Source organism: Halorarum halophilum (assembly GCF_013401515.1).
In the GTDB taxonomy this organism is placed as follows: domain Archaea; phylum Halobacteriota; class Halobacteria; order Halobacteriales; family Haloferacaceae; genus Halorarum; species Halorarum halophilum.
The window spans coordinates 1882922-1995036 of the sequence record NZ_CP058529.1 but is presented as its reverse complement, the minus strand read 5'-3'; the positions used below and the strand labels follow the sequence as shown (position 1 = coordinate 1995036).

Sequence of the window (112115 nt, the reverse complement as noted above, 5' to 3'; positions counted from 1 at the left end):
GGTGTACAGCTGTTTGCGCTCCTCACGGTCCGCGGACTCGCGGGCGTCGACGATCTTCTGAGTGGCCGCCGCGGCACGATCGCTGGTCTGGGTGTAGAACGTCCCGTCCGTGACGCCAAGCGTGTCCTCGGTCTGCCCGAACATGTAGTAGGTGAACGCGTCCGGGTCCGGCGAGCCGGACCAGCCGAGCGTGTACATATTCATGTCGTCTTCGCTCCCCGAGACGTACTGGTCGAGGAACGCGCCCCAGTCCAGCCGCTGGACGGAGACGTTGTTGAACCCGGCCTCCTTGAGGCCGTTGGACACCGTGATCCCGATCTGTTCGCGCTTGTCGTCCGGCGGCACGATGATCCGCCAGGAGTAGTCCATCGAGACGCCGGCCTCCTCGAACAGCGCCTTCGCCTCCTCGATGTTCTTGTCGTGGGGGATGTTCTTCCACTGGTCGATGGGGAAGCCCCAGTCCTTGGTGATCGAGGCCGGGAACGGGCTGTACTGGCGAACGCCCGTCGGTTCGACGTAGTTCGACACCGCGCTGTCCATCGAGAAGCAGTAGTCCACCGCTTCGCGAACCTTCGGGTCGGTCGTCGGGCCTTCGTTACAGTTGAACGCCAGGTAGAAGTACCCGATTCCGGGGACCTCGTCGATGCTGGCGTCCTGGATGTCGCGGACGGTCGAGTAGAGCTTCGGCGGGATCTCCTCGATGACGTCGTTCTCGCCGTTGCGGAGCGTGGTGACGCGGGTCGTCGCCTCCTCCACCGGCGAGAAGTGGATCTTCTGGAGGTTCGCCATCGGCTCGCCCCAGTAGTCGTCGTACCGGACGATGTCGACGTGGCTCCCCTCCTGCCAGCTGTCGAACTTGAACGGCCCGGCGCCGACCGGGTTCGACGTGTTGAACGCCTCCTTGTCCTCCTCGCGGACCGACTTCGGCACGATGCCCATCACCAGCGAGGTCATGAACGCCCCGTACGGGTACTTCAGGTCAATCTGGAGCGTGGTCTCGTCCTGGACCGTGATCGAGTCGATCATGTTGAACGTCGAGGCGTTGTCGGTCTCCTCGGCGACCGGCGCCTCCAGGGTGTACTTCACGTCCTCGGCGGTGACCGGGTCCCCGTTGTGGAACGTGGCGTCGCCGGTCATCTCGATGACGTACCGGGTGCCGTCGTTGGTCACTTCGGGTTCGCCCGTCGCGAGCTCCGGAACGATACCGGTGCTCTCGTCGTACGTGTACAGTCCGTCGAAGATCTGGGACGCCACCTGATCGGACGGGACGTCGTTCAGGACGATGGGGTCGAACTCGAGGGGGCTCTTCACCTGCGCGAGGTTGAGCGTCCCGCCGCTGCCGCCCGAGTCGGACGTGGGCGTGTCGGTCGAGCCGCCTCCGTTGCCCCCGCCGTTCCCGTCACCGTTGCCGCCGCCGTTGCCGCCGCCGCCGGAACAGCCGGCGAGGGCGGTCACGCCGGCCGCCCCCGTACCTGCGAGGAATGACCGGCGGTCGATTCGATCGAACACGCGCTTGATATCGTCGTCTGTCATGAGTGTGTCCCTCTCTGCTGGGATACTCTGTCATGGTTATCTGGTACATAAAAGTGTGCCGAATGGTGAGACGCCGAGTTCAGTCATTGTCGTGGTATCCCGTCTCAACTTGTGATATTTCCCCGAATTCGTATTATTAGTGGACATGCGTTCCACTCTTTTACAAACGAAACCGGACCGGAAGGAACAGGACGGTGTGGCCGCGAGTCGTCGTATGCGCCAGTTCGTCGTCTGCGGTCACGACGCCCCCACGGACCCCGACTTCCCGCTGGAGGACCTCCCCGGGGCGGCGGGGCGGCTCGACCTCCTCGCCCGCTGCGTGAACGCCGGGCTGTTCCTCTCGCACGGCATCCGGGCGGACAGCCGCGTCCACCTCGTGCTCCGGGACGAGTACACGGTCAGGTTCGACGGCGCGAGTGCCCGCGGCCTGCACCCGGACGAGCGGAGCACGGCCGCTCGGGTCCGCGACGCCCTGTCGAACCGGGAGGACGCCATCGGTCACATGCCGGCGGAGGTGAGCCCGGGCGTGGAGCTGTACCGCATGGGTCTCGCCGACACGCTCGACGCGCTGGAGGGGACGCTCGTCCAGCTCCACGAGGACGGCGAGCCGGCAGCCGAGCGCGAGCCGCCGGCCGACCCGACCTTCGTGCTCTCGGACCACTCGGAGTTCGCCGACCGGGAGGCGGAGTTGCTCGCGGACCGGGCGGACGCGCGCCTCCGACTCGGTCCCGAAGCGATCCACGCGGACCACGCCATCGTGGTCGCCCACAACTACCTCGACACCGAGGGATACACCTCGTACTGAGTCGGTCGACGGGCGCGTGAGTCCCCGAGGGCGTCCCTTTCGGAAGCGTTAAAGGAACGCGTGGCGACGGTTCGAATGCGGGCCGGTGGGGTAGCTTGGTATCCTTCGGCCTTCGGGTGGCCGTAACCGCAGTTCGAATCTGCGCCGGCCCACTGGATATATACCCCCTTTTCCGCATCTCCTGATAGGTAGCGGCCGCTCTCCGGGGTGGTCGGGGTGAACATCGACTCCCGCGAGGAGACGCCCCTCTGCGACTGCTTCGCCCAGTTCAGCTTTCGAACGGCTCTGGTCCGGATGGAGAGGATGTCCGTCACGTTGCCCTTCGTTCGGGGGTCCGCCGCGTCCGGTGAATCCACAGTGCACACGCGAGGCCCCCGAGGCCGGCGGCCGTGGCGATCCCGAACGCGACGCGATAGCCCGTAAAGGTGTAGATGGGCGTGCCGCCGACCGTCTTTCCGGTCCAGAAGACATCGAGGGCCGTGCCCATCACCGCGGGCACGACGGCGGCCCCGAAGTAGCCGACGCTGTTTATCGTCCCGCCCACCGTTCCGCTCACCTCGTCGGGGTGCCGCCGACGCCCGACGGTGAACACGAGCGAGATTCCGCCGTTGACGAACATTGCCGCGAAGAAGAGGACGCCGACGAGGACGAGCGGTGGCGTTCCGAGGGCCGTGATGGTGCCGTAGGCGACGCAGAACACGAGCGTCGAGAACAACACCAGTGCGGCGTGGGCTGCGGTGCGGTCAGCGACCCGCCCGAACAGCGGGGACCCAACGAGGAGGCCGACGTTACCCGCGAGGACGAACAGCGACGCACGCGCGACGGACAGGTCGTAGAGGTGGACGAGGTACGGGACGGCCCACAGGCCGATGACGGTGAAGTTGACGCCGAGAATCAGAAACTGGATGACGCCGAGGACCCACACGTCCGGGCCGCCGAGGACAGACCGCAAGCCGGCACGGAGCGACGTGGGTGCGCCGTCGGCGGCCAGTTCGGACGACTCGTCGTCGACCGGGTCGGCCGGTCGGTCACGGACCAACAGGAAGATGACGAGGGCGCTGACGACACAGAACGACCCCACGGCGAGCATCGATGCCCGCCACCCGGCGACGGACGCGGCGATGGCGAGTGGCGTCGTCGCGACGATGCCGCCGAGCGCCGAGACGCCGATAGTGATGCCCGTCACGGTGGCGTACTCGTCCGCCCGGAACCACGTCACGGCGAACCGGAGGATGGCGAGGAAGATGACGCTCCCGCCGAGGCCCACGAGTGCGCGGGCAAGAAAGCCCACGAGGAACGAATCGCTCATCGCGAACGCGACGGCACCGAGGCCCATGACGAACGTGCCCGTTCCGGCGACGCGGGCCGTACCGGTCCGCGAGCAACCCGGCGGGCAACTGCATGACGGCGTACAGGTAGAAGAACGACGAGTGGAGCAACCCGAGTTCCGTCGCCGTGATGCGGAACGCGCGCGTCAGCGACTCCGCCAGCACTGCCGTCGAGACGCGGGTGAAACTCATGAGCACGTACCCGAACGCGAGAGCGCCCCACATCACCCACCGGACGCGTCGCGTGTCGAGCCGCGTCATCACCATCGCCCCAAAGTACCGTCCATCGCTCGTCCGTGACCTCCCCGCAATCGCCGACGATGCTCGCGATGGCCTATGCCGCCTCGACGAGTGGTTCCGTCGTCGTCCATACGTCCGCGCCGCGGAGGTTCGCGCGCTCCGGCCCGACGAGGGCGACGGACGCGTCGTAGTAGCGCCTGCGACTCAGTTGATCTCCTCAAGCGGCTCCGGACTCGAACGGGTTGGCTAAATGGAGTCGATGGTCCCATCAAGTCGTACGGACTATTCACCGGGGTTGTCCTGTACCCACTCCAGAACCTCGCTCGCGTGTTCGTCTGGCGGGAAGATCGGATAGAAGACGTGTTCGATCCGTCCATCGGTGACGATCAACGTCAACCGATTCAGATACCTGTCTCCCTCGATGGTAAACCTCGGCAAGTCGAGTTCGGTCGCCAGCTCCCGCTCGGCATCGCTGAGCATCTCGAACGGGAGCTGCAGGCGATCGCGGGCCTCACGTTGGTACTCACTCGTCTGCGTAGACAGCCCGAACACCTCCCCGACTCCGTTATCTCGGAGTTCGTCGTAGTGGCTGCGAAACCCGCGTGACTCGGGGGTACAACCACGGGCACCAGGGACGGCTTCCCAACCGTCCGGAATCACATCCTCGTCTGGCCGCCCCGTCAATGGATAGACGTAGACAACCGTCCGCGGGGGGAGTTCTTGAAGGTCAACCGTCGTGCCGTCGGTCGCTGGAAGTGACACGTCGGGCATCTCCATCCCCTGGAGGTGATCAGCCGCTCCATCATCTTCCGGTACTGGCAGGTCGTCCGGCAGTGGGAAATCCTCGGACATCGTCCTACAGATAATGCACATAGATAGATAAAATATTGGCACATTCAAAATATTCGGACACAGTCTTATTATTCTGGTTTCATTTGGGTGCTATATGGATGGGGGAGTTTAGGACAAAGTACGACGGTGTGTTGATCGAGGGTATGGCGTCATTTCGAGAACCTCGACGAACGCCGAGCGGTCCGTAGCGAGTGGAAAACGCGCCAACGCCGGGCAGGTACGACTCGACCTCGGGGTAGACCGATTCGGGGAAGTAGGACCCCTGGTTGTCGCAGTGATGGAACGCCGCGGGGTAGCCCCGTCGTCGAGGGTGAGCACGGAGTTCTGCTGGTGGGCCTCGATGCCTTGGACGAGGTAGAGCCGGAGGACGGGACGCACTGAGATGCGGAGGTGGCGGTGGAACCAGTCCGCGCTCACCGCATCGGTCGTTCTTCCCTCCCGGTCGGCGATCGACCCAGCGAGTCGAACGGCGGGCCGCGTTCTCGATACACCTCGACGCGTCCTCCGACATCGACCGTCGATGCGCTTTTCGGAGATCCAGCCACGGTCACCAGTTCCGCCCGGAGAAACCACGTGACCAAACGAGCCTGCGAGTGGTCAGCGACTGGTGACAATCGGTTTCCGACTCCCAGCCGACCTTCTCACCGTGTCGCAACCCAAAACCGACCGGGACGAAGGCGTCGACTTCACCGACATCAAGCCCGTGCTGGAGGGGCTCTCGTTCCCCATCACGAGGAGCGAACTGGTCGAGCAGTACGGCGCGCGGGAGCTCGGGCGGACGAACGTCGGCTCGATCACGATCGAGGAGCTGTTCGGGCCGATGGGCGAGGACACGTTCGAGTCCGCCGACGACGTCCGCGAGATGGTTCTCAGCCAGATGCCTCGCGACTCGGTCGGCCGTCAGCGCTACTCCGACCGCGGCGTCTCGAACGACACGCTCGAAGGGACCGGCGAGAGCGAGAACGAGTCCTTCTAGCCTCCCCCCCGGGTCAGCCCCGATTCCGGCTTCGTCCGCCTTTCGGAACCGGAGTAACCCGCTCCTCCGGACCGAAATCGACGGATCGAGAACCCCCGCTGACAGCGCCACTCGACGCTCCGATAGCGACGCACCGGACTCGAGGCACGCCTAAAGAATTAGGCTATAGAACTTCCCGTCTCACGCTACTGGAATCTAATGGCGGGACACGTGCTCCAGTCTCTCGCCCCGTAGGCATAGTCACCGGATCGGAGCCGCGGAACGCGACGCAGAGGCACACGAGGTCGGGGATGAACGACACTCGCGCGTTCCGCTTCTTGCGGTTTTCGGGTACCAGTTCACGGCGACTCCAGCGTCGTCCACGTCCGAAACCCGAACCACGTTCCCGCTTCCACGATCGAAACGACCCGCCAGTGCGAGGGGTGCCCCGCGGGGATCCCTCTCCGACTTCGACTGGCGACCCCGATTCTGGAGGGCTCCGTCGAAGTCACTGAAGGGGGGTCTCGCTGTCCTCCGCGTCGAACACTCGACGGCGTGTCGAACTCCCGACCGTGAGGGGACGAACGGGACATCGACATCGACGCGCTCCCCATCGGACTGATGCAGTCCGTGTCCGAGCGACGCCCGGTCCGCCCTACGGGTTCACCAGCGTGTTCTCGATGAGGCGGTAGTGTCCCCGCCGGAGCCGCGCGGCGAGCGACTGGCGGGTGATCCCCAGTTCCTCCGCGATCCCCTCCAGTTTCGTCCTGCGGGGGTCGTCGAAGTACCCGGACTGTAGCGCGAGCACCAGCGCCTCCCGCTGGGCGTCCGTCAGGTCGTACTCGCGGTCCCCCTGGACGGACTCGAGCGAACGGAGGGAGCGTACCTCGACGGGAACGCCGCGCTCGCGGCAGAACGCCCGGAACGCGGCGATCTCGTCCCGACCCTCGCTTCGGATCTCGAACGTCCAGTTCTCCGCGGTTCCGATCCCGGAGACGAGGACGACATCCGTCTCCACGATCGATCGCAGGACACCCCCGTACTCCGGCGTCCACGTCACCCGCTTCAGGGACGATTCGTCGAGTTCGTCGACCGACTGGACCACCGACACCTGCGGGCGGTGCCGGAACGCGGCGTCGAACTCCTCGGCCGGGACGTGGTCGATCCCGTGGACCCAGAAGTAGGGGACGATCGCGTCGCCAGTCGGGACGACGCGCTCCAGTTCGACCGTCACCTCGGGAAACTCCTCGAAGGCGCGCCCGAGGGGGAAGTCGCCCGCCGGTATCGTGAACTCGGCGACGGTGGCCATAGCGCGAATTCGGGTCTCGTCGGGATAAGGAGTGGCACGGCTCGAGCATGGGCCTGCCACCCTTCCCTATCGACGTCGTCCCACCGTATCACCCGCCGAGCAACGGCTCGAAGGTACATCCAAATTCGGTCAGTGAGACATCATTTCGTCGTTTATTTTAAACGAAGGGCCAGCGTCCCGTTCCACAGGAGTTTTCCCCTTCTCATGACCGAGTACACCAGATCGAAGTACACGAACCAGCGAGACGAATCGTCCACCCTCGTCGCCAAGCGAACGCGATTCGACCCCAGGACGGACAGGGTGAGCGAGGAACTCGTCTGTGCGGTCAGCGAGCTCACCGAAACGGAACCCCGGGAGTTGCCCATCTTCTCCGACGTGATCGACCCGGACGCGCTCGACGGCCTGTTCCGGTCCCACTCCGACAGGGCCAGCGACGAGCTAGTCGTCGAGTTGGAGTACGGCGGATTCCTCGCGCGGGTGTCGAGCGAGGGCCACATCGAATTTCGCTCGCCCTGAGCCCCCACAGGACGGACGAGGGCGTCGGACCGGGTCCCCTACCCCTCGACGTCGCTCACCTCGAAGCGAATCACGGTCGGCCGTAGGTGCCGGCTGTCCATCACGGCCGTCGACTTCGCGTGGACCGGCAACGAGCGCGACCCCGTGAATCAGCCGTGGGACAGGGGGAGCGCTATCCCGAATGGAAACCGAGGATACCGGGGACGGACGAGTTGGGGGCGATGCGCGAACCGAGGTGGGCGTGTGACGGATAACTCCCCATCCGAAACGGCCGCTCGTCGGACATCGCGGAAGGGCGGCCACGAGGACGTCGGGACGGTCGCGACCGGAATGCGACCGTGCCTGTCGACGAACCGTTCGGTGGGGGCGAAACGGTTTGATCACCCGACGTCTCCCGTGTTCCTCCACGTTCCCTCAGGTGGCCCAGGTGATGGAGGGCGGCCCGACATATCGATACGTTGACCATCGCACCCGCATCGGGCCGCCGTGGGCACACGGGACACCAGATGTGTCCTTTCATTCGTAGCTTCTCGATCGAATTAAAGGCCGGTATATGACAGTGAGGACGGTTGTGACGTGAATTCCCCTCGAGCGTCGAGTTCGGCTATGCTCCCCTGTCGCTCCCGGTCGCACGCCCCATCGTCGACGGTATCACCGCGTCGTCGCGGCGAGGAATCGGCGTACCACGGGGCCCGATCGAACGCGGGTCGGCGACAAGATGTATCCCCCAGGCGACCGACCATCCGAGTATGTCCGACGACGACAGCCGAGAGGAGGGCGTCAACTTCGGCGACGTCAACCCCGCGCTCGAGGAGCTCTCGTACCCGCTCAGCTCCGAGGAACTGATCGACGAGGTCGGCGACCGCGAGATGCAACGGACGAACGCCGACCCGATCACGATCGAGGAGCTGTTCGGGCCGATGGGCGAGGACACGTTCGAGTCCGCCGACGACGTCCGCGAGATGGCGCTCAGCCAGATGCCCCGCGACTCGGTCGGCCGCGCGAACTACTCCGATCGCGGCGTCTCCGACGACACGGAGGAGGAGTCGCAGGCGACGGAAGACGAGTCGTTCTGATCGGCCGGGTGGTACCTGCGGATCCAGTCACCCCGCTGAGCCCGGGGAGTACCGATCCTCGGAGCAGGAGTACCACTTTCACTTTCGCCACGCCTCTGGCTCACCCATATCCCCGGCCCCTTCGACGGGTGAGTCACGGCACATGTCAGGAACCACCAACCACGGTGCGCTCACCCACCTCGCGGGGGAACTCGCCTGGACCATCGCCGAACACCGGACCGCCACGGACGCCATCGCCACGACTCGACACCTCCTCGACGCCGACGAGGGTCGCAGGGAACTGCTCGGACTCACCGAGTGTTGCGAGCGCGCGGTGTTCTGGGACAACATGCTCCACGGCGTCGCGGTCACCACGTTCGACGCTGCGGGCCTCGGGGAACTCGGTGCGGTCGACACCGACGGCCACCGGCGGAAGGGCGACTACCTCCGGAGCGAGGCGGTAGACGGGTGGGCGTGGGTCCACCCGCGTCACCGCTGGCGCCGCTGAACGATCGTGCGCGCGAGGTGACCACCGGTCGGTCGACGGGTGTCGCGCGACGCCCATCGCCCACCCCCTCTTGGTTATGCTGTCCGTATCCCCGTATACGCCCGTCCAACTGCGGCGCACGACGATGCACCGCCCTCGCTGGGTCGGGGAGACGCTCACTCACGGCCGCCCCGGTCGACCGCGCCACCTGTGGGGGAGCGTTCGCCGTATTCGTGCGCGCTGACGGCTCGTAACGTTCCGCTATTCCGTCCCACGTCCCTCCCGCTTCGAGTACGACTACCCTACCGGAGGATAGGGACCTTTCAACTTTCGTTCATCGATCTGAACCATCGACACCCTCATGACAGTCGTAGAATCATGGACATAGAGTGCGATTGAGAGGTTCGTCCGCTCCGAACACCGAGCCAAAACGTCTAGAACATGTCACCTGGTAATTCGCCGGACGACACGACCGATACTCCGGACGGGTCCGAGTCGGTGCTCCTTTCGACCGAACTCGGGCCGGAGAGCAGTTACCCATGCGTGCGCTCGCTCGGTACCCGCGGGATCAACACCGTCGTCGCGTCGGAGCACGCGTACCCGCCCGTGTTCGCGTCCCGGTTCTGCCACGAACGGGTGGAACTCCCGCCGCCGCGCGAGGACCTGCTAGCCTACAAGGACGCCCTCCTGGAGGTCGCCGCCCGCGACGACGTCCGAACGGCCATCCCCCTCCGCGAGGAGGACGCGTACGTGTTCTCCCGGTACGAGGACGAGTTCGACGAGCACCTCGATCTCGTGGTGCCGTCGCTCGACTCGCTGGAGCGCGTCGCGGACCGGATGCTGCTCGCCGAGGCCGCCGAGGCCGCCGGCGTCCCCGCGCCCGAGACCCGCACGCTCGACGAGGTCGACGACTGGAGCGACGACCTCATCGTCAAGTCGCGGTACAACCTCCTCACCGACGCGTACGTCGACTCGTTCCCGCCCGGGGAGGCCGACACGGCGAAGGACGTGACCCACCTCCGCCCCGGCGAGACGCCGGACGTCGACGCCCTCCGCGAGACGATGCGCCACGTCCCCATCGTCCAGGAGTTCGTGCCGAAGGCGGACGAGTACATGTTCGCCGGGTTGTACGACCACGGCGAGCCGCTGGCGACGTTCCAGCACCGACAGATCCGCGGCGACTCCTACGTCGGCGGCGGCGGCGTCTACCGCCGGTCGGTGTACATCCCGGAACTCGAACGAGTCGCCCGGGACCTGCTCGCCGAACTCGACTGGCACGGCCTCGCCTGCATCGAGTACATGCAACACGAGGAGACGGGCGAGTTCGTGCTCACCGAGATCAACCCCCGCATGTGGCAGTCGCTCCCCTCGACGGTCCACGCCGGCGCGGACTTCCCGTACTACTACTGGCTCCAGGCGACCGGGCGGGCCGACGAGATCGATCCGAGCTACGAACTCGACCGGGGGAGCCACTCGCTCCGCGGCGAACTCGGCTACCTCGTCAGCGTCCTCCGCGACGAGTCCCCGTACGTCGACCCGCCGGGCCTCGTCGAGACCGCCAGGGAGATGCTCTCGTCGTTCTACCGCCACCCCTACTTCGACTACACCCACCTCGACGACCCGGGAGTGTTCCTCCGCGGCATCCGCCAGAAGCTCCGGAGCAGATTCGGGTAGGCCACGGGGTCCGTCGACCGCCGCCGAGGACCCCGACCGCCACCGAGCGGGAGGACGGGTCTCGAACCGTCCGGACCCCGGGCCCCGACTCGACGGTCGGTCGGCTACCCGGTCCGGAGCTCCGCGTCCATCGCGTCGAGTTCCGCCCCGGTCAGCGCGGCGGTGTAGACGCCGAACGAACCGATCCACCCGAACCACGGCGTCTCGCCGAGCCGGTCGCCACCGAGGACGAGGTAGTCGTTGTACTCGACCACCGACCCGGGGTCGCCTCCCCGGCCGCGTTCGACCCCGTCCGCGTAGAATCTGAACCCACTCCCCCGCACGTACGTCAGCGCCACCTGCGTCGCCGTTCCGTCGCCCGCGTCCCCGTCGGCGGTGAACGAGACGTCGTCGTCCCAGCCAGCTGCCGTGACTGTCCACGACGCGTCCCCGTTCCGTTCGACCCGGAGGTTGGTCTCGCCGTCGTACTTCCCGTACTCGAGGAGCGTCCGGTTCCGACCGGGGGTCGCGGGTCGCGCGTACGCCACGAGCGAGAAGGCGTCGGCGTCCAGCGCCGACTCGTACGTGTACGGGAACACGACCCGGCTCGCGGCGTCGGTGAACGCCCGCCCGGGAACACCGTCGACCGACCGCGCCTCCGCGTCGAAGACGACGCCCGGGCGCCGGTTCCCCCGCTGGTCGACGGCGACCCCCTCGTGTCCGTCGAACGTGTAGTAAGCGGCCGTCCGCGAGCGGTCGGCGGGGAGGCGGGACCGGCGCGGTGACGTGTCCGCCGGCACGTAGTAGAGGCCGATGGAGTACCTCCCCTCCGGCGACCCGCCGCGCTCGCCGTCGACCGCGCAGACCCAGCCGTCACCGTCCCACCAGGGGTCGAAGTGGTGCATGGCCTCCGCGTTCCAGCCGACGCCACGCTCGGAGAGGACGGGCGACTCGGGGAGTTCGCGGTCCGCGTACGTCGTCGTGGTGAGGTCGGTGACCTCGTACCCCCGGACCTTGTCGCCGTACTCGTCCCGCAGGTCCATGCGGAACAGGTAGGGTCGGTCCCCGACGACGACGGGCCGTCCGGCGTGTCGCGCGCCCTCCAACCGGTCGGTCACAAGGGGGTTTCCCTCGTGTGGTTCCCAGCCCGTGGACTCCAGGTCCTCGCTGTGGAAGGCCATCACGTCGCGGTAGTCGCGGTCGGTGAACAGCCACCAGCGGTCGTGGTACCGGAAGATGACCGGGTCGTGGGGGTAGTAGTCCGTCTCGACGACGTTCCCCAGGAACTCCCAGTCGTCGGGGAACGACCGCGCCCGCCAGAGTTCGACGTCCCGGCCCGAGGGCGGGCACATGTAGTACTCCCCTCGCCACTTCCAGACGAGCGGGAAGGACGTGTGGACGTCCTTCTCGAGTACCACGCCCGTGTACTCCCAGTCGCGTCCGTCGGAACTGCGCGCGTGTCCGATGACCGCGTCGGGGTCGCGGTCCTCGTTGTACACCTCGAAGAGGAGGTGCCACTCCCCGTCCTCGACGAACAGGAAGGGGTCGGCGACGAGGGAGACGTCGCCGAAGTCCGTGACGTCGTCGGGGGTCAGGACGGGGTTCTCCACGCCGGGGAGGGGACCGGGCGCGAGCGGCGGGCCGCGGGTCTCCGGGTGGGTGACCGGCGGGATGGTCCGTCCCGAGTCGACCGGTTCGGGGGTGGGAGACGGGGTCGTCTCGGTCTCCCGCGTGGGCGTTCGGGTCCGGGTCGAGGACGGCTCCCCGAACCCCGCCGAGCCGGCACAGCCACCGAGCAGTCCGAGCGCGCTCGCGACCACCGCTCTCCGTGAGTGAGGCACAGGCTGACGTTACTGGACGACGTATTCGTTACGAGCGACGTAACCGACCGATGGGGATTCGATCCTGACTGACGACGAGACGAGCGAAACGGCGGGTAAAGGGGACGTTTAGCGCCACGTGAGCGCGGTACGGTTGGAGTACCCGTCCGCTAACGGGAAAGGACGGGGGTGTTCGTCAGCGACCCCGGCCGACCGCTCCGGAGTCCGTCGCGGTGGCCGAACTACCCGCCGGTCGACCATCGAGAGAACCGCCCGACGAGTCGGCCGGAACGACCGAATGGAACCGATTTAAGCCGCGCCGTCGCCACCCCTCGATATGAGCCAACGGGTCGTCATCCTCGCCCACGAGAAGTTCCCCGGTCGGTCGAAGACCGCCAACGGCATCCTCCGGTACGGCGATCACGAGGTCGTCGCGGTGCTCGACCGCGACACCGCCGGCGACCGCGTCTCCGACCACCTCCCGGACGTGCAGGACGCGCCCATCGTGGAGTCGTTCGGGCGGGTAGACGCCGAACAGGTCGACCAGCTGATCGTCGGCATCTCGCCCATCGGGGGCGCCTTCGACGAGTCGTGGCGCCCCGACGTCCGCGCCGCCATCGAGGCCGGCTGCGACGTCGTCTCGGGGCTCCACTACTTCCTGAACGACGACGAGGAGTTCTCGGCGCTCGCGGCCGAGCACGGCGTCACCCTCCGCGACGTCCGGAGGCCCCACGAGGGGCTGGGCGTCAGCGACGCGCGCGCCGGGGACGTGAGCGCCGACGTGGTGCTGACGGTCGGCACCGACTGCTCGGTCGGGAAGATGACCGCGACGATGGAACTCGCGGCGGCGGCCGAGGCGGCCGGCATCGACGCCTGCGTGATCCCCACGGGCCAGACCGGCATCGTGATCGAGGGGTGGGGGAACCCCGTCGACCGCGTCGTCTCGGACTTCACCGCCGGCGCCGTCGAGGAGATGATCCTGGAGAAGGGCGAGGAGCACGACCTGCTCATCGTCGAGGGGCAGGCGAGCATCCTCCACCCCGCCTACTCGGCGGTCACCTGCGGCATCCTCCACGGCGCGATGCCCGACCGACTCGTGCTGTGTCACGAGGCCGGGCGCGACGTCATCCACGGGTACGAGGAGTTCGACCTGCTGCCCCCCGCCGAGTACGTCGACCAGTACGAGTCGCTCGCGGCCCCCGTGAGCGACGCCGAGGTCGTCGCGGGCGCGCTGAACACGTCCGGCATCGAGAACGACGCGGACGCCGAGGCCGCGGTCGCGGCGTTCGGCGAGACAATCGACGCCCCGGCGGCCGACCTCGTTCGCTTCGGCGCCGACGACGTCGTGGAGGCCATCCGGTGAGCCTCTCGACCTCGTTCGAGCGCGTGTCGCTCCCGCTCGAACACGACTTCACCATCTCCCGGGGGACCCAGACCGAGGCCGAGAACGTCGTCGTCCGGATCAGCGACAGTGAGGCGCAAAGCGCCTCTTGCAGCCGGACGCAGTCCGGCGACGAAGGGGCGATGACCGGGGTCGGCGCCGCGGCGCCCGCCGCCCACTACGGCGAGACGGCGGCCACCGTCGAGGCCGTGCTCCCGGACCTGCTCGCGGTCGTCGAGGAGGTCGACGACCCGCACGCGCTCGCCGAGGTCGAGGGGCGGATGCGGACGGTCGTCGAGGACAACCCGGCCGCGCGCTGCGCCGTGAGCATCGCGCTGCACGACCTCGCGGCGAAACGGCTCGGCGTACCGCTGCACCGACTCTGGGGGCTGAACGCCGCGGACGCGCCGGACACGTCGTTCACCATCGGGCTGGACGACCTCGACGCGATGCGCGAGAAGACCCAGGAGGCGGTCGACGCCGACTACGGGATCCTGAAACTGAAACTCGGCACCGACCGGGACCGGGAGCTCGTGGAGGCCGTCCGGGAGGAGGCGCCCGACGCGACGATCCGCGTGGACGCGAACGAGGCGTGGACCCCACGCGAGACGGTCGAGAAGAGCCGCTGGCTGGCGGATCTGGGCGTCGAGTTCGTCGAACAGCCGGTTCCAGCCGACGAGCCCGAGGGGCTGAAGTTCGCCTACGAGCGCTCGGAACTCCCCATCGCCGCCGACGAGTCGTGCGTCACGCTCGCGGACGTCCCCCGGATCGCCGACCGCTGTGACGTCGCGAACCTGAAGCTGATGAAGTGCGGGGGCCTGCTCGAAGCGAAACGGATGATCCACGCGGCCCGCGCGCACGGACTGGAGGTGATGCTCGGCTGCATGGTCGAGACGAACGCTGCCATCGCCGCGGGCTGTCAGCTCGCGCCGCTGCTCGACTACGCCGACCTCGACGGGAGCCTGCTGCTCGCCGAGGACCCCTTCGAGGGCGTCCCCGTCCCGGAGGGGCGGATCGACCTCGCGGGGCTGACCCGGAACGGGACGGGCGCCGTCGAGCGCTGAGTCGGCGAACACGAGCAGCACGAACGCCCTGGAGAGGAATCGGCGGTCCGCGTCGAGTAGGAATCGAAGCTTCCACCGCGGCCTGGGGGTGCGCCCGCGGAGGCTGTCGCCGGCGCCTCGATTTCGTCGGCTGCGGCTCGCCCGTCGCGGGCCACCGGAGAAGGGTCCTGTCCGCCGGTCGGCTCGCCGGCTGGCGGGTCGGTCACCGGCTCGGAGGTCGGTTCCCCGCCCGGTTCAGTTCCCCTCGTTCTCCTCCTGCTTGATCTCCTCGAGCTCCGCCTCGACCTCCTCATCGGACGGCTCCAGGTCCGCCTCGGCGGCGGCTTCGTCGGCCTCCGCGGAGCTCTCCTCGTCCGCACCGTCGGCGTCCGCCTTGCCGAACTCGGCCTTCAGCGTCTCCAGCTCCGCGTCGATCTCGCGGTCGGTGCGGCCGCCCTCGAGCTCCCGGTCGATGGCGTCCTCGTCCGAGAGGGCGTCGTCGAACGCGCCCGTGGTCTCGAGTTCGTCCATCGCCTGCGAGCGGGCCTCCATCTCCTCGGTGCGTTCCTCGGCGCGCTCGATGGAGCGACCGACGTCCTCCATCTCGTCGCCGACGCCCGTCATCGCCTCGGACACGCGCGTCGACGCCTCGGCGGCCTCGTAGCGCGCCTTCATCGTCTCCTTCTTCGTCCGGAACTCGTCGATGCGGTTCTGGAGCTCGTCCTTCTTGTCGACGAGCCGGTCCTGGGTGTTCTGGAGCTCCGCGATCTGGCCCTCGAGGTCCTCGATCTGGTTCATCTTGGACTTCTTCTTGTCGAGGGCGCGGCGGGCGAGGTCCTCGCGGTCCTGCTGGACCGCCTCGCGGGCCTGCTCGTTGTGCTTCTCGACGTTCTCCTCGAGCCGGCGCTTCTGGATCTCCAGGCGCTTCTTCTGGGTGGTCAGGTCCGCGATGCCCTGTTTCACCTGCTGGAGCTCGTCGCGCATCTGCTCGTAGCTGTAATCGAGCGTCTCGGTGGGGTCCTCCGCCCTGTTGAGGATCGCGTTGAACTTCGAGCGGATGACGTAGGACGCACGAGAGAGGATTCCCATAATCCGCTTTGGCGAGTCCGCCGTATAAATCTCACCCGCGTTAGGAGTCCCCCGCCAGTGTTTTCGCGCGGCGAGACGGAGTCGAGCGCATGACCGACGGTGACGCCGCGACGGACGGCGGGAGGGGCGCGAACGACGGAACGGCAGTGCTGGTGCCGGGCGGGCGAGACGTCCGGGCGACGCTCGACGTCGCCGGCGGCGCGGACGGCGATACCGACGCGGACGCTGCTGTCGAGGGTGATGCCGGTACCGGCGCCGACTCGTGCGTTGTCGCCTGCCCGCCCCACCCCCAGCACCGGGGACACCGCGGCGACGAGCGGTTACGGGCGGTCAGCGACGTGCTCGGCGAGCGCGGCGTCGACTGCCTCCGGTTCGACTACGGCGACTGGAACGAGGGCCGGGGCGAACTCGCCGACGCCTGCAACGCGGTGGGCTGGGCCCGCGACCGATACGACGCGGTCGGGTTGTTCGGCTTCAGCTTCGGCGGCTGCATCGCGCTGAACGCCGCGGCCGAGACGGACCCCGCGGCGGTGAGCGTGCTCTCGCCGGCCCGACGGGTCGCGGCCGGGCTCGACTCGGTCGAGGCGCTCGACCGGGTCGCCTGCCCGGTGCAGGTGGTGTACGGCACCAGGGACGACACGGTGGACTGGAAGCCGACGGTCGAGCGCGCCCGCGAACTGGACCACGAGGTCGTCGAGTTCGCGGCGGACCACTTCTACATCGGGCGGGCGGGGAAGGTGGGCGAGGCGGTCGGCTCGTGGTTAGCCGGCCGGCTCTGAGCCCTCGCGGTAGCCGAGGAGCAGCCAGACGGCGACCGCCGTGATCGCGGCGACGATGGCGAACCCCCAGAACGCTGCCCAGGCGGCCACGCCGACCGATCGCGTCGTGGAGAAGGCGAACACGCCCCAGCAGACGCCGAAGACGAGCGGCGCGAGGAACGGCAGGTCGCTCCACGCCCCGCCGGCGTCGCGGTACTCGACGGCGTACGCCCAGACGTTGCCGACGGTGAACTGCAACAGGACGACGGCGAGCAGTCCGTAGAGGACGGCCGAAAGGCCCGCCACGGCGGTCAGCTCCTCGGCGCGCGCGAGCGACAGGCCTGTGGCGACGAGGAAGACGAGGATCAGGAGACCGTGCCACGGTCCGAGTCGATCCTGGAGGGACACGGACGAGGCGAATGGGTGCTGATGTAAAGTCGTATCGTCGTGGGATCGGTTGTCTGCGCGTCTAGCTCAGTTGTACTCCCGCCATCGATAGCCGCACTCCTTACATTTGAAGAAGCGCGTCGGCGGCTCGTCCGCCGCGCCGGTCTGCTTGATCGTGTACCAGGCGACGCCGTGGCCGCACTTGTCGCAGTGGACGTCGTTCGAGGTGGGTTTCCCCTCGAAGTTCGCGCCCTCCTCCGTCTCGATGACGTCGTCGTCGCTCTGCTCCTCCGTCGAGACGAACTGCGCGGCGAGCTCCTCGTCCCGCTCCTCTGCGTGGCCACAGGAGGTGCACACCATGACGCCGTCCTCGGAGACCATCATCGAGCCGCACTCGTCGCAGAACTGCATCACCCGGGCCTAGGCGATGTGGTCGGATAAATCAGGGGTTCTCGAACGTCGGCCCGCCCTCGTCGGTCACCATCGGACAGCCGCGGACCCGGAAGCGGTCGGCGTCGACCGCCTCCACGATGTCCGTCCCCTCGTGGCCGCACGAGAGGTCCGGCGGGGCGGAGAGGAACCGGCACCGCTGGCAGTACTCCCGCTTGTTCACGACGTGCTCCGGCCGGGAGTCCGTCTCGCCGACGCGCTCCGCTGTGCCGCCCGGGGCGTCCTCCGGGTCCACGTCGTCCAGCGACTCCCACAGGTCGTCGGCGTCGATCGCCGAGACCTCCATCTGCTCGAACGGGTCGTTGTCGGCCCCCTCGCGCCGGCGTCGGCGTTCGCGCGTCTCGGCCGCCAGCCCGGCGAACGGGACGTCGCGCTCCTCGGCCGGTTCGGCGTCGGTGGCGTCGTCGGCGTCGCCGGGGTCGACCGGGAAGTCGTCGTCCCGACCCGCGTCGGACGAGTCGGCGAAGGGGTTCCGGATCTCCGGTCGCGTCGTCCCGTCAAGGTCGTCCGCGTCGTCGTCCTCAGTCATCGAAGATGTCCTCCGGGCCGAGTTCCTCCGCCGTCTCCCCCTCCAGCGCGGGTCGCGTTCCGACGGTCAGCGTGGCCGAGCCGAAGAAGCCGCGCGACCCCTCGACCGCCTCGAAGGTGCCGCCGCAGTTCGGGCACTCCGGGGCCGACAGCAGGCCGAGGCTGACCTTCGAACTGCACGCGCCGCAGGTCGCCGTCTCGACCCCGAGCCGGTTCGCCTCGTCCTTCAGCTCCGCCGCGGCGCGGGTGCGGGCCTCGCGGGCCTCCAGGTTCCCGAGGCGGGTGCGGACCTCGGCGGCGACCGAGGCGAGCGTGTTCGCCTTCCCCTCCAGCTCCTCGGTCGCGTCGGTGAGGTACTCCAGCACCTCCTCGTAGTTGGCGAACCCCTCCTCGAACGTCGACTCGAGGTCGTCGAGGTCCGCCCGGAGGTCCTCCACGTCGTCGGCGAGCACCTCGGCTGTCTCGGCGGTGCGCCGGAGGTCGGGGTGGTCGTGGTCCGCGTCGGCCTTCCCATCGGTCTCGCGTTTCACCTGGACGACGCGGCTCCGCACGTCGTCGATCTTCTCGTCGAGGTCGTCCTCCACGGTCGCGACGCGTTCGTCGAGCTCCGCGACCGTCTCCGAGAGGCCGAGCAGCGTGTTCCCGTCGACGCGGTCGGCGTTCTCCGGGAACCCTCCGAGCCCGTCGAGGTCGCCCTCGTAGTCGTTCAGCAGCCGGTACGCGGCGGTCGCACGGGCCAGCACGTCCGCTGGGGACCGATCGGTCTCCTCGGCCCTGGCGTGTACCCACTCGCGTAAGCCATCCGGCAGCGCGTCCACCTGCTCACCGGCCATCTATCCAACGTCTTTCGGGTACCCTACTTAAGAATATGGTCGTGGCTACCAGTTATCGTATCTTCCGCACGTCGCTGATGTCCAGCCCGCCGTCGTGGATCTCCGTCTCGAAGCGGACGATGTTCTCTGATTCCAGCTGGGAGAGCACGCCGCGGAACTCCCGCACGACCATCGTCCGGGCGCGCTTCGAGCCGCCGGTCTCCCAGCTGAACTGGAAGCTCCCACCGCTCCCGTCGACGAGCTGGCCGAGCTGCCGGTCGTCGATGGCGTCGGTGTTCGCGAGCACGAGCAGCAGGCCGCCCCACGAGTGGGCCGCCTTGCCGAGCCCGCGCACGAGCGTCGCCACGTCGTCCCACGCCACCTCGCCGCCGGCGGCGCCGATGAGGTCCGTGATGGAGTCGACGACGACGAGGTTCCCGGCCGCGTGGTCGGTGAGGTACTCCCCGAGCGCGGTGAGCACGCCGTCGCGGTTGGCGCCCCGGCCGAGGTCCCGGAGGGAGGTCGTCTCGCCCATGTACCACTCGCGGGGGATGGCCGAGAGCTGGAAGTACTCGGGGGTGAAGTCGGCGAACCGCATCGGCTCCACGACGGCGTCGACGATCTCGTCGGCCATCGTGTAGCGGAGCTCCCGTTCGACGTAGTCCTCGCCGGCCGTGAAGGAGATGTAGTGGACCTCCTCGGGGACGGTGGCGTCCCCGTCGAGCTCGCCGTAGTACAGGTCGAACAGCTCCGAATCGGCGTTCGCGAGCGTGTTCATCGCGGCGCTCGTGTAGGCGAACTCCCGGGCGCCGGCGCCGGACTCGCCGGCGACGAGCACGGCGTTTCCCTCGGGGGCGCCGCCGCCGAGCACGGAGTCGAGTTGCGCCACGCCGAACGGCATACGGGCCATACCGTGCGTGTCGAGGGTGTGTGCTTAGTCGTTGTGCTGGGATTCGAGGGTTCGATACTCCTTATCCGTCATCTCCCGTTTCGGCTCGTCCGACTCGGGAACTAGCGTGCTGACCGCGAAAGCCCCCTCGCCTCTCGACTCGGGCGCCTCGCTGTGCTTCTCGCGCTCGCTCACTCAGTTCGCTCGCGCTGCGGTGCTAGCGTCGTCGTCCTTCGCCGACACCCGCGGCCCCTTTCAGTCCCACCCGTGGTCAGTTCGGGGTCGTCGCCTGCGGTCGGTCGGGAGTCGTCGCTGGCAGTCAGTCAGGTATCGTTGCCGGCAGTCGGTCGGACATCGTCGCTGGTGGTGATCGAGCAGTCGTCGTCCGTAAGTCGACCAGCGCCCGTCGTCCGTGGGGCTCAGAACTCGTCGCCGTGGCGGACGGTCGCCCCGTCGTTCCTCGCGCGGACGACCAGCACGTCGCCCCCGACGCCGGCGTCGTCGAGGGCGCGTCGGCCGGCGTCGCGGGCCGCGTCGGCGTGGTCGGCGTCGGTGACGCCGTAGACGGTCGGCCCCCAGGACGACTGCCCGGAGCCGAAGACGGCGGTGGCGTCTCGGAGGGCGGCGACCACGTCGCCCACCGGCGGCCGGTAGACGCCGCCCTGTTCGTCGGCGAACCAGGCGCCGTTGAGCCGGCCGATCTCGCCGACTGCTGCGCCGAACCGCTCGACCGACCCCTCCGCGAGGGCGGGGAGCAATCGGCGCTGGACGACGCCCGCCACGCGGTCGGCCACGTCGGGGTCGGCGTCCTCGACCACCGCGCGCATCGAATCGTCCTCCCGGCCGTCCGCCCGGCCCGGTTCGGCGTCCGGAATCACGAGCAGGAAGCGCCAGTCGTCGGGGACGGCGTGGCGCGCGGCGACCGCCGGAACCGTCCAGTCGCCATCCGCGGGCCGGTCGGTGGTGAACCGCTCGGTCGGGTGGCCGGCGTCGAGGACGAACCCCCCGGTCTCGAAGGCCGCCACCCCGACGCCCGAGCGACCGCCCCGTCCGAGCGCCGGCGCGCGTTCGCGGACTCGCGGTTCGCTGCCGTAGGCCCGGGCGACGCCGGCGAGCACCGCGAGCGAGAGCTGCGTGCCGCTCCCGAGCCCCATGTGTCGCGGGAGCGTCCGGTCCACGTCGATGCGGGCACCGGGGAGGTCCAGGAGGCCGCAGACCCGCTCCGCGTACCGTCGCGCCGTGTCGTGGTCGCAGACGACTTCGTCCGCCGGGGCCGCGGTCAACCTGACGCCCGGCCGGTCGACGCCGACGCCGGCCGCCCCGTACAGGCGCTCGTGGGCGAGGCTGAGGTTGCCGAAGCCGACGTGGAGGCGGGCGCCGGTTTCGACCTCGACGGGAGCGCCGCCGGGAGGGGCCTCACCTGGAGTGTGGCCGACAGGACTGGCGTCGTCCGCGGTCATCGGGGAGTAGTCGTTCCTCCGGGGTGAGTCGGTTTCGGCACCGGCGGATTCGGACGCTTCCGCCCCCGACAGCAAAGTCATTTCACCGAGGGTCGCCAAGTGGGGACAAGATGGTGTACGATGCGGTTGTGTTCGACAACGACGGCGTGCTCGTCGGCCGGACGAGCTACGGCGTGCTCCACGAGGCGGCGTGGGACGCGTTCGACGCCCTCTCCGTCGCCGACCCCGATCCCGACCACGTCAGATCGATGGTCGTCGGGGTCTCCCCCGAGGAGGTCGAGTCGGTGTGTACGACGTACGATCTCTCCCCCTCCGAGTTCTGGACGATCCGCGACCGGACGGCCTTCGAGGCCCAGCGCCGGGAGGTGCGGGCCGGCCGGAAGTCGCTGTACGACGACTTCGAGGTGCTCCACGACATCGACTCGCCGCTCGGCATCGTCTCCTCGAACCAGCAGGAGACGGTCGACTTCGTGCTCGACCACTTCGGGGTCGCCGACCTCTTCGGGACGGCATACGGCCGGGCGCCGACCGTCGAGAGCCTGACGCACAAGAAGCCGAACAGCCACTACCTCGAACGGGCGCTGGCGGACCTCGACGCCGAGACGGCGCTGTACGTCGGCGACAACGAGACGGACGTCGAGGCTGCCCACAACGCCGGGGTCGACTCGGCGTTCATCCGCCGCCCGCACCGCCGGGACCACGAGCTCACGGTCGACCCCACCTACGAGGTGCGGGACCTCCACGACGTCGCCGCGCTCTGTCGGTGAGTCGCGGCGAGGATCGTCAACGGTAGACGGGCGGTGGCTGTCCGACATCCGGCCGACGACGATGCCGGACCGCGACCGGCTTCCCGGGAACAAGGGTATCCCTCTGTACGTCGTACCACCGGGTATGAGCGAGCAAGAACCCGCGAGCGACCTGCCCGAGTCCGACGAGGAGTGGCGCGAGCGGCTGACCGACGAGGAGTACCGCATCCTCCGGGAGAAGGGCACCGAGGCCCGCTTCTCCGGCGAGCACGTCGACCGCGACGAGCAGGGGGTCTACACCTGCGCGGCCTGCGGGACGGTGCTGTTCGACTCGGGGACGAAGTTCGACGCCGCCTGCGGGTGGCCGAGCTTCTACGCCGCCGAGGACTCGGCGGTGACCTACGAGGAGGACACCCGACACGGGATGACCCGCGTCGAGGTGAAGTGCGCCACCTGCGACGGCCACCTCGGGCACGTCTTCAAGGACGGTCCGGAACCGACCGGCGAGCGGTTCTGCATCAACTCCGTCGCGCTCGACTTCGAACCGGCGGAGTGACCGACAGCCGGGAGGTTATCCGCGCTTCGCTGTCAGCGTCGACTGCGAGTTCGTTCAATCGACGTGACCAGCGACCGTGACCGAGTTACCAAACCCTAATCCTGACGAACTCCTTCGACCCGCAGTACGCCTGCTGGATCAACGACAGGCCCGTGGACGCCGGACTCCCCGCCGGGAGAACCCTCGTGGCTGAATTTCGAGCGCCACCGTATCAGAATCGCCGGCACAGGTGACGTCACGGAGGGAACGTACGATGCGTGAAAGCCATCGAAGACGTCGATTCCGTTTTACAACCTCTCGTCCTCTGCCCGACTCTGGAAGGAATATAATAAAGATTTTATCGTCCGCAAATAGATCCTCTGGACGCAATTACGTCGAATAGGCGCTAATCACGCTCACTGAAACAATAATTCAAGAGGAGTGGATACGAGCATGACATATATTCTTACCAGCGCACAAGGTGGCCTCGATTTTGGCGGGTTCTTTACCACTCCAACCTTGTACTTGAGCGCATTAATCACGATTTTGATATTATATAAAATTATAGATAATTTTGGCGATTTCGATCTATCTAATCAACAGAAGCTCGCGGCAGTATCCGTCGTTGCGATTCCGATCTCGCTCTTCCTCACAAAGATTGTTTTAGGTATTACTGCGTTACGAACTATCGAACTGGCTATTGGTGCCTATTTTTCACTGATGTTCGCTGCCGGTGGTGCTCTGAGGGAGAAATCATTGCCCTGGATCGCGATTACCGTACCGATTCCAGTAGCAGCTCTCGTCACAATCAGTAACAGTGCAGGAGGGATGTTCATTGTTGGAATCGTGACTCTAGGACTCGTCTCTGCTATGATCGGTCTCGTGTTGAACGGGTAATGTTCTCAAGCAGTAGGATGGTCGTTCGTATTCGTCACCCTAGAGATGCGGGAAATGACTACGATCGATGTACGGGATAGCGAATGTGGAACACGGCTCTCGCACGCGTTCACCGCGGACGGTGCGCGTCGTCCTGACTCAGTGCGTCAACACAAGCAGCCGCGCGTCCGTCCGGGCGAGACAGATCGGTCCGTCGGGCGCGTCCCCGAAGCTGACCCGGTCGTCGTCGGTGACGAACAACCGCTCGAACGGGCGGTCGCACGCCGGACACTCCAGTCCTTCGCGGTTGGCGAGCGTCATCGACCCGGCGTCCTGCCGGAGCAGTTTCAACTTCGACCGGTAGTCGTGGACGTCGAAGCCGTCGGAGAGGTCGATGGTGGTCACGCCGGAGGAAGTCAGTCGCGGCGGGAAGAACCCACCGCGCCGGTTCTCACCCGCGAGAAGCGAACGGCCCGTGTCGGGGCGGATTCGGGTCGGTCGATGTTCGGGGACGAAGGACGCCCCGGATCGCGTTACCGGTCGCGCGTGAACGGCGACCGGAGCCGGTAGCCGAGCCAGTGCAGTTCGAGCGCGGCCCACCCGACCGCCGTCGTCGTCCCGAGCAGCGTCGCCCCGAGCTGGGCGAGGCCGAACCACTGCGGGAGCACGTACAGTATCCCGTTCAGCACCGGTCCCGGTACCACGGCCGACAGCACGGACAGGGACCGCTTGGGCGTCTTCCGCGGCTCGCCGACGACCTCCCGGGGGGAGGAGTCGCCGTCCGTCCGGCTCGCCAGGCCGAGGCGCTCGGCGGTCTGGGGTTCGCCGCCCTCGTCTCCGACGGGGATGTGTTCCACGTCGTATGCGCCCTTGATGTCGACCTGCCAGACGATCTCGCCCGACGGGTCGAGTTCGAACACCCTGGCGCCGTTGGAGTCGACGACGAGCGTGTTGCCGTTCGGCAGGCGGTCGGCGTCGCGGGGCCACTGCATCCGCACGTCCGACCACTCCCACGTCTGGCGCCACGTCCCGTCCTCGCGCTGGTACTCGACGATGCGGTTTCGCTCCGAGTCCGCGACGAGCACGGCCGGCCCGCCGCCGGACTCGGGGATGTAGTCGGGGTTGTGCTGCTCGTAGAGGGTCCCGTGGTCGTCCTCGCTCCCCAGCGTCCACTCCTCCTGGAGCCCCTCCTCCATGTCGATGAACACGACCTGATCCTGGTTGCGGAGGCTGACCATCACCCGGCCGTCGCCGAGGTACTCCACGTCGTTGAGGTGGGTCCAGTCGCCGGGGTAGATCCCGCCGCCCGAGAGCGGGAAGTCCCGCTGGGCCTCCCACTCCCACTCGATGAGTCCCGTCTCGGTGTCGACGACGAACACGCGGTCGTAGGCGATGTCGCCGACGAGCAGGTGCGTGTCGTCGATCAGGTCGACCGCGTGCCACTGGTTCCGGTTCCGGGGGTTCACCCGCTCGTGGAGGCGCTCGCGTTCGCCGGTCGAGAGGTTCACGCGCTCGATGACGTTCCGGTTGCACCGCGTGGTCGCGTGGCACCGCTGGCGGTCGAGGTTCCGGGTGGCGACCACGACGACGGTCGCGCTCGTGCCGGGCACGTGCTTGATCTCGTCGTAGATGGCGTAGCGGTCGTCGTAGTAGAGAACCGAGCCGTTCGGCGCGAACGCGACCATGAAGTTGTCCCCGTACTGGCTCGTCGTCACGACGGTGAGGCCGTCGCGCGGTTCGACCGCGCGCTCCCCCTCGACGAACGCCTCCCCGTCGGGATCGGTGTCGACGCCGTGGTAGGCGGCCGTCGCTATCGATCCCCCCGAGAGCAGCACGAGCGTGGCCATCGCCGCGCGCAGGAGCCGCCGTCTATCGACCCGATAGGACACGTCCCTCGCCTATCCACGCCGGGGAATCCTCACGTTTTCGGTTCCGCCTCAGGCCGGCCGGGCGAACGCCAGCGTCCCGGAGACGTTGTGGACGTAGGCGTTCACCACGTCGCCCTCCCTCGCGCCCGAGACGAAGATGGTGAACTTCCCCTTCTCGGCGACGCCGTCGCCCTTCCGGCCGGTGCCGGTGATCTTCAGTTCGTACGTCTTCCCCTCCTCGATGTCGGGGCCGGCGCGCTGGCGCGTCGCGGACCCGGAGCGCTTCTCGACCGGCCGGAACGCCCCGCACGCCTGACAGCGGAGCATGTTGATCCCGTCCTCGGTCTTGAGCACGGTGTCCGGGAGGCCGCACTCCGAGCAGGTGACGAACTCGGCGACGTACTCGTCGATGGCGGCCTCGAAGTCGGCGACCGAGAACGAGCCGTTGTAGCGGGCGACGCCGTTCTCGAACTGGCCGTTCGTCCCCAGGTCACGCTGGATGGAACGGTGGAGGTGCTCGGCGTCCCTGGAGAGCGAGTCGGCGATGGCGTCGAGGTTGGTCAGTCGCGTGAACGCCCCGTCGGTCTGTCCCTCGGGGTCCGGAACGTTGAGTCGGTCGCCCGCCTCGGCGGGTGACTCCGGAAGCGACTCGTAGGCGCGGTCGAGCGCAGAATCGTAGTTCATGGCCGGGATAAGGTGGGTCCCGCCTAAAGGGGTTCCGAGACACACGTCGTCACGGTCCGCGACCGGTCGGGGGTCGGCCGGATGCTACGACGAGTTCTGCGCGGTGTGTCACCGCTGGCCACGCCGCCGTCGGGTAGAAATCCTTTCCCCCGACGGCCGCCGATTCCGGTCAATGAGCTACAAGATCGGCCTCGTGGGGAAGCCCTCGGTGGGGAAATCGAGCTTCTTCAACGCGGCCACTATGAACGACGTGCCCGAGGGGGCCTACCCGTTCACGACCATCGATCCGAGCGTCGGTGAGGCGTACGTCGGCGTCGACTGCGCGGCGCCCGAGTTCGACGAGGAGTGCGAACCGAACCACGGCTTCTGCGACGACGATACCCGGTTCGTCCCGGTCCAGCTCGTCGACGTGGCGGGGCTCATCCCCGGTGCCCACGAGGGGAAGGGGCTCGGCAACCAGTTCCTCACCGACCTGAACGAGGCGGACGTGCTCGTCCACGTCGTCGACTTCTCCGGCGAGACCGACATCGAGGGCGAGCCGACGGAGGGACACGACCCCCGCGAGGACGTCGACTTCCTGGAGGACGAACTCGACCAGTGGTACCTGGGCGTCCTGGAGAAGGGGATCGAGAAGTTCGAGTCGATGTACCAGGGGCCGAACCCCGGCGACGAGATCGGGGTCGAGCACGTCCTCGCGGAACAGTTGAGCGCGTTCAGGACGAACAAGGACGAGATCAAGCGGGTCGTCCTCTCGCTCGACCTCGAACTCGACCCGGAGACGTGGGACGCCGACGACCGGTTCGCGCTCGCGCGGGAGATGCGCAAGCGGACGAAGCCGATGGTGATCGCCGCGAACAAGATGGACACGCCGGCGGCGAAGGAGAACTACGAGGAGATCACGTCGGACCCGGAGTACGACCACCTCACGATCGTCCCGACGAGCGCCCACGCCGAGAAGTCGCTGAAGAAGGCCGCCGAGTCGGGCGTCGTCGACTACCGGCAGGGCGAGGCCGACTTCGACGTCGTCGGCGACGTCTCCGACGAGCAGGCGGCCGGCCTCGAGGCCATCCGCGAGTTCGTGGCCGAGTTCGACGGCACGGGCGTCCAGCAGGCCATCGAGACGGCGCTGTTCGAGGAGCTCGACGCCAAGGTCGTCTTCCCGGGGAGCGCGAGCGGCGACTGGAGCAAGGGCCCGTTCCGCGACTGCTTCGTCCTCCCCGGCGACGCCACCGCCGAGGACTTCGCGTACCACCTCCATTCGGACATCGGCGACGGCTTCCTCCACGGCATCGACTGCCGGAGCCGCCGGCAGGTCGGCGCGGACACGGAACTCGAACACCGGGCGGTGCTGGAAGTCGTGACGACTGGGTGAGGTTGGTGTCGAAGAGGCTGTTAGCTTGTTCTGTGAATTTGGACGGTATCGTCTGAATCGGGAGGCGAGTATCGATGACGGAGACGAGTACACCTGGAAAGCCCCCGGAGCGCTGGACTCGGTGCGGCCGCTGCGCTCCTCGCCTCACTCGCTTCGCTCGTTCGCCTGCGGTGCTTGACGGTCCGCGCCATCGCCCAGCGCTCCGGCCCCTTTCAGTCCCACCCACATCCTCACCCTCCCCAGCCTCCTGCGCTTCTCGGCCTGCGGCCAGCGATGCTCGTCCCTCGCACGAGCGGCCGCGCTTCGCTTGGCCGCCGCGCGCCACGTAGATTATCTGGCTGTGGCAGTGACGCGCGTGACTGCGAGCCCCTCAGGGGCGAGCAGACGCGCGCGCGAGGGATGCGAGCGCGGGCGAGCGAATCGGCTGGTCACGCGAGCGAAGCGAGGGTGACTTCCGAGGGGCTTCGCTCCGAGGTAAGGGAGGGTGAGGTGCGGTTGCTGTGGGCGGGACTGAAAGGGGCCGCGGGGGCTTTCCGGACCTACTCGACTGCGACTGAACCGTCCCAAAAGCCGGATGCCACGGGAAACTTCGAGCAAAACCGCGAAGCACTCGAGACCACGACTCCTCTACCCCGAAATCCGCAGCCAGATCGGACTAGCCGATGTCCCACCGATCCGCTGTGACGCCGTCGACGCCGACGGTCCTGAGCGCCGCGACCTCCTCGGCCGTACGCGCGGCCTTCCACGCGACGACCTCGAGCCCCGCCTCGTGGGCGTCGTCGACGACGTCGGTCTTCAGGCAGAGGTCGTAGTAGGGGTGGACGACCGCACAGCCGAGTTCGACGGCGGCCGCGAGGTTCCCCGCGGGGTTCGACTCGAACAGGTAGCCCGTCCGCACGTCCCAGCCGAGGTCGTGGACCTCCGCGAGCGCGTCGATGTCGAACGAGGAGACGGCCACCTCGACGTCGGACCCGGCGACGACGTCGCGCACGTCCTCGGCGAGCCCTCGCCCCTTCAGTTCTACCTGGGCGCGGACGCCGCGGGGGAACGCCTCGAGGACGGTCGAGAGACGTGGGATCGTCTCGCCGGAGTCCATCACCTCGAGTTCGCGGAGTTCGGTCCAGTCGAGGTCGGTGACCCGGCCGGTCGCGTCGGTCAACCGGTCGACGGTCTCGTCGTGGAAGACGACGAGCTCGCCGGAGCCGCAGCGTCGGACGTCCACTTCGATGGTGTCGAGGTACCGGGAGGAGCGCTGCACGGCGTGAACCGTGTTCTCGGGGTACTGGTCGGCGCATCCGCGGTGACCGATGATCTCCATCTACGCGTACCCACGGGTACCCGTACATCAAGGTGTCGACCCCAGTAGCAGAGCTGATTCCTCCCGTTCGAAGCGCCGGGGACGTCAGAGCCGCTAACCGTGTGCGCGGCGTACGAACGGGCGGATGGTCAACGCGTTCTGGCTCGACAGGGACCTCGACACTCTGGTCACCTGGCTCGTCGACAGGCACGTGACGAGCAGCGTGTTCGAGTGCTCGATGGTGCTCACCACCGCCGTACAGCTGAACGGCTACCCGGAGTCCGACGACCTGTACTTTACGCACGCGAACAACCCGTTGACCCGCTGGGCGGCGGGGAGTCTCGCCAACTGGCGACGGCTCCGGGCCTACACCGACGCCGCCCACGGGGAGTGGCGGTACCGCTGGGACCACGGGCCGGACGAGCGCCACGGCTGCTGGGCCGTCGTCGAATCCCTGGACTCCGACGCCGTCCGTGGACTCGACTGGCCGGGGGAGGGGGAGACCGACCCGCCCCAGCTCACCGGCGAGTGGACGGCCGACGACTACGTCGACGCGTACCGCTCCTACTACGCGAACGAGAAGCGCCACCTGTTCGAGTGGTCGAAGGATCGCTCGATGCCGCCGTGGATTCCGGCGTACACCGTCGACGAGTGAGCGTCACGGCAATCCAGCAGCCCCCATCCGCCGGCGTCGAGACGATCGACGCGTGACGTTGCGCCCGCATCGACTGCCTGCAGTTCCCCCTGCTCCGACCGCCCCCGTCTACCGCTGCTCGGATGCCGCCCCCCGAACTCGATGACGAGCAGCCGTTGAGTGCACCCGAACCGGCAGAACTCGAGTGATCGGAGGGGACCGCGAGAGGTTCAGTTAATTTGAACTTCAAATCCGTCATTTGCAAGCCGCACCGTTACCGGACGAGGTGCAAAACGGGGAGAAGAGATGGTACCCACCCTCTCACGGGGCGAACCGCGACGTCGATACAGGAATCGAACGCCGGCTCGTTCCCGATGGTAGGGGAACCAGCCGGAGCGGCCGGTTCGGGTCGCGTTCCTCGGGACGGGACTGGTGTCGGCCGACACGAACAGGACAGGTACTACCGGGGACGTCCAAGTCTCCGATCCCGGGGGGACCCGTGAGTACGTCCGGCTCCTCGCGACGGCGGTTCCTGCGGGGCGCGGCAGCGACCGGCGCCGCTGCGGGGCTCGCGGGCTGTACCTTCGCCGGGCGGACGTTCGGCGGTAGCGGCCGGACCGAGGGAACCGTCGTCCAGTTCGTCGCCGACTCTGGCGCGAAGGAGGCGTCCGGTGACATCAACGACGCCCTGCACGAGGCGGGGCTGTCCTCGGACATCACGGTGGAGATACTCCCGGTCACGTCCAGCACGGCCCAGCAGCAGTACTCCCAGTGGCTGTCTGCGGGACTCGAACAGCCGTCGCTGCTTCGGATGGACAGTGGCTGGACCATCCCATTCATCCTGCGCGATCAGGTCGCGAACCTGGACGAGGAGATGCCGGACCTCGCGAAACGCGTCAAGGAGAACTACTTCCAGGCGAGCGTCGCGACCGCGTCCGGGCCGGACGGCGGCCTCTACGGGGTCCCGCTGTTCACGGACTTCGGGCTGACGCTCTATCGGAAGGACCTCGTCGAACAGGCCGGCTTCGACCCGAGCGGGTGGGCGACCAACCCGCTCTCGTGGCCGCGGTTCGCGGAGATCGCCAAGCAGACGATGGACCAGTCCGACACGGACTACGGCTACACCTTCCAGGCGGCGGTATACGAGGGACTCTCCTGCTGTACGTTCAACGAGTGGATGGCGAGCTGGGGCGGTTCCTACTTCGGCGCGCGGAAGAACCTGCTCCAGAACGTGGGCGAGCGCCCGGTCACGGTCGAATCGGACCCGACCGTGAAGGCGGCCCGGATGGCCCGGTCGTTCATCCACGGGCCGGACGACGAGCACGCGCTCGACTCCATCCCGGGTCCGCTGGCGCCCCAGGCCGTGCTCCAGTGGGAGGAGGACTCGTCGCTGTCGTCGTTCATGAACGGCGACTCGGTCGCCCACCGGAACTGGCCGTACTCGGTGCTCTCGGCCGGCGCGGAGGAGGCGTTCGGCGAGAACCTCGGCGTGATGCCGATGCCGTTCGGGGTCAGACCCGACAACGCGCAGTTCGAGGGGATGGGCGGCTCCGTCTCCGCGCTCGGCGGCTGGCACGTCACGCTGAACCCGAACGCGAGAAACCCGGAGGCGGCGAAGGAGGTGCTGCGGGCGATGAGCCGGGACAGTTTCTACCTGAAACTGATGGAAGTGATCGGCTACGTCCCGCCGAAACCCGACCTGCTCGACTCCCAGGAGGCGCGGAACATCGACGTGATGGGCCGGTACGTCGACACGCTGAAGTTCGCCGGCCAGCACGCGGTTCCCCGGCCGGCGACGGTCGTCTGGCCGATTGAGTCGCCCCGAATCACCCAGCAGGTGAGCGCGACGCTCAGCCGGGACAAGACGCCGCAGGGTGCGATGTCCGACCTGAAGGAACTGCTCGTCCAGATAGAAAACAGCGCGACTGAGAACCAGAGTTAGATGGCTACAGAGACCAGTTCCCCCGGCACGCAACGACGATCCGGCCCGTTGGCGAGCGCTACGCGATGGGTCGAGAACCTGAGCGACGCGGCCTTCGCGTACCTGCTCCTGTCGCCGATGCTGCTGTTGCTCGGCGCGTTCGCGTTCTGGCCGCTGCTCAGAACGTTCACCATGTCGCTGCACGCCGACGCGCTCTACGGCGGAGCACAGTTCGGCCCGTTCATCGGGCTCGACAACTACGTCGCCCTGCTGACGGGCGACATCAACGCCCAGTTGACCCGGCCCTTCTTCGACCTCAGTCAGCCGTTCCGGAGCGCGCTCACGGTGACGCTCATCTTCACCATCGTGAGCGTCGTGCTCGAGACGCTCATCGGCTTCGGTCAGGCGCTCGTCCTCGACCAGGAGTTTCGCGGCCGGCGCTGGGTGCGGGTCGCGATCATCCTCCCGTGGGCGATCCCCATCGTCATCCAGGGGATGATCTTCTTCCTGCTGTTCCAGCCCGGCATCAGCTTCCTGGTCGAACCGCTCCAGAACCTGGGGATCTTCTCGGCCACGCCGACCGTCAACAGCGTCGACTCGACGATCATCATCATCATCGCCGACGTGTGGAAGACGTCGGCGTTCATGGCGCTGCTCATCCTCGCGGGGCTCCAGAGCGTCGACCGGAGCCTGTACGACGTCGCGCGGGTCGAGGGCGCCTCGACACTCCAGCGGTTCCGGATGGTCACGTTCCCCATCGTGGCGCCGACGGTGCTCGTCGCGATGCTGTTCCGGACCATCCAGTCGATGCGCGTGTACGGGCTCATCGAGACGGTGTCGAGCTGTAGTACGGTGCCGTCGCTGTCGTGCCTCGTCGTCACGACGTTCAGCGCCCGTCAGTACGGAACCGCCGCCGCCATCGCGTTCGTCACGGCGGCCCTCATCGCCCTGATCGTGTCCGTGTACATCATCGGCTACGCCGACGCCGAGAGCGAGGTGGTCTGAGATGTCGAGTGACACCGCGGGCCCGTACGAGCGCTGGGTCCAGGACTCTATCCAAAACCCCAAGAAGGTGTACCGCGCGATGTTCGTCGTCGTCGCGGGGTTCTTCCTGTTCACGACGCTGTTCCCGCTGTACTGGCTGCTCGTCCTCGCGCTCACGCCCGAGGAGAACATGAGCGACGTTGGCCTGCTGCCCAACGGGTTCAACCCCGAGGTGTTCCTGACGGTGTTCGAGCAGGTCCCGTTCCACTGGTACATGTTCAACAGCATCGTGCTCGGCCTCATCACGACGGTCATCGTGCTGGTGCTCGCCAGCGTCGCGGGCTACGTGTTCGGTCGGCTGGAGTTCCCGGGGCGGGTGCCGCTGATGCTGCTCCTGCTCGCCGTGTCGTACTTCCCGCCTGCCGCGTTCCTGCTGCCGCTGTTCCGGCTGTTCACTGGGAACGTCACGTTCCTGACGCTGCCGGGCGGCGAGGCGGTGCAGAGCCCGGTGCTGTTCAACACGCCGGGGGCGCTCGTGTTCCCGTACAGCGCGCTGTTCCTCCCCCTCTCGATCTTCGTCCTGACGACGTTCTACAGCCAGATCCCCGACGGCCTGGAGAAGGCCGCCCGAGTCGAGGGGACGACGCGGCTGGGCGCGCTGTTCCGCGTCATCATGCCGCTGTCGGCGCCCGGCGTCGCGACGGCGGGCGTGCTCACCTTCATCTCCGTCTACAACGAGTTCTTCTTCGGCTACCTGATGACCGACGGGCAGGCCCAGAACTGGGCGCCCGTCGTCTGGGGGATCTTACAGTTCCAGGGCCAGTACGCCGACCTGTACAACCTGATGGCTGCCGCGAGCATCATCGGCGTCGTCCCCATCGCCATCCTCGTGGTCGTCGCACAGGAGAAGATCGTCAGCGGGCTCACCGCCGGCGCGCTCAAGGAGTGATCACTCATGGGAAACGTTACACTCGAACACCTGATCAAACGGTACGACGACGTAACGGCTGTCAACGACGTCTCGCTCGACATCGAGGACGGCGAGTTCGTAACCCTCGTCGGCCCCTCGGGCTGCGGGAAGTCGACGACGCTGGAGATGATCGCGGGACTCACCAAGCCGACGGAGGGGACCGTCTCCATCGCCGGGCACGACGTGACGAACCTCCCGCCGAAGGACCGGGGCATCGCGATGGTGTTCCAGAACATCGCGCTGTTCCCGCACATGGACGTCCACGACAACATCAGCTTCGGGCTCCGTCTGCGCGACTTCGACGACGATGAGATCGACCGTCGGGTCGAACGGGCGATCGAGATCGTCCAGATGGAGGGGACGCTCGACCGGATGCCCGACGAGCTCTCGGGCGGGCAGCGCCAGCGCATCGCCATCGCGCGGGCGATCGTCCGCGAACCCGAGGTGTTCCTCATGGACGAGCCGCTGGCGAACCTGGACGCCGCGCTCCGGGTCCACATGCGGACCGAGCTCCAGCGGCTCCACCAGGAGCTCGACACGACCATCGTGTACGTCACCCACGACCAGGAGGAGGCGATGACGATGTCGAACCGGCTCGCCGTGATGGACGAGGGCGAGGTCCAGCAGTTCGCCCGTCCGCTCGAGTGCTACAACCAGCCAGCCAACAAGTTCGTCGCGAGCTTCATCGGCTCGCCGAGCATGAACTTCTTCGACGCCGAGGTGACCGCGGACGGCGTCCGGACGCCCGCCTTCGACGTCGCGTTCGACCCGACGCGGTACGACCTCGAGCGGGACCAGTCGGTGACGCTCGGTATCCGCCCGGAGGACCTCGGCTTCGCTGACGAGGAGGACCTCGCCGACCCGACCGAACCGTTCGAGGCGGCCGTCGACGTGGTGGAACCCGTCGGCGACGAGGTATTCATCTACTTCCTGCTTGAGGGGGACGACGACCGCGAGGACCAGCTCCTGATGAGCGCGCCCCCGGACCCGGACCTCACCGGCGAGATCGAGGGGACGAGCCACCGGATCCAGCTCGACCGGTCCCGAGTCCACCTGTTCGACGCGCAGACCGGCGAGGCCCTCGTCCACGGTATCGAGCGACCCCCGTCCGGCCAGCGGGAGGCCCGGGGGACGGAGCCGAGCTGAGGCGTGCTCGAACGGGTCGGGCGTCCGCTTCCCGGGTCGCCGTCGCCCGCCGCTCGCCCGCCCTGGATGACGGCTCGCGGGCTTCGGCGAGCGAAACGCGAGCACCCTGAACGATTCGCACACGAACCCGTCGGTACGTTTTTTCTCGTCGGTCGCGTCACCCCGACCGTGCTCTCCCGACTCCTCGCGGTCGTCTTCGGCGCCGTCGAGTTCGCCCGACCGGGATCGTTCGTCGACTACTGGATGGACCTGGCGGTCGAGGACTTCGGTTCCGTCGAGGTTCGGCCGTGGGTGTACACCGCCGCCCGCCTCGAAGGCGCGCTCCTCGTCCTCTGGGGGCTCGTCGGGCTTGCCCGCGGTCGGCGGCGGGAACGGACCGCGCGCATCGAGCGGGAAGGGACGACGGTCGAGATCGAGTAGTCGCCACGAGTTACGGGGCCTCCCCGATTCGGGGGCCGTCGGGTCGGCGCCGTGAAGGCCGTGCGCTTACGCCCGTCGCCGCCGTACGGCGACCGATGCTCGTGCTCGGAGACGCGCACGCCGCCGACCCAGACAACCGAGCGGCGCTGCTCGCCGCGTACGACGCCGTCGACCCCGAAGTGGCGCTCCAGGTGGGCGACCTCGAACTGTACGACCTCCCCGCGCCGACGTGGTTCGTCGCCGGGAACGATGAGGACCTGGACGTGATCGAGCGCCTCCGCGCGGGCGAGTCGCCCCCGGACGTGCACAACGCGCATTTGCTCGCGGGCACGGTAGCCGAGGTCGCCGGCCTGCGGGTTGCCGGCCTCTCGGGGAACCACGCCCCGACGATGTACGACCTGCCGCGGAGCGAACTCGTCGGCGACCGACGGCGCCACTTCACGCACGAGGACGTCGAGGCGGTCGCCGCGCTCGATGACGTGGACGTCCTCCTGACCCACGAGGCGCCGACCGGACTGCTGACGTACGGCTACGACCCGGGCTGTGAACACGTGAACGACCTGCTGGCGGCGACCGATCCGGACCTCTGTCTCGTCGGTCACCACCACACACATCGCGCGGACGAGATCGACGGAACGCGCGTCGTCGGTCTCGCCCCGGCCTGGGAACGGTACTACCTCCTCGACCCGGCGAACCTGACGCTCACGTCACGAGAGAACCCTGCGTGAGTCGCTGAAGGAGGTCTCCTGGGAGGAGTTCTTCGAGGAGTTCGACGGGAAGGACCTCGTGTTCACCTACCCCGAGGGCGACCCCCGGGAGGACGACGACCCGCCGAGCCTGCTCCGCGAGAGCGGGGGGAAGTGATCCGTCGGTACTCGAATCGGCGGTAGCGGTACCGACGGTGGCCGTCGTCGCCGTCGGCGGGTACGGGGGTCGACCGGACGGGGGAACGACGGGGACGTGTCCGCCGCTCACCCGCCCTCCGGCAGGGAGAGGTCGACGACGACCGGGAGGTGGTCGGACGGGTACCGGCCGTCGTCGTAGGTGTCCGAGCAGGTGCCGTGGTTGACGACCTCCATGCCGCTCGAGACGAACACGTGGTCGATCTTCTTCCGGGGGACGAGGTCGGTGAAGTCCGTCATGCTCGTCGAGGGTCCGTGGTGCGGGTGTCTCGAGACCCGGTGGGAATCTGTCAGCGACCGCCGGTGGCCGGCCCCGCCGTCCTCTGTCATGATCCGGTACGGCTCAGTCGCCTCCCGACAGTTGAAGTCGCCGGTGACCACCAGCGGCGCGTCGGGGGCCAGTTCGTCGATGCGATCGCGGAGCAGCGCCGCGCTCCACTCCCGGGCCGTCTCGCCGCGATGGTCGAAGTGGGTGTTGAAGTGTTCGAACTCGACGCCCGTCACCCGGTCGCGGAACCGCACGTGGCGGACGATCCGCGAGAGCGCGGCGTCCCAGCCGACGCTGGGCGTGTCCGGGGTCTCCGACAGCCAGAAGGCGCCGTCGCGCTCGCGGTCGAACCGATAACGTCGGTAGCCGACCGCCACGTTCTCGCCGGCGGTTCCCTCCCCGGACCGCCCCGCGGCCAGCCATTCGAAGTCGGGTAACCGCTCCCGGAGGTCCTCGATCTGGTCGTGGAACGCCTCCTGCAGGCCGACGACGTCCGGCCGATGGAACCTGATCGCGGTGGCGACGTGGTCGCGGCGGTTCTCCCAGACGTTCTCCCCGTCGTTCGGGTTGGCGTAGCGGACGTTGTACGTCATCACGCGGATCAGGTTCTCCGGGTAGTCGCACCCCGTCCGGTCCCCGTGATCGTCGTCTCCGGCTTCGCTATCGTCTCCGGCCTCGTCGCTGGCTTCACTCTCCTCACTATCTCTCCCTCCTGGTCCGCCGGACTGCGGGTCGGTCATAGGTGCACCAGCCCTGTCACGAGTAGAGTTGGGCGGCGAACCCGGCCTGGTGCTCGTCGACGAACTCCGCGATGTACTCGTGGTCCTCCTGGGAGAGGTTCGGGTTGCCGCGGGTCCCCGCCCTGAACGTCGACAGGCGACTCGTCAGGTAGCCCCGGACCCACAGCCGTCCCGACGCGGTCAGCCGGTCCTCGCTCTCGACCAGGTCGACGTCGGTCGCGCCCTCGCGCATCCCGCTCGCCACGCTCGCGGCCAAGTTGTCGACGATCGCTTCGAGGTACGCCGTCTCGTACTGTTCCACGGGGTGCGTTAGTCATACACACTCAAACGGTTGGTGGCATCTCGGAATCGATCCCCCTGACCTCGTCTGGCGGTTCCAGATCGGGACGCTTCCGCTACCCGCCTCGAACGCGGCCGCTCACGCGGAGAGCGCCTCGTCGAGGTGGGCTTCGAGCTCGGTGAGTTCCTCGCGCAGCTTCTCGCCCTCGGCGCCCTCGAGCTGGTCGATCCGGTCGGCCAGCCCCCGCAGTCGCGAGAACTTCTCGGTCTCGTCGACGTCGGTCTTCTGGACGTACACCTGCTCGTCGGCGTCGTACACCTCCTCCTCCGTCAGGTCGGTCACGGCCAACACGACGTCCAGTTTGTCGGCGTCGACGCCGAGCACCCACTCGTGGGGGATGCCGTGCTCGTCGAGGGCGTCCAGGACCGTCTCGTCGTCCTTCGGCCGGCGGCGTTCGCGGGTCGTCCGGCGGACCGTCCCGAACCGTCCGCTGAGCGCCTGGTTCGGGCCGAGCCGGTCCAGCAGCGGCTCCCGGGTCGACTGCCGGAGCCGGTCGGATTCGTGCTGGACGTCCGACAGCAGGACGTACAGGTCGGCCAGCGAGTCCGTGTCCAGCGACGGCGGGTCGGTGGCGTCCAGCCGGTCGAGCAGGTCGGCCAGCAACAGGGCGTCGTCGTGGAGTCGTTCGGGCCGCGTCCGCGCCTCCGCCGGCGACACGAGGTACGGGCTCTCCTCGTCCGAAGGGCCGCCCGGCGCGTGTGATATCCTCCCGTCGGCCGCCGCGTAGTCGTCGAGGAGCGTCACGACGCTGGCGTACGGCTCCACGCCCGGCGGGAGGTCGGCGACGGCGATCCCCCCGTCGTCCAGCCGGCGGACGAACACCCCGAACTGCTCCCGCCAGAGCTGTCGCTCCTCCCCGCTGTCGCGGAACCGGACGGAGACGCGGTCCTCGAATGTCGCCTCGACCCTGAACGGCCGGTCGGATACCGGGGTCACGAACCCGGCCCCCGGTTCGAGGCGCTCGATTCGCTGCCGGAGGTCGTTCCAGACGGCGTCGATGTCGCTCATCTCGTCGCCTCACGTTCGGTTCGCTCACCGAAAAGCGTGCGCACGGCAGGTGCCGAGCGCGGGAGGAAGGGGGAGTTCCCGCCGTAGCCCGGGCGAACAGCTTCGGTAGCGCCGGTGACCCCGAGAGCACGGCTTCGCGAGCCGGTACCGCGAACCGGCGCGGTGACGCGGAACCCTCACTCCCACGTTTTTCCCGCTACGGCCCCAAGAAGGTACGTGAACGTCTCCAAGGGTTTCTTGCTGGTGCTCATCGCCGCATTGTTGGTGCTCTCGGCCGCGCTGGTGCTCCCCTTCATGCAGTACTTCCTCCTCGCGGTGCTGCTCGCGTACGTTCTCGCGCCCCTCCAGCACCGACTCACCGATCGAACGGAGCCGCGAATCGCGGCCGCCCTGCTCGTCCTCGGGGCGACCGTCGCCGTGATCATACCGCTCGTCTTTGTCGTTCGCGCGACCGCGGCGGAGGCGATGACCCTCCTCGATCGGCTCAGGGAGGGCGAACTCACCCTCGACGGGTTCGAGGCGGTCATCCAGCGGTTCACCGGCGTCGAGATCGACCTGACGGCCGCCCTCCGGTCGGCGCTCAGCGAGGTCGGGACGGAGGGCGTCGGCAGCGTGGTCGGAATCTTCGGCGTCCTCACGCACGCGGCCATCGGACTCGGGCTGACCGTGTTCCTCCTCTTCTACTTCCTGAAGGACGGCGACCGGTTCGTCGACTGGCTCCGCCGGACGACGCCGCTCCCCGAGGACGTCCAGGACCAACTGTACGAGGAGATCGACGGCATCACGGGGGCGGTGCTCGCCGGTCACGTCCTCGTGGCCATCATCCAGGGCGTGCTCGCCGGGCTGGGGCTGTTCGCCACGGCGATCCCGAACGCGGCGTTCTGGACCGCGGTGATGATCGTCCTGTCGCTGCTGCCGATCGTCGGCTCGTTCCTGGTGTGGGGTCCGGCGGTGGTCTACCTCGTCGCCATCGGCCAACCGATCCCGGCCGTGCTCCTCTTCGTGTACGGGACGGTCGTCGTCGGCATCTCCGACGACTACCTCCGCCCCGTCGTCGTGGACCGGTACGCCCAGCTCAACCCCAGCGTCATCATCATCGGCGTCCTCGGCGGCATCTACGTCATCGGGTTCATGGGCATCTTCTTCGGCCCCATCGTCATCGGCGCGCTCCGGGCGACGCTCGACGTGTTCAGGGAGCAGTACGGTTCGCCGGACGGGTGGAGGTAACTGGGTCGAACGGGCAGCGGGGTCCGGCGGTCTGACAGTCACGACGTGGTCGCGGAACCCGCCCGCTCCGCCGTCCGAACCGGGGACGACGGCGGGCAGGGAGGTGCAGTGCCAACCCATAACACACGCAGGCCCGAACTCGTTCGTACCGATGAGCGACCGACTGTCATACGAGGTGGCCGTCGTGGGGGGCGGGCCCGCCGGCCTGACGACCGCCCTCTACACGACCCGACTCGGGCACCGGACGGCCGTCTTCGAGAGGGAGGGGGGCCGACACACGGCAGTCAGTCACGTCCACAACATGCTGGGCGTCTCCGAGGACGTCTCCGGCCGGCAACTGGCCGACCACGCCGTCGAGCAGCTCTGGGAGTACGGCGGGGAGTACTACCTGGACACAGTGAACGCTGTCGAGCGGCGTGGCGACGCCGACAGCTCGTTCGTCGTCGACGCGGCCCGCACGACCGTCGAGGCCGAGCGCGTCGTCCTCGCGACCGGCTTCACCGACGTCGAGCCGCCGGTGCCGGACCTGAAGCGGTTCACCGGTCGCGGGCTCCACTACTGCCTGCACTGCGACGCCTACACGCTGGGAGACGGCCCGGTGTACGTCCTCGGACACGGGGAGGGCGCCGCCCACGCCGCGATGCTCATGCTCAACTTCACCGCGGACGTCGACCTGCTCCTGAACGGGAACGAGCCGGAGTGGAGTGCCGGGACCGAGCGCCAGGTCCGGGCTCACCCGATCGACCGCGTCGAGACCCCCGTCGTCGACGTGTTCGCTCGCGACGAGAGCGCGGACGAGCCGTGGATCGGGGGGATGACGTTCGCGGACGGGTCGGACCGCGAGTATCTGGGCGGGTTCGCGATGTACGGGAGGGAGTACAACACCGCGCTGGCCGAGTCGCTGGGCTGTGAACTCACCGACGAGGGGGCCGTCGCCGTCGACGGGAGCCGGGAGACGAGCGTGGAGGGGGCCTACGCCGTCGGCGACGTCACGCACGGGCTGAACCAGACGGTGGTCGCGCTGGGCGACGGAGCCAGGGCGGGGATCGCGCTCCACAGGTCCCTGCGACCCTATCCCTGTCCGCCGGACGAACTGGACGACATCGAGGAGCTGGACGTTCCGGGCTCCTCGGACGACCTCTGTAGCCGGATGCGCGCCGTCCGGGAGCGCGAGACGCACGCCGGACTTCGGAAACCGGAGCCGGACCGATGACGGGGACCGCGCTTGTCACCGGGTGCTCGTCGGGGATCGGCCGTGAGACCGCGCTGTCGTTCCTCGAGGGCGGGTGGCGGGTGTACGGGACCGCTCGCGACCCGGATCGTGCCGACCTCGACGCGCTCGCGGACCGCGGGGTCGAGGTCGAGCAGCTGGACCTGACCGAGCCGGGGGACGTCGACCGCGTCGTCGGCCGTATCCTGGACGAGGAGGGCCGCGTCGACTGCCTCGTCAACAACGCGGGGTACGGACAGTTCGGTCCCGTCGAGGACGTTCCGACGCGGCTGGTCGAGCGCCAGTTCGCCGTCCACTGCTTCGGGCCGCACCGGCTGATGCGCGCGGTCCTCCCCGGGATGCGCGAGGCGGGAGAGGGTCGGATCGTCAACGTCACGAGCGCCGCCGACCGCCTCGCGCTCGCCGGAATCGGCGTCTACAACGGCTCGAAGATGGCCCTCGCGGGGCTGAGCGACGCGCTCCGCCAGGAGGTGTCGGGGACGGGCGTCGAGGTCGCGGTCGTCCAGCCGGGGATCGTGGCCACGGAGTTCTACGACCGGGCGAAGGAGGAGGTCGAGCGCGTGACCCGCGAACGGGGGCCGACCGACCGCCCGTCCAGCTACGACGACCTCCACCGCGTGCTGCGACGACTCGGGGCCGTCGAGGCGGGCGGGCCCCTCGTCACCGACCCGGGGACGGTCGCGGAGACGATCGTGGAAGCCGCGACCGCCCCGAACCCGTCCTCTCACTACCGTATCGGCCCGATCCCGCTCCTCGGGTCGCTCTACGGGACGCTGGTCCCGGGGGCGGCGCGGGACCGGCTCACGCGGCTGGGAATCCGGGTGGCCGCGAGCGACCCGGTTCTGCGGCTGCTGGAGCGGCGGGCACTGGACCGATGACGGTCGTCGGCTCCTCGGGGCGGTCGACGACAGAGTCCCCGACGCGGTCGACGATGGCACTCGCTCGGCCTGCACGTCCGAAACAAAAGAGGGGGGTTCCTGCTCGAGGCCGTCCCGTCCAGGCGGGAGCGTGCCTGTCTCAGTCGGCCGAAGCCGCCTCGTTGAACTGCTCGAAGTCGTAGTCCTCGACGAGCGACGACAGTTCGTCGAGCGCCTCCTCCTCCTCCTCGAGGTTCTCGTGGAGGAGGTCGCCGGCCTCGTCCATCCCCAGCCGGTCCGCGATGAGGGCCAGGTTGCCGTAGGCGGCGATCTCGTAGTGCTCGGTCTTCTGGCCCGCGACGACGTTGTGGAGGTCGAGGATCTCCTGGTCGGGGTCGCCCTCGACGAAGTCCTCGTGCTCGCTGATGAGGCCCTCGATGCCCTCGCACTCCTCGCGCTCGGGCTCCTTGTCGAGCATCTCGAACACCTGCTCGACGCGGTCGATGTGGCCCTGGGTCTCCTCACGGTGCTCCCGGAACGCGTCGGCGATCTGCTCGTTCTCGGTCTGGTCGGCGAGTTCCTCGAGCGCGTCGAGGAGTTCGTTCTCGGCGAAGTAGATGTCTTCCAGGTCGTGCACGAACAGTTCGCGGAGGTTGGATGCTGTCATGGTGGGCTCCACCTCTGGGGAGGGCCGAGATTTCAATAGGGAGTCTGCCTGCCAACGCAGGGGTCGATCATCCCTCCGCAGTCTCCGGGTTTTCCAAGTGTACCTCGACGTTCGTTCGCTCTCCTCGGGTTCGACTACGTCCAGCGAACTGACGGGGTCCAGCAACCCGACGGAGCGCGTAGGCCTGGTACTCGTCGGGGAGCGGGACGCCGAAGTCGGCGTCACCACGACCGGAACTCCGGCCGTCTCCCCACGAACCGGGAGCACGTCGATACGGGTAGACCGGATGGCGTCCGACCGTCTTATACGTGTCCGCGGGTGTCACTACACGTGGATTCTCACGAGACTCGCCGCGAGTGGGCGGAACGATCCGGGGAGTACTCGCCGGAGTACTACGCCTACTACGGCCCGGACGAATCGAGCGAGTCGGTTCGCGGGAGTCTCGTGCGGTACCTCGACCGCGACGCGTCCGTCCTGGAACTCGGATGCAGTTCGGGCCGGCACCTCTCGCACCTCCACGAGCACGGCTTCGAGGACCTGTCTGGGATCGAGGTCAACGACGAGGCGTTCGACGTGATGGCGGAGACCTACCCGGACCTCACCGACCACGGGACGTTCTACCTCGACGCGATCGAGAACGTCGTCGGCGACTTCGAGGACGGGCAGTTCGACGCGGTCTTCTCCGTGGAGACGCTCCAGCACCTCCATCCGGACGTCGAGTGGGTCTTCGAGGAACTGTCCCGGATCACGAGCGACCTCCTCATCACCGTGGAGAACGAGGGCGACGGCGACCACTCGCGCGGGACAGACCCCGACGTGAGCTACGTCAACGACGAATTCCCGCTGTACTACCGCGACTGGAACCGCGTCTTCACCGACCTCGGGTTCGTCGAGGTCGACGTCGAGGCGGGAGAGCGGGATACGGTACGGACGTTCCGGGCTACGCAGGGCCAGTCAGAGCACTGAGCAGACGGACCTCGACGCCTAACCCGGACGCTATGGTGGTGATCGATCCGCGGGTCGTGGTTCGGCCGTGTCGTCCGGTCCCGTCGGCTACTGTCCGCGAGCCGCCCAGTCGGTGGCCGTTAAGTGTGCTCGCGACGAACTGCCGATAGTGATGGACGGCTCCCGGTCGGGCCGGCGCGATGCGCCCGCGCTCGTGGCGGCCGAGCGCGAGGGCTCGCTCGACCTGCGCGTCGACGTCGGGGTACTCGTCGCACACGCGCCGGAAACCGACCCGGACCGGCTTCGATCGTTCGCGGCGCGGGCGGCCGAGGACGTGGTCGAGGAACTCGCGTCGGCCACGGACGTCTCCTGGCGGTTCTACCTCGAGGACCCGGCGCGGCTCACCGACAACGACAGGCGCCGACCCTCGGAGTTCCTCGACCGCGCCACCCACCGCATGGTCGAGGGTCCGTACGATCTGGTCGTCGTCGTGACGGATGTCCCGCTCGTCTCGAGCAGGGACCGGTTCGTCCCCGGGCTGGCGTCCCCGCTCTCCCGCGTCGCCGTCGTCTCGACGCGGAACCTCCGGAGCGCGCCCCGCGGCGAGCCGCGCCGATCGCTCGAACAGGACGCCGTCCGCTGGAACGCGGCGACGCTCCTCGTCCACCTCGTCGGGCACGTGCTGGGTGCTCGTCACCGCGGCGCCGACGGGGGCGTCATGGAACCGTTCCAGTTCGACCCGGAGCGACGGGGGGTCCCGCCGATCGACGCGGACGTCGAGCGGTACCTCCATCGGATCGCCGAGGAAATCCCCGCGACCGACGCCCGCCCGCGGGGGCGACTGGCGCGGCTCGCCTTCCACGCACGGAGTGCAGTTCGGAACCCCGGACGGATCCTCCGGGCGCTCGTGCACAGCCGGGCACCCCTGCTGCCGCTCTCGTTGCCGAAGCTGTCGACGGCCGCGCTGACGCCGACGCTCGTCATCGTCTTCAGCGCCGAGTCCTGGGACGTCGGGTTCCACATGGGCAACGTGACGGCGGCGCTGTTCGCGGCCGTGAGCGTCCTCGTCGCCGCGCTCTACCTCCTGTTCGTCCAGAACCTCTCCTTCCCCCGAAAGCGTCACCGGGTCGTCACCGAGCACACCGCCCTGGTCAACGTGACGGTCCTGCTCATCCTCCTCCTGGCGATGGTCGGCCTCTTCGTGCTCGTGGGGGCGATCATCCTGGTCATCGAACTGGTCGTCTTCCCGCCGAACCTGATGTCCAACTGGCCGAGCCTGGAGGACCCCGCGGTGGGCCTCGTCGATCTCGTCCGAACGGGTGCGTTCATCAGCACCATCGGCGTCCTCTCGGGAGCGCTGGCGGGCGGACTGGAGAACCGGATCATCGTCAGCCACCTGACGCTGTTCCCCGACCGGCCCTAGTCGACAACGAAGTGAACGATGCTCTGACGGCCGGGAAACCGATTACCCAGTGCGGTGAGGCGCTCACTATCCCCTCACGTTCGTCGTCTCTCTTCCGATGGACGGAACGTCGCCGTCGGCGCTCGCGGCTCGTCCTCCCAGCAGTCCGTCGTCCAGCGAACTTGTGGATTGTGGCTGCCGGGATAGAATGGGTGAACCAAAACGGAAGCGGCGGCGCGGCCGACCGAAGCGGCCGCGGCGTCAGTCGCTGGCGATCTGCTGGTCGAACTGCTCGCCGGCCTGCGAGAGTTCCTCCAGCGCCTCCTCCTCTTCACGGAGCGTCTGCTCCAGGAGATCCGCGGCCTCGTCGTGGCCGAGCTTCCCGGCGAGCGAGGTGACGTTGCCGTAGGCGGCGATCTCGTAGTGTTCCGTCTTCTGTCCGACGGCGATGTTGTACCGGTCGAGCACCTCGCCCTCGTTCTCCCCCGCGAACTGCTCGTGTTCCGAGATCAGCGCGTCCACGACCTGTTCCTCCCTCGTCTGGGGCTCCTCGCCGATCTGCTCGAACACCTGCTCCAGCCGGTCGACGTGTTCCTCGGTCTCGTCGCGGTGCTCCGAGAACGCCTGGCTGGTGGTCTCGTCGCTCGTCTGGTCGGCGAGCGTCTCCAGCGCGTCGACCAGCTGCTGTTCGGTGTAGTACAGTTCCTGCAGTCCCTCGACGAAGAGCTCCTCGATCGATTCTGTGGTCATACTATCTCTCCCGCGTCCCGCTTCGTACGCCGATCGGATGTGCGCCGAGGTTGTGAGTGCAAGCCGATCGACCCGGACTGCGGGGTCCGGTGACCGACGGGCCGGTCACTGATGGCGTCTATACGGCTGGGAACCAAACGTCGGGTATGCCAAACGATACCGGATACCGCGAAGGGCTCAGGACGCAGACGGAGGAGGTGGTCGACGCGCGGCTGCCGGTCGAGAGCCCGTTCCCGGACTGGCTCCGGGGGACGTTCGTCGGCAACGGTCCCGGTCAGTTCGAGGTGGGCGGGAGGTCGCTCGTCCACTGGTTCGACCCGCTGGCGATGCTCCGCCGGTTCAGGTTCGACGACGAGGGGGTGCGCTACTCGAACCGGTTCGTCCGGAGTCGCGACTACGAGTACGCCCGCGAGAGGGGCGGCGTCCGGACGCCATTCCCCGGGACGCCGGCGGACCGGCCGATCTGGACGCGCATCAAACAGGCCCTCACGGGGACGTTCCCCGACAACCCCGTGATCGGCGTGCAACGACTCGGCGACGAGTATCTGGCCGTCACGGAGTCCCCGTGGGGTATCGCGTTCGACCCCGACACGCTGGAGACGACCGGCACGGTTGACCTGACCGCCGGGCTCGACTGTGACCTCACGCTCGCCCACGTCCACTACGACCACGACGCGGACGCGTTTCTCAACCTTGGCGTGTCCTACGGCCGCGAGACGACCTACACCCTGTTTCGGCGACCCGCCGACGGCGGAGCGCCGACGCCCCTGACGCGGCTCCGGTTCGACGAGGCGCCGTACGTCCACTCGTTCGGGCTCACCGACGAGTACGCCGTGATCACGGTGAACCCCTTTGGTCTCGACACGACGGCACTTTTGAAGGGTGTGCTCACCGGCGGAACGTTCCTGGACACGTTCGGCCCGCTCGACGCGCCGACCCGGTTCGTCGTGCTGGACCGCGAGACCGGCGCTCACGAAACGACCGTCGAGGCCCCACCCGCCTTCGTCTACCACCACGCGAACGCCTACGAGCGCGGCGGAGAGGTCGTCGTCGATCTGGTGGTGTTCCCCGACGACTGGGCGGTCACCGGGCTGACGCTCGAGAACCTCCGGAGCGCGACGCCGGAACTCCCGACGGGCGACCTGGTCCGGTACCGCCTCCCGCTGGACGGCGGCGAGGCCGAGCGGCGACGTCTCCACGAGGGGCCGGTCGAGTTCCCGATGATCGATTACCGCCGCTACGGCGGCCGACCGTACCGCTACACGTATCTCGCGGAGACGGGTTGCGGGTCGAGTCTCCCGACGGGCATCGTGAAAGTCGACGTCGAGACCGAGCAGGCCCGTCGGTGGCGCGAGTCCGGAACGTATCCCGGGGAACCGGTGTTCGTTCCCGCGCCGGACGCCGACGACGAGGACGACGGCGTGCTACTGTCGGTTCTGCTCGAACCGTCGGAGGATCGGTCGGTGCTCGTCTGTTTCGACGCGGCGACGCTATCTGAACACGGCCGTGCACCGCTCCCACACCGGCTTCCCTACGGGTTCCACGGGCAGTTCTACGGCCCGACGGCCCCCGGCCGGAGCATGCCCTGAGCCGCGTCGACAGGACCCTCAGAGATCGTGTTCTGGTTTCGAACGTCAACCTGCACGCCGCTCACAGCGTGTCCTCGACGTCCAGATACCACTTCAGGAGCGGGAGCATCACGAACAGCGAGGCCCAGCAGGCGAGCGCGAGGCCGACGTCGACGTACAGGGCCACCGAAATCGAGAGGCCGAACACGAGCGGCGTCAGGAGGAACTGCAGTCGGTCGAACCGGACCAGACGCGGGTCCAGTTCTGAGACGAGCAGCGCCTCGTCGCGGGAGACGTACCACCGGAGCCGTCAGAGTGTCAGCCCGGTCGTCGCCATCTACGCCGCGTAGAGTGCGGTCGGCACCGCCCCGCCGTTGTCGCCCAAAAGCGACGTCGGGACCGGGAGAAACGCGACGGTCATGAGAGACAGGAGGTTGATCCGCGTCACGTCGCGGGTGGGCCGGGAGATGTGCTCGAAGACGCGCCGGTGGTCGGTCCAGAAGTTCCCGATGACGAGGAAGCTCACCACGTAGCTGAACACGTCTCGCCACTCCCGGCCGACCATCGCCCACGTGACCGTGGCCGCCGTGTCGGTCGGGAGATCGACGTTCGAGACGAGCAGCGTGATGGCGATGGCGAAGACGCCATCGCTCGGTGCGATGAGTCGCGTCGCGTCCCGTTCGGGTCGTCGCTCCCCATCTGGCCGCGTCGAGTACGGACGGAATTCACGTAGGCTCCCGACTGGGGACGGACCACGGATAGAGGTAGAAAGTCGGCCTCGGCACTCATAGGGCTCGTCACGGCGCGGGAGCCACCCCGGCTCTGAGCGGTCGCCTCGTCATCGGCCACCTCCCCCTACGGGGACCCCGCCAAAAACGGTTCCTCGTCGCCGGTCTCAACGGAAACCGTTAGGTCGACAGGCGAACCCTACCGAACGTGGACCACGCAGTCGCCGCCCGTCGGGTCGTCGAGGAGGGGCCAGCGGCGCCCATCTTCGCCGACGTGGACCGCGACCTCCGGGCGACGGGGACGACCCTCCGGGTCGAACTCGCCGAGGAGACCGTCGCGGCGCTGTACGACGGCCTGTTCGACCCCGCCGCCCACACCGACGTGACCGTCTGGGTCGCCGGGTCGCTCGCGTCCGTCGCCGACGCCGTCCCGGACTCCTACTTCAGCGAGTTCGCCGCCGACGACGGCAGCTACGACGCCTACGAGGTCGTCGACGAGGCCGCGACGCTCACGTTCGTCTTCGGCAACTGCCACCAGGAGACCGTCGAGGTGGAGACCGGGTACGACTACCTCACCGTGGCGTTCCCCACCCCGGGCGCGTTCCACGACGCGGGGGCACTGCCGGAGCGGAACGTCAGCAGGAGCAATTGATTCGACGACGCTCGGACGCGGACCCGGGCGTCAGGCGAGGTACGTCGGGCGGTCGTCGTCCGCGTCCGTCCCCCCGTCCTCGCCCCCGTCGGTGAACTCGATCTCGCGGACCGGAGACAGGTAGGTGACCCGGACCAGTCCCGGCTGGCCCAGCGGTTCGATCGTGACGTCGTGTGCGTCCGACGGGACGTCCAGGAGGTCACCGTTCGAACGGACCTCGGAGACGACTCGGTAGTTTCGTTCGTTCATGCGTTCTGTGTCGCCGACGCCTCCCCCGCGGTACGTCGGCGTTACTCCGAATTACGAGCGTCCTACCGGGTTCTCGGTCAAGAACGTTCTGGTCGGTCGCAGCGAAGCGTCGGGAAAAATACCCGGACGGCGGTCCCGACCGGTGGGATTCCCGCCCGGCTTCCGGTTCGACGGCGAGGTCGGTCCGATCGAGATTCGAGTCTTGCTCGATCCCTGTTCAGTGGAAGCCGATCTCACGCCGGTCCGTGCCGTCCTTCGGGATGGTGACGGTACAGACGCCGTTGTCGTGGGTGGCGCTCGCGCCGTCGATGTCGCCGTTCGGCGGCAGCTGGACGACGCGCTCGAGCCGCGTCGGGCGCTCGGAATGGACGACGCGATACTCCTCGTCCGCGTCGTTGGACCGATGGGCGACGAGGGAGAGCGAGCTCTCGTCGGCCTGGATGGTGATCTCCTCCTCCTCGAACCCCGGGACGTCCGCGAGGATGACCACCTCGTCGGGCGTCTCCAGGATGTCGACGAGCGGCTGTGCGACGGGCGCGGGTGATCCCCCTCCGCCCACCGGGGCGGGCTGCGGTCCGCCCATCGCGGACGGGGGTGCGGTCGGGCCGCCCTGTGGTCCGACCCCACCGGACGCCGCGGGGCCGCTCGTCTCGGCCGTGTCCATCCGGGACGGTCCCGGTGGCCGAGGCGTGGGCTCTGGTGGTCCGGGCGACGTGGGTCCCTGCGACTGGTACGGCGGCTGGACCTGCTGGGCCTGCTGAGCCGGGTGCTGGTGCTGGGCCCGCTGGACCTGGTCGCCCTGGCCCCGGGCTCCCGGATCCACCGGTACGCCACCCATCCCCGGCTGCTGTGCGAGCTGTGGAGACCCCTGGACCGTCCTCCCGCCGGGCGAGTACGGGTCGTAGTACCCGTACTGGACGTGCTGGCTCATTCGCCCGTCGTCACTGGTATCCCTGCTTTGGGGTGTGCATCGGGGGCTGCTGGGTCTGCCCTTCGCCGAGTGCGCCCGCCGACTGCTCGACTGGGTCGAGACTCGACTGCTGGGCCCGTTGGCCGAGCGGCTGCTGGGCCTGCTGTTCCTTCTGGAGCGGCTGGGCCTGCTGGGACGACTGCCCCTGCTGGCTCGCGGGCTGGACCGGAATCGTCACGCCCTGGCCGGGCTGTCGGCCGAGCTGCTGGGACGCCATCTCCCCGCCGGACTGCTGTCCTTGCTGTCCCATCCCGTACTGGGGCACCTGCTGACCGATCCCCTGCTGGGACGCTCGAGGGGGCTGCTGTCCCATCCCCTGCTGTGGGATCTGGTGGCCGAACTGGTGAGGGGGTTGCTGTGGGGCCTGCTGTTGCGTCGGCTGCTGGGGTTGCTGGGCCTGCTGACCGAACTGTCCTCCCTGGAGTTGCTGAGGGGGCTGCTGTGGTCCCTGTCGCTGCTGTTGCGGCTGCTGGGCTTGCTGGGGCTGTCCGGGTTGTCCGATTTGCTGGGGCTGCTGGGCTCCCTGCGGTTGCTGCTGTGGCTGCTGAATCTGTCCACCCTGCTGTGGCACCTGCCCCTGCTGACCGAGGGGCGGTTGCTGGACCTGTTGGGGCGACTGGAACTGCTGTGGCTGCTGTTGCATCGGCTGCTGTTGCATCGGCTGTTGCTGTGGCTGCTGGATGGGCTGTTGCTGGGATTGCGGGCTCTGCTGGAACTGCTGGCCTGCCGACTGCCGTCCCTGCTGTGGCTGTTGTAGCTGTGCTCCCTCGACGGACTGGCCGGGTTGTCGTGACTGTTGGGTCATACTTCGCCTCGCCTGGCCGCCGCGTGCGGGGCGACCCAGGCGGTAGTGTGAGGTGGCGAGAGGAGCATAAACGGCGGCGACGGTTCACGAGTGTTCAGGTCAACGGACGGATCGTACCCCGACCACCGCCGTCACAAAGCGGACTGCGTCGCCGGGTAAGCCACGGCTCCGTTCCGTTTTTCCAGCGCGATTCGGAGGTGCGATCCCGCCGAGCGGCGGCGCTGCCGCGGTGTCAGGTGAGCCATCGAACTGTCCGCGAACGGTAGCCGTACCCGCCGGTCGCCGGGCGAAAGCCGGCCCTACCTCGACCGCTCCGCTACACCTCGACGCGTTCGCGGGCGGCCGCGAGCAACAGCGGGAGGAACACCGTCGCGTCGCCGTAGACGGAGGCGTTCCTGGCGTCCTTCTCGAGCTTGCCCCACGATCGCGCCTCCTCGAGCGTCGCGCCCGAGAGCCCGCCGGTCGCCTCGGAGTCCATCGTGATCTGGACGGCGTAGTCGTACGCGCGCGGCGTGACGAGCATCGTCTGGAGCGTGAAGTTCTTCGGGACGCCGCCGCCGACGAGCAGGCAGCCCGCCTCCTCCGCCTCGAACGCGAGGTCGGTGAGCGGCGTCATGTCCGCGAGCGCGTCGAGCGTCAGGCCCGACGTCTGCGAGTACATCCAGGCCTGCAGCCCGAGCACGGAGTCCTGGACGGCCGGGCAGTAGATCGGCACGTCGTGCTCGTAGGCCGCGGCCGCGACGCCGGGGTCCTCCTCGACGTCGTCGCGTTCGTTCACCGCGGCGTTCGCCCGCCCCAGTTCGGCACAGAGGTCCGCGATGCTCACGGCACCGTCGCGCTCCGCGAGCGGCTGGAACACCTCCGCGCGGAGGTGCGACTCGAAGTGGGCGAAGTGCTCCTGCGGGAGGTAGACGTTGTAGATGCGGTCGACCTCCTCGTCGCGCAGCTGCTCGTCGTGCTCGCGGAGCGACTTCCCCTCTTGGTGGGTCTCGCCGTGGTGGTGCTTGCCGCCGATGGCCTCGATGGCGTCGTGGGTCAGGTTCGCCCCCGTCGTCACCAGCGCGTCGACGTAGCCGTCGCGGATCAGGTCGGCGACGACCCGGCGCATCCCGGTCGGCACCATCGCGCCCGCGAGCGAGAGGAACAGCGTGCAGTCCTCGCTGCCCATCATCTCCGCGAGCACGTCGGCGGCCTCGTGGACGGACTGGGCGCCGATGCCGGCGTGGCCGTACTGCTCGACGAGTTCCGCGACGGTCATGCCGCCGCGGACCCGCGCGTGTCCGAGCGGGTCGTGCGAGAACGCCTCGCGGCCGGAATGCCGTTCGGCGTGGTCGCCGCTGTCGCCGTGACCGTCGCCGTCCCCGCCGTCGTGGTCGGTCATACCCGGACGTGCGGCGCGTGGCGCTTAGAAGGGCGTGGTTCGCCGGCGGGGAGTGTTCCCGGTTCGGCACTCCGCCCGCCCGCTACAACCCCGTCGGGTGGTCCAGGTACGCCGTCTCCAGCCCCCACCCCTCGACGAGCTCCTGGAGGGCCCGGACGCCGAACGTTTCGGTGGCGTAGTGGCCCGCGAGCAGCACCGTGATCCCCGCCTCGCGCGCCTCGTGGTACGCCTTCCCCTTCCCCTCGCCGGTGACGAGGGCGTCGGCGCCGACCTCGACCGCCTCGTCCAGCCAGTCGCTCCCGCTGCCCGTGACGACCGCCACGTCCTCGATCTCGTCCGGGCCGAAGTCAAGCACCTGTACCCCCTCGCCGTCGTGGTGCAGATCCGAATCGAGCGTCGCCGCGAGCTCCCCGGTCGTGGCTGGTTCGGCGAGCATCCCGCGCTGGCCGATGTACTCCGGCCCGAGTTCGCCGAACGGCTCGCGGTCGTCCAGCCCGAGCAGGTCCGCGACCCCCGCGGCGTTCCCGAGCTCCTGGTGGCCGTCCAGCGGGAGGTGCGAGACGTACAGCGCGACGTCCTCGCGGATCAACGGTGCGACGCGGTCGTGTGCTCGTCCGGTCACGCGGTCGAGCCCGCCCCAGACGATCCCGTGGTGGACCACGAGCGCGTCGGCGCCGGCCCTGACCGCGGCTTCGGCGGTCGCGACCGCGGCGTCGACGGCGAAGGCGACGTGTTCGACCTCCCCGCCCGCGCTGCCGACCTGGAGCCCGTTCGGGCTGGCGTCGAGGTCGGCGTACGCGTCGGTGTCAAGTTCCTCGTCGAGTCGAGAGACGAACTCCGAACGGTCCATGTTCGACCCTGCGTCCGCTGGGGGCTTGTAGGCGACGACCGGGGGTCGACGCGCCGAACGATGACCCGAGCCGACCCAGCGATTCCCCCTCCTCTCTCCTCCGTCACGGAAGTGGGAGGGCGGCCGTGGCCGTTTTCCTCCTGGGTCCAGTAGTTCCGGCCGCGAGGTGACTCTACATGGGTAAACTTCGCAGTGCCACGCGCGTGTGGCGTCGACTCCCGCGACGGACGAAACGGCGCATCAAGCGGAAGGCGCGACGCCTCGTCAGTCGGGTGCGGTCGTAACGCCGCGCCGCGAGTTCTTCAGTCCCGGCCCGACGCGGCGTGTTCGAAGACGAACTCCAGGAGTAGCTTCCCCGCCAGCGACGCGGCCTGCCCGTCGTCCCGGTCGTTCACCTCCACGACGTCGAAGCCGACGCAGTGGGGCGCGACGCCGCGAACGACGTCCCGCATCTCGCGCGGGTGGAGCCCGAACGGCTCCATCGTCCCGGTGCCGGGCGCGAACCCGGGGTCCGCGCCGTCGATATCGACCGAGAGGTAGACGTCGCGGCCGTCGAGATCCGGCACGTGGTCCGACCACTCGCCGGCGTTCTCGGGCGGGACGACCGTCACGTCCTCGGATTCGGATCGTTCCCACTCCTCGCGTGAGCCGGTTCGGGCGCCGACGACCACGACCTCGTCGACGGTCGGGTGGTCGGAACCACCGAGGCCGTCGAGACAGCGGCGAACGACGCAGGCGTGGCTCAGCGGGTTGCCGTCGTACTCGTCGCGGAGGTCGAGGTGTGCGTCAAGGACGACGAGGACGTCCGGTTCGGTCGCGCGGACGCCGGCCCGGGTGACGGTGTGCTCGCCGCCGATGGTGAGCGGGACGGCCTCGTCGATGACGGCTGCGCGGAGTTCGGCGGTCAGGTGGTCGAGGTACGCCGGGACGTCGTTCCAGGCGCGGACGTTCCCGCCGTCGAGGACCGCCGCCTCGGAGAAGGACGAGTCGGTGCGGCGGTCGTAGTCGTCGAACGTCCCCGCGAACCGGCGGACGCGATCCGGACCGAACCGCGTCCCCGGCTGGAAGGTGGTCGTCGCGTCGAGCGGCGCGCCGACGAGGTGGTAGTTCGCGTCGGCGTGCTCGGCGTCGGTGCGGTCGGCGTCGGCGGTCGCCGAGTGGGTCCCGTCGCCGGCCGCCCGCGCGCCCGGGAACGGGGCCGTCATGGCACTACCCGACGACCTTCCGCTGGCCCTCGTACTCGAGGTACTCGATGTTCTGGTCCGGCTGGAAGTCCTCGTCCTCCGGGACGCGCATCGTGAACGTCTCGTAGGTGTCGAGGTCCATGATCTGGGCGTCGTTGCCCGAGACGGAGACGACCTGACCGCCCTTCCGCTCGATGATGGGGACCCAGACCTTCGCGTCGACCGGCTGGCTCAGGCTGCGCTTCCGGTCGTCGAAGACGCCCTTGCCCTCCACGCGGGCCTTGGCGCTGCCGTGTTTGCCCGGCTTCGCCGTGCTGTAGTGGTTGATCTTGCAGGGGGCATCGTCCATCATGACGTAGCTCCCCTCCTGGAGTTCCCGGACCTGCTTCTGCTCTCTCGGCATGCACCGGACTTCCCGGTCGGGCGGTATAAACGGTTTGATAGCGCGCCGGCGAATCCACCGAATCTGGCACTCCGGGGGCCTCAGTCTGCGATAACGTGCCCGACGCGCTCGAGTCCGTCCTCCAGCTCGTCGGTCGGGAGGCCGAAGCCGATGCGGAAGTAGTCGTCGTGGCCGAACACGTCCCCAGGCGCGAGTACGACGGACGCCTCCTCCACCACCGTCCGGCAGAACTCCCGGGACCCGTCGTACCCGTCGGGTACCGTCACGAACCCGTTGACGCCGACTGGGTCGTACCAGTCGAGGCCGTGCTCGTCGAGCCAGTCGGCGACGATGTCGTGGTGTTTCCGGGCGAGCGCCCGGTTCTCCCGCAGGATGTCGTCCTCCCTCTCGCCGAGCGCCTGGCGGGCGACGTGTTGGCCGAAGGGCGACGGCGAGATGGTCGTGTAGTCCTTCCACTCCCAGGCCGCCTCGACCACCGCCTCGTCGCCGACGAGCCAGCCGAACCGGGTGCCGGCGAGCCCGTACGCTTTCGTGAGGCTCGCCGTCGAGAGGCCGTACTCTCCGAAGGAGGCGACCGGCGGGATGGGCTCCTCGACGAGCAGGCGGTACACCTCGTCACAGAGGAGGTAGGCGTCGTGCTCGGCGGCGACGTCGTACAGCTCCCGGACGGTCTCCTCCGAGTGGTAGCGTCCGGTGGGGTTGTTCGGGTTGGCGAGCACCACGACGGCGGTGTCGTCGGTGACCGCGTCCGCGACGGCGTCCACGTGGAGTTCCCACTCGGGGGGTTCGAGGCCGACGCGGGTCACCTCACCGAACGCTTCCGGGACGCCCTCGAGCGCCTGGTAGGTCGGCGTGACGACGACGGCCTCGCCGCCGTGCTCGGAGTCGAGCAGGGCCAGGAAGGCGAGGAAGTTCGCCTCCTGGGTGCCGCACGTGAACAGCACCTCGTCGGTGCCCCGGTCGTAGCGCTCGCCGACCTCGGCGCGGAACTCGGGGTCGCCGTTGGTCGGAATGACGTAGCCGAGGTCGCCGACGTCGAGGTCGAAGCGACTCGCCTCCAGGGATCTGATGCCGGACTCGGCGAGCATGATGTCCGCCTCGTGCTCGTACTCGGCGAACCAGCGTTCGAGTTCGAAGGGCGCGATCTGCATGGGTGTTCGTCGGTTTCTCGAGGGCTAAACGCTGGGATTCCGGAGAGTTAGAATCGGGCCGAGCGACGTCAGCCAGGGGGCCGGTTCGACGTACGCCGGCTTTCAGGTGAGATGCGATGACCGACACCCGAACGCTTTACCGACGGGTGTCCGGTGAACGACACCTGTCCGGTGACCTGGCAGGGTGGGAATGGAAGGGGCCGCGCTCTCGGCGAACCCGGGCGACGTAAGTACGTGAGCGAGGCCGGAGGCCGAGCGAACGCGCGCAGCGAGCCCCGGGAGTCGAGAGCGCGGGGGCTTCCGAGGTCACGGTCACCGTGTTCGCGGAAACGACGATCGATCGGAAAACGGCGACAGACCGGACACTAAGTCGACGGACTACCAGTCGATGACCGACCTGTCGCGCCAGAACAGCCCGCTCGGACCGGACTCGAACCGAGCGAGCCAGGTCGGCGTCTCCGCTCCCTCCTCCGGGCTCCTGGGCGCCTCCTCGCCGCCCATCTCGGTGCTGACCCAGCCCGGACACACCGAGTTGGCGACGAGGCCCTCGTCGCCGTACTCACCGTCCAGGTAGCGCGTCAGGCCGTTCAGTCCGGTCTTGGTGATCCGGTAGTCCGGCGACCCCCCGGACTGCTCCTCGCCGAGCGCGCCCATTCCGGACGAGAGGTTCACGATGCGGGGCGACTCCTGCCTGAGCAGGGGCGGGAGCGCGTACTTGCAGAGCAGCGTCGGCCCCCGGAGGTTCACCGAGAGCGAGTGGTCGAAGTCGGCCGTCCGGGTCTCGTGGAGCTGCTTACCCGACCCGGACACGGCTGCGTTGTTCACGAGGATATCGAGGCGACCGGCGTCGTCGCCGATGCGGTTCAGCGCCGACTGGACGTCGCCCTCCTGTGTCACGTCGAGCGTCACCTTCCGGAGGCCGTCCGGGAGGTCGTAGGTGACGCTCCTGACCCCGGCGTACACGGTGGCGCCCAGGTCGTCGAGGTTCCGGGCGATCTCCAGCCCGATGCCGCGGTTCGCGCCGGTCACGAACGCCACCTGGCCAGAGAGGTCGTCGTACAGGTCCGGCTCCGGGGTGACGGTCTGGTCGCCGTTCCCGTCCCTTCCCCTGCCGTCGGCGTCGACCGGATCGTCGCTCATACCTCCGACTCGGTGCCGGGGGGACTACGGCGTTTCGACCCGAGGCGACTACGGCGTTTCGACCCGGAGCCGTCGGAACTCGTCGCCGGTCCAGCGGTACGCCGCTAGGTCGTCGGGCGAGACGATGGTGTAGACGTATCCGGTCCACGTCGCACGCTCGCGGTCGGTCGGGGACGGTTCGATCGGGCCGCGAGGGTGGCTGTGGTAGAAGCCGACCACGTCGTCCCCGGCGGCCTCCGCGCCTTCGACGACCGACAGGGTCTCGGCCGGGTCGAGTTCGTACCGCGTTCGGGGCGAGGCGGCGACGTTCGGGACGGGGATCGCCTCCTGAACGCGGTCGGGCCTGAAGGGTTCGTGAGCGCCCCGCCGGCCGACGAGCACGCCGCACACCTCCTCGGGTGCGCCGTCGGTCGCGCGTTCGTGGAGCGTCTCGCGGACGGGGGTCGGGAGAACGAGCGTCGCTTCGGGGTCGCGGTCGTTACTCGAAGTCACGGCGCATCGCGATCTCGAACCACGGGCAGAGCCGCAGTTGGCGGTACCACTCGGGGTGCTCGTGGAGGTGCTCGTAGTCGGCCCACAGCAGGCCGGCGATCTCCTCCTCATCGGGGTCGAGTCCGTCGTCCTCGAGGGTCACCTTCAGCACGGAGCACACCTCCCACTCCAGCCCGGCGTTCTCGAAGTAGCGCTTGTACTCGAACTTGTCCGTGACGCGCACCTCGCCGTACTGGTCGGGGGTGATGCCGAGTTCCTCCTCGAGCCGCTGGCGAGTGGCATCCTTCTGCGTCTGCCCCTCGACGGGGTGGGAGGCGACGGTGCCGTCCCAGTAGGTCCCCCAGAGCCGCTTGCCGGGCGCGCGCTGGCCCAGCAGGATGCGTCCGTCCTGGTCGAAGACGAGGCAGGTGAACGCCCGGTGTCGGATGCCGTCCCCTGTGTGGGCCTCGAGGCGGTTCACTACGCCCTCCTTCTCGTCGTCGGCGTCGACCGCGATGACGTCCTGGAGCGCGTTCCGATGCTCCGTCTCCCCGGCCGCGTCGCCCCCGGCGTCGGCTGGCGCGCCGGCGTCGTCCGTGCTCATGTGCTTTGGGTGTTCGACTGGCACCATGATGGCTTCGGTCCTCTTCGGTTACTGCGCTGAGTCGGTATTCTGGGTCGATTCTGCTACTGTGACCGCGTGAACCGGGAACGACTTGGAAGCCCCCGCAGCTGTCGGCTCGGGGACCTCGCTGCGCTCACGAGAACTCCGTCTCGCTCCTGCGGTGCTTGCGTCGTCCGCCTTCGCGCAGAAACTGGGGGCTTTCGAGCCGCTCCGAACCGCGGAGTGAAGGCTCCCGGCCAAACCGTGGATGAAACGAGAAGACGAAGAGGAACCCGCGAACACTCGAACCTAGACTAGCACTCCGACCAGCCGCAGGACTCGCACGTCTTGCAGCCCTCGGAGTAGTACAGCGTCATGCTGCCGCAGTCCGGGCACTCAGGCGACTCGCCGTTCGCGATGAGCTCGTCCACCGCGTCGTCCGAGCCCGCCGCACCTGGGCCGGGTTCGCGGGCCGAGTCGGCCGTCTCGGCACCGCCGTCCGGCTCCGGCGCGTCCGCGCTCGAAGCGCTCTCGTCGATGTCGTCGAGGCGCTGCTGGTCCGGGTAGCCCTTGTCCACCTCGTCGTCGAGGTACCGGCGGAGCGCGGTGCCGATGGCGTCCGGGATCGACTGGATCTGCTCGCCCTTGTCCCAGGCGACCTTCGGGCTACGGGTGCCCTGGAGCTCGTCCACGATCTCGCTCGGGTCGACGCCCGAGCGCAGGGCGGTCGAGATGACCTTCGCCAGCGACTCCGTGAAGGAGTTGGTGAACCCGCCCGAGTGGCCGATGTTGGCGAACAGCTCGAACGGCTCGCCCGTCGCCGGGTCCTCGTTGATGGTGACGTACACCTTCCCGTAGCCCGTCTGGATGAGCTGGGTGATGCCGCGCAGCGAGTCCGGCCGCGGGCGCTTCTCGGTGTAGTCGATCGTCGGCGTGTCGGAGTCGGCGGCCTCCAGCAGGCCCTCGACCTCCGCGTCGACCGCGGCGCGAACCTCCTCGTTCTCGAGGAAGCCCTCGATGCCGCCGAACACCTCGGAGATCTGCGCGACGAGCGCCTCGGCGGCCTCGCTCTCGTCGGCGAACTCCGCGTTGTCCGCGCGGGTCGTGAGCACCTGCTTCGAGCGGGTGCCGTCGCGGTAGTAGGTGACGCCCTTGCCGCCGTGCTCGTAGATGTACTCGAACACCTCGGCGGCGTCCTCGACCGTCGAGTCGTTCGGCGCGTTCACCGTCTTCGAGATGGCCGAGTCGACGCCGGCCTGGCAGGCGACCTGCACGCCCGCGTGGTCCCGCGCCGTGAGGTCGCCGGTGACGACGAACAGCTCGCCGATGGCGTCCGGGACCGTCTCCAGCCCGTCGACGCCGTCGAACTCGTTGTTCGCCATCTGGTCCTGGGCCTCCTTCTTCACGGCCTCGACGTCGATGTCGTTGGCCTCCAGCGTCCGGAGGAAGTAGTCGTCGAACTCCACGAGCATCTCGTCGCCCTGCACGTCGTCGGAGACGTTCTTGTAGTAGGCGACGTTGTAAATGGGCTCGCAGCCGCCCGTGGTGTTGCCGACCATCGAGGTCGTCCCCGTCGGGGCGATGGTCGTCGTGTTGTGGTTGCGGATGGGGAAGCCGTCGGCCCACTTCTCGGGGTCCTCGCCGACGTACTGTTCGAACCACTCGGGGTACTCGGTCGGGTTCGCGTACTTCGAGTCCTCCCAGTCGTCGAACGAACCGCGCTGCTCGGCGAGGGTGTGGGAGGTCCACTTCGAGCCGTGGTTGATGTGGGTCATGAGCTGGCGGGCGATCTCATTGCCCACGTCGCTCCCGTAGCGGACGCCGAGCTGGATGTACAGCTGTGCGAGGCCCATGACGCCGAGGCCGATCTTCCGCATCTCGCGGACCTTCCGCTCGATCTCGGGCACCGGGAAGTCCGACATCGTCACGACGTTCTCGAGGAACCGGGTGCCGTAGGCGATGCGGTGGTCGAACGCCTCCCAGTCCATCGCGTCCTCGAGGAACGCCTCGATGGCCTCCTCGCGGGAGTCGAACTCGTCCTCGTGCTCCTCGCTCCAGACGCGCCAGTCGGGCGCGTCCATCGCCGCGAGCGTCGAGAGGTTGATGTGGCCGAGGTTGCACGCCTCGTACTCCTCGAGGGGCTGCTCGCCGCAGGGGTTCGTCGCGAGGATGCGGTGCTCCGGATGCTCCTCCACGTCGAAGCTGTGGAGCTTGTTGATGCGCTCGAGGTAGACGATCCCCGGCTCGCCATTCTCGTGGGCGCCGGCGACGATGTGCTCCCAGATCTCCTCGGCGGGGACCGAGAGGACCTCGCCGACCTCGACGTGCTCGCCGAGGCCGAACATGTCGTACAGCTCCTTCGTCTCGGGCGTCGCGACGTGGGGTTCCTCCGTGCGCGGGTTCGTGAACGTGAACTCCTCGCCGGCCTGGAGCGCCTCCATGAAGTCGTCGGTGACCCCGACGGAGATGTTGAAGTTCGAGAGGTGGCCCTCGACGGCGTTCCGGAGGTGCTTCGGGACCTTGCCGTCCTCGTCGATCAGCTCGCGTGCCTCGTCCAGCGCGTCGGCGAAGCTCGTGTGCGTGTAGTCGTCCGGGTCGTTGAGCCGCAGCGAGTTCGCCAGCGAGACGTCCTTGTTCTTCGCGTGGATGAACTGGATGACGTCCGGGTGCGAGACGCGCATGACGCCCATCTGGGCGCCGCGGCGGGCGCCGCCCTGCGCGATGGTCTCGCACATCTGGTCGAACGTCCGCATGAACGTGATCGGCCCGGAGGCGATGCCGCCGGTGGAGCCGACCGCGTCGCCGTACGGGCGGAGCTTCCAGAACGCGTAGCCCATGCCGCCGCCGGACTGGAACACCTGGGCGGCCTCCTTGGCCGTCTGGTGGATGTCGTCGATGTCGTCGCCGGGCGAGTCGACGAAGCAGGCCGAGAGCTGCTGGAGCTCGTCGCCGGCGTTCATCAGCGTGGGCGAGTTCGGCATGAACGAGAGCCGCTCCATCAGCTCCTGGAACTCGTCGGCGACCTCGCGGACGTGGGCCGCGATCTCCTCGGGGAGTTCGGGGACGACGGTGTCGTAGGCGAACTTGTTGACGTTGTAGACGGAGAGGGTCGTCTCGGCGTCGTCCTCCGGCGAGACGCCCTTTCCGAAGACCTCCTCGGCGAGTTCGTCGCGGCGCGGGTGGCCGGGCTTCAGCTGGTCGGGCGTGACCGTCACCTCGACGTCGCGCTTCTCGGCCTCGTAGACGGCCTCGGCGAGCGCGATGTTGCGCGCGACGCGGACGAACAGCTCCTCCTGGGTCTCGGTGAGGGTACCGTCGGCGTCCTTGCGGAGGTAGCGGGCGGGTAGAATGTTGTCGTAGGCGTTGCCGGTGAGTCGCTCCCGGAGGGTCTCCCCCTCGGTGCGCTTGATCGGCAGGTCGAGTTCGTCGGCGCCGAGGTCCGCGCGACTCATTCGTCGCGCTCCTCCCCGGCGTGGCCTCGATTCCGGGCGAATTCGATGATGGCGTGCGTTGTTTCCATGGGTGTTGGGACGGAAGTTCGCTTCCGGACCCACGTTCATAACCGTGTGGGTTCCGGTTCAGTTGTGCTAATTCAACCGCAGTTGGGGTGGCCACTTCCCGGCGGCACCCCTGTGGGGCGTTCGACTCCGAGTCTGTGTGGGGATACAACGCGGCGGGGTATAAGAGTGTGCAGAGCGCAGCGAAAGTTACGCCGTCTTGCGGTTCGACTGGAAACCCGTCGACGTGAACGGGGTGCAGTGTCGCACACGTCTGGTTATCATCCGTCGGTACTGGAGGGGCAAGCGGTATGTGTGTGGACTGCGTACGAGGTCGGCATGGTCACAGAAATCGTACAGGTCTTCGGCGCGGTACTCCAGTACCCGGCGCTGTTCGACACGACGCTCGGGCAGCTGTTCCTCGCCATCGTGGCGTTCCTCGCGGTCCTGCTCGTGAGTCGAATCGCGCTGCGGATCGCCTGGAAGATCGCGCTCATCGCCGGCATCGGCGTCGGCGCGTTCCTCCTCGTGTCGCGGCTCCTCATCTGAGCCGGGTCGACGCGCCGGGAACCGAACGCGCCAATCACGGCCAGGAGCCCTCCGTCCCCGCAGTCGTCCAGCTATCGTCGCCGCAGCCGCCCAGCTCCTCGCTCCAGCAGTCCCCTAGCTACACGTCCCCGCAGCTACCAGTCCCCGCGAGCACCGCGAACCCTCCCCGAACCGGGCTCAGACGCACTCGATCAGGAAGTTCCGGATCACGTCGTGCCCGACCGCCGTGAGCACCGACTCCGGGTGGAACTGCACCGCCTCGATGGGGTGCTCGCGGTGGCGAACGCCCATCACCAGCGACTCGGCGTCGCCGGACGCTCCCCGCTCCCCGGAGCGCGAGGCGGCCGGTTCGTCCGCGTCCGCCGCGGGAACGCGGTGGTCGGTCGTCGCCGACACCTCGAAGCAGTCGGGGACCGACGTCGCGACGAGCGAGTGGTAGCGCCCGGCACGGAACCCCTGCTCCAGCCCCGTGAACACGCCCGCGCCGTCGTGGTCGACTGGGAACGCCTTCCCGTGGATCGGTTCCGGCGCGTGCCCGACGCTCCCGCCGTACTCGTACACGGCCGCCTCGAGCCCGAGACAGACGCCGAGCGTGGGGACCTCGGGCGAGAGCTCCCGGAGGACCGGCATCGTCACGCCGACGTCGCGGTCGTTCTTCGGGTGGCCCGGTCCGGGGCTGATGAGCAGCGCGTCGGGGTCGGTGTCGCGGACCTCGGCGAGCGAGGCGGCGTTCTTCAGGACCTCGATCGTCGGACGCTCGCCGTCGATCTCGAGGTCGCTCACGTACTCCACGAGGTTGTACGTGAACGAGTCGTAGTTGTCGACGACGGTGACCCTCATCGCTCGGCCTCCGACTCGGCGACGGCCGTGGCCGGCCCCTCCGAGTCCGCGTCCTCCGTCACGAGCGCGCGCTCGACGGCGTCGAGTACGCCGCCCATCTTCTGCTCGGTCTCCTCGTACTCGCTCGCCGGGTCCGAGTCGGCCACGATACCGGCGCCCGCGCGGACGGTGAGTTCGTCGGGGCCGTCCGGCGGGTGGTCCACCGTCGCGGTCCGGATGACGATGGCGAAGTCGGCGTCGTCGCTCCACGAGTAGTAGCCGACGCCGCCGCCGTACACGCCCCGCGGTTCGAGCTCCAGCTCGTCGACGATCTCCATCGCGCGCACCTTCGGCGCGCCGGTCAGGGTGCCCGCTGGGAACGTCGCCCGGGTCGCGTCGAACGCGTCGGCGTCGGCCGCGAGCGTCCCCGTGACCGTCGACTCGATGTGCTGGACGTGGCTGTACTTCAGGACGTTCATGAACTCCTCGACCCGGACCGACCCTGGCTCGGAGACGCGCCTGACGTCGTTGCGCGCGAGGTCGACGAGCATCGTGTGCTCGGCGCGCTCCTTGCCGTCGGCGAGCATCTCGCCGGCGAGCCGCCGGTCCTCGACGGGCGAGGCGCCGCGCGGGCAGGTGCCCGCGATGGGGTTCGAGACGATCCGGTCGCCCTGGACCGAGACGAGCGTCTCGGGGGAGGCGCCGACGACCGACCGGTCGCCGTGTTGCAGGAGGTACATGTACGGTGAGGGGTTCACCGCCCTGAGCGACTCGTACAGCGCGAGGTCGTCCACCGCGCCCTCGACCGTCCTGGTTCGGGAGACGACGCCCTGGTAGATGTCGCCGTCGAGGACGCGCTCCTTCGCCTCGCGGACGGCGTCCTCGTAGGCGTCGCGCGGTCCGGCGGTCTCGCCGCTCTTCCGGATGCCGTCCGTCTCCGGCGGCTCCGCCGCGCGGAGCGTCACCTCCACGTCCGCCGCCTCCGCCGCGAGGGCGTCGTAGACGGCGCCGGGGTCCTCGTCGGGGCCGACGATCGGCGTGAACACCAGCCGGACGGTCCCCTCAAGGTCGTCGAACGCGAGCGTCCGGGTCGTGAGCACGAACTCGGCGTCCGGGACGACCGGGTCGGGCCGGTCGACGCCGACCTCCTCGAGCCAGAGGTCGTACACCGCGTCGTAGGCCAGAAAGCCCACCAGCCCGCCGTCGAGCGTCTGCCGGTCCGACTCGGGGAAGCCGACCCGTTCGGCGTCCGGCAGGGCCGCGCGAACGCGGTCGACGACGTCGTCGCCGCCGACCTCGACGTACTCGGCGGCGGGACCCAGCCGGTCCACCTCGGTCCGGTCGGGGTAGACGGAGACGACCGCCTCGGGGTCATAGCCGACGAACGAGAAGCGGGCGTGTCGTTCCGCCTCGGCGTCCGGGTCGCCGCCGCGGTTGCCGGCGCCGTTGTAGCCGTTCCCTCCACCTGCGCCGCCCGAACTCGGCGAGAACGCGCCGTCCGGGTCGCTGGAGGCGACCTTACCGGCGCTCTCCAGCAGGAACGAGTGGGAGGCGCGGTCCGCGAGCGCGGCGTACGCGGTCAGCGGTTCCACGTCGGCGTCGACCGCGGCGGTGACGTAGGCGACCGCCGGCCCCTCGACGGGTTCCACGAGGTCGACGAACTCGGCGCGCGTGCGGTCCATCAGGAGTTCACCTCGCTCGAACCGGCTCCCTCCATCAGCCGTGGACCTCCTCCGCCTCGCCAAGCGACCGGCCCGCGTTCCGGACGAACCGGGCGACAGCGGTGTGGTCCTTCGCGCCGCCGCGCTGCTCGACGCCGGAGGCGACGTCGACGGCGAACGGCTCGACCGTCGAGATCGCGGCCGCGACGTTCTCGGGCGTCAGCCCGCCGGCGAGGACGACCGGCGAGACCAGTTCGCGGGCCAGTTCGGCGGTCGCCTCCCAGTCGTGCGTCTCCCCCGTCCCGCCGGCGCCCCCCTCGGTCGTCGAGTCGACGAGGATGGCGTCGGCCGCCTCGTCGAGGTCGTGGGCGCGGTCGGGGTCGTCGTGGTCCACGACGGGGACGACCTTCACGCCGGCCTCGGCGCGGACGTAGCCAATGTCGGTCGCGTCGAGGTCGTCGCCGTGGAGCTGGAGCACGTCGGGGTCGACGAGCCGCGCGGCGTCGACGGCGTCCTCGGTCTCGACGGGCATCGTGACGAGCGTCGTCGTGAGGAACGGCGGCGCCGCGGCCGTGAGGTCCGCGGCGGTCGCGAGGTTCACCTCGCGCGGGGTGTCGACCGGCACGTCCGCGATGACGCCGACGGCGTCGGCGCCGGCCTCCGAGACCGCCTGGAGGTCCGTCGCGTTCGTGACGCCGCAGATCTTCACCCGCGTCATTCGCGCATCGCCGCCAGGGTGTCCCCGGCGTCCCCCTCGTCGATGGCGTTCGCGGCGCGCTCGACCCCCTCCTCGACGCTGGCCGCCTCGCCGGCGACGTAGATCGCCGCCCCGGCGTTCACGAGGATGACGTTCCGCTTCGGCCCCGTCACCTCGCCGGTGACGATGCCCTCGAGGTCGCGGGCGTTCTCCTCGGGCGACCCGCCGGCGATGTCCGAGACCGGCGCGCGTTCGAGCCCGACGTCCTCGGGCGTGAGCGTGTACTCGGTCACGTCGTCGCCGTCGACCTCGGCCACGATGCTCGGCCCGTGGAGCGCGATCTCGTCGGCGCCGTCGCCGTGGACGACGAGCGCCCGTTCGGTCGGCATGTGCGTGAGCGCCTCCGCGAGCAGCGGGACGAGGTCCGGGTCGTACACCCCGAGCACCTGTGCCTCGGCGCCGGCGGGGTTGGTGAGCGGGCCGAGGATGTTGAACAGCGTCCGCATCCCGAGTTCCTTTCGCGGGCCGATGACGGCCTTCATCGCCGGGTGGAACACCGGCGCGAGCATGAAGCCGATGCCGTCGCGCTCGATGGCCGCCTCGACGGCGGGGGGCTCGCTGTCGACCTTCACGCCCGCGACCTCCAGCACGTCCGCGCTCCCGGAGGAGGAGGAGACCGAGTAGTTACCGTGCTTGGCTACCGTCACGCCCGCGCCCGCGGCGACGATGGCCGAGGTCGTCGAGACGTTGATGGTGTCGTAGTCGTCGCCGCCGGTGCCGCAGGTGTCGACGAGCGGGTCGCCGTCGGGGTCGATCGTCCGCGCTGCGTCGCGCATCCCCTGCGCGAAGCCGGCGATCTCGCCCTCCGTCTCGCCCTTGGCCCGCAGCGCGGCGAGCAGGGCGCCGATCTGTGCCTCGGTCGCCTCCTCGAACACGACCGTTGAGGCCTCCCGCGCCTCCGCGACGGTCAGGTCCTCCCCCTCGGTCACGCGCTCGATGTACTCCTGTATTGTGGACATGGGTGGGCAGATTGGTGTTACGATGTACAAATATGTGCATCGGGATAAGCCTGTCGCGGGCGTGCGAAACGGTGCCGTGGCCGGTCGATGACGTGGATAGTCGATGACGTGGTCGGTCGAGGCGGGGTCCGCCGGGCGACGCTGCCGCGTCAGTCCTCGCGTTCCGACTGTGACCCGGAATCGTCCCCCATGTCGGGCAGTTCCTCGACCGAATCGGCGAGCCGTGCCGCGTCGGCGGCGACGGTCTCGTAGTCGACGCCCGCCTCCTCGGCGACCAGTCGGAGGTGGGTCGCGAGCAGCGTGAGCGCTCGGAGCCCCTCCCCCTCCGGGTCGTCGGCCGTCTGCGCGAACGCCGTGTCGACCTCCTCGCCGTGGACGACGCCGACGTGGATCGCGGTGACGTCCTCGGCGTCGAGGAGTGACCGGGCGTTCGCCAGTTCGCGCTCGAACGCGTCGTCCGTCGTGTGCTCGTCGCTCATGGGTTCGCGTGGGCGGAGCGGGAGGAAAAGCGCGTCGTCGTGTCGGTCGCGGAGGTCGTCGCCGGGCCCCTTACTCGCCCGAGCCCGAGTCGTCCGGGCGCGGCCGGGCCGTGAACAGCGTGGGGGTGATGCTGTACGGGACGTACACGGACTGGTGGCACGGACAGTAGACGCCGTCCGCGGCCCCGTATCGGGCGGAACCCGGGTTCGACTTGAACCCGGGGACACAGCAGAAGTGCGTGCACTTGTTGAGCCACGCGATGAACCCCTGCGAGGTGGAGCCGCTCAGCCACTCCTGGGTGCTGGAGTCGACCTCGTACGTCTCCCCGTTCGGGGCGTCGGCCGAGCCGCTGTTGGCGAGTTGTTCGATGACCGGGCTCCGCATCAACTGGATGGGGATGACGTCCTCCGTGTCCTGGGAGCGCCACGTGCCGGTCGCGGGCTTGCCCATCCCCGCGGCGCCGATGCCGTTGCCCCACTCCTGGTAGTCGGAGAACATGTCGACCGTGAACTGGTCGCCGCCGCTCATCGCCTCGGTCTGCCACTCGTAACCCGGCTGATCCCCCGCGTGGAAGTAGTTCCCGCCCTCGGGTTCGTACGCCGGCTGGACGCCCTGGTACGTCTCGACGCCGCAGTACTGGAACCACTCCGTCGAGTACGTCCGACCGCCGATCTGGGTCTCGGCGATCTTGACCTCGATCCCCTGCTCCGTGACCGTCTCGACCTCGGGCCAGACGCCCAGGATCGCCCCCTGGTCGTCGATCTCGATCGGGATCTGGGGCATGCCGCGCGGCGCCGGCCCCGCGACGTTCTCGATGGCCATCGCCTCGGTGGCCCCGCCGCCCGACCCCGAGGAGGCCGTGAGGCTGTTGACGGTCGCCGACCCTACGGCGCCGAGACCGGCCAGCGACGCGCCCCCCACGACCCCCTTGACGAACCGCCGGCGTCCGGAGTCGCCCGGGTACTTGTCGTCTGCGCTCATAGGCGGGAGTCGGATGCGGCTACGCAAAAGCCTGACGAAAGCCGGGACACGCCCGCAGTGACGGGATTTTCGTCCCGCGTGATGCGGGGAGCACCTGGGAGGGCTCCGGGCCGCTCGTGGCGACGTTCCCGCCGCGACCCGTCCGACGGTTCGTCGGCGTGCTACCCGGAACCCGCTCGAACTGCGTCCTCCAGCGTGTCCGTGAAGTCCACCGCACGGTCTCCGCCTCGCCCCCGCCGATCGTCCGTTCCTTACAGGCACTCGAAATTAATTCGTTTCGGAGGCAATTTTTCGACGAAACGGGAAAGGCTCTACATACGGGGCTACCATGTCACTGTATGACTAGCGAAGAGCGCGACGTCCGACAGGACGTGCGTGAACTGGGCGACCTCCTCGGCCGAGTGGTGGAACGACAGACGTCGCGGACGGCGTTCGACGCCGTCGAGGACGTTCGACTGGGCTCGATCGACTACCGGCGCGGCTCCGCGCCGAGCAGGGCGACCGTCCGGGAGCGCCTGGCCGGGCTGGACCCGGAGACGACGCGCACGGTCGCACGGGCGTTCGCGACGTACTTCGAACTGGTGAACGTCGCCGAGGAGCGGGAACGCATCCGGGCGGTGCGTCGGGGGGAGGACGCCGGAACGCTCCCGGACGGGCTGAGCGCAACCGTGGACGCGCTGGCCGACGTGGACAACGACGTCGCGGCGCGGGCGCTCGAGGACATCCGTGTGATCCCGACGTTCACGGCCCACCCGACCGAGGCCCGCAGGAAGACGGTGAAGGCGAAGCTCCGCCACGTCTCGGAGGTGCTCGCCGACCTCGACGAGCGCCGGCTGACCGACCGCGAGGTCGCCGCGCTCGACGACGACCTGGCGGCCGAGGTCGAGTCGCTGTGGGCGACCCGGCAGGTTCGCCCGCGTCGACCGACCCCGTCCGACGAGGCGCGCGACGTGCGCTGGTACCTGGAGGAGACGCTGTTCGACGTGGTGAGCGACGCCTACGACGCGCTCGAGGACGCCGTCGACGACGCCCACCCCGACGTGGACGTGCCGGAGGTGCTCTCGTTCCGCTCGTGGGCAGGCAGCGACCGCGACGGCAACCCCCACGTCACCCCGGAGGTGACGAGCGAGACGCTCGCCGTCCAGCGCGACGCGGTGCTCGCGCGGTACGACGAGGAACTCGCGGCGCTCTCGGGTGCGGTGAGCCACGAGGGGAGCCGACTGACGCACACGGACGCGTTCGAGGACGCGGTCGCGGCCCAGCGCGACGCCGTTCCGCGACCCGCCGCGGACGCGGACGAGCGATATCCCGAGGAGCCGTACCGGCGGCTCGTCCACCTCTTCCGCGCGCGACTCGACCGGGTCGACGACCTCCGTCCCGGGGGGTTCGACGACCCCGACGAACTGGAGGACGCGCTCGCCGCGCTCGCGGCCGACCTCCGGGCGAACAGGCAGGAGACGGTCGCCGCCGAGCACGTCGACCCCCTCTCCCGCCGGGTGGAGACGTTCGGCTTCACGCTGGCGGCGCTCGACCTCCGGGACCACCAGGAGAACCACACCGAGACCGTCGAGGCCGTCCTCGAACGTGAGGGGATCGACTACGCCGACCTTGACGAGGCGGACCGCGTCGAGGTCCTCACCGAGTCGATACTGGAGGAGTCGGTGGGGGAACTCGACGCGGACGGCCTCTCGGACACCGCGGCCCGCGTCTGCGAGCGGTTCGACGCGCTCGCCGACTGGCACGCCGAGTACGGCGCCGAGGCGATCGACGCGTACTGCATCTCGATGACCGAGGAGCCGTCCCACGTCCTCGAGGTGCTCTACCTCGCCGACCTCGCCGACGTCGTCTCGCTGCCCGAACACTGCGAACTCGACGTCGTGCCGCTGCTGGAGACGGCCTCCGCGCTCGGCAACGCGCGGGAGATCCTCGGGACGCTCGTCGAGAACGACGCGTACGGCGCCGCACTCGACGCGCGCGGCAACGTCCAGGAGGTGATGCTCGGGTACTCCGACTCGAACAAGGAGAACGGCCCGCTCGCGGCGGCCTGGGACCTCCACCGGAACGCGCGACGGCTCGCGGAGGTCGCCGACGACGTGGGCGTGGAACTCAGGCTGTTCCACGGGCGCGGCGGCTCCATCTCGCGCGGCGGCGGCCCAATGAACGAGGCGCTGCTCGCGCTCCCGCCCGAGACGGCGACGGGCGAGGTGAAGTTCACCGAGCAGGGCGAGGCCATCGCGGAGAAGTACGCGAACCCCCGCGTCGCCGAGCGCGAACTCGAACAGATGCTCGACGCGCAGGTGCGCGCCCGCCTCCGGACGCTCACCGACGAGGCGCCCCGGCCGAAGGAGGAGTGGGAGGCCGCGATGGACGTGGCCGGCGAGGGCGCTCGCGACGCCTACCGGGACCTGCTGGAGACCGACGGGTTCGTGCGCTACTTCGAGACCGCGACGCCCATTACGGTGATCGAGGACCTGAACATGGGCTCACGGCCGGCTTCCCGGAGCGGCGAGCGGACCGTCGAGGACCTCCGGGCCATCCCCTGGGTGTTCTCGTGGACCCAGTCGCGCGCCATCCTCCCAGGCTGGTACTCGGTCGCGTCGGGGCTGGACGCGTATCTCGACGACGGCGGCGACCTCGACGTCCTCAGGGAGATGTACGAAGAGTGGCCGTTCTTCCGGACGACCGTCGACCACATCGGCCTCTCGCTCGCCCGGACCGAACCGGAGATCGCCGCCGAGTACGCCGACCTCACGCCCCCGGAACTCCGCGAGCGCTTCTTCCCCGAGATCGAGGCGGAGTACGAGCGGGCAGTGGAGCTGATCCGCAAGATCACGGGGCGCGAATCGCTCCTCCGCCGGGAGTGGCTCGCCGAGAGCCTCGAGCACCGGAACCCGTACGTCGACCCGCTGAACCTGCTCCAGGTGCAGTTGCTCGCACGAACCCACCGGACGGAGGCCGAGGAGCGGGCGCTACGGCTCACCGTGAAGGGCATCGCGGCCGGCATGAAGAACACGGGCTAGGGGCGGAACAGGTCCGCCGCGGTCCGGACGGCCTCCCCGCCGAAGACGACGACCGCGGCCGAGACGACGAGCACCGCGAGCGACATGGCGAGGGCGCCGTCGATGCTGCCGCCGTCGGCGACGCGGGTCAACAGCGCGCCGAGGAGCGCGAACAGTACGGCGACACCGAGCACCAGGCGGACGTCCGTCCGGGGCGTGCTCCTGCTGTCGTCGTCGGTCGAGTGGGACGGGTCTGACATGGCGTTCCGGGAGAACGGGCGGCAGGGGGATAAGTCTCAGCCGGAGGTGCAGTGAAAGTAAATCGGACGTTCGGTCCGACGGTTACGTCGCCCTCGTTCGAGGTCTACGACCTCGCGTTGCTCCGGCGGTTCGCTATCGCTCGCTGTCTTCATTCGTGACCATAGGTCACGCGTTCCACGGCGCTTCCTCGAAGTCCACGATCCGGTTGGACTCCGAGAGGTCGTCGATGGCGGCGATGTCCTCGTCGTCCAGGTCGAGGTCGGTCGCCGCCAGGTTCTCGCGGATGTGGTCCTCGCCCGTCGCCTTCGGGATGGCGGCGACGTTCTCCTTCGCGAGCAGCCACGCGAGGCTGACCTGCGCCGGCGTGACGTCGTGCTTCTCGGCGATCTCCCGGAGTTCGGGTACGTCGGCGACCTGGTTGCGCGCGATGGGGGAGTACGCGACGAGCCAGTGGTCGTCCTCGCGGGCGAACTCGCGGAGCTCGTCCTGCTGGAGCAGCGGGTGGCACTCGACCTGGTGGGCGAAGATGGGTGCGTCCAGGTTGCCGCGTGCCTCCTCCAGCTGGTCGGGCATGAAGTTCGACAGGCCGACGTGGCGGACGAGCCCCTCGTCGACGAGGTCGTCGAGGGCGCGGCAGGTCTCCTCGGCGTCGTAGGTGTCGATCGGCCAGTGGACGTAGAGGAGGTCGATGGTGTCGACGCCGAGCTTCTCGGCGCTCTCGCGGGCGGTCTCGACCGCGTCGTCGTAGGCGAGGTTGCCCGTCGCGAGCTTCGTCGCGACGAACACGTCCTCGCGGTCCACGTCGGACGCGGCCAGCGCCTCGCCGACGTACTCCTCGTTGTCGTAGCTCTGGGCCGTGTCAACGTGGCGGTAGCCGAGGTCGAGCGCGGTCTCGACGCTCTCGGCGCACTGCTCACCTTCGAGCTTGTAGGTCCCCTGACCGAACCGGTGGAACGACGGCATGGCCCGACGTTCACCCGCCGCTCGGGTGAATCCGTCGGTCGCGGTGACGGTCGCCGCCGACTGCGAACTGCGCGAACCTACAGGAACTATCCGTCGTATCCGTGTGCCAGACGTGTCCCTCGTGGGACGCGACCGGATTGAAGCGCGTCTCTCGGACGAATCGGTACCCCGATGGCGGGTGATTCCGCCGGTGTCCCGGGGCCGTCACGGCTGGACGGCCGCGTCGACTCAGAACGGGATCAGATCCCGTATTCTGGCCCGGAGCACGTCGAGCCAGTTCGACGTCGCGACCTCGTCCCCCGAGTCGCCCCCCTCCGGGTCCGTCGAATCGAGGTACAGGTGGGGGAACAGTTGCTCCGCCCCCTCCCCGAGTTCGATGGTCCCCCGCGCTCGTTCGTAGTCGATCACGTTCGCGTCGTCCAGTTTCGGGAGGTGGTTCTGGTACAGCCCGACGTACGCGCGCTTACGCTGCGTCGAGGAGAGACGACGCTCCTCGATCCCGTTCTCCTCCGCGCCGACGTACTCGGCGACCTCGCCGATGGTGGCCTCCCCGTCGGTCTCGTGCAGATACCTGAGCACGTTGCGCCTCCGTTCGGCCGACAGCAACCCGAAGACGACGTCGCTCGGCAAGTCGCTCGGCTCCTCCGTGTCGCCCGATGACCCTACCGGTGACGCGTTACCGTCCGTGCGCCGGTCGTCGTCGGCGTCGACCGCCCCCGATTCCTCCCCCACCGTCTCGACCGTCGATGATGATGCCATGGTCTTGCCCCTCCTTGGAACCGGGACCGCGATTCGGGCCCCGTGTTCGGTCTCGGAAACACACCGAATTGTGCCAAGGTATCATACAGCATAGTTTTTCGTGAGACGTGCGTCTGACGCACGTCAGACGGACCACGACCGGGATTTCTGAATCCCCACGCCAGTGTGTAACCAGGGCATGAGGCGATCGCGTACACGAGCACTCCCGTCGCTTCGACGCGTTCCACTCGTTCCCGGGAAACCGCGGCAGATCGACGGACGGCGGCACCGGACGCGACCCGCTGATTGTACGACCATATAATGGTTTGCGGTAACACTTAACACACCTTCGGCAACTACCCTCAACCGGACAGCATGTTCGAACGATTCTCAAGCGGATACTACCTCGGGAGCCTGTACGTCCAGCCCCGGGGCGAGGACGAGGCGGCTATCAGGCGCGACGACCACGAGCGGGTCAACGAACAGCTCTACGCCACCGGGGACGGCGTGGAGCGCCTCGACAACCCGCTCGTGATGAAGGTCGGAACGCGCCACTATCCGGTCGTCGGCGACGACGACGTCCCCACCGGAACGCTCGCGCTTCCGGCGGACGCGGTGCCGGACGACCTCGAGGGGAAGCTCCCCGGCCGTCGCGAAGTGTTCCTCGCGAACGCGGAGCGCGCGAGCGACCTGCTCCAGTACACCGGCTGGGACGGGGAGTCGAGCGCGTAAGGCACCTTTTTCCCGGCCGGCGCCGCGCACCCGTGTATGCTCGACCGACTCCTCGGGCGCGCCGGGCTGAAAGCGCGCGTCGAGGAACTGGAGGACGAACGCGACAGTCTCCGCGGACGGCTGGAGGGGGAGGAGGAGCGACGCCGCGAGGCCGTTCACCGACGTCAGGACGCCGAGGAGCGCGTCAACGAGCTCGAACACCGGATCGAGGAGCTGGAGGACAGGGTCGAACGCGCCGAGACGGACGACGACGTCCCCGAGTTCCGCGGCACCGAGGAGCTCCGCGGCGCCCGGCTCGACTCGGTGCTCAGGCGGCTCCGGAGCGTCGAGGCCGGCGCCGAGGGCGCGCTCTCGGCGATGGTGACCGGCGACGAGGTGCCCGAGGCAGTTCGGGACCAGTTCGGTGAGCGGGCGCCCCTGGCCCGCAGCGCGGCGCCGACGCTGGTCTACCGCGACGACGCCGGCGTCGTCTCGTGCGCACTCGACCCGGCGCTCCCGCCCGAGCGGTTCTGCGAGTGGAGCGACGGGTTCCGCGTCGAGCGGTCGTGGTTCCGGCCGACGGGGCGGCTGGCGTTCGCGCTCGCCCGGTCGGACACGTTCGCACTCGGCGTGTACGAGGACGCCGAGCGGGTGGAGTACGAGGGGTTCACGACCGACGTGATGAGCGAACACGACAAGGGCGGTTACTCCCAGGCGCGCTTCGAGCGGCTCCGACAGGAGCAGGTCGACGAGCACCTCGACCGCTGTCGTGAGGCGCTCGACTGCGCGGAGGCGGACCGGCTGATCCTGGTCGGCGAGCGAACGGTGCTGACCGAACTCCGGGACCTGGCGGACCACACCGCCGGCAGCGACGCGACCGGCGACCCGGAGGAGGCGCTCGACGACGCGTTCGAGGGGTTCTGGACCGCGACGCTCCACCTGCTCTGACGGACGGTTTCCCTTTCGTGGAGCCCGCACACGCCGGGAGGCTCGACGAACTAGCGATGGCCCTCGTCTAGAAACCCCCCGGGCGTCACTGGAACCGATACGCTCAATCGGACGGTGCCGCTTTTCGAACGGTGTATGGGCGATCGCCGGGAGCGCGTGCTCGCCATCTGGCAGCGGACGTTCTCGCTCTCGTGGCCGATCGCCGTCCAGCAGACGCTGAACACGCTGATGCGGACGGTCGACGTCGTCGTGACCGGTCTCTTCTCGCCGGCAGCCGTCGCCGCGGTCGGGCTCGCGGACCTCTACGCGCAAATCCCGCTGCGGATGGGTCTCGGGCTCGGAACCGGCGCGATCGCGCTCTCCAGCCAGGACACCGGGCGGGGCGCCGACACCGCGCGCGACCAGGCGATCACCCAGGCGCTCCTCATCGGGTTCCTGGCCGGCCTCCCGCTGATCGTCGCCGGGCTCACGCTCGCAGCCCCGCTCATCGCGGTCCTCGGCGCCGAATCGGAGGTCGTCAGGATGGGTGGCCGCTACCTCGCGATCGTCTTCGCGGCCGCGCCGATGCGCATCATCGGGCTCGTCGGCGCCCGGTCGCTGCAGGGGACCGGCGACACGCGCACGCCGATGTTCGTCAACGGGACCGCGAACGGAATCAACATCCTCTCGACCGTCGGTCTCGGGCTCGGCCTGGGGCCGCTCCCGGACCTCGGCATCGTCGGCGTCGGGCTGGCGAACGCGATCAGTCGCACGTTCGAGGCCGTCGTCATGACGGCCGCCATCGCGAACCGTCGGACCGATCTCTCGCTCGCTCGGCCGACGGATCTCACGATCACGCGCCAGCTGGTGGCCGTGAGCCTGCCCACCTTCGCCGAGGGGATGAGCACGTCGCTCTCGAACTTCCCGTTCAACGCCCTGTTGCTCACCTTCGGGACGGAGGTCAACGCGGCCTACCACATCGGCCGCCGGATCTACCAGCAGCTCGGCGGTCCGCTGTATCGCTCCTACAGCACCGCCTCCAGCATCGTCGTCGGCCAGACCCTCGGAGAGGGCAAGCCGGAGGAGGCGCGGTTCTCCGGCGTCGCCATCACGGCGCTGAGCGTCCTCACGCTGGGGCTCGCCGGGGTCGTCCTCTTCGCCGGCGCCGGGAGGATCGCCCGGGTCTTCACGAGCGACCCCGAAACCCTCGAGTACGCCGTCACGTTCACCCGCGTCTTCGGGGTCTCGATGCTCTCCTTCGGCGTGTTCTCCCCCATCGCCGGCAGCCTCCGGGGCGCGGGTGACACGCGGACCCCCCTCTACGCCCGGCTCAGCGGGACGGTCCTGTTCATGCTCGGCTTCGCCTACGTGGTCGGCATCACCTTCGACTACGGACTCCCCGGGGTGTACGCCGGGATCGCGCTGAGCTACGCCTGGTGGGCGCTGGTGGTCACGGGCGGGTTCCTGTGGGGCGGGTGGGCGGACAAGGCCGCGGAGATGATGGCCGAGCGGGCGGACGTCTCCGACTGAACCGCCGCCGCCTCCGGCGCATCGTGATCGTGTCCGAGCCGAGGCCCCTCAACAGGAGCAGTAGTACTCGCGGTCGGTGAACTCCGTCTCCACCAGCCTGGCGGCCGGGTCCGGGTCCGAGGGGCGGTACACGCCGGTCGTGAGGTCCCCCGCGTCCTCGAAGCTCCCCGAGACGAGACTCGCCCAGTCCTCGGTCGAGAGCACGTCCCAGAACGCCGGGTCGGTGGCGCACAGTTCGAGGTAGTCGCGGAGGTACACCCAGCGCCCCTCGCCGACGTCGTCGACCCCGTACTCGGCGTCGGTCACGGCCGCGTAGGCGGCCATCGGGAGGTTCGCGCCCGCCCGGACGGGCATGGAGATCCACTTCCAGGGGCGGGTGTTGATGTCGAGCAGGACGTACTCCTCCCGGTCCTCGTCGTAGACGAACTCCGACTCGCTGATGCCGTGGTAGCCGGTCTCCGCGAGCACCGAGAGCGCCCGGTCGCGGACGGCGGGCCGGTCGACAGTCTCCACCATGCACGAGGTGCCGAACTGGCGGGGGAAGCGCACGGCCGCGTTGCCGACGACGGAGACGGCGTCGTCCGTGCCCGAGGGCGGGACGTAGGAGGCGAGCGACGTGTCCGCGCCGGTCTTCACGGGAACCTTCTCCTGGACGAGGACGTTCGCGCCGGCGTCCGCCGCGGCCGCGATGGTCTCGTCGAACGACTCGCGGTCGTCGACCTCGATGACGTTGGTCCCGAACGCCTCCTCGAACTTCCGCTTGTGCGCGGGCTTGATGACGAGCGGGAAGCCGAGCGCCTCGACGACCTCGTCGGCGGGCGTCTCCGAGAGCCGGTACGTCTCGGGGTACGGGACGCCGAGCTCCTCGCAGAGCCGGTAGAGGTTGTCCTTGTCGAGCACGCGCTCGATACCCTCCAGATCGGAGAAGGGGAGCCGGACGCCCTCGGGTTCGGTCTCCGCGAAGCCGCGGACCCACTCGTCCATGCAGGCGAACGCGACGCAGTCGGTTCCGGCGGCCGCGACGACGTCCTCCACGTCGGCACGGAAGCCGTCGGCGTCGTCGAGGGGGTAGGTCACCTCCCCGGCGAAGTCGATGGCGTCGGAGGGCCAGGCGACCCCGTTCTCGTTGCGGTCGAGGGCGATTACCGGTACGTCGTGGGCGTCGAGCGCGCGGGCGACGCTCACGCCGGTGATGTGCGCGTTCGCGACGAGGGCGGGCGGTCGGTCGAACGACGCTGATTCGAGGGCGTCGAGGAGGTCCGCCGTGTCGTGGAAGGTGTCGGCCATTGGCGTCCGTTCGTGTGTGGGCGGGAAAGACCCCTGTCAATCGGCGTTCTCTGCCGTGGACGGTGACGCGACTTCGTTTCGTAGGATTAGCTTTGGGGACGATGCCGAGGGGATGGCCTCGAAAGCCCCCACCGGCCGCGCTCGTGCGGCATGCGGCGCACGTTCGCTCCGGCCGCTTTCGGATTTGCATTGCAATCGGCCCAGCATTCTGGCGAAATCTGGCGGTTGGCGCGCGTGACTGCGAGCCGAAGGCGAGCAGACGCGCGCGAGGGATGAAGCGAGCCGGCGCGCCCTCGTGGCGGTCTCGTGAGGGACCGTAGAGAGCGAACGAGACCACACGAGTCGAACGAAGTGAGTCTCGTGAAGCGCCGACTGAGAGCGAATCGGCTGGTCACGCGAGCGTCAGCGAGTGTGACTTCCGAGGAGCGTGCTCCGAGGTAAGGGAGGCCGGTGGTGTCTCGTGACGCTTGGGGTAGTGGTCTTGCTCGCCGACCGAGGAACTGTGAGTATGCTAGCCCATCGAGGAACGGCAACAGTTCGCCCAGAAACCGAGAAAAACGATCAGCGAGGGAAACCAAAGAGCGCGGCGCTTAACCGGAACCGCCACCTCCACACTCCCATGAGCGAGCTTCCCGGGCGCGTCCGCCGCGCCCTCCGGGACCACGACGCGTTCGCCGACGACCCCGACGACGCGGGCGACACCGATGTCGGGTTCCCCGACACCAGTACGCCCTTCGACGCCGGCGTCGCCGTCGCGGAGCGCGACGACGGGCGCCTCGAGTTCGACGTGACGGTTCGGGTGCCCACCATCGACGCCGTCGCCGAGGAGCACGTCGACGACGTGGTCGTCGATGGGTGGTACGAGACGTTCGAGCGCCGGATCGCCGCGATCGGCGACGTGACCAGCGCGGGCCACGACCTCGACCCGGCAGTCTCCCGCGAGGGCGACGAGGCGGTCGTCGAGGCGTCGTTCGCTGACATCAACGAGCGCCGCGGCGTCGACGACGCGGCCGCGGTCGTGGACTACGTCGAGGGGACGTACGTCCAGGGCGTCATTCCGGGCTACGAGTACGGAGAACCGGTGACGGGGCTCATCGACCGGGCGCGGGCCGCCGGCGGTGCGGGCGGCGACGACGCCTGAGTTCGAAGCGCGCGTCCGTTGTGAGAAGGGAGAACAGCGGCGTCGACGCGAAAAACTGGCCGACTCAGTTCATCGCGATGTACGTCTTCGTGTCCTCGACGCCCTCGATGTTCAGCACGCCGTCGGCGGTGACCGCCTTCACCTCCTTCGGACCGTCCACGCGCACCCGGGCGACGAAGTCCACGTCGCCGGCGACGATGTGCGCCTCCTCGACGCCCTCGATGGCCTCGATCTCCTCCTTCACGCGGTCGGCGTCGCCGGTGTTCGCCTTCACCATGACGTAGGCGGTGACGGTCACTGGTCACCCCCCGCGGGCGCGGCCACGGCGTCGTTCCCCCCGTTGCCGACGAGCAGCTGGCGCACGTCGTCGAGCACGTCGAAGTCGGCGAGGACGGCGAGGCGGTCGCCCTCCTCCAGCGAATCGTCGGCGAGCGGGATACCCATCGGCTGGTCCTCCTTGCCGAACGCGAGGATCCGGGCCTCCGACGGGAGCGCGACCTCGCTCAGGGTGTAGCCCTGCATCGGCGAGGCGTTCGTGACGGTGATCAACAGCACCTGCAGGTGCTCGGCGATGTCGGCGATCGCCTGGATGTTCCCGCCCAGCAGGGCGTTCTTGGCGCCGATGGCGCCCAGGCGCTCGGGGTAGATGATCTCGTCGACCTCGTCGGCGTACTTCTGGTAGATCTCCTCGCGGTAGTCCTCGTCGATGCGCATCACGGTCCGGCAGCCGTGGTGCTTGGCGATCATGCAGGCCGCGAAGTTCGAGTTCAGGTCGCCGGTGAGCGCCCCCACCGCGTCCGCGGCGTCGACGCCGGCCTCGATCAGCGTGTTCTCGTGCGACCCGTCCCCCTCGAACACCTCGAAGCCGTCGCTGCGGGCCCGCTCCGCCCGGTCGGTGTCGCGCTCGACGATGACGACGTCGTGGCCCTCCTCCCGAAGCACCCGCGCGGTTCGTAGACCCACCCGCCCGGAACCGATGACGATGAATCGCATGGGGCGTGGTATGACGTCGCAAGGGATAACTGTACCCCCGTGCCGGGGGAAGGTTTTTAGCCGTGTCAATCGATGCCACACCATGGTCCACGCGTTCGTGATGGTGAAGGCCGGGGCGGGCGAGGCCGGGAACGTCGCCGAGCAGATCCGGGGGCTGGAGGGGGTGTCGGAGGCCCACGTCGTCGCCGGGGAGTACGACGTCATCGCCGAGGTCACCGCCGAGGAGGTGTACCAGCTCCTCGACGCCGTCGCGAGCGACGTGCAGAGCCTCCCGGGCGTCACAGACACGCGGACGTACGTCTCGATGGACGAGTGAGGAGCCGCTGACCGGCGGGAGAAGCGGCCGACCGGGGTTCCACCCCCAGAGCCAGATCCGGTTTATCGGTCGAGTTCGTACACGTCGTGGTCGTCGTGCTCGTCGACGAAGCGCCGTAGTTCCGCCCGCTGTTTCTCGATGTCCGGCGGGAGCTCCGCGTACGCCTCGTCGAACACCTCCTCCGGCTCCGGACGCGGCACCGACTCGGCCAGGTCGACCGCGTCCGAGAGCTCCTCGTTCGCGGCGTCGACCGCGTCCTCGACGAACTCCTGGTCGACGATCCCCTGCGCCTCGCACCACTCGGCGAACCGTTCGAGCGGATCGCGCTTGCGCCACTCGGGGAGGTCCGGGTTCTCCTCCCGGTAGGCCGATGGGTCGTCGGCGGTCGTGTGGGCGCCGGCGCGGTACGTGAGCGCCTCGACCAGCACCGGGTCCCCCCGGCGGGCGGACTCGAACGCCTCCTGGACCGTCTCGCGGACCGCGAGGGGGTCGTTCCCGTCCACCTGTACGCCCTCGAATCCGTACGCCTCCGCCTTCACGGCGATCGACTCGCTGGCGGTCTGCTTCTTCCGAGGTAGCGAGATGGCCCAGTCGTTGTTCTCGCAGAAGAACACCGTCGGCGCGTCGAACACGCCCGCGAAGTTGAGCCCCTCGTGGAAGTCGCCCTCGGAGGTGGCGCCGTCGCCGAAGCAGACGAGGGAGGCGTAGTCCTCGCCCCCGTAGTTCGCCGCCATCCCGGCGCCCACCGCGTGGGGGATCTGCGAGGCGATGGGGACCGCCTGCGGGAACACCGGCACGTCGTGGTCGGAGTGGTACTCCGGGAACCCCCGGCGGAACAGCAGGATGTCGCTCATCGGCACCCCGCGGGCGATCTGGAGGGCGTTCGAGCGGTAGGTGAGGAACAGCCAGTCGTCCTCCCGCATCGCGTGGGCGGCGCCGACTTGCGCGGCCTCCTGCCCCTTGAACGGTGGGTAGCCGCTCATCCAGCCCCGCCGCTGGAGCGCGAGCGCCCGCTCGTCGAAGCGCCGGGTTCGCACCATGTCCGTGAGCGCCTCGCGGGCGTCCGCCGCGTCGAAGGGCGTGTCGGCGAGGGCGCGTTCGCCGATGGTTCGGTTCATGCGTGGCGGTGTCCCGCCTTCGTCATAAATTGGGGCGGATGTGGCCGCGAGCGGTACCGGGTGCCGTGACCGTGTGCGACCGGGAGCGGCATCGGAGGCCGCGAGGAAAGCCGATCTCCGGGCGGTGGACCGGGAACCCTCCTTCGATCGTCCAGTTTATCTGCCATGATAACTCGGTCCCCGGTTTCAAGTAACGAACTGGGAGACGGAACCTGATGGCAGATACGACACGAACCGACGGCGGCGTCGCGTTGACCACTCGGGACGTCCAGTCCCGCTCGTACGACGTGCTGGAGGGACTGCTTCTCGGCATCCCGGTCCTGTTCCTGCTGGTGAGCGCGGGGATGGCGGTGCTCTCGCTGGCCGAGGTGGAACTGGCGTACGGCGTCGCGGCCGTGTGGCTGTTGAGTATTCCCCTGGGACTGCTGCTCGCGGTCGCCGTCCCGGTGCTGCTCTACTTCGACGCGAAGGAACTCGGCGAGCACGAACTCGACTGGACGCCGAACCCCGGCCTGTACGTCGTACTCGGCTTCCTGTTCTCGGGGCTGACGGTGCTCCACTACCTCTACAAGCGACAGGAGGTCGTCCGCGACGACGCGGGGGACGGTCGTTGGTGGTTGCTCGCGGTGGGCGGACTCGTCGTCCCGGTCGTCGTCGGCGCGCTCGCATCGGCGACGAGCACGTTCGGCCTGTTCCCCCTCGCGACCGGGTTCGCCCTCCTCCTTCCCGTCGGCGTGTACAAGGACGCCGAGTACGTTCGCGAGAGCGACGCTGGGTGGGATCCGAACCCGACGATGCAGTTCACGCTCGCGTACGTCAGCGTCGTCACCGTCCTGTTCAGCCTCCCGTACCTCGGCTACTACCTCTACAAGCGGTACACGAGCGTGGGGCTCCCGTAGCCCGACGACACCACCGTCCCCGTCCCCCCGCTCCGACAGGTCGAAGTCCACGACCACCCAATCGGGGCTATGGCTTCGCTCCTCGCGCTCGCGCTGACCGTCGTGGTGCTGGCGGTCAACACCCTGTTGACGGCGGTGCTGGCGCGCTTCTTCCGCATCCGGCTGGACACGCAGTGGGGGTGGGTGGTCTACACGCTGGTCATCACGCCGGTCGTCCTCACCGTGACGACGATCCTCTCCGGCATCGTCATCCCCCCGCTGTTCGACAGCGCGGTGCTCCTGCTCGCGGTGTTCGTCGGCCTCCCGCTCGCGCTCGGGTTCACCATCGACCTGCTGTACGTCCCGCCGCCCGAGGAGTACGACCTCCCCGAGACCGGCTGAGACGACCTCCCCCAGGACCGGTCGAGCGCCGGGACTGGCACCCCGGTCCCCCTCGAGTTCTCCAGGCGGTTCGACTACTCGCTCTCCTGGCGCGCGTCCTCGACCCACTGCGGCGGCGGGACGGTCGTGTTCCCCAGATCGCTCACCCGGAACTCCTCGCGGATCGAGACGACGCCCACGCCCTCGCGCTCCTCCTCGTACCGCACGCGGTACGACCGGACGACGCCATCTTCGGTGACAGAAGCGACGAGCGAGTAGTTCGAGCGCGTCGGCGCGCCGACTCGCTCGACCCGGTCGCTCTCCGCGCGGAGCGGGAAGCGAGTCTCGCCGTCGACGACCTCCGGTCCGGCGACGGTGACGTTCACGTCCGCGAGGACGCGGTAGACGGCGTCGCGTCCAGTTCCCGGGACGACGAGCGACGAGGGCGGACTCCCCGTGAAGTGGGAGTACTCCGCCTCGCCGTCCGGGCGGGTCCGCATCGTCGCCGTCTCGTTTCCGTCGCTCCAGAGCGCGTAGTCGAAGCCCGGAACGCCGACCCGTTCCGGCGCCGCTCCGCCGACCGTGAAGCCGGAGGCGACCCGGCTTCCGGATCGTTCGTACCTGCTCTCGACGGTCGCGAGCGTCACTCCGTCGGGTCCGACGATGGTCCGATTCGACCTGACGGTCGCGCCGTCGGATGCGAGCGTCCGGTGGTGGGCGTTGGCGAGGATCCACGGGTCGACGCCTTCGGCGGTCACGCCGGAGGGGTACTCCGGGGTCGGCGTCGGACTCGCCGTCGGCGACACGGTCCCCTGGAGGTTGGGGTTCACGGTCCGCCCTCCGGCGTCGTCGCCCCCCGAGAGGCCGCTACAGCCCGCGAGGAGGAGGACCACCGCGACGACGAGCCGCGTTCGCATGTCACCGGGTTGTCCTGGGGACGGATAAATGGGTCAGTCGGTTCCGTTCGTGGTCGTCGCGGTCGGTGTGGTGCTCCGCTCGGAGGCGTTCGTCCCCTCGGTCGTGGCCTCGTCGATCCAGCCTGGCCTCTCGATGGTTGTAGACCCCACGTCGGACGCGCGGAAGCGCACCACGTAGGTGACCTCAACCCCCCGAAGCACCGTGTCGTAGCGGAGGAACGTCGACTCCACGAGGCCCTCCTGGGTGACCGCGACGGTGAGTTTGACGTTCCGGGCGTCCTCGCTCAGCTCGAACGTCCCCGGCTCCGCGGTGAGGACGTGATAGGTCGCGTTCCCCCGTCGTTCTGTCCCGACGTGCTGGAACTCGGCGTAGTAGAGCAGCGGTTCGACCGTCGATCGTCCGGTGGGGCTGATGCCGAAGGTCGGCATGGAGTCGCCCGGACGCTCCCGGTACTGGACGGTCCCGTTCGGCTGTTCCTGGCGGACGAACGTCTGGTCCCCGTCGCTCCAGTAGCCGAAGTCGCGGAAGGGGCCGAGGAACTCGGGCGAGGCACCGACGGCGCTCACCGAGGCAGACAGGGTGTCGCCGTCCGTCCGGGTCGTCGTCGTCCGGGAGAGCAGGGTCGTGCCGTTGGTTGCGACGATGGTGGTCTGGACCCTGACGGTCTTCGATTCCCCCTCCAGCGCGTCGGCGTGCGCATCCGTGAGCCGCCCGGCGTCGACGCCGTCGGCCGAGACGCCCGGCGGATACCTCTCGTCGGGTGCGGGCGTGGCCGTCGACGTGGGCGTCGTGTCGAGGTTCGGGTTCACCGTCCGTCGCTCGTCGGCCGGGCCGGTGAGACCGCTACAGCCGGCGAGCAGGAGTACTAGCGCGACCACGATGGAGGGCAGGCGGGCCATGACGCGCCATCACACGCCCTTCTCAAAGATGTTCCTTCGGAGAACTATCGATCCTCGAGCAGTCGGGCGACGGCGTCCTCTACCGAATCCAGCACCTGTTCGGGCGAGCGCGAGGCGTCGATGCGGACGAAGCGTCCGGGTTCGGCGTCGACGAGTCGCTCGTAGTTCGCCCGCACCTCGGAGAGGAACGACGCGTGCTCGAACTTGTTCGTTGCGCCCGCGCGGGCGGCAGCCGTCTCGGGGTCGAGATCAAAGTAGAGAGTGGCGTCGGGTTCGCGCGTGAACGCCTGGTGGATGCCGCGGATGTACTCGAGGGGACGCTGGAGGTCCGAGTCCGCGAGGCTCGCCGCCTGATAGGCGTACCGCGAGTCCGTGTATCGATCCGAGATCACGAGGTCGCCGTCGGCGAGCGCGGGCTTGACGACCCGCGAGAGGTGGTCGGCGTGGTCGGCGGTGAACAGGAACAGTTCGGCGAGCGGGTCGGCGTCGTCCCTCCCCTCGGAGCGCCGGACGGCCTTCCCGTACCACGAGTCGGTCGGCTCGTGCGTGAACGTGGCGTCGGGGTAGACGTCCTGGAGCGCCTCCCACGCCGTCGTCTTGCCGCTCCCGTCGAGCCCCTCGAGCGTGATGAGCATCCGTGCGCACGCCTCTCGGTGACGGGCTTTACGGTTTGCGTGTCGCCCGCCGCATCGTGCTGGCGCGTCGATTCGGACAGCCCACGGCAGGTGCCGGGAACGGGGTCACCCGGGCAAGACCTTTGTGGTGTGTCATCGAATCTCATTCGACCGAGCATGTCGACCGAACCGTGCGGCGTCTGTGGGGACCCGGTGCCGTTCGCCAGCGCCGTCCACGTCGTCGTTCACACGCGCACCGAGGACGGCGTGGTCGACCACTACCTCTGTCGGGGCTGCTACGAGAGGGACGTCGAACCGCTGTTCGCGTGACACGGGACCGGCGGGGGAACGACGGGGGACCGCGTCCGGTCGACCCCCGAACCGCGCCCAAACTATAAGTGGAGCGTGCATAGGGACTGTAGAGAGCGTGAGACGCATGAACGCGACTGCAGAGGCGATCCGGGTCCTGCACGTCGACGACGACCCGGACTTCTCGGAGCTGGCGGCGACGTACCTGGAACGGGAGGACCAGCGGATCGAGGTCCTCACGGCGGCCAGCACACGGGCCGCGCTCGACGCGCTCGACGAACGGGACGTCGACTGCGTCGTCTCGGATTACGACATGCCGGATCTGAAGGGGATCGAGTTCCTGGAGGTCGTCCGCGAGCGACACGGGGACCTCCCGTTCGTCCTCTTCACCGGGAAGGGGAGCGAGGAGATCGCCAGCGAGGCCATCTCGGCGGGGGTCACGGACTACCTCCAGAAGGGGACCGGGACGGAACAATACGCGCTGCTGGCGAATCGGATCCGGAACGCGGTCGAGAGCGATCGGACGCGGCGGGCGTTCGAGGACCGCAACCGACGGCTCGAGACGCTCATCAGCAACCTCCCCGGTATCGTGTACCGCTGTCGTAACGCGCCCGAGTGGCCGATGGAGTACGTCGCGGGCGACTGCGAGGCCATCACCGGCTATACGGCGACCGACCTGGAGGGTGGCGTCGTGCTGTGGGGAACGGACGTCATGCATCCGGCCGATCAGCAGGGGGCGTGGGACGCGGTGCAGGACGCACTCGATAGGGGGGAGCCGTTCGAGACCCGGTACCGCATCGTCACGAAGGACGGGGCGACGAAGCGCGTGTGGGAACGAGGGCGCGGCGTCTACTCCGCGGACGGCGAACTGGAGGCGCTGGAGGGCTTCATCACGGACTTCACCGAGTACGCGGAGCGGGAGGACGTGCTCAAGGCGCTACACGGCATCGCCACCGAGATAACGACCGACGAGACCCGGGATGCGGTCTGTCGGCGGACGATCGAGGCCGCCGAGTCGGTCCTCGACTTCGACCGGTGCGTGATCAACCTGGAGGAGGACGGCACGTTGCCGATCGTCGCCATCTCGGACGGGATTCCGCCCGACGGTGTGACGACGATGTCGGCCGACGAGGGGATCGTGGGGCGGACGTACCGGAACAGCGAGTCGGTCCTCACCGACGACGTCCGGGAGCTCGAGGAGGCGAACCCGCAGGGACCCTACCGGGCGGCGATCAGCGTTCCGATCGGCAACCTGGGCGTCTTCCAGGCCGTCAGCGAGCACGTTGGCGCCTTCGACGAGGGGGACCTGGAACTGGCTGAACTCCTCGTCGCGCACACCGCCCAGGCGCTCGAACGGCTGGAGGGGGAGCGGGAACTCCGCCAGCAGAACGAACGCCTCGCCGGGTTCGCCAGCGTCGTCTCGCACGACCTGCGGAACCCGTTGAACGTCGCCCAGGGTCGACTTCGGATGGCGAGGGAGGAGCGTGACAGCGATCACCTCGCGGTCGTCGCGCGCGCCCACGACCGGATGCAGCGGCTGATCGAGGACCTCCTCGTCCTCGCGCGGGAGGGCGAGACTGCGATCGACGTCGAGACGGTGGACCTCCCGGCGGCCATCGACGAGAGCTGGGGGCACGTCGAGACGAAGGACGCGAGGCTCGAAGTCGAGGCGAACGGCGTCGTGCTGGCGGACCGGGGTCGGCTCCAGCAGTTGCTGGAGAACCTCTTCCGCAACGCGATCGAGCACGGCGGCCCCGACGTCACTGTCACGGTCGCCGACCTGGGGACGGGCTTCTCCGTCGAAGACGACGGTCCCGGTATCCCCTCAGAACATCGGGACAGGCTGTTCGAGGCCGGGTACTCCGGCACCGACCACGGGACGGGGTTCGGGCTCGCGATCGTCGAGCGGATCGCGGACGCCCACGGGTGGGGGGTGACCGCGACCGAGGGACGCGACGGCGGTGCGCGCTTCGAACTCACCGGCGTCAAGCGTCCAGACTGACGGTTTCCGACCGGTATCGATCGGAGTGTGCCCCTCACGAGACATTGCTCGTTTTCCTCGAACTAGCTCGACTCCTATCGCCGAGGCTGAGTCTCCACCGAACGTTCTCGGGAGGAGTTCGTGTCGGTGACGGGCTTCGGTACGCTCGGTCGTGGGACCGAAGGGAAACTAGAAAACTCGGAAAAATATTATAGATTGAAATCAGATAACTCTGCCTTCAACTATCTCTGTTCGTTCAGCCTCTGGGAACGAAATCAGGCATCTACTGGCCACAGAGAATTTAAATTCCGCAGCTCTCAAGCGCAAATAGTGCAGGAAATTGCTATCCGTGGTGGGAAGGGGGTGAGTCTTTAATACTACTGGTGCAGATTGGATGCGGACCTCTAACTTCCGAACCCGCCGCAGATCTAGTACCGCTTTGACGGACACCTCACTACGACTGCCCCGACGCACGACGCTCTAAAGGTCTGAAATGCTGATGTACGGCTAACTCTGGATCTGCTGACCGGCAGTCGTTGGAACGTTCGCCGGTCACCGCCGTCGCGACGGATTCCTCGATTACGGCGATCCACTACAAGACAGAATTATAGTACTAAAGAATAATGAGTGCTAGGTTGATATGTAGGTACCATCCCCTATAGCGCTCACGGGCAGTGTGGATGACGGGTGACCCTGCCGATTCGTTCGCGGTTGCATCCACCCGCGTCGTCGACTCGATCAATGGAACTCGGTCACTCGCTCCTCCGAACCCCGAGAACGGGCGCTCCGAGGTATTTCCCCGTCGAGACGGTCCATGACCGGCCACGAAGTGCGAGGCCTTCCCCTCCGAAGGAGTTTCCGGTGCCACCGGAACGATTATGGGGGTGAGTTTCCTGTCTTCGAGTATCATGGCAACCGATGACGCTCCGGTTCGGGCGACACAGACCACGATCCGTGTCATCCGGGCGTTGCGGGAACTCGATTCGGCCGGCGTGTCCGCGGTGGCCGAGCACCTCGACGTGCCGACGAGCACGGCGTTCGATCACCTCCGGACGCTCGAACAGAACGAGTTCGTCCGCCGGGAGGGCAACGAGTACGTCCTCGGGAGCCAGTTCCTGGAGATCGGCGGCTACTGTCGGAGCAACGACCACCTCTACCGGATCGCCGAGCCCGAGATCCAGAAGATGGCCCACAAGACCGGCGAGCACGCCAACCTCATGATCGAGGAGTTCGGCAAGGGCGTCTTCTACGCGAAAGCCGAGGGCGAGGACGCGTTCCAGCTCGACACGCACGTCGGCAAGCGGGTCCACCTCCAGACCACGGGCGCAGGGAAGGCCATCCTCGCCGAGCTCCCGGACGAGGAGGTCGAGGGGATCATCGACACGCACGGGCTCCCGAGGATCACCGACCAGACGATCACCGACAGGGAGACCCTCTTCGAGGAACTCGACGCGGTCCGGGACCAGGGGTTCGCGACCGAGACGGAAGAGCGGATCCAGGGCGTCCGCTGCGTGGGCGCGGCGCTCACCGACGGCGACGGCGACGTACTCGGCGCGGTGAGCGTCTCCGGGCCGAAGAGCGGCATGCAGGACGAGCGCTTCTTCGAGGACATCCCGGAGCTGGTGCTGCGGACGGCGAACGTCATCGAGGTCAACATGAAGTACCAGTAGCCTTCGGCTCAGGCGGATCCAGACTGATCGACGCGGCATCGCCGACGGCGTTCGGCGTCACCGGCGTGAGAAACGAGGTCCCCTGGAGGGGTAGAAGTCGTTCGCGAGCGCGTGCCTTACTCCAACTCGCGGGTCTCCCAGCCCTTCTCGAAGAGGTTGATCGTGTGGACCTGGTCCTCGGTGTACGCGTGCTCCTCGACGACGTCCATGTCGAGTTCGATGCCGAACCCGGGGCCCTCGGGGATCTCCATGTACCCGTCCTCAACGACCAGCGGCTCGACGAGCAGTTCGTCGACCCACTCGACGTCGTACGTCTGGAAAAGCTCCTGGATCCGGAAGTTCGGGATGGACGCACAGAAGTGCGAGTAGATCGCGCTGGCGACCGGCCCCTGCGGGTTGTGCGGCGCGATGTCGACGTGGTCGGCCTCGGCGAGGCCGGCGATCTTCTTCCCCTCGGTGATCCCGCCCGTGTTCATCAGGTCGGGCTGGAAGACGTCGATCTCCGTCCGCGTGACGAGTTCGAAGAAGTCGTGCTTCGAGATGTGGCGCTCGCCGGTCGCGACCGGGATGGGCGACTTGCGGGCCACCTCGGCGAGGCTGTTGATCGAGTCCGGGGGACACGGCTCCTCGAACCAGGTGGGCTCGAACTCGTCGAGCTTCCGCGCGATGTCGACCGCTTGCCCGGCCGAGAACCGGCCGTGACACTCGATGAGCAGGTCGACGTCCGGGCCGACCGCGTCGCGGACGGCGCCGACGATGTCGACGGCGTGGTTCTTGTCCTTTTTCGACATGGACTGCCACGCGGTGCCGAACGGGTCGAACTTCATCGCGTCGTAGCCGTCGTCGACGACCCGTTCCGCCGCCCGGGCGAACCCCTCCGGCTCCCCGTGGGCGTCGGTGTACCACCCGTTCGCGTACGTGCGGAGGCGGTCGCCGTGCACCTTGCCGCCGAGCAGCTCGTAGACGGGCTTGTCGAGTAGCTTGCCCTTGATGTCCCAGCAGGCCATGTCCACGGCCGAGCAGACGGTCGTGTTGATGACGTTCTTCGAGAACCACTCGTCCCGGTACATCTCCAGCCAAATCTGCTCGGTGTCGAACGGGTCCTTCCCGACGAAGTAGTCCGACATCTCCTCGAGCGAGGCGGCGACGGTCCGCGGCTTGTCGTGGGTCGTCGCCTCCGCCAGCCCGGTGACGCCGGCGTCGGTCTCGAGGCGAACGAACACCCACGGTTTCCACGGGTTCGCGACGATGTACGTCTCCACGTCCGTGATACTCACTTCCGACATCTACGAGGAAAGCGTAGAAGCGAGATATTAAATCTGCCGGGACTCGGCCGGGCGGTCGCCCCGTCCCTCGTTCCACCGCCGACGTGGCAGTCGAATCCCCGGCACGCTGCCCGTCGAGTTCGCGAACGCCGGTCGACCTGCGTTGTCGTTCGCGCTCGCACGTGCCAGTACCATCGGTCCAGTCACGGAACGAATCGTTCCGCTATCAGCGGAAACCCGATCAACACCGCAACCGCCGACGTTCGCACGAATAGCGGCCGTGCCCCACTCCGCTTTACAGGCATACGTCTGTAATTCGGCGGGCCGGTGGTTTCCGGTGTGGCCGGAACTCTGTCGGTCGCCCCGTCGGCGGGGATCTTCGCTCGATCGGACGAGTACCGGTTCCGTCCACCGCGCTACCTGTCGGGCCAGTTGGTGGAATCGGTCAATTTATACAGTTTCCGGGAAAGACCCCAACGGTACATGGCAGACGCACGTGTCACAGTTCACACTGAGGCGGGTATCGACGAGATAGCGCCGGAGATGCACGGCCACTTCTCCGAGCACCTGGGCCGGTGTGTCTACGACGGGCTCTGGACCGCCGACGGCGCCGGCGACGGCGAGTTCCGCGAGGACGTCGTCTCGCTCCTCGCGGACCTCGAGATCCCCGTCCTCCGCTGGCCCGGCGGGTGTTTCGCGGACGACTACCACTGGGAGGACGGCGTCGGTCCCCAGGAGGACCGGCCGCGCCGACGGAACCTCTTCTGGGCGCAGGGGCGCGACGAGATCCCCGAGGAGTCCAACCGCTTCGGCACCGACGAGTTCCTGCAGCTGTGCGAGCGGATCGGGACCGAGCCGTACCTCGCGGCGAACATCGGCTCGGGGGACCCGCAGGAGGCCGCCGACTGGGTGGAGTACTGCAACTACGACGGCAATACGGAGCTCGCGGACCGCCGCCGGGAGAACGGACACGAGGAGCCCTACGGCGTGCGCTACTGGGGGCTCGGCAACGAGAACTGGGGCTGCGGCGGGCAGATGACGCCCGAGCAGTACGCGCGGGAGTACCGCCGGTACGCGACCTACGTCGGGTCCATGGACAACCTGATGCTCGATCACGACCTCGAACTCATCGCCTGCGGCTTCGAGGGTCACGAGTGGAACCGGCGCTTCATGGAGGAGATCGGCCACACCGCCTGGGGCGTCGACTTCCCGCTCGACCACCTCACGCTGCACCACTACTACGGGCGGGAGATGACCGTCGCCGACGCCGACGAGGACCAGTACGATCGGTTCCTCGCCGAGGCCCTCGAGATGGACGAGCACATCGAGCGGATCGCGGCGGCGATCAACGCGGTGGCGACGACCCGCGACATCGGCGTCATCATCGACGAGTGGGGCGCGTGGCACCTCGACGCCGTCGCGTCGAACGGGCTCGAACAGCCGGGGACCGTCCTCGACGCGCTGTCGGCGGCGGCCGTCCTCGACGTCTTCAACCACCACAGCGACGTGATGACGATGTCCAACATCGCCCAGACCGTCAACGTGCTCCAGTGCCTCGTGGAGACCGACGGCGACGACGCCTGGGCGCGACCGACCTACCACGTCTTCGACCTGTACGCCCCGCACAAGGGCAACGAGGCGGTCCGGACGTCCGTCGACACGCCCGCACGGGAACTTGAGGACGACGAATTGCCGCTCGTCGGCGCGTCGGCGTCGATCGACGGCGACGGGACGTACGTCACCGTCACGAACCTCGACTGCCGCGAGGGCCACACGGTCGAGGTCCGACTCGAGGGCGCGGCGCCGGCCGACGGCGACGTCGACGCGAACGTGCTGTTCGCCGAGCACGACCCCGACGTCGAGGTCGACGCCGACAACGCCGACGAGTTCGGGGCCGAGGAACTGGACGTCTCGATCGACGACGACGGGACGCTCACCGCGGACCTGGCGCCGTCGACAGTGGCCGGCATCTCCGTTCGGTAGGCCCGCCCGTCGCGGCCGGTTTCTCCTCTCGATATCGCCGCCGATCGGAGCGGAGTTCCAGTGACCGTGCTGCCCGAGCAGCGGCGAACACCGACCCCACGAACGCCCTCGGACGCTCGACCTGGGCGACGTCGACACGTGTTGTAGGGGGCGTGGCGGTAATACCGGCGGATAGTACGTGCGTAGTGAACAGTTCCCGTTCTCCACGCTGACTACCAGGTGCGGAAAACGAACGATCGCGAGAAACGAAGCGGGTTGAGAGGCCGACCGGACCGTTCAGTAGCCGTCGTAGACGGTCTTCTCGATGGTGTAGAACTCCATCCCGGCGTCACCCTGTTCGCGCCAGGTCTCGCTGGAGGACTGCTTGAACCCGCCGAAGGGGACGTGGAGCTCCAGGCCGGTGGTCTTCTCGTTCACCTTGGCGACCCCCGCCTCGATGTCGTCGATGAAGCGGTTGGCCTCGGAGTGGCTGTCGGTGACGATGGAGGCCGAGAGGCCGTAGTCGACGTCGTTGGCGACCGTCATCGCCTCCTCGAAGTCGCTCACGCGGATGACCGCGACGACCGGGCCGAACACCTCCTCCTGGGCGATGCGGTAGTCAGACTCGACGTCGGTGAACACGGTCGGCTCGACGAAGTAGCCGTCACCGAGTTCGTCGCCCTCCGGCTGGCCGCCGCCGGTCTCGAGTGTGGCGCCCTCGGTCTCCGCGACGTCGATGTACTCGAGCGTCGAGTCCAGTTCGTCCTGGTTCACCTGCGGCCCCATCTCGTGGTCGGTGCCGGGCCCGATGTCGATGGCCTCGGCCTCGGCGACGAGTTCGTCGACGAACTCGTCGTACACGTCATCGTGGACGATGGCGCGGGAACAGGCCGTACAGGACTGGCCCGTCGTGCCGAAGCCGCCGGACGCGACGATCTCCGCCGCCTCGGCGGGGTCCGCGGTCTCGGAGACGATGGTCGGGTTCTTGCCGCCGAGTTCGGTCTGGACCCGCTTTCCAGAGTCGGTGGCCTTGTCGTAGACGATCCGGCCGGTCTTCCCGCTGCCGGTGAACGACACGGCGTCGACGTCGTCGTGGCCGACGAACGTGTCGGCGACGACGCTGCCGGGACCGGTGACGACGTTGAGGACGCCGTCGGGGAGGCCGGCCTCGTCGAGGGCCTCCGCGAGGGCGACGACGACGCCGGGGGCGTCCGAGGCCGGGTTGAGCACGACCGAGTTACCGGCCGCGAGCGCTGGCGCGAGCTTCCAGGCGGGGATGGCGATCGGGTAGTTCCAGGGGGTGACGAGCGCGGCGACGCCGACGGCCTCCTTGCGGGTGTACAGCGTCTTGTCGGCGGCGCTCGGGCTCTTGACGGTGCCGCCGAGGTCCGCGGCCTTCCCCGCGTAGTAGTAGAAGATGTCGATGGCGCGCTGGACCTCGCCGGCCGCCTCGGGCCGGGCCTTCCCCTCCTCGGCGATGAGCAGGTCGGTCAGCTCGTCCTTGCGGTCGGCGAGGATGTTCCCCGTCTCCCGGAGTACGGCCCCGCGCTCGGGGCCGGGGGTGCGCTCCCACTCGGCCTGTGCTGCCGCGGCGGCCTCGACGGCCTCCTCGGCGTCGGCCTCGTTCGACTGCTGATAGCGGGTCACGACCTCGCTCGGGTCCGCCGGGTTCTCGACGTCGAACGTCTCCCCCGTCTCGCTCTCCGTCCAGATCCCGTCGACGTAGTTCCGTTCTGTGTCCGTCATCGCTAGTACTTCTCTCGCTCACCCATACGGTTCTTACGGTCTAGGCGGAATCTCGATACGGTTCGACGACGTCCCGAACACCTATGCGTCCCGACGCTGACCCGTCACGCATCAGATGACCGACTCCGAACGAGCGCCGCTTCGACGGCTTCCCCTAACGGCGGTCACCATCGACGACGACTTCTGGTCGCCGCGGCGGGAGGTCAACCGCGACGTCACCGTCGACCACCAGTATGAGCAGCTGGAGGCGGGCGGCTGCCTGGACAACTTCCGGCGGGCCGCGGGCGACGGCGGCGAGTTCGAGGGGATGTGGTTCGAGGACTCGGACGCCTACAAGTGGATCGAGGCGGCGAGCTACGCACAGGCGAGCGAGCCGACGCCTGAGCGGCGTGAACGCCTCGACCGCGTCGTCTCCCTCGTCGCTGCCGCACAGGAACCGGACGGCTACCTCGACACGTACTTCCAGCTCGTCGAACCCGACCGGAAGTGGACGAACCTGGCGATGATGCACGAACTGTACTGCGCCGGCCACCTCATCGAGGCCGCTGTCGCCCACCACGAGGTCACCGGCGGGACGTCGCTGCTGGACGTCGCCCTCGCCCTCGCCGACCACGTGGACGGGGTCTTCGGGCCGGACGGGCGCGACGGCGTCCCCGGCCACGAGGGGATCGAACTCGCGCTCGTCGAACTCTCCCGCGTCACCGGCGAGCGGCGCTACCTCGACCTCGCGGAGTTCTTCGTCGACCGGCGGGGCGCGCCCGACTCGAGGCTAAAGTGGGAGACGCTGAACCTGGACGAGATCGCCGGCTCTGCCGACGTCGACGAGGGAACCCGGTCGGTGTTCCTGGACGACGACGGCGCGCACGACCGCCGGTACGCCCAGGACCACGCGCCCCTCCGCCAGCAGTCGACCGCCGAGGGCCACGCCGTCCGAGCGATGTACCTCTACAGCGGCGCCACGGACCTCCTGCTGGCGGGTGCGGGCGACGAGGAACTCCGCGAGGCGCTCGAACGCCTCTGGGAGAACGTGACCACCAGACGGTCGTACGTCACCGGCGGCATCGGCCCGGAGCGCGCACACGAGGGGTTCACCGACGACTACGACCTCCCGAACGCGACCGCCTACGCCGAGACGTGCGCCGCCGTCGGGAGCGTCATGTGGAACGAGCGGATGGCGCGGCTCACCGGCGAGTCACGCTTCGTCGACGCGCTCGAGACGGCGCTGTACAACGGCTTCCTCGCGGGCGTCTCGCTCGACGGGACGGAGTTCTTCTACGAGAACCCGCTGGAGAGCGACGGCGATCACCACCGCGCGGGCTGGTTCGACTGCGCCTGCTGTCCGCCGAACGTCGCCCGCCTGCTCGCCTCGCTCGAACGGTACGTGTACGCCGCGGGCGACGGTGCCGCGTACGTCGACCTCTTCGTGGAGGGGTGGGCCGACGTCGACATCGGCGGGACGGCGGTGACGCTCTCCCAGTGGACGGACTACCCCTGGGACGGCGACGTCACCGTCGAGGTCGAGGCCGTCGACGGGTCGGCGGGAACGGCCGAGTTCGATCTTAACTTGCGCTTACCCGGGTGGTGTGACGACCCGTCGCTCGCGGTGAACGGCGACCCCGTCCCGATCGACGCGACCGGCGGCTACGCCACGCTCGACCGCAAGTGGCGCGCGGGCGACACCGTCGCGCTCTCGCTCCCGATGCCGGTCGAGCGACTCGTCGCCCACCCCGAGGTCGAGGCGGACGCCGGTCGCGTGGCGCTCCGGCGGGGTCCGCTGGTGTACTGCCTGGAGGGCGTCGACAACGACCGACCGCTCCACCACCTGCGGGTTCCAACCGACTCCGACGTCACGGCCGAGTTCGACGAGGATCTGCTCGGCGGGGTGACGGTCCTCTCCGGCGACGCCGTCGCGCCCCGGGTGGAGGAGTGGGCGGACGAACTCTACCGACCGGCGGACGACTGCGAGGTGGAGTCGGCGTCGTTCACGGCCGTTCCGTACTACGCCTGGGACAACCGGGAGGCGTCGGCCATGCGGGTCTGGGTCGACGCGGCGAAGGGGCGGTAGCGACTGGAGTCGTCCCCCAGTGGACGCGCGACGGAGGGCCAGCCCGTCACCGAGCCACCATCGGCGAAGGTGGGTCCCACAGTTCGGAACGATCGCCCTCGACCGGTCACGTTTCGACCGTTCCGCCGCCCGTCGCGGCCGGCCCGTACTCGCCATCGCCGTGCTCGGTCCCGCCGAGCGCGACCGGGACGGGCCACCGAAACCGTCGCTCGTGCCGCATTGTGGAGCGAATCCCGTCCGAGGGGGAGATCGTTCCGAATACCGGAGGACGGAACCGCCGGACTGACGCGCTGTTGACGGAAAATCGCGGGGGTATCCGACCAATGATTTAAGGTCGAACTCCACGCGTACCCTGTACATGCAGTATTACCAAGTCGACACGCCGGACGTTGGACTGGTCGTCAGAGCCGACGACAGGACGTACGATCTCGGGACGTCGGACACCCCTGTGGAGTCCTTCCGCGAACTCGCGAACGCCTCGCGGCTGAGCGGGACCGGCCTGACCGAGATTACCGAACGACTCACGTCATCCGCGGAGGAGCTCCCGGCGACGGGGATCGAGGACGACCTCGTCCGACCGCTCTCGCCGGACGAGGTGTGGGCCGCGGGCGTCACCTACGAGATCAGCGAGGCGGCGCGCGAGGAGGAGAGCGATAGGCCGGACGTGTACATGGACGTGTACAACTCGGACCGCCCGGAGCTCTTCTTCAAGGCGACCGCGAGCCGGACCGTCGGACCCGGTGAGCAGGTCGGCATCCGAAGCGACTCCACCTGGGACGTCCCCGAGCCGGAGCTCGGTATCGTCCTCTACCGGGGCGAGACGGTCGGGTACACCATCGGAAACGACATGAGCAGCCGGTCGATCGAGGGCGAGAACCCGCTGTTCCTGCCGCAGGCCAAGGTGTACGACCGCTGCTGTTCGCTCGGACCCGGAATCACGCCGGTCGACGCAGTGCCCGACCCGCACGACCTCACGATGAACATGACCATCACCCGCGACGGCGAGTCCCTGTACGACGACGGGACCTCGACCGCGAAGATGCACCGGACGTGCGAGGAGCTGGTCTCCTACTTCACGCGCCACAACGCGGTGCCGGAGCTCGCGGTGCTGATGACCGGGACGTCGCTCGTCCCCGAGGACGACTTCACGCTCCGCGAGGGCGACACCGTCACGATCTCGATCGACTCCCTCGGCGAGCTCGTGAACGAGGTCACGGTCGTCTAGCGCGGGGAAAACCGCCCGCATCGCCCCCGGACCGGGCCGATTCCAGAACCCGAGGACGGAAGTGACTGATAGTTAATGAAAAAGGCTATGTGGGAAAGAGCCCAGCGTTCCTCCGAGTAGAGCATGAGTGAGGTTCAGTTCGACGACGTCCGGAAGGTATACGACGGGGACATCGTGGCAGTCGAGGGGTTCAACCTGGATATCGAGGACGGGGAGTTCGTCACGATCGTCGGCCCGTCCGGGTCCGGCAAGTCCACGCTGCTCCGGCTCCTCGCCGGTCTCGAGGACATCACCGACGGGGAGATCTCCATCGGCGACAGGGTGGTGAACGACGTGCCCGCGCAGGACCGGGATGTCGCGATGGTGTTCCAGAACTACGCTCTCTACCCGCACATGAACGTCCGGAAGAACATGTCCTACGGGTTGAAGCTCACCTCGGACCTCTCGAAGGCCGAGATCAACGAGCGGGTCGAGAACGCGGCCGAGATGATGGGGATCGAGAGCCAGCTGGAGAAGAAGCCGAGCGCCCTCTCCGGCGGCCAGCAACAGCGCGTCGCGACAGGCCGCGCCATCGTCCGCGAGCCCGCCGTGTTCCTGATGGACGAGCCACTGTCGAACCTCGACGCCAAACTCCGGGCACACATGCGGACCGAACTCCAGCGCCTCCAGGACGACCTGGAGACGACGACGGTGTACGTGACCCACGATCAGGAGGAGGCGCTCACCATGAGCGACCGGGTGGTCATCCTCGACCAGGGCGAACTCCAGCAGGTGGGGACGCCCGACGAGGTGTTCAACGAGCCGGCGAACCTCTTCGTCGCGGACTTCGTCGGGAGCCCCTCGATGAACTTCTTCGACGTCCGGCTCGCCGGGAACACGCTGGAGAGCGAGGCGTTCTCCTACGACGTGAGCGGCGAGGTCGCGGACCGGATCCGGGACCGGGCGACGACCGACGACCTCGTCCTCGGCATCAGGCCCGAGCACGTGACGTTCGCCGAGCGAGGGGACGACAACGTGATCTCCGCGATCCTCGACGTCCACGAACCCGTCGGCGACGACAACTACTTCTACCTCCAGTCGAACGACGTCGAGTTCCGGATGCGCACGATGGGCGACTTCGCCTTCGCGGAGGGCGACGAGATCCTCGTCACCTTCGACGAGTCGAAGATGCACATCTTCGACCGGAACAGCGGCAACAACGTGATGACCGACACCGGCCGGACGACGTCGCGGACGCACGAACCCACGGTCCAGCAGACCTGAGGTCGGGCGGCCGGATCTTCCGGACGGTCGCCGGTGGGACGAGTCCCGCTAGCATCGACGGCGACCGACCCAGGGACGTAACGACTGTCCGCGTCCGAAGTGGAGTCCCGTTTCCCCCGCGATACTCCTCCGAATGTCCTCGGTTCCCGACGTGGTCGGTTCGCAACGTGGCCCGATTAGCTCTCGATCCGTCTCCGATGAACGGAACGGTAGCACCGGAATGCTCCGTCCGTCTATGGGGAACATTTATTATTTACCACTCGTGACCACACTGTGATGCTATCGAATAGCAATGATTGTGGGCAGGATAGTGACAGCTCCCAGTCGGGGGGGCAGGGAGGTCGAACCGGCTCGAAGCGGCGCCGGTTCATCGAAGGGGTCGGCGTAACGGGTGCGGCCGCGCTCGCCGGCTGTTTCGGAATCGGCGGCGGTGGCGGAAACGGCGGCGGCGGTGGCGGCGGTGGCGGTGGCGGCGGAAGTGGCGACATCGAACTCAGCTACTGGACGCTGTTCACCGGCGGCGACGGCGCCGTTATGAAGTCGATCATCGATAAGTTCAACGAGGAACAACCGGTCGAGGGCGTCACCATCAACCGCCAGCGGACGCCGTGGGACGAACACTACAACCGGCTGTTCACGTCGATGACCGGCGGGAACGCCCCCGACCTGGCGATCTCGCACGCGTCGTACCTCCGACGGTTCCAGGACACGCTGACGGACATCAGCGACCACATCTCCTCGGACGACTACGTCGAGACCATCTGGAACGCTTGTACGCTCGACGGGAGCCAGTACGCCGTACCGATGGACTCCCACCCGGTCGGCCTGTACTACAACCAGGACATCATGGACGAGGCGGGCGTCTCGCCGCCGTTCCAGAACTTCTCCGAGTTCGAGGAGGCGTGCAACGCCATCAAGGAGAACACGGACGCGCTACCGTTCACGCCCGACCCGTACTGGGGCGGCGGCGGCGGCTTCCGGCAGTGGTTCATGTCGGTCAAACAGCTCGGCGGGAACGTGTTCAACGACGACATGAGCGAGGCGGTGTTCGACGAGGGGCCCGGCCTGTCGGCGATGGAGTACTACGCTAGCGTCTCCGGCGAGCGCGAGTGGGACAAGGCCGACACCTCCGAGGACCGGGGGACGGTGGGGTTCGAGAACCAGGAAATCGCCATGACGGTCAACGGCACGTGGTACGTTGGCGTGATGCGCGAGGTGGACTTCAACTGGGGCTTCCAGAAGCCCCGCATCACGCCGAACGCCTCCCAGCTAGCGACGACGGCCGACAGCCACACCATCATCGTTCCGGCGAGCTCCGACGCGAGCGACGAACGGGTCCAGAAGGCGGTCGCCGCCGCGGAGTGGATCACCCAGGAGAACCCCTCGTGGGGGACGGAGGCGGGCCACCTTCCGGCGTACAACCCCATCCTGAACGGCGACGCGCTCCAGAACTCCGACCTCTGGGACAAGACGCTGAAGAAGTACACGGAGATGGCCCAGGAGGACCAGCTCGCCTACTGGCCCCAGCTCCCGAACGCCGACCTCTACGCCGCCAGCAACTGGACCTGGTTCACCGACGGCTACGCGCACAACGTCTCGCCGAAGGAGGCGGTCCAGCAGGGCGTGAAGACCTGGAACTCCAACCTGTAGCACGAACAATAAATGTCAGTCACAGAACGGGTGGACGCGATCAGACGGCTGGTGAGCTCTGAGAACCGCTCGCGGAAGGAGCTGATCGAGGGGGTCCTCTTCTCGCTCCCGTACCTCGCCATCTTCGTCGTGTTCCTGCTGTACCCGCTGGTGATGGGCGGGTACATGAGCCTCTTCGACTGGAACGCGATCACGCCGGCCGAGTCCACGTTCATCGGGCTCGAGAACTACACGACGATGTTCGCGGACCCGGCCTTCTGGAACGCGCTGGGCAACACCCTGTACTTCGTCGCGATCACCGTTCCCGGGATCGTCGTCGTCGCCCTGGGGCTCGCGCTCGGCGTCAACCGCGACATCAAGGGGAAGGGCATCCTCCGGACGGTGTTCTTCAGCCCGTACATCCTGACGGTCTCGGTTGCGTCCATCGTCTGGATCGACCTGTACTCGACGCAGTACGGCGTCATCAACCACTACCTGGGGATGGTCATGTCGAACCCGCCCCAGTGGCTCCAGTCCCGCCTGTTCGCGATGCCCGCGCTCGCGATTATGACGATGTGGTGGCTGGCCGGGTTCAGCTTCGTCATCCTGCTCTCGGCGCGCCAGAGCGTGCCGGAGTACCTCTACGAGGCGGCCCGCCTCGACGGCGCGGGCTCGTGGCGGATGTTCAGGGACGTCACCCTCCCCCAGATCCGACACGCCATCTTCTTTGTGATCATCATCAACCTCGTCTGGGGGTTCCAGGTGTTCGGACAGCCATACATCATGACGGGCGGCGGGCCGGGGAAGACGACCGAGACGCTCGTCATGTACCTGTACCAGGCCGCGTTCAACCAGCGGAGCTTCGGCTACGCCGCGGCCGTCGGCTACGTGCTGACGGGGATCCTGGTCGTCGTCTCCATCGCGAACTACTACTTCCTCGGAGGCTCCAATGACTGAATCGACACCCTCGGCGAACCGGCTCGCATCGCTCTCGATCAGCGACACCAGCGTCCGTAACGCGCTGTTGCACGTCGTCATGTACGGGGCCGCGTTCCTGTTTGTGCTCCCCTACCTCTGGATGATCTCGACGTCGCTCATGACGCGCGAGGACGCTATCGCCTCCGGGATGAACTGGATCCCGAACCCCGTCTCGGTCGGGTCCTACATGCAGCTGTTCACGGGCTCGCTGATCCTCGAGTGGACGATCAACACCATCCTCATCGCGTCGGTCACGACGCTGCTCGTGTTGCTCTGTGACTCCATGATCGCGTTCGCGTTGACGCGGCTGGACTGGCCGGGCCAGCGGTACGTCCTCGGGCTCATCATCGCGAGCTTCATGGTGCCGGGATTCGTCAACATCATCCCGCTGTACTCGCTCATCTCCGAGCTCGGGCTGATCAACAACTACCTTGCGGTCATCCTGCCGTTCGTCGCGGGACCGCTCGGCGTGTTCCTGCTGGTGCAGTTCTTCAGGGACATCCCGTACGAGCTCCAGGAGGCGGCCCAGCTCGACGGCTTCTCGACGGTGCGCATCTACACGCACGTCATCCTCCCGCTGTCGAAGTCGATCCTGTCCGCGCTCGGGCTGTTCATCTTCGTCTGGAGCTGGAACCAGTTCCTCTGGCCGCTCATCGTCCTCCAGAACGAGGCCGCCTACACCCTCCCGATCGGGATCGTCGTCCTCCGGGACACGTTCACCTACCAGCCGTCGCTGACGATGGCCTCGGCCATCCTCGCGTCGGGGCCGCTGTTCGTGGTGTTCCTGCTGCTCCAGGAGCAGCTCATCGCGGCCGTCGAGATGCAAGGGGTAACCTAGTTAACGGTCCCTTCCCTCCCTCGGCGTAATGAGGGAGGCCGACACTGAAACGGTGTACCGGGCGTTCGTCTCCGCCGTCCGCTTCTTCTACCACAACGGACCCAGGCTCATCGCCCTGAGCGCCATCTGGTTCGTCTGCTCGCTCCCCCTCGTCACCGTCGGTCCCGCGACGCTCGGCACGTACGCCGCCCTCGCGTCGCTCCGGCGGGACCACTACATCGACCGCGGCTACGTCGTGAGCGTCCTCAAGCGCCACGGCATCTCCGCGGCGCTCCTAACGGGCGTGCCGCTCGTCCTCGCGGCGATCGCGTCCCTCTACGTCCGACAGTACCTCGCGGACCCGACTACGCTCTCGCTCGCGCTCGGCGTCGTGACCACGTACGCCGCGGCCTACACCGCGCTGGTGCTCGTTCCGACGTTCGCCGGCCTCGCCACGGGCGTCGAACTGGAGCCCGCGCTCCGGGCGGCGGTCGGGTGGACCGCGCGGAACGCGACCGGGGCGGTGACGATGGCCATGGCGACCGTCGTGGTGTTCCTCGTCACCGCCCTGCTGACGATCGCGTTCGTCGTCGTGTTCGCGGGGCTCTCCTTCACGTTCCACCTCGAGACCGTGCTCGAACCCATCGAGGACGACGACGAGGACGGGGGGTCCGGCTCGGCCCCCTGGTAACTCCCTGACTTCGGCCCGCAGGTCAGTTCGACGCCACGTCCTCGATCAGCGCGGCGAGGGAGGCCACGCCGACGGGCTGGTCGCTCCCGGCGCCCGCGACCCTGAACGTGAACGCGGTCGCGCTCCCCTCCCCGAACTCCCGCGTGACCGCCGCAGCCGACCAGTTCGCGATCCAGCCCTCCACGTAGCCAACGCGTACGTCGTCCTCACGGGTGACGTCGGCGACGACGTCGTAGGGGTACAGCCCCTCGAACTCCCAGCCGGGCACCTCGTCGACGAGCGGCGCGAGCGCCTCGTCGTCCCGGTAGAACAGGCACGCGACGAGGTTCCAGCTCTCCTCCTCCGGGAGGTCGCGGTACTCGAAGAACTGCCCGTCGGCCACGTGGCCGTCCCCGTCGGGCACGACCAGGACGTCGCCGCCGTCCTCGACGTGGACGCGGGCATCGGCGTCGGGGTCGGTGAGGACGGCGACGTCGGCCGCCGCGAGCGTCGGCGCCGACGCGAACCCGGCGTCCTCCAGGGCCGCCAAGATCGACTCGGCGTCCGCGTACACCGCGATCTCGGGATCCGCATCGGGGGAGGGGACGACGGTGATCCGTTCCTCGTTCGGCGGGGCCGCCGGCAGCGACGCGGCGAGGGTGCCCGTCGTCGGTTCGTCGACCGACGGGACCTCCACCTGTATCGCGTCGCTGACGCGCGCGGTCCCGAAGCCGTCGAGCGTCACCGCGACCGACCCGGACCGCCCGAACAGTGACCACTCGAGTTCGTCGTCGATGGCGTCGGTCGTGTCGTTGCACACGACGACGTCCGCGGCGAGCGTCTCCCCCGCGCTGACGACGTGGTCCGCCACGTCGATCCGGACGAGCACGTCGTCGTTGACGCGCGCGAAGTCGTCGTGGAACGCCTTCTCCTCCCGGCGGTAGTCCAGGATCCCGTTGAACTCCCACTCGATGTCGGAGAACTCCGTGATGACGTAGCCGGCGACGCCGTCGTCGACGCGCATCCGCTCGATGACGTCCTTGATCGACCGGTACTCGCGCTCCTGCCACGCCGTCGCGAGCGCCCCCCAGTCTTCGAAGACGGCCGGAAGCGTCGTCCCCTCGAACCGCTCGTACGCGCCCGCGGGGCGCTTGATCGGGTGGTCGAAGAAGTCGTAGTCGAACCAGGGGGGCGTCCCGCCGTAGAACTCCTCGATGGCGGGGAGGTCGCACATCCCCCAGGTGCCGAACTCGGAGACGATCAGCGGGGCCTCCGCCGGGTCGGTCTCCGTCGCCGCGTAGTTCTCCTCGGGCGCCGACGTCATCGCGTCGATGTCGGCGGCCCAGGCGTCCGCCCGGTCGGGGCTCACGAAGTAGCGGTGGTAGTCGTTGACGTCGGTGGCGACGTGGGCCCACCCGGAGTTGTCGCAGACGAGGCGGGTCGGGTCCCACGCCTTCGCCTCCTCGTACAGGTCGGCGAGGTACCCCTGCTTCGCCTCGTCCTCCCACAGCGAGGTCTCCTCATCGAGCCCCTGCGGGTTGCCGATGCCCCACTCCTCGTTGTAGAGGCTCCAGACGACCACGCTCGGCCGGTTGTAGTCCCGGTCGATCAGCCCGCGGATCTGCTCGCGGACCTCGCGTTTCGACCGCTGGGTGTGCACGGTCGGGTTCGCAGGCTCCTCCCAGACGAGGATGCCGAGCCTGTCGGCCAGTTCCAGGAACTCGGGGTGGGCCGGCTTGATGTGCTTGCGCAGCAGGTTGAAGCCGAGTTCCTTCGCCGTCCGTATCTCCTCCTCGAACAGCGCGTCGTCGAACGGCCGGTACAGCGTCCCCGGGTAGTACCCCTGATCGAGCGCGCCCCGCATCGTGAACGGTTCGCCGTTGAGGAACAGTCGCCCGTTCCGCGACTCGACGCTCCGCATCCCGAAGTAGTCGCCGTGCCGGTCGAGGACGTCGCCGTCGCGGGACAGTTCGACGGTCACGTCGTACAGCGTCGGCGACTCCGGGGTCCAGTAGTCGGCGTCCGGGACGGACACCGTCGCGGTCGCCGTCCCCTTCCGGCCGTCGTCCCCGTCCTTGTTTTCGTCCCCGTCCTCGACGACCTCGACGGTCGCGTCCCCGACCGGTTCCCCGTCGTCGAGGACGGTGACCGTGGCGGTGAGGCCGTCGAGTCCATCGGACGCGGGTGTCGCGCCGTCGTCGGTCGCGTCCGTCACGTCGCCTGCCCCCGTCGTCACCCCGACATCGACGCGGGCGACGTCCGCCTCGAGGTCGGGCGTCACCCTGATGTCCTCGACGCGGGTCGGGGGTACGACCGAGAGGGTCACGTCCTGCCAGATCCCGCTGACGCGCTGGTACCACGGCGCGCCCTGTTTCCCGTGCGGGATCTCGCTGATGTCGTCGGGGTCGACGACCTCGACGACGACCACGTTCTCGCCGGCCCGCAGCGCGTCGGTGACGTCGAACGAGAACGGGAGGTACCCCCCACGGTTCGAGCCGACGCGCTCGCCGTTCACCCAGACGGTCGTCTCGTAGTCGACGGCACCGAACGTCAGCACCGCCCGGTCGCCGTCGCCGTCCTCGTGTTCGACGGTTCGGCGGTACCACGCGGTCCCGGTGTACTCGCGATAGTCGTCGCGTTCCTGCCACGCGTGGGGGACGTCGACCGTGTGGGCCTCGTCCGGCCAGCCGACGTCCGGCTCGTACCACGCCTCGTCCCTGCCGACCCCGTCGGGATCCGTCGCGAACTGCCAGGTCCCGGTTACGTCGGTCTCCGCCCGGTAGTCGGACTCCGCGCTCGCGCCGGCTTCCCCGCTCGATCGGTTGTCCATCGTATCGTGGTACGGACTTGCACGGGCGCGAGGTATAGCTACCGTTTCCGAACGACGAGTTCGCCGGCCCGGTCCGACCGTAGATTGATTACGGGCGGGGGAGTCTGGAGGACGATGACGGTGGACTTCGCCTTCATCGGCGCCGGCGGTATCGCCTCGATACACCTCGACTATCTCGCTGACCGAACGGACGCGTCGGTCGTCGGCGTCTGCGACGTCGACGAGTCGACCGCCGAGTCGGTCGCACGGGCCCACGGCGCGGAGGCGTTCACGGACCACCGCGACCTCTACGAGTCGCTCGATTTCGACGCCGTCGTCGTCGGAATCCCGCCGTTCGCACACGCGGACCAGGAGCGCCTCGCGGTCGAGCACGGCGTCGACCTCTTCGTCGAGAAGCCCCTCGCACTCGACGCCGCGACCCCCCGCGAGAACGAACGGGCGATCGCGGAGTCGGAGATACTCACCCAGGTCGGTCACATGAACCGCTACGCGGAGTCGGTCCAGCGGGCGGACGAACTGATCGGGGACCGGACGCTCTCGCTCGTCGACGGGCGGTGGTGGTGCGGCGTCCCCGACACGGCCTGGTGGCGCGTCGCGGACCGGTCCGGGGGCCAGGTGCTCGAACAGGCCACGCACACCTACGACCTCGTCCGGTACTTCGCCGGCGACATCGACGCGGTCCACGCGGTCGGGGGCCAGCGCGTGAACACCGACGTCATCGACTTCCCGGACGCGACCTCGGCGTCGATGATCCACGAGAACGGCGTCACGAGCCACGTCTCCGCGACGTCGACCGCGGTCGAGACCGACCTCACGGTCGACCTGGTCGGCGACGGGTTCCAGCTCGAACTCGACCCGCCCGCGGACCGACTCGTCGGGATGGTCGACGGGGAACCGGTCGAGTTCGAGGGGGGCGGCCGGAGGTACGAGCGGGAGATGGACGCGTTCGTCGAGGCCGTGCGGACGCGCGACGGGACGCTGCTCCGGTCGCCGTACGCGGACGCGCGGCGGACGTTCGAGACGACGCTGGCCGTCAACCGGGCGCTCGACGCCGGGGAGCCCCAGGTGGTCGAGCAGTGAGCTTCCCGCTGAGCGCGAACGCGTCGATGACGCTCGGGCACGACCGGCCGATCGAGGCGATCGAACACGCGGCGGCGCTCGGCGTCGACGCGATCGAGTTCTGGGACGTCGCGAGCGCAGACGCCGAGGCGATCCGCGCGGCCAGCGAGGAGCACGGCGTCGCGCTCTCGGCGTCGACCTGCGTCGGCGTCGCCGCGAACGCGAGCGGCAGCGGACCGGGGCTCACCGACCCCTCCGTGCACGACGAGGCCGTCGCGGACGTCGAGCGCTCTCTGGAACTGGGGGAGGCCGTCGGCGTCGACGCGCTCGTCGTCACCGTCGGCCCTGCGCGGGCGGACCTCCCGCCGGGGACCGAACACCGGGCCATCGTCAACGTACTCCGCGACGCGGCGCCCGCGGCGGAACGGGCGGGGATCGACCTCGTCCTCGAGCCGCTCAACACGCGCGTCGACCACCCTGGCTACTACCTGGAGTCGTCGTACGAGGCGTACGAGATCGTCGACGCGGTGGACAGCCCGGCCGTCTCGGTGCTGTTCGACGTGTACCACCAGCAGGTCACCGAGGGGAACGTGATCGCGAACCTCCGGGCGCACGTCGACTTCGTCGGGTACGTCCACGTCGCGGACGTACCAGGGCGACACGAGCCGGGGACCGGCGAGCTCAACTACGAGCGCGTGTTCGCGGCGCTCGACGACGTCGGGTACGAGGGGTACGTCGGGCTGGAGTACGCACCAAGCCGACCGGTCGACGAGACGGTCGAGGACGTGCTCGACATCCGTCCTGCCTGAACGGGACCCGTCGTACCGGCTAGCGGCGCTCCGACGGGTCGAACGACCACCGAATCGAGGAGAAGGGAGCAGTCGTCGACCGCCGGAAGCGGATGCGGTCGACTAACGAATCCCGGCGATTACTGCTCCGGCACGTCGACCGCGTCGGCGAGCGTCTCCAGGTGCGAGGTGAACAGCGACGCCTCCACGCCCAGCGTGACGTACTGGACCCCGGCGTCGATCCAGCGGTTGGCGATCTCCGGGGTGTCCGCGTACGCGCCGACGGCGGTGTCGGTCTCGGCGGCGCGCTCGCACACCTCCTCCATCAGCGCCTCGACCCGCTCGTGGGTCACCTGGCCGGGGATGCCGAGCGACTGCGAGAGGTCGTAGGGACCGAGGAACACCGCGTCGATCCCCTCCACGGCGAGGATCTCGTCGATGTTGTCGACGCCGCGCTTCCCCTCCACCTGCACGACGAGCAGGACGTCCTCGTTCTGCTCGTCGGTGTACGTCTCGCTCCCCCAGTAGTCGCCGGCGCGGACGTACTTGGAGAGCCCGCGGCTCCCGATGGGGTCGAACCGCGCCGCCTCGACGGCCGCCCGAGCGTCCTCGCTGGTCTCGACCTGCGGCACCTGGACGCCGGCCGACCCGATGTCGAGCGCCCGCTGGATCTCGGCCTCCTCGTTCGACCGAACGCGCACGATGGGCGCGATCCCGCGATTCTGGGCGGCCGCCGAGAGTTCGAGCGTCGTCTCCGCGGTGAGGGGACCGTGTTCCTGGTCGTAGACGACGAAGTCCATCCCAGCGATCCCGATCATCTCGGACACCATCGCCGAGTCGAGCAGTTGGAACGTTCCGACGACGGTTTCACCGTCTAGTAACCGGCGTCGAATCTCACCAGTGGGCATGACCCTACGTGCCACACCGGTGGTTAAAGAACTTGCCGTCCCGAGTTCCGGCGGCCGGTCAGTGGTCCGGGTACGTGGAGCGGTGGTTCCTTAGACGGAAGACAATAAGTTTTGCGGCCAGCGGCGCTCCGTTAGAAATACCTGGAAAGTTAGCGAAAGGACATATAATACGGATTCCATCATTTCCTTCGACGGTCGGGATAACTACAGAGTAATTCGAACGACTACTGGTGGACCCGGTCGACGAACGGCAGGAGCGAAGGAGGGGGGACGATCGAAATCTGCGCTGTGGATGCACCAACGACTTGCTCTTCGGCCTATCGTGTCCAGCGCGGTGGGGTCAGGAAGTCGCCCGAATCCGCTGACTGCGGTCGTCGAATCAGGTCGTTAAGCGTCGATCCAGTTCGACATCGTCCGATGCCAGGGGTTCGACGCGTCGAGGCGACGTACGGGCGGATCCGTTCCGACTCGGAACGAGCCTCCCGAACGAAACTCGGAGAAAAGATAATTATTTCATCATAATATCGGATCTGTTAATTCTGGCACGCGGCCACGGATGATCGTGTTCCAACCACGTTCCGGAGGAGATGGTAGCGCGGTAACTCGAGGCCGTTCGCGAGGAACCGGACGTGACGTCTCCAGCCCTCACCCGAGATCCGGCGGGGGAACGCTCACCGTTGAATCATCGATCGGGCGTACCGTCCTCGTAAGGGCCGTCCCCTCCGTCGGCGAAGCACTGGCGGGCGTGCTCGGCGTGCAGTTCGCAGTACGTGCTGACCTTCCCGAGGGAGGGGAAGATGATGTACTCCGTCGCCGGGACGTCGCACCCGTCGTGATCACACTCCCCTATCGGGTCGGGAAGCTTCGCGATCGCCTGGAGGTTCCGCGGCCAGATCATCGGCAACTCCCCGTGGTCGAGGACGCACGGGTGATCCTCGACGAAGGCGTCGAACCGACCCTCCTGGAACGCGGCCGGCTGCGCCCCGTCCTCGAACTCGACGGAGAACGCGACGTACCCGTTTCGAAGCTTCCACGCGACGACGTCGACCGGTGGGAACCCGACGCGACGGAGCCAGAGCGCGATCGCGTTCGCCTTGTTGAACCTGGTCGTTTGGCGGCCGGACCTCATATCAGACGTAGTCGTCCGCCGGGTAAGTACTCCCGCCGAGACCGGAGTGAAAGTGGTGGATTCGGTGGAAGTGAAACTCAGTCAGTCGGGCCTTGTTCAGCCCGGATTCAGGCCGTCACTCCTTGATCGTCACCGATTCGAGGACGACGTCCTCCCGCGGCTGATCGTTCCGGCCGGTCGGGACCGAGCCGATCTCCCGGACGACGTCCATGCCGTCGACGACCTTGCCGAACACCGAGTGCCGGTCGTCGAGGTGCGGCTGGGCGCCGAGCGTGATGAAGAACTGCGAGCCGTTCGTGTTCGGACCGGAGTTCGCCATCGAGAGGATCCCCTCGTCGTCGTGGCGGAGCTCGTCGTGGAACTCGTCGTCGAACTCGTACCCGGGGCCGCCGCGTCCCGTCCCGGTCGGGTCGCCGCCCTGGATCATGAAGTCCGAGATGATCCGGTGGAAGACGACGTCGTCGTACAGCGGGTCGATCCGCTTCTCTCCCGACTCGGGGTCCTCCCAGGCGCCCGTGCCGGGGCCGGGTTCGGCGGAGTCGTAGTCGTCGGCGCCCTGCGCGAGGCCGACGAAGTTCTCGACCGTGCGCGGGGCACGGTCGGCGTACAGTTCGACCGTGATGTCGCCGTGGTTCGTGTGCAACGTCGCCGTCGGCAAGTCGTCACTCATGCTCCCGACTGCGTGGGCGAACGGGAAAAGTCGTCCCATCGACCGCGGCGACGGACAGCGTGCGGTGGTCCTTCGGCGGCGGACGGCCGGGAGACGAACGTGGCGAACAGCCGGGAGACGAACGCGGCCGCGAGCAGCGTGCGAGTAGGGGGTTACAAGCCCGTCCACTCCCTCGGCCCGTCCATGGCCGAGTACACACGCGACCGCGTCACGCTGGCCCGACTCCCGTCCGGCGTCGCCGTCGAGACGACCGTCCACACCTACGGCGACGGCGACCCGGTGGTGTACGCGCAGGCCGCCCAGCACGGCCGCGAGATCAACGGGAGCGCCGCGCTCCGGCGCCTGCACGACGAGCTGGAGGGGGTGGAGTTGAACGGCACCCTCCACGCCGTCCCCGTCGCGGACCCGCTCACCTTCGACGCCGTCTCCTACACCACGCCCGAGGCGTACGACTCGGTGAACCCCAACATGAACCGCTGCTGGCCGGGCGACCCCGACGGCAGCCTCCACGAGCGCATGGCCGCCGCGCTGTGGGAGTACGCCGGCGACGCGGACCACATCGTCGACCTCCACACCGGGAGCCCGGAGATGCTCACCCATACGGTATACCTGAAGGGCGACGAGGGCTGCCGGGAGCTCGCGGAGGCGTTCGGCACGGACCTCCTGCTCGCCGAGGCCGCGGGCGAGGACGCCGACGACGAGTGGGAGAAGCGGAGCTTCGGCGGGAAGCTCCGCGTCGCCGCGACGAGGGAGGGGATCCCCTCGATCACGCCCGAACTCGCGCACAACAAGGAACTCGTCGAGGACGCCATCGACGCGGGCGTGACGGGGATGAAGCGCGTGCTCCGGCACACAGGGGTCCTCGACGACGGGGAGCCGGTGCCCGACTGGGACGGCACCCGCGCCCGGAACCACCTCGGGCGCGTGAAGGCGAGCGACTCGGGGCTGTTCCGGGCGGCAGACGGGCTGGCGATCGGCGACGAGGTCGAGGAGGGCGACTACGTCGGCGAGGTGTTCGACCCGACGACCTACGAGACGCTCCACGAGGCGCACGCTGACCGCTCCGGGATCGTGTACTCGGTCGCGCGGGAGGCGACCGTGACGGCGGGCCAGACGCTCGTGGGCGTAGCGATCCGGCTGGACTGAGCCGCCGCCCCGCACCGCAGTCCCCGTTCGATCCGTCCGATCCGAACGTCGTCCCGGCCGACCGGGAGAAGATACTTATCCCGATTGTGTGACAACCCGCGCATGGTCCCCGATCCCTCCCGCCGGGCCGTCCTCGCCGCGCTGGCGGGGCTCGCAGGCTGTACCGGAACGCAGTCAGCACCGTCACCGTCCCGGACGGAACCGAGTCCGACGCGTCCGGGAACAGCGAACGACACCGTGACGACGACTCGGGGGACGACCGACTTACCCGACCCGACCGCGACTGCCGACCCGCCGGGCGAGTCGCGGTTCGCGGACCGGCCGTGTCCGCCGATGCTCGACGGCTGCTACCATCGGGCCACCGCCGAGACGCCCGTGTTCGTCCACCCGTCGGCGGAGGAGGTCGAACTGGACGGGACGGTCGAGCTGTCGCTCGTCAATCGGAGCGACGGCTCGGTCTTCTTCGGCCCGTACTACTGGACCGTCTGGCGCGAGGACGACGACGGGTGGACGAACGTCGACCCCCGCGACGCCGTCGAGGACCTCGGTGCCGAGATCGAACCCGGTGGGACGTACACGTGGACCGTCCCCGTCGAAGTCGGGGACGGCGGTGCCGACACCGCCCATCGTGCGGCCGGCGGCGTCGACTTCGAACCGGGACTCCACTGCTTCGGGGTCCGGGACGTACCGTTGTCCGGCGACGAAGACGCGGAGAAGGGGACCCCGGGTGCGTTGTTCGAGGTCGTCTGACGACAGGGCGGTTCGACGACCTCAGGCGGCCGACACGCTCGTTTCGCGGAGTGACCGCGAGAGCAACGCAACCGTCGCTCCGCCCGCCACCAGCCCGACGATCCCCATGTACGCGAGGAAGCCGAGGTACCAGTCGACGCCGAACAGTCCCGGCGACCACGAGATGACGGCATCGAGGGACGCGCCGGCCGCCTGCGTCACGAGCGCGAGCACGAGGGCGGCCATCCAGCCGCCGAGGAGGGTCCGGCACACCTCGCGCCAGCCGCGCGCCGTGACACCCCTGGCGACGGCTCCGCCGACGACGAGGGGGACGTAGAGGAACGCGACGCCCAGCAGGACCGGGACGCGTGCCCCGTCGGGGCCGAGCCCACCGACACCGCCGACGAGCGTGAACGCGCCGACCAGCCCGAACATCGCGACCACCGCACGCTCGTGGCCGATCTGGCGACCGACCACGTACGTCGTGAGCGCGAGGAGCACGACGGCGGCGCTGGCCGCGAGGAAGAACAGGCCGTAGACGTTCGCGGTCGCGACACCGCTCATGCGTGCGTCTGTGGCGGTACCACTGATAAACTCTCGCGGCCGAATATCACCCGTTAGAACGCGCGGAGGTCCTCGAGGACGGCCGCGGCGCTCCCGTCGTCGATCGCCTCCCGGGCGACCTCGAGCCCCTCCTCCAGGTCCGCGACGTCCTCGCGGGCGTAGATGCGGAAGGCGGCGTTGAGCGCGACCGCGTCGCGCCAGTGGTCCTCCCGCTCGCCCGAGACGACCTCCTCGGCGATGCGGCCCGAGTCGGCGGCGACATCGTCCACCTCGAGGTCCGCCTCCTCGAAGTCCATCCCGTACTCGGGCGTCTCGATCTCGTAGTCCGTGAACTCCGCGCCGTCGCCGTCACCCGCGGTCCACTCGGCCACCTTGGTGTACCCCGGCCGGATGTCGTCGTACCCCTCCATCCCCTGGAACATGATGACGCGGCCGAGGTCGTGGAACTCCGACCGCTCGAAGGTGTCGACGACCTTCTTCGCGAACGCGAGGTGGTAGAACGACCCGAGGTGGACGTCCGCGTCGGCGGGGTTCGCCAGCGTCTCGATCGTGTTGAGGAACGTCCGCACGCCCATCGTGTCCCGGCGCTCCCACAGCGCGTGGACGTCGGGGTTGAACGACGGCTGGTAGTAGAAGCCGAACCCGGCCTCGTCGACCATGTCGGCCGATTCCCGGGGGTCGAGTTCGGTCGTCACGCCGAGTTCGTCGAGGACGTGCTTGTAGGCGTCCTGCTTCTGGGTCGGGACGCGGTCGCCCGAGTGGACGACGACCGGGGTGCCCGCGCCGGCCGCGACGATGCCCGCGCCGACGCCGAGGATGGCCGTCTCGCCCTTCCCGTCGTAGTTCGCGCCGCAGTCGACCGGGTCGGCGTCGGGCCTGGCGTACTCGACGCGCGAGCACATCTCGTCGACGTAGGCCGCCAGTTCCTCCGGGTTGTTGCGCTTCCAGCGGTTCGCCAGCCAGAACGCCCCGAGCGTGGTGTCGTCGGGTTCGCCGGCGAAGATGCGCCGCATCGCCTCGGTCGCCTGCTCGCGGGTCA

General features: G+C 68.4%; 112 protein-coding genes, 1 tRNA gene and 1 pseudogene (2 of these 114 running past the window's edge). 54 read left to right on the top strand and 60 right to left on the bottom strand.

The annotated features are described in order from the left end of the window. Positions 1–1533 carry the 5' portion of an ABC transporter substrate-binding protein gene (locus tag HUG10_RS10190; protein WP_179169474.1) on the bottom strand. The gene continues 159 nt to the left of window position 1, outside the view, so only the first 1533 of its 1692 coding nucleotides appear in the window; it begins with the start codon at positions 1531–1533; its stop codon lies off the left edge, out of view. A gap of 214 nt (positions 1534–1747) precedes the next feature. Here HUG10_RS10190 and trmY point away from each other — a divergent pair, with 214 nt between their 5' ends. Both trmY and HUG10_RS10180 read left to right on the top strand, forming a co-directional pair. Then, positions 1748–2338, top strand: a complete 591-nt coding sequence (gene trmY, locus HUG10_RS10185; RefSeq protein ID WP_179169473.1) for a tRNA (pseudouridine(54)-N(1))-methyltransferase TrmY — start codon at positions 1748–1750, stop codon at positions 2336–2338. A gap of 79 nt (positions 2339–2417) precedes the next feature. Continuing rightward, positions 2418–2490, top strand: a tRNA-Pro gene (locus HUG10_RS10180). Positions 2491–2648: 158 nt separating this feature from the next. Here HUG10_RS10180 and HUG10_RS10175 read toward each other — a convergent pair. Then, positions 2649–3858, bottom strand: a pseudogene (locus HUG10_RS10175) (MFS transporter). Here HUG10_RS10175 and HUG10_RS21665 point away from each other — a divergent pair. Next, complete coding sequence (locus HUG10_RS21665; RefSeq protein ID WP_218780716.1) at positions 3794–4156, top strand: hypothetical protein; 363 nt, start codon at positions 3794–3796, stop codon at positions 4154–4156. The pseudogene HUG10_RS10175 and the gene HUG10_RS21665 overlap by 65 nt on opposite strands. A gap of 32 nt (positions 4157–4188) precedes the next feature. Here HUG10_RS21665 and HUG10_RS10170 read toward each other — a convergent pair whose 3' ends face one another. Together HUG10_RS10170 and HUG10_RS10165 are read right to left on the bottom strand one after the other, a co-directional pair. Further along, positions 4189–4758 (bottom strand): peroxiredoxin, encoded by a 570-nt coding sequence (locus tag HUG10_RS10170; RefSeq protein ID WP_179169472.1) that lies wholly within the window; start codon positions 4756–4758, stop codon positions 4189–4191. A gap of 108 nt (positions 4759–4866) precedes the next feature. Next, a complete protein-coding gene (locus HUG10_RS10165) occupies positions 4867–5136 on the bottom strand; it encodes a hypothetical protein (RefSeq protein ID WP_394354991.1) in 270 nt (89 codons plus the stop codon). A gap of 268 nt (positions 5137–5404) precedes the next feature. On the opposite strand from HUG10_RS10165, the gene HUG10_RS10160 reads away from it, so the two are divergent. Then, positions 5405–5734, top strand: coding sequence for a DUF2795 domain-containing protein (locus tag HUG10_RS10160; RefSeq protein ID WP_179169470.1), 330 nt, complete (start codon positions 5405–5407; stop codon positions 5732–5734). Positions 5735–6368: 634 nt separating this feature from the next. Here HUG10_RS10160 and HUG10_RS10155 read toward each other — a convergent pair. Then, on the bottom strand, positions 6369–7022 hold the full coding sequence (locus HUG10_RS10155) for a helix-turn-helix domain-containing protein (RefSeq protein WP_179169469.1): 654 nt from the start codon (positions 7020–7022) through the stop codon (positions 6369–6371). Positions 7023–7226: 204 nt separating this feature from the next. Here HUG10_RS10155 and HUG10_RS10150 point away from each other — a divergent pair, with 204 nt between their 5' ends. The 4 genes from HUG10_RS10150 (at position 7227) to HUG10_RS10135 (ending at position 10754) form a co-directional block, all read left to right on the top strand. Continuing rightward, a complete protein-coding gene (locus tag HUG10_RS10150; RefSeq protein ID WP_179169468.1) occupies positions 7227–7538 on the top strand; it encodes a HalOD1 output domain-containing protein in 312 nt (103 codons plus the stop codon). A 749-nt stretch (positions 7539–8287) separates the two neighbouring features. Beyond that, complete coding sequence (locus HUG10_RS10145) at positions 8288–8614, top strand: DUF5789 family protein (RefSeq protein ID WP_179169467.1); 327 nt, start codon at positions 8288–8290, stop codon at positions 8612–8614. Between the two features lie 142 nt (positions 8615–8756). Beyond that, complete coding sequence (locus HUG10_RS10140) at positions 8757–9101, top strand: hypothetical protein (protein ID WP_179169466.1); 345 nt, start codon at positions 8757–8759, stop codon at positions 9099–9101. A 420-nt stretch (positions 9102–9521) separates the two neighbouring features. Then, on the top strand, positions 9522–10754 hold the full coding sequence (locus HUG10_RS10135) for a carboxylate--amine ligase (RefSeq protein ID WP_179169465.1): 1233 nt from the start codon (positions 9522–9524) through the stop codon (positions 10752–10754). 104 nt (positions 10755–10858) lie between these two features. Here the strand turns inward: HUG10_RS10135 and HUG10_RS10130 are convergent, their stop codons facing one another. After that, positions 10859–12553 (bottom strand): glucosamine inositolphosphorylceramide transferase family protein, encoded by a 1695-nt coding sequence (locus tag HUG10_RS10130; protein ID WP_179169464.1) that lies wholly within the window; start codon positions 12551–12553, stop codon positions 10859–10861. A 337-nt stretch (positions 12554–12890) separates the two neighbouring features. On the opposite strand from HUG10_RS10130, the gene HUG10_RS10125 reads away from it, so the two are divergent. Further along, a complete protein-coding gene (locus HUG10_RS10125; protein WP_179169463.1) occupies positions 12891–13916 on the top strand; it encodes a DUF1611 domain-containing protein in 1026 nt (341 codons plus the stop codon). After that, entirely contained in the window at positions 13913–14998 is a 1086-nt protein-coding gene (locus tag HUG10_RS10120; RefSeq protein WP_179169462.1) for a dipeptide epimerase, read from the top strand. The genes HUG10_RS10125 and HUG10_RS10120 overlap by 4 nt, the downstream gene beginning before the upstream one ends. Before the next feature lie 234 nt (positions 14999–15232). On the opposite strand, the gene HUG10_RS10115 is transcribed toward HUG10_RS10120, so the two are convergent. Then, positions 15233–16066, bottom strand: a complete 834-nt coding sequence (locus HUG10_RS10115; RefSeq protein WP_179169461.1) for a PspA/IM30 family protein — start codon at positions 16064–16066, stop codon at positions 15233–15235. An 89-nt stretch (positions 16067–16155) separates the two neighbouring features. Between HUG10_RS10115 and HUG10_RS10110 the strand changes: the two genes are divergently transcribed. Then, entirely contained in the window at positions 16156–16845 is a 690-nt protein-coding gene (locus HUG10_RS10110) for a dienelactone hydrolase family protein (RefSeq protein WP_179169460.1), read from the top strand. Here the strand turns inward: HUG10_RS10110 and HUG10_RS10105 are convergent. From HUG10_RS10105 to HUG10_RS10075, 7 genes are all read right to left on the bottom strand, one after another. Then, entirely contained in the window at positions 16828–17232 is a 405-nt protein-coding gene (locus HUG10_RS10105) for a hypothetical protein (protein WP_179169459.1), read from the bottom strand. The two genes, HUG10_RS10110 and HUG10_RS10105, sit on opposite strands and share 18 nt — an antisense overlap. 66 nt (positions 17233–17298) lie before the next feature. Beyond that, the gene (locus HUG10_RS10100) at positions 17299–17622 is read right to left on the bottom strand and encodes a transcription factor S (RefSeq protein ID WP_179169458.1); all 324 of its coding nucleotides are present in this window, start codon (positions 17620–17622) and stop codon (positions 17299–17301) included. Positions 17623–17653: 31 nt separating this feature from the next. Next, complete coding sequence (locus tag HUG10_RS10095; RefSeq protein ID WP_179169457.1) at positions 17654–18190, bottom strand: hypothetical protein; 537 nt, start codon at positions 18188–18190, stop codon at positions 17654–17656. Continuing rightward, positions 18183–19022: a CopG family transcriptional regulator gene (locus HUG10_RS10090; RefSeq protein ID WP_179169456.1), complete on the bottom strand. Its 840-nt coding sequence runs from the start codon at positions 19020–19022 to the stop codon at positions 18183–18185. The genes HUG10_RS10095 and HUG10_RS10090 overlap by 8 nt, the downstream gene beginning before the upstream one ends. 52 nt (positions 19023–19074) lie before the next feature. After that, positions 19075–19911 carry an RAD55 family ATPase gene (locus HUG10_RS10085; protein WP_179169455.1) on the bottom strand — a complete coding sequence of 279 codons (837 nt, stop codon included), beginning with the start codon at positions 19909–19911 and terminating at the stop codon, positions 19075–19077. 24 nt (positions 19912–19935) lie between these two features. Further along, entirely contained in the window at positions 19936–20085 is a 150-nt protein-coding gene (locus HUG10_RS10080) for a hypothetical protein (RefSeq protein WP_179169454.1), read from the bottom strand. 224 nt (positions 20086–20309) lie between these two features. Next, positions 20310–21350 (bottom strand): beta-ribofuranosylaminobenzene 5'-phosphate synthase family protein, encoded by a 1041-nt coding sequence (locus HUG10_RS10075; RefSeq protein WP_179169453.1) that lies wholly within the window; start codon positions 21348–21350, stop codon positions 20310–20312. 110 nt (positions 21351–21460) lie between these two features. Here HUG10_RS10075 and HUG10_RS10070 point away from each other — a divergent pair, with 110 nt between their 5' ends. From HUG10_RS10070 to HUG10_RS10060, 3 genes are all read left to right on the top strand, one after another. Continuing rightward, the gene (locus tag HUG10_RS10070) at positions 21461–22117 is read left to right on the top strand and encodes an HAD family hydrolase (RefSeq protein ID WP_179169452.1); all 657 of its coding nucleotides are present in this window, start codon (positions 21461–21463) and stop codon (positions 22115–22117) included. A 124-nt stretch (positions 22118–22241) separates the two neighbouring features. Next, positions 22242–22652 (top strand): peptide-methionine (R)-S-oxide reductase MsrB, encoded by a 411-nt coding sequence (gene msrB, locus HUG10_RS10065; protein ID WP_179169451.1) that lies wholly within the window; start codon positions 22242–22244, stop codon positions 22650–22652. A 432-nt stretch (positions 22653–23084) separates the two neighbouring features. Next, a complete protein-coding gene (locus HUG10_RS10060) occupies positions 23085–23528 on the top strand; it encodes a hypothetical protein (protein ID WP_179169450.1) in 444 nt (147 codons plus the stop codon). Between the two features lie 138 nt (positions 23529–23666). Here HUG10_RS10060 and HUG10_RS10055 read toward each other — a convergent pair whose 3' ends face one another. From HUG10_RS10055 to HUG10_RS10045, 3 genes are all read right to left on the bottom strand, one after another. After that, entirely contained in the window at positions 23667–23912 is a 246-nt protein-coding gene (locus HUG10_RS10055; protein WP_179169449.1) for a DUF7385 family protein, read from the bottom strand. A 128-nt stretch (positions 23913–24040) separates the two neighbouring features. Continuing rightward, the gene (locus HUG10_RS10050) at positions 24041–25396 is read right to left on the bottom strand and encodes an aryl-sulfate sulfotransferase (RefSeq protein ID WP_179169448.1); all 1356 of its coding nucleotides are present in this window, start codon (positions 25394–25396) and stop codon (positions 24041–24043) included. Positions 25397–25444: 48 nt separating this feature from the next. Then, a complete protein-coding gene (locus HUG10_RS10045) occupies positions 25445–26059 on the bottom strand; it encodes a translation initiation factor IF-2 subunit beta (RefSeq protein ID WP_179169447.1) in 615 nt (204 codons plus the stop codon). 172 nt (positions 26060–26231) lie between these two features. Between HUG10_RS10045 and HUG10_RS10040 the strand changes: the two genes are divergently transcribed. Next, positions 26232–27431, top strand: a complete 1200-nt coding sequence (locus HUG10_RS10040; RefSeq protein WP_179169446.1) for a redox-regulated ATPase YchF — start codon at positions 26232–26234, stop codon at positions 27429–27431. Between the two features lie 655 nt (positions 27432–28086). On the opposite strand, the gene HUG10_RS10035 is transcribed toward HUG10_RS10040, so the two are convergent. Beyond that, entirely contained in the window at positions 28087–28749 is a 663-nt protein-coding gene (locus tag HUG10_RS10035; RefSeq protein ID WP_179169445.1) for a glycerophosphodiester phosphodiesterase, read from the bottom strand. A 124-nt stretch (positions 28750–28873) separates the two neighbouring features. On the opposite strand from HUG10_RS10035, the gene HUG10_RS10030 reads away from it, so the two are divergent. From HUG10_RS10030 to HUG10_RS10000, 7 genes are all read left to right on the top strand, one after another. Next, positions 28874–29383, top strand: coding sequence for a hypothetical protein (locus HUG10_RS10030; RefSeq protein WP_179169444.1), 510 nt, complete (start codon positions 28874–28876; stop codon positions 29381–29383). Positions 29384–29894: 511 nt separating this feature from the next. Beyond that, entirely contained in the window at positions 29895–31304 is a 1410-nt protein-coding gene (locus HUG10_RS10025) for an extracellular solute-binding protein (protein WP_179171046.1), read from the top strand. Further along, the gene (locus tag HUG10_RS10020; RefSeq protein ID WP_179169443.1) at positions 31305–32288 is read left to right on the top strand and encodes a carbohydrate ABC transporter permease; all 984 of its coding nucleotides are present in this window, start codon (positions 31305–31307) and stop codon (positions 32286–32288) included. Position 32289: 1 nt separating this feature from the next. Further along, positions 32290–33216, top strand: coding sequence for a carbohydrate ABC transporter permease (locus HUG10_RS10015; RefSeq protein WP_179169442.1), 927 nt, complete (start codon positions 32290–32292; stop codon positions 33214–33216). 6 nt (positions 33217–33222) lie between these two features. Continuing rightward, positions 33223–34383, top strand: coding sequence for an ABC transporter ATP-binding protein (locus tag HUG10_RS10010; protein ID WP_179169441.1), 1161 nt, complete (start codon positions 33223–33225; stop codon positions 34381–34383). Between the two features lie 168 nt (positions 34384–34551). Further along, a complete protein-coding gene (locus HUG10_RS10005) occupies positions 34552–34803 on the top strand; it encodes a hypothetical protein (protein ID WP_179169440.1) in 252 nt (83 codons plus the stop codon). Between the two features lie 95 nt (positions 34804–34898). Beyond that, a complete protein-coding gene (locus tag HUG10_RS10000) occupies positions 34899–35531 on the top strand; it encodes a metallophosphoesterase family protein (RefSeq protein WP_179169439.1) in 633 nt (210 codons plus the stop codon). A 243-nt stretch (positions 35532–35774) separates the two neighbouring features. On the opposite strand, the gene HUG10_RS09995 is transcribed toward HUG10_RS10000, so the two are convergent. From HUG10_RS09995 to HUG10_RS09985, 3 genes are all read right to left on the bottom strand, one after another. After that, positions 35775–36713, bottom strand: a complete 939-nt coding sequence (locus tag HUG10_RS09995; protein WP_218780584.1) for an endonuclease/exonuclease/phosphatase family protein — start codon at positions 36711–36713, stop codon at positions 35775–35777. A 16-nt stretch (positions 36714–36729) separates the two neighbouring features. Beyond that, positions 36730–37014: a hypothetical protein gene (locus HUG10_RS09990; RefSeq protein ID WP_179169438.1), complete on the bottom strand. Its 285-nt coding sequence runs from the start codon at positions 37012–37014 to the stop codon at positions 36730–36732. Positions 37015–37131: 117 nt separating this feature from the next. After that, entirely contained in the window at positions 37132–38061 is a 930-nt protein-coding gene (locus HUG10_RS09985) for a hypothetical protein (protein WP_179169437.1), read from the bottom strand. Positions 38062–38277: 216 nt separating this feature from the next. On the opposite strand from HUG10_RS09985, the gene HUG10_RS09980 reads away from it, so the two are divergent. The 3 genes from HUG10_RS09980 (at position 38278) to HUG10_RS09970 (ending at position 41397) form a co-directional block, all read left to right on the top strand. Next, on the top strand, positions 38278–39288 hold the full coding sequence (locus HUG10_RS09980) for an AI-2E family transporter (protein ID WP_179169436.1): 1011 nt from the start codon (positions 38278–38280) through the stop codon (positions 39286–39288). Positions 39289–39439: 151 nt separating this feature from the next. Beyond that, positions 39440–40501, top strand: coding sequence for an NAD(P)/FAD-dependent oxidoreductase (locus HUG10_RS09975; protein ID WP_179169435.1), 1062 nt, complete (start codon positions 39440–39442; stop codon positions 40499–40501). Then, positions 40498–41397 (top strand): SDR family oxidoreductase, encoded by a 900-nt coding sequence (locus HUG10_RS09970; protein ID WP_179169434.1) that lies wholly within the window; start codon positions 40498–40500, stop codon positions 41395–41397. Before HUG10_RS09975 ends, HUG10_RS09970 begins: the two co-directional genes overlap by 4 nt. 139 nt (positions 41398–41536) lie before the next feature. On the opposite strand, the gene HUG10_RS09965 is transcribed toward HUG10_RS09970, so the two are convergent. Further along, positions 41537–42043, bottom strand: coding sequence for a YciE/YciF ferroxidase family protein (locus HUG10_RS09965; RefSeq protein ID WP_179169433.1), 507 nt, complete (start codon positions 42041–42043; stop codon positions 41537–41539). Between the two features lie 330 nt (positions 42044–42373). On the opposite strand from HUG10_RS09965, the gene HUG10_RS09960 reads away from it, so the two are divergent. Further along, positions 42374–43009, top strand: a complete 636-nt coding sequence (locus tag HUG10_RS09960) for a class I SAM-dependent methyltransferase (protein WP_179169432.1) — start codon at positions 42374–42376, stop codon at positions 43007–43009. Positions 43010–43160: 151 nt separating this feature from the next. Beyond that, on the top strand, positions 43161–44411 hold the full coding sequence (locus HUG10_RS09955) for a zinc metalloprotease (protein WP_179169431.1): 1251 nt from the start codon (positions 43161–43163) through the stop codon (positions 44409–44411). Between the two features lie 240 nt (positions 44412–44651). Here HUG10_RS09955 and HUG10_RS09950 read toward each other — a convergent pair whose 3' ends face one another. Further along, a complete protein-coding gene (locus HUG10_RS09950) occupies positions 44652–45140 on the bottom strand; it encodes a YciE/YciF ferroxidase family protein (RefSeq protein ID WP_179169430.1) in 489 nt (162 codons plus the stop codon). Between the two features lie 146 nt (positions 45141–45286). Here HUG10_RS09950 and HUG10_RS09945 point away from each other — a divergent pair, with 146 nt between their 5' ends. After that, entirely contained in the window at positions 45287–46729 is a 1443-nt protein-coding gene (locus HUG10_RS09945; RefSeq protein ID WP_179169429.1) for a carotenoid oxygenase family protein, read from the top strand. A gap of 316 nt (positions 46730–47045) precedes the next feature. On the opposite strand, the gene HUG10_RS09940 is transcribed toward HUG10_RS09945, so the two are convergent. Then, the gene (locus HUG10_RS09940) at positions 47046–47369 is read right to left on the bottom strand and encodes a TMEM175 family protein (protein ID WP_281375732.1); all 324 of its coding nucleotides are present in this window, start codon (positions 47367–47369) and stop codon (positions 47046–47048) included. Positions 47370–47644: 275 nt separating this feature from the next. On the opposite strand from HUG10_RS09940, the gene HUG10_RS09935 reads away from it, so the two are divergent. After that, a complete protein-coding gene (locus HUG10_RS09935) occupies positions 47645–48088 on the top strand; it encodes a hypothetical protein (protein ID WP_179169428.1) in 444 nt (147 codons plus the stop codon). A 30-nt stretch (positions 48089–48118) separates the two neighbouring features. Here HUG10_RS09935 and HUG10_RS09930 read toward each other — a convergent pair whose 3' ends face one another. The 3 genes from HUG10_RS09930 to HUG10_RS09920 form a co-directional block, all read right to left on the bottom strand. Next, positions 48119–48337 (bottom strand): hypothetical protein, encoded by a 219-nt coding sequence (locus HUG10_RS09930; protein WP_179169427.1) that lies wholly within the window; start codon positions 48335–48337, stop codon positions 48119–48121. Positions 48338–48554: 217 nt separating this feature from the next. Next, complete coding sequence (locus tag HUG10_RS09925; RefSeq protein ID WP_179169426.1) at positions 48555–49268, bottom strand: Hsp20/alpha crystallin family protein; 714 nt, start codon at positions 49266–49268, stop codon at positions 48555–48557. A gap of 10 nt (positions 49269–49278) precedes the next feature. After that, positions 49279–49620: a hypothetical protein gene (locus tag HUG10_RS09920; protein WP_179169425.1), complete on the bottom strand. Its 342-nt coding sequence runs from the start codon at positions 49618–49620 to the stop codon at positions 49279–49281. Positions 49621–49638: 18 nt separating this feature from the next. Here HUG10_RS09920 and HUG10_RS09915 point away from each other — a divergent pair, with 18 nt between their 5' ends. Beyond that, on the top strand, positions 49639–50064 hold the full coding sequence (locus HUG10_RS09915) for a hypothetical protein (protein ID WP_179169424.1): 426 nt from the start codon (positions 49639–49641) through the stop codon (positions 50062–50064). 364 nt (positions 50065–50428) lie between these two features. Here HUG10_RS09915 and HUG10_RS09910 read toward each other — a convergent pair whose 3' ends face one another. The 9 genes from HUG10_RS09910 to HUG10_RS09870 form a co-directional block, all read right to left on the bottom strand. Beyond that, entirely contained in the window at positions 50429–51493 is a 1065-nt protein-coding gene (locus tag HUG10_RS09910; protein ID WP_179169423.1) for a deoxyhypusine synthase, read from the bottom strand. An 82-nt stretch (positions 51494–51575) separates the two neighbouring features. Further along, positions 51576–52343: a Nif3-like dinuclear metal center hexameric protein gene (locus tag HUG10_RS09905; protein WP_179169422.1), complete on the bottom strand. Its 768-nt coding sequence runs from the start codon at positions 52341–52343 to the stop codon at positions 51576–51578. Positions 52344–52645: 302 nt separating this feature from the next. Then, positions 52646–53548, bottom strand: a complete 903-nt coding sequence (gene speB, locus HUG10_RS09900; RefSeq protein ID WP_179169421.1) for an agmatinase — start codon at positions 53546–53548, stop codon at positions 52646–52648. Between the two features lie 4 nt (positions 53549–53552). After that, positions 53553–53930, bottom strand: a complete 378-nt coding sequence (locus HUG10_RS09895) for a translation initiation factor IF-5A (protein WP_179169420.1) — start codon at positions 53928–53930, stop codon at positions 53553–53555. An 80-nt stretch (positions 53931–54010) separates the two neighbouring features. Next, positions 54011–55081, bottom strand: a complete 1071-nt coding sequence (locus HUG10_RS09890; protein ID WP_179169419.1) for an aminotransferase class I/II-fold pyridoxal phosphate-dependent enzyme — start codon at positions 55079–55081, stop codon at positions 54011–54013. Positions 55082–55459: 378 nt separating this feature from the next. After that, positions 55460–56221: an SDR family NAD(P)-dependent oxidoreductase gene (locus HUG10_RS09885; RefSeq protein WP_179169418.1), complete on the bottom strand. Its 762-nt coding sequence runs from the start codon at positions 56219–56221 to the stop codon at positions 55460–55462. Between the two features lie 48 nt (positions 56222–56269). Continuing rightward, a complete protein-coding gene (locus tag HUG10_RS09880; protein ID WP_179169417.1) occupies positions 56270–56713 on the bottom strand; it encodes a desampylase in 444 nt (147 codons plus the stop codon). Further along, positions 56700–57296 carry an NUDIX hydrolase gene (locus HUG10_RS09875; protein ID WP_179169416.1) on the bottom strand — a complete coding sequence of 199 codons (597 nt, stop codon included), beginning with the start codon at positions 57294–57296 and terminating at the stop codon, positions 56700–56702. Before HUG10_RS09875 ends, HUG10_RS09880 begins: the two co-directional genes overlap by 14 nt. Before the next feature lie 314 nt (positions 57297–57610). Beyond that, positions 57611–60748, bottom strand: a complete 3138-nt coding sequence (locus HUG10_RS09870) for an adenosylcobalamin-dependent ribonucleoside-diphosphate reductase (RefSeq protein WP_179169415.1) — start codon at positions 60746–60748, stop codon at positions 57611–57613. A gap of 384 nt (positions 60749–61132) precedes the next feature. On the opposite strand from HUG10_RS09870, the gene HUG10_RS09865 reads away from it, so the two are divergent. Further along, positions 61133–61342, top strand: coding sequence for a hypothetical protein (locus HUG10_RS09865; RefSeq protein ID WP_179169414.1), 210 nt, complete (start codon positions 61133–61135; stop codon positions 61340–61342). A gap of 177 nt (positions 61343–61519) precedes the next feature. On the opposite strand, the gene trpG is transcribed toward HUG10_RS09865, so the two are convergent. From trpG to HUG10_RS09835, 6 genes are all read right to left on the bottom strand, one after another. Next, positions 61520–62182, bottom strand: coding sequence for an anthranilate synthase component II (gene trpG, locus HUG10_RS09860; protein WP_179169413.1), 663 nt, complete (start codon positions 62180–62182; stop codon positions 61520–61522). Next, the gene (gene trpE / locus HUG10_RS09855) at positions 62179–63843 is read right to left on the bottom strand and encodes an anthranilate synthase component I (protein ID WP_179169412.1); all 1665 of its coding nucleotides are present in this window, start codon (positions 63841–63843) and stop codon (positions 62179–62181) included. Before trpE ends, trpG begins: the two co-directional genes overlap by 4 nt. Positions 63844–63877: 34 nt before the next feature. Further along, entirely contained in the window at positions 63878–64540 is a 663-nt protein-coding gene (locus tag HUG10_RS09850) for a phosphoribosylanthranilate isomerase (protein ID WP_179169411.1), read from the bottom strand. Further along, a complete protein-coding gene (trpD, locus tag HUG10_RS09845; RefSeq protein ID WP_179171043.1) occupies positions 64537–65529 on the bottom strand; it encodes an anthranilate phosphoribosyltransferase in 993 nt (330 codons plus the stop codon). Before trpD ends, HUG10_RS09850 begins: the two co-directional genes overlap by 4 nt. Before the next feature lie 158 nt (positions 65530–65687). After that, on the bottom strand, positions 65688–66017 hold the full coding sequence (locus HUG10_RS09840) for a hypothetical protein (protein ID WP_179169410.1): 330 nt from the start codon (positions 66015–66017) through the stop codon (positions 65688–65690). 70 nt (positions 66018–66087) lie between these two features. Further along, on the bottom strand, positions 66088–66999 hold the full coding sequence (locus tag HUG10_RS09835; protein WP_179169409.1) for a ubiquinol-cytochrome c reductase iron-sulfur subunit: 912 nt from the start codon (positions 66997–66999) through the stop codon (positions 66088–66090). A gap of 338 nt (positions 67000–67337) precedes the next feature. On the opposite strand from HUG10_RS09835, the gene ppc reads away from it, so the two are divergent. Next, positions 67338–70019: a phosphoenolpyruvate carboxylase gene (gene ppc, locus HUG10_RS09830; protein ID WP_179169408.1), complete on the top strand. Its 2682-nt coding sequence runs from the start codon at positions 67338–67340 to the stop codon at positions 70017–70019. Here the strand turns inward: ppc and HUG10_RS09825 are convergent. The 3 genes from HUG10_RS09825 to HUG10_RS09815 form a co-directional block, all read right to left on the bottom strand. Then, entirely contained in the window at positions 70016–70258 is a 243-nt protein-coding gene (locus tag HUG10_RS09825; RefSeq protein WP_179169407.1) for a hypothetical protein, read from the bottom strand. The two genes, ppc and HUG10_RS09825, sit on opposite strands and share 4 nt — an antisense overlap. Positions 70259–70424: 166 nt before the next feature. Then, the gene (locus tag HUG10_RS09820; protein WP_179169406.1) at positions 70425–71222 is read right to left on the bottom strand and encodes an aldo/keto reductase; all 798 of its coding nucleotides are present in this window, start codon (positions 71220–71222) and stop codon (positions 70425–70427) included. Between the two features lie 228 nt (positions 71223–71450). Further along, on the bottom strand, positions 71451–71981 hold the full coding sequence (locus HUG10_RS09815; RefSeq protein ID WP_179169405.1) for a DUF7344 domain-containing protein: 531 nt from the start codon (positions 71979–71981) through the stop codon (positions 71451–71453). A gap of 354 nt (positions 71982–72335) precedes the next feature. Between HUG10_RS09815 and HUG10_RS09810 the strand changes: the two genes are divergently transcribed. The 3 genes from HUG10_RS09810 (at position 72336) to HUG10_RS09800 (ending at position 75128) form a co-directional block, all read left to right on the top strand. Then, complete coding sequence (locus tag HUG10_RS09810) at positions 72336–72692, top strand: DUF5802 family protein (protein ID WP_179169404.1); 357 nt, start codon at positions 72336–72338, stop codon at positions 72690–72692. 36 nt (positions 72693–72728) lie between these two features. Continuing rightward, positions 72729–73619 (top strand): Vms1/Ankzf1 family peptidyl-tRNA hydrolase, encoded by an 891-nt coding sequence (locus tag HUG10_RS09805; protein ID WP_179169403.1) that lies wholly within the window; start codon positions 72729–72731, stop codon positions 73617–73619. A 135-nt stretch (positions 73620–73754) separates the two neighbouring features. Next, complete coding sequence (locus tag HUG10_RS09800; protein WP_179169402.1) at positions 73755–75128, top strand: MATE family efflux transporter; 1374 nt, start codon at positions 73755–73757, stop codon at positions 75126–75128. A 48-nt stretch (positions 75129–75176) separates the two neighbouring features. Here HUG10_RS09800 and HUG10_RS09795 read toward each other — a convergent pair whose 3' ends face one another. After that, positions 75177–76415 carry a carboxylate--amine ligase gene (locus HUG10_RS09795; RefSeq protein WP_179169401.1) on the bottom strand — a complete coding sequence of 413 codons (1239 nt, stop codon included), beginning with the start codon at positions 76413–76415 and terminating at the stop codon, positions 75177–75179. A gap of 619 nt (positions 76416–77034) precedes the next feature. On the opposite strand from HUG10_RS09795, the gene HUG10_RS09790 reads away from it, so the two are divergent. Then, positions 77035–77556, top strand: a complete 522-nt coding sequence (locus HUG10_RS09790) for a DUF5813 family protein (RefSeq protein WP_179169400.1) — start codon at positions 77035–77037, stop codon at positions 77554–77556. Positions 77557–77620: 64 nt separating this feature from the next. On the opposite strand, the gene HUG10_RS09785 is transcribed toward HUG10_RS09790, so the two are convergent. Continuing rightward, on the bottom strand, positions 77621–77833 hold the full coding sequence (locus tag HUG10_RS09785) for an Lrp/AsnC family transcriptional regulator (RefSeq protein ID WP_179171042.1): 213 nt from the start codon (positions 77831–77833) through the stop codon (positions 77621–77623). A 17-nt stretch (positions 77834–77850) separates the two neighbouring features. Further along, complete coding sequence (locus HUG10_RS09780) at positions 77851–78549, bottom strand: potassium channel family protein (protein ID WP_179169399.1); 699 nt, start codon at positions 78547–78549, stop codon at positions 77851–77853. An 82-nt stretch (positions 78550–78631) separates the two neighbouring features. Between HUG10_RS09780 and HUG10_RS09775 the strand changes: the two genes are divergently transcribed. After that, on the top strand, positions 78632–78865 hold the full coding sequence (locus HUG10_RS09775) for an Lrp/AsnC family transcriptional regulator (protein WP_179169398.1): 234 nt from the start codon (positions 78632–78634) through the stop codon (positions 78863–78865). A 62-nt stretch (positions 78866–78927) separates the two neighbouring features. Here the strand turns inward: HUG10_RS09775 and HUG10_RS09770 are convergent, their stop codons facing one another. Further along, the gene (locus HUG10_RS09770) at positions 78928–79983 is read right to left on the bottom strand and encodes a thiamine pyrophosphate-dependent enzyme (RefSeq protein WP_179169397.1); all 1056 of its coding nucleotides are present in this window, start codon (positions 79981–79983) and stop codon (positions 78928–78930) included. Between the two features lie 215 nt (positions 79984–80198). Between HUG10_RS09770 and HUG10_RS09765 the strand changes: the two genes are divergently transcribed. Then, positions 80199–80882, top strand: a complete 684-nt coding sequence (locus HUG10_RS09765) for a hypothetical protein (RefSeq protein WP_179169396.1) — start codon at positions 80199–80201, stop codon at positions 80880–80882. Between the two features lie 69 nt (positions 80883–80951). After that, the gene (locus tag HUG10_RS09760) at positions 80952–81263 is read left to right on the top strand and encodes a hypothetical protein (RefSeq protein ID WP_179169395.1); all 312 of its coding nucleotides are present in this window, start codon (positions 80952–80954) and stop codon (positions 81261–81263) included. A gap of 74 nt (positions 81264–81337) precedes the next feature. Here HUG10_RS09760 and HUG10_RS09755 read toward each other — a convergent pair whose 3' ends face one another. From HUG10_RS09755 to tmk, 3 genes are read right to left on the bottom strand one after another with little or no spacing between them, the layout of a single operon-like run. Continuing rightward, positions 81338–82159, bottom strand: coding sequence for a DUF7537 family lipoprotein (locus HUG10_RS09755; RefSeq protein ID WP_179169394.1), 822 nt, complete (start codon positions 82157–82159; stop codon positions 81338–81340). 33 nt (positions 82160–82192) lie between these two features. Beyond that, positions 82193–83059, bottom strand: a complete 867-nt coding sequence (locus tag HUG10_RS09750; RefSeq protein WP_179169393.1) for a DUF7537 family lipoprotein — start codon at positions 83057–83059, stop codon at positions 82193–82195. 44 nt (positions 83060–83103) lie between these two features. Beyond that, complete coding sequence (tmk, locus tag HUG10_RS09745; protein ID WP_179169392.1) at positions 83104–83694, bottom strand: dTMP kinase; 591 nt, start codon at positions 83692–83694, stop codon at positions 83104–83106. A 156-nt stretch (positions 83695–83850) separates the two neighbouring features. On the opposite strand from tmk, the gene HUG10_RS09740 reads away from it, so the two are divergent. The 3 genes from HUG10_RS09740 to HUG10_RS09730 all read left to right on the top strand — a co-directional run bounded on the left by HUG10_RS09740 (position 83851) and on the right by HUG10_RS09730 (position 87633). After that, entirely contained in the window at positions 83851–84003 is a 153-nt protein-coding gene (locus tag HUG10_RS09740; RefSeq protein WP_179169391.1) for a hypothetical protein, read from the top strand. Between the two features lie 106 nt (positions 84004–84109). Then, complete coding sequence (locus HUG10_RS09735) at positions 84110–85984, top strand: hybrid sensor histidine kinase/response regulator (RefSeq protein WP_179169390.1); 1875 nt, start codon at positions 84110–84112, stop codon at positions 85982–85984. A gap of 887 nt (positions 85985–86871) precedes the next feature. Beyond that, positions 86872–87633 (top strand): IclR family transcriptional regulator, encoded by a 762-nt coding sequence (locus tag HUG10_RS09730; protein ID WP_179169389.1) that lies wholly within the window; start codon positions 86872–86874, stop codon positions 87631–87633. Positions 87634–87749: 116 nt separating this feature from the next. Here the strand turns inward: HUG10_RS09730 and HUG10_RS09725 are convergent, their stop codons facing one another. After that, positions 87750–88919, bottom strand: a complete 1170-nt coding sequence (locus tag HUG10_RS09725) for a mandelate racemase/muconate lactonizing enzyme family protein (RefSeq protein ID WP_179169388.1) — start codon at positions 88917–88919, stop codon at positions 87750–87752. 462 nt (positions 88920–89381) lie between these two features. Here HUG10_RS09725 and HUG10_RS09720 point away from each other — a divergent pair, with 462 nt between their 5' ends. Then, the gene (locus HUG10_RS09720; RefSeq protein ID WP_179169387.1) at positions 89382–90881 is read left to right on the top strand and encodes an alpha-N-arabinofuranosidase; all 1500 of its coding nucleotides are present in this window, start codon (positions 89382–89384) and stop codon (positions 90879–90881) included. 276 nt (positions 90882–91157) lie between these two features. Here HUG10_RS09720 and xacF read toward each other — a convergent pair whose 3' ends face one another. After that, entirely contained in the window at positions 91158–92606 is a 1449-nt protein-coding gene (gene xacF, locus HUG10_RS09715) for a 2,5-dioxovalerate dehydrogenase (protein ID WP_179169386.1), read from the bottom strand. Positions 92607–92721: 115 nt separating this feature from the next. On the opposite strand from xacF, the gene HUG10_RS09710 reads away from it, so the two are divergent. The 7 genes from HUG10_RS09710 to HUG10_RS09680 all read left to right on the top strand — a co-directional run bounded on the left by HUG10_RS09710 (position 92722) and on the right by HUG10_RS09680 (position 101274). Continuing rightward, the gene (locus HUG10_RS09710) at positions 92722–94671 is read left to right on the top strand and encodes a glycoside hydrolase family 127 protein (RefSeq protein WP_179169385.1); all 1950 of its coding nucleotides are present in this window, start codon (positions 92722–92724) and stop codon (positions 94669–94671) included. A 358-nt stretch (positions 94672–95029) separates the two neighbouring features. Next, a complete protein-coding gene (locus HUG10_RS09705) occupies positions 95030–95896 on the top strand; it encodes a fumarylacetoacetate hydrolase family protein (RefSeq protein WP_179169384.1) in 867 nt (288 codons plus the stop codon). 123 nt (positions 95897–96019) lie between these two features. Next, entirely contained in the window at positions 96020–97159 is a 1140-nt protein-coding gene (locus tag HUG10_RS09700) for an ABC transporter ATP-binding protein (protein ID WP_179169383.1), read from the top strand. A 276-nt stretch (positions 97160–97435) separates the two neighbouring features. After that, positions 97436–98809 carry an ABC transporter substrate-binding protein gene (locus HUG10_RS09695; RefSeq protein ID WP_179169382.1) on the top strand — a complete coding sequence of 458 codons (1374 nt, stop codon included), beginning with the start codon at positions 97436–97438 and terminating at the stop codon, positions 98807–98809. Positions 98810–98821: 12 nt separating this feature from the next. After that, positions 98822–99745 (top strand): carbohydrate ABC transporter permease, encoded by a 924-nt coding sequence (locus HUG10_RS09690; protein ID WP_179169381.1) that lies wholly within the window; start codon positions 98822–98824, stop codon positions 99743–99745. Continuing rightward, positions 99738–100604 (top strand): carbohydrate ABC transporter permease, encoded by an 867-nt coding sequence (locus HUG10_RS09685; protein ID WP_179169380.1) that lies wholly within the window; start codon positions 99738–99740, stop codon positions 100602–100604. Before HUG10_RS09690 ends, HUG10_RS09685 begins: the two co-directional genes overlap by 8 nt. Before the next feature lie 28 nt (positions 100605–100632). Continuing rightward, positions 100633–101274: a hypothetical protein gene (locus HUG10_RS09680; RefSeq protein ID WP_179169379.1), complete on the top strand. Its 642-nt coding sequence runs from the start codon at positions 100633–100635 to the stop codon at positions 101272–101274. A 22-nt stretch (positions 101275–101296) separates the two neighbouring features. Here HUG10_RS09680 and HUG10_RS09675 read toward each other — a convergent pair whose 3' ends face one another. Continuing rightward, positions 101297–104083, bottom strand: a complete 2787-nt coding sequence (locus tag HUG10_RS09675) for a glycoside hydrolase family 2 protein (protein ID WP_179169378.1) — start codon at positions 104081–104083, stop codon at positions 101297–101299. A 114-nt stretch (positions 104084–104197) separates the two neighbouring features. Here HUG10_RS09675 and HUG10_RS09670 point away from each other — a divergent pair, with 114 nt between their 5' ends. Both HUG10_RS09670 and HUG10_RS09665 read left to right on the top strand, forming a co-directional pair. After that, entirely contained in the window at positions 104198–105163 is a 966-nt protein-coding gene (locus tag HUG10_RS09670) for a Gfo/Idh/MocA family protein (protein WP_179169377.1), read from the top strand. Next, positions 105160–105951, top strand: a complete 792-nt coding sequence (locus HUG10_RS09665) for a hydroxypyruvate isomerase family protein (protein WP_246310124.1) — start codon at positions 105160–105162, stop codon at positions 105949–105951. The genes HUG10_RS09670 and HUG10_RS09665 overlap by 4 nt, the downstream gene beginning before the upstream one ends. Positions 105952–106070: 119 nt before the next feature. On the opposite strand, the gene HUG10_RS09660 is transcribed toward HUG10_RS09665, so the two are convergent. From HUG10_RS09660 to HUG10_RS09650, 3 genes are all read right to left on the bottom strand, one after another. Next, positions 106071–106838, bottom strand: a complete 768-nt coding sequence (locus HUG10_RS09660) for an HpcH/HpaI aldolase family protein (protein WP_179169376.1) — start codon at positions 106836–106838, stop codon at positions 106071–106073. Between the two features lie 682 nt (positions 106839–107520). After that, a complete protein-coding gene (locus HUG10_RS09655) occupies positions 107521–107967 on the bottom strand; it encodes a hypothetical protein (RefSeq protein ID WP_179169375.1) in 447 nt (148 codons plus the stop codon). Between the two features lie 115 nt (positions 107968–108082). Further along, entirely contained in the window at positions 108083–108637 is a 555-nt protein-coding gene (locus HUG10_RS09650; protein WP_179169374.1) for a peptidylprolyl isomerase, read from the bottom strand. 183 nt (positions 108638–108820) lie between these two features. Between HUG10_RS09650 and HUG10_RS09645 the strand changes: the two genes are divergently transcribed. Then, positions 108821–109783, top strand: a complete 963-nt coding sequence (locus tag HUG10_RS09645; RefSeq protein ID WP_179169373.1) for a succinylglutamate desuccinylase/aspartoacylase family protein — start codon at positions 108821–108823, stop codon at positions 109781–109783. Positions 109784–109885: 102 nt separating this feature from the next. Further along, the gene (locus HUG10_RS09640) at positions 109886–110533 is read left to right on the top strand and encodes a hypothetical protein (protein WP_179169372.1); all 648 of its coding nucleotides are present in this window, start codon (positions 109886–109888) and stop codon (positions 110531–110533) included. 21 nt (positions 110534–110554) lie between these two features. Here HUG10_RS09640 and HUG10_RS09635 read toward each other — a convergent pair whose 3' ends face one another. Together HUG10_RS09635 and HUG10_RS09630 are read right to left on the bottom strand one after the other, a co-directional pair. Continuing rightward, positions 110555–111076 (bottom strand): hypothetical protein, encoded by a 522-nt coding sequence (locus HUG10_RS09635; RefSeq protein ID WP_179169371.1) that lies wholly within the window; start codon positions 111074–111076, stop codon positions 110555–110557. Positions 111077–111129: 53 nt separating this feature from the next. Continuing rightward, a protein-coding gene (locus HUG10_RS09630; RefSeq protein ID WP_179169370.1) for an anthranilate phosphoribosyltransferase crosses the window boundary here: on the bottom strand, positions 111130–112115 show its 3' portion. It continues 91 nt past the right edge of the window; the window shows 986 of its 1077 coding nt (coding positions 92–1077); its start codon lies beyond the right edge, outside the window; it ends in the stop codon at positions 111130–111132.

Coding starts and splice junctions, on each gene's coding strand:
- ppc (WP_179169408.1), top strand. CDS start 67,338: ATGACTAGCGAAGAGCGCGACGTCCGACAGGACGTGCGTGAACTGGGC.
- HUG10_RS10150 (WP_179169468.1), top strand. CDS start 7,227: ATGACCGAGTACACCAGATCGAAGTACACGAACCAGCGAGACGAATCG.
- HUG10_RS10135 (WP_179169465.1), top strand. CDS start 9,522: ATGTCACCTGGTAATTCGCCGGACGACACGACCGATACTCCGGACGGG.
- HUG10_RS09660 (WP_179169376.1), bottom strand. CDS start 106,838: ATGCCCACTGGTGAGATTCGACGCCGGTTACTAGACGGTGAAACCGTC.
- HUG10_RS10155 (WP_179169469.1), bottom strand. CDS start 7,022: ATGGCCACCGTCGCCGAGTTCACGATACCGGCGGGCGACTTCCCCCTC.
- HUG10_RS09865 (WP_179169414.1), top strand. CDS start 61,133: ATGGTCACAGAAATCGTACAGGTCTTCGGCGCGGTACTCCAGTACCCG.
- HUG10_RS09650 (WP_179169374.1), bottom strand. CDS start 108,637: ATGAGTGACGACTTGCCGACGGCGACGTTGCACACGAACCACGGCGAC.
- HUG10_RS10085 (WP_179169455.1), bottom strand. CDS start 19,911: ATGGCCCGTATGCCGTTCGGCGTGGCGCAACTCGACTCCGTGCTCGGC.
- tmk (WP_179169392.1), bottom strand. CDS start 83,694: ATGCTCATCACGCTCGAGGGGCTCGACGGGAGCGGCAAGACGACGGCG.
- HUG10_RS10095 (WP_179169457.1), bottom strand. CDS start 18,190: ATGACTGAGGACGACGACGCGGACGACCTTGACGGGACGACGCGACCG.
- HUG10_RS10110 (WP_179169460.1), top strand. CDS start 16,156: ATGACCGACGGTGACGCCGCGACGGACGGCGGGAGGGGCGCGAACGAC.
- HUG10_RS10090 (WP_179169456.1), bottom strand. CDS start 19,022: ATGGCCGGTGAGCAGGTGGACGCGCTGCCGGATGGCTTACGCGAGTGG.
- HUG10_RS09790 (WP_179169400.1), top strand. CDS start 77,035: ATGAGCGAGCTTCCCGGGCGCGTCCGCCGCGCCCTCCGGGACCACGAC.
- HUG10_RS09770 (WP_179169397.1), bottom strand. CDS start 79,983: ATGAACCGAACCATCGGCGAACGCGCCCTCGCCGACACGCCCTTCGAC.
- HUG10_RS09705 (WP_179169384.1), top strand. CDS start 95,030: ATGCAGTATTACCAAGTCGACACGCCGGACGTTGGACTGGTCGTCAGA.
- HUG10_RS09805 (WP_179169403.1), top strand. CDS start 72,729: ATGCTCGACCGACTCCTCGGGCGCGCCGGGCTGAAAGCGCGCGTCGAG.
- HUG10_RS09680 (WP_179169379.1), top strand. CDS start 100,633: ATGAGGGAGGCCGACACTGAAACGGTGTACCGGGCGTTCGTCTCCGCC.
- trpG (WP_179169413.1), bottom strand. CDS start 62,182: ATGAGGGTCACCGTCGTCGACAACTACGACTCGTTCACGTACAACCTC.
- HUG10_RS09655 (WP_179169375.1), bottom strand. CDS start 107,967: ATGAGGTCCGGCCGCCAAACGACCAGGTTCAACAAGGCGAACGCGATC.
- HUG10_RS09670 (WP_179169377.1), top strand. CDS start 104,198: ATGACGGTGGACTTCGCCTTCATCGGCGCCGGCGGTATCGCCTCGATA.
- HUG10_RS10030 (WP_179169444.1), top strand. CDS start 28,874: ATGGTCAACGCGTTCTGGCTCGACAGGGACCTCGACACTCTGGTCACC.
- HUG10_RS09850 (WP_179169411.1), bottom strand. CDS start 64,540: ATGACGCGGGTGAAGATCTGCGGCGTCACGAACGCGACGGACCTCCAG.
- HUG10_RS09975 (WP_179169435.1), top strand. CDS start 39,440: ATGAGCGACCGACTGTCATACGAGGTGGCCGTCGTGGGGGGCGGGCCC.
- HUG10_RS09780 (WP_179169399.1), bottom strand. CDS start 78,549: ATGCGATTCATCGTCATCGGTTCCGGGCGGGTGGGTCTACGAACCGCG.
- HUG10_RS09885 (WP_179169418.1), bottom strand. CDS start 56,221: ATGAGCGACGATCCGGTCGACGCCGACGGCAGGGGAAGGGACGGGAAC.
- HUG10_RS09920 (WP_179169425.1), bottom strand. CDS start 49,620: ATGGGACAGCAGCCCCCTCGAGCGTCCCAGCAGGGGATCGGTCAGCAG.
- HUG10_RS09775 (WP_179169398.1), top strand. CDS start 78,632: ATGGTCCACGCGTTCGTGATGGTGAAGGCCGGGGCGGGCGAGGCCGGG.
- HUG10_RS09740 (WP_179169391.1), top strand. CDS start 83,851: ATGTCGACCGAACCGTGCGGCGTCTGTGGGGACCCGGTGCCGTTCGCC.
- HUG10_RS10100 (WP_179169458.1), bottom strand. CDS start 17,622: ATGCAGTTCTGCGACGAGTGCGGCTCGATGATGGTCTCCGAGGACGGC.
- HUG10_RS09835 (WP_179169409.1), bottom strand. CDS start 66,999: ATGAGCGCAGACGACAAGTACCCGGGCGACTCCGGACGCCGGCGGTTC.
- HUG10_RS09825 (WP_179169407.1), bottom strand. CDS start 70,258: ATGTCAGACCCGTCCCACTCGACCGACGACGACAGCAGGAGCACGCCC.
- HUG10_RS09700 (WP_179169383.1), top strand. CDS start 96,020: ATGAGTGAGGTTCAGTTCGACGACGTCCGGAAGGTATACGACGGGGAC.
- HUG10_RS09875 (WP_179169416.1), bottom strand. CDS start 57,296: ATGAGCACGGACGACGCCGGCGCGCCAGCCGACGCCGGGGGCGACGCG.
- HUG10_RS09645 (WP_179169373.1), top strand. CDS start 108,821: ATGGCCGAGTACACACGCGACCGCGTCACGCTGGCCCGACTCCCGTCC.
- HUG10_RS09675 (WP_179169378.1), bottom strand. CDS start 104,083: ATGGACAACCGATCGAGCGGGGAAGCCGGCGCGAGCGCGGAGTCCGAC.
- HUG10_RS09800 (WP_179169402.1), top strand. CDS start 73,755: ATGGGCGATCGCCGGGAGCGCGTGCTCGCCATCTGGCAGCGGACGTTC.
- HUG10_RS09995 (WP_218780584.1), bottom strand. CDS start 36,713: ATGACCGACCCGCAGTCCGGCGGACCAGGAGGGAGAGATAGTGAGGAG.
- HUG10_RS10020 (WP_179169443.1), top strand. CDS start 31,305: ATGGCTACAGAGACCAGTTCCCCCGGCACGCAACGACGATCCGGCCCG.
- HUG10_RS09925 (WP_179169426.1), bottom strand. CDS start 49,268: ATGAGCCAGCACGTCCAGTACGGGTACTACGACCCGTACTCGCCCGGC.
- HUG10_RS10010 (WP_179169441.1), top strand. CDS start 33,223: ATGGGAAACGTTACACTCGAACACCTGATCAAACGGTACGACGACGTA.
- HUG10_RS09760 (WP_179169395.1), top strand. CDS start 80,952: ATGGCTTCGCTCCTCGCGCTCGCGCTGACCGTCGTGGTGCTGGCGGTC.
- HUG10_RS10045 (WP_179169447.1), bottom strand. CDS start 26,059: ATGAACTACGATTCTGCGCTCGACCGCGCCTACGAGTCGCTTCCGGAG.
- HUG10_RS09765 (WP_179169396.1), top strand. CDS start 80,199: ATGGCAGATACGACACGAACCGACGGCGGCGTCGCGTTGACCACTCGG.
- HUG10_RS09870 (WP_179169415.1), bottom strand. CDS start 60,748: ATGAGTCGCGCGGACCTCGGCGCCGACGAACTCGACCTGCCGATCAAG.
- HUG10_RS10060 (WP_179169450.1), top strand. CDS start 23,085: ATGACATATATTCTTACCAGCGCACAAGGTGGCCTCGATTTTGGCGGG.
- HUG10_RS09735 (WP_179169390.1), top strand. CDS start 84,110: ATGAACGCGACTGCAGAGGCGATCCGGGTCCTGCACGTCGACGACGAC.
- speB (WP_179169421.1), bottom strand. CDS start 53,548: ATGACGGCCCCGTTCCCGGGCGCGCGGGCGGCCGGCGACGGGACCCAC.
- HUG10_RS10075 (WP_179169453.1), bottom strand. CDS start 21,350: ATGACCGCGGACGACGCCAGTCCTGTCGGCCACACTCCAGGTGAGGCC.
- HUG10_RS09725 (WP_179169388.1), bottom strand. CDS start 88,919: ATGTCGGAAGTGAGTATCACGGACGTGGAGACGTACATCGTCGCGAAC.
- HUG10_RS09910 (WP_179169423.1), bottom strand. CDS start 51,493: ATGACCGACCACGACGGCGGGGACGGCGACGGTCACGGCGACAGCGGC.
- HUG10_RS10125 (WP_179169463.1), top strand. CDS start 12,891: ATGAGCCAACGGGTCGTCATCCTCGCCCACGAGAAGTTCCCCGGTCGG.
- HUG10_RS09970 (WP_179169434.1), top strand. CDS start 40,498: ATGACGGGGACCGCGCTTGTCACCGGGTGCTCGTCGGGGATCGGCCGT.
- HUG10_RS10040 (WP_179169446.1), top strand. CDS start 26,232: ATGAGCTACAAGATCGGCCTCGTGGGGAAGCCCTCGGTGGGGAAATCG.
- HUG10_RS09955 (WP_179169431.1), top strand. CDS start 43,161: ATGGACGGCTCCCGGTCGGGCCGGCGCGATGCGCCCGCGCTCGTGGCG.
- HUG10_RS09905 (WP_179169422.1), bottom strand. CDS start 52,343: ATGGACCGTTCGGAGTTCGTCTCTCGACTCGACGAGGAACTTGACACC.
- trmY (WP_179169473.1), top strand. CDS start 1,748: ATGCGCCAGTTCGTCGTCTGCGGTCACGACGCCCCCACGGACCCCGAC.
- HUG10_RS10035 (WP_179169445.1), bottom strand. CDS start 28,749: ATGGAGATCATCGGTCACCGCGGATGCGCCGACCAGTACCCCGAGAAC.
- HUG10_RS09685 (WP_179169380.1), top strand. CDS start 99,738: ATGACTGAATCGACACCCTCGGCGAACCGGCTCGCATCGCTCTCGATC.
- HUG10_RS09930 (WP_179169427.1), bottom strand. CDS start 48,337: ATGAACGAACGAAACTACCGAGTCGTCTCCGAGGTCCGTTCGAACGGT.
- HUG10_RS09815 (WP_179169405.1), bottom strand. CDS start 71,981: ATGGCATCATCATCGACGGTCGAGACGGTGGGGGAGGAATCGGGGGCG.
- trpE (WP_179169412.1), bottom strand. CDS start 63,843: ATGGACCGCACGCGCGCCGAGTTCGTCGACCTCGTGGAACCCGTCGAG.
- HUG10_RS09820 (WP_179169406.1), bottom strand. CDS start 71,222: ATGCCGTCGTTCCACCGGTTCGGTCAGGGGACCTACAAGCTCGAAGGT.
- HUG10_RS09695 (WP_179169382.1), top strand. CDS start 97,436: ATGCTATCGAATAGCAATGATTGTGGGCAGGATAGTGACAGCTCCCAG.
- msrB (WP_179169451.1), top strand. CDS start 22,242: ATGAGCGAGCAAGAACCCGCGAGCGACCTGCCCGAGTCCGACGAGGAG.
- HUG10_RS10015 (WP_179169442.1), top strand. CDS start 32,290: ATGTCGAGTGACACCGCGGGCCCGTACGAGCGCTGGGTCCAGGACTCT.
- HUG10_RS09635 (WP_179169371.1), bottom strand. CDS start 111,076: ATGAGCGGTGTCGCGACCGCGAACGTCTACGGCCTGTTCTTCCTCGCG.
- HUG10_RS10140 (WP_179169466.1), top strand. CDS start 8,757: ATGTCAGGAACCACCAACCACGGTGCGCTCACCCACCTCGCGGGGGAA.
- HUG10_RS10145 (WP_179169467.1), top strand. CDS start 8,288: ATGTCCGACGACGACAGCCGAGAGGAGGGCGTCAACTTCGGCGACGTC.
- HUG10_RS09690 (WP_179169381.1), top strand. CDS start 98,822: ATGTCAGTCACAGAACGGGTGGACGCGATCAGACGGCTGGTGAGCTCT.
- HUG10_RS09965 (WP_179169433.1), bottom strand. CDS start 42,043: ATGACAGCATCCAACCTCCGCGAACTGTTCGTGCACGACCTGGAAGAC.
- HUG10_RS09710 (WP_179169385.1), top strand. CDS start 92,722: ATGACCGACTCCGAACGAGCGCCGCTTCGACGGCTTCCCCTAACGGCG.
- HUG10_RS09810 (WP_179169404.1), top strand. CDS start 72,336: ATGTTCGAACGATTCTCAAGCGGATACTACCTCGGGAGCCTGTACGTC.
- HUG10_RS09785 (WP_179171042.1), bottom strand. CDS start 77,833: ATGGTGAAGGCGAACACCGGCGACGCCGACCGCGTGAAGGAGGAGATC.
- HUG10_RS09840 (WP_179169410.1), bottom strand. CDS start 66,017: ATGAGCGACGAGCACACGACGGACGACGCGTTCGAGCGCGAACTGGCG.
- HUG10_RS10000 (WP_179169439.1), top strand. CDS start 34,899: ATGCTCGTGCTCGGAGACGCGCACGCCGCCGACCCAGACAACCGAGCG.
- HUG10_RS09720 (WP_179169387.1), top strand. CDS start 89,382: ATGGCAGACGCACGTGTCACAGTTCACACTGAGGCGGGTATCGACGAG.
- HUG10_RS09945 (WP_179169429.1), top strand. CDS start 45,287: ATGCCAAACGATACCGGATACCGCGAAGGGCTCAGGACGCAGACGGAG.
- xacF (WP_179169386.1), bottom strand. CDS start 92,606: ATGACGGACACAGAACGGAACTACGTCGACGGGATCTGGACGGAGAGC.
- HUG10_RS09730 (WP_179169389.1), top strand. CDS start 86,872: ATGGCAACCGATGACGCTCCGGTTCGGGCGACACAGACCACGATCCGT.
- HUG10_RS09640 (WP_179169372.1), top strand. CDS start 109,886: ATGGTCCCCGATCCCTCCCGCCGGGCCGTCCTCGCCGCGCTGGCGGGG.
- HUG10_RS09890 (WP_179169419.1), bottom strand. CDS start 55,081: ATGCAGATCGCGCCCTTCGAACTCGAACGCTGGTTCGCCGAGTACGAG.
- HUG10_RS10170 (WP_179169472.1), bottom strand. CDS start 4,758: ATGTCCGAGGATTTCCCACTGCCGGACGACCTGCCAGTACCGGAAGAT.
- HUG10_RS09895 (WP_179169420.1), bottom strand. CDS start 53,930: ATGCCGAGAGAGCAGAAGCAGGTCCGGGAACTCCAGGAGGGGAGCTAC.
- HUG10_RS10070 (WP_179169452.1), top strand. CDS start 21,461: ATGGTGTACGATGCGGTTGTGTTCGACAACGACGGCGTGCTCGTCGGC.
- HUG10_RS10115 (WP_179169461.1), bottom strand. CDS start 16,066: ATGGGAATCCTCTCTCGTGCGTCCTACGTCATCCGCTCGAAGTTCAAC.
- HUG10_RS09950 (WP_179169430.1), bottom strand. CDS start 45,140: ATGACCACAGAATCGATCGAGGAGCTCTTCGTCGAGGGACTGCAGGAA.
- HUG10_RS09750 (WP_179169393.1), bottom strand. CDS start 83,059: ATGGCCCGCCTGCCCTCCATCGTGGTCGCGCTAGTACTCCTGCTCGCC.
- HUG10_RS09985 (WP_179169437.1), bottom strand. CDS start 38,061: ATGAGCGACATCGACGCCGTCTGGAACGACCTCCGGCAGCGAATCGAG.
- HUG10_RS09795 (WP_179169401.1), bottom strand. CDS start 76,415: ATGGCCGACACCTTCCACGACACGGCGGACCTCCTCGACGCCCTCGAA.
- HUG10_RS09755 (WP_179169394.1), bottom strand. CDS start 82,159: ATGCGAACGCGGCTCGTCGTCGCGGTGGTCCTCCTCCTCGCGGGCTGT.